The sequence below is a fragment of the Nocardioides psychrotolerans genome (genome assembly GCF_900113685.1).
GTDB classification, from domain to species: domain Bacteria; phylum Actinomycetota; class Actinomycetes; order Propionibacteriales; family Nocardioidaceae; genus Nocardioides; species Nocardioides psychrotolerans.
Genome location: NZ_FOQG01000006.1, coordinates 172882 through 258340, shown reverse-complemented (window position 1 = coordinate 258340; position 85459 = coordinate 172882). Strand labels below are relative to the sequence as shown.

The 85459-nt window shown below is 71.6% G+C and carries 93 protein-coding genes, 3 tRNA genes and 2 pseudogenes (1 of these 98 cut by a window edge); 44 read left to right on the top strand and 54 right to left on the bottom strand.

Annotated elements, in window-relative coordinates; translation table 11 throughout:
- A pseudogene (locus BM204_RS23235) lies at positions 1 to 223 on the bottom strand (IS1380 family transposase); the annotation flags it as partial.
- A 162-nt stretch (positions 224 to 385) separates the two neighbouring features.
- On the opposite strand from BM204_RS23235, the gene BM204_RS09925 reads away from it, so the two are divergent.
- Positions 386 to 1633 (top strand): ATP-binding protein, encoded by a 1248-nt coding sequence (locus tag BM204_RS09925; protein WP_091112626.1) that lies wholly within the window; start codon positions 386 to 388, stop codon positions 1631 to 1633.
- 15 nt (positions 1634 to 1648) lie between these two features.
- Here the strand turns inward: BM204_RS09925 and BM204_RS23525 are convergent, their stop codons facing one another.
- Together BM204_RS23525 and BM204_RS09915 are read right to left on the bottom strand one after the other, a co-directional pair.
- Positions 1649 to 2035 (bottom strand): tyrosine-type recombinase/integrase, encoded by a 387-nt coding sequence (locus BM204_RS23525; protein WP_170259310.1) that lies wholly within the window; start codon positions 2033 to 2035, stop codon positions 1649 to 1651.
- Between the two features lie 202 nt (positions 2036 to 2237).
- Positions 2238 to 2310 (bottom strand) — tRNA-Arg (locus BM204_RS09915).
- 282 nt (positions 2311 to 2592) lie between these two features.
- On the opposite strand from BM204_RS09915, the gene BM204_RS09910 reads away from it, so the two are divergent.
- Both BM204_RS09910 and BM204_RS09905 read left to right on the top strand, forming a co-directional pair.
- Positions 2593 to 4434 (top strand): phosphoenolpyruvate carboxykinase (GTP), encoded by a 1842-nt coding sequence (locus tag BM204_RS09910; RefSeq protein WP_091112621.1) that lies wholly within the window; start codon positions 2593 to 2595, stop codon positions 4432 to 4434.
- Positions 4435 to 4565: 131 nt separating this feature from the next.
- Positions 4566 to 5564, top strand: coding sequence for a phospholipase D-like domain-containing protein (locus tag BM204_RS09905; RefSeq protein ID WP_091112619.1), 999 nt, complete (start codon positions 4566 to 4568; stop codon positions 5562 to 5564).
- 197 nt (positions 5565 to 5761) lie between these two features.
- Here BM204_RS09905 and BM204_RS22620 read toward each other — a convergent pair whose 3' ends face one another.
- From BM204_RS22620 to BM204_RS09895, 3 genes are all read right to left on the bottom strand, one after another.
- The gene (locus BM204_RS22620) at positions 5762 to 5899 is read right to left on the bottom strand and encodes a hypothetical protein (RefSeq protein ID WP_170259311.1); all 138 of its coding nucleotides are present in this window, start codon (positions 5897 to 5899) and stop codon (positions 5762 to 5764) included.
- Positions 5900 to 6157: 258 nt separating this feature from the next.
- Positions 6158 to 6249 (bottom strand) — tRNA-Ser (locus tag BM204_RS09900).
- Positions 6250 to 6354: 105 nt separating this feature from the next.
- Positions 6355 to 6819, bottom strand: a complete 465-nt coding sequence (locus BM204_RS09895) for a hypothetical protein (RefSeq protein WP_091112617.1) — start codon at positions 6817 to 6819, stop codon at positions 6355 to 6357.
- A 125-nt stretch (positions 6820 to 6944) separates the two neighbouring features.
- Between BM204_RS09895 and BM204_RS09890 the strand changes: the two genes are divergently transcribed.
- Positions 6945 to 7328 (top strand): hypothetical protein, encoded by a 384-nt coding sequence (locus BM204_RS09890; RefSeq protein ID WP_091112615.1) that lies wholly within the window; start codon positions 6945 to 6947, stop codon positions 7326 to 7328.
- 42 nt (positions 7329 to 7370) lie between these two features.
- Positions 7371 to 7458 (top strand) — tRNA-Ser (locus tag BM204_RS09885).
- Positions 7459 to 7470: 12 nt separating this feature from the next.
- Here the strand turns inward: BM204_RS09885 and BM204_RS09880 are convergent.
- Genes BM204_RS09880 through BM204_RS09870 form a run of 3 tightly spaced genes read right to left on the bottom strand, consistent with a single transcriptional unit; the run spans position 7471 to position 9572 of the window.
- Positions 7471 to 7707, bottom strand: coding sequence for a biotin/lipoyl-binding carrier protein (locus BM204_RS09880; RefSeq protein ID WP_091112613.1), 237 nt, complete (start codon positions 7705 to 7707; stop codon positions 7471 to 7473).
- 45 nt (positions 7708 to 7752) lie between these two features.
- Positions 7753 to 8793: a hypothetical protein gene (locus BM204_RS09875; RefSeq protein ID WP_091112611.1), complete on the bottom strand. Its 1041-nt coding sequence runs from the start codon at positions 8791 to 8793 to the stop codon at positions 7753 to 7755.
- An 11-nt stretch (positions 8794 to 8804) separates the two neighbouring features.
- Positions 8805 to 9572: a carbon-nitrogen hydrolase family protein gene (locus BM204_RS09870; protein WP_091112609.1), complete on the bottom strand. Its 768-nt coding sequence runs from the start codon at positions 9570 to 9572 to the stop codon at positions 8805 to 8807.
- Between the two features lie 61 nt (positions 9573 to 9633).
- Between BM204_RS09870 and mobA the strand changes: the two genes are divergently transcribed.
- The 4 genes from mobA (at position 9634) to BM204_RS09850 (ending at position 12225) form a co-directional block, all read left to right on the top strand.
- Positions 9634 to 10209 (top strand): molybdenum cofactor guanylyltransferase, encoded by a 576-nt coding sequence (mobA, locus tag BM204_RS09865; RefSeq protein ID WP_246166588.1) that lies wholly within the window; start codon positions 9634 to 9636, stop codon positions 10207 to 10209.
- 62 nt (positions 10210 to 10271) lie between these two features.
- The gene (locus BM204_RS09860; protein WP_091112606.1) at positions 10272 to 10595 is read left to right on the top strand and encodes a DUF6457 domain-containing protein; all 324 of its coding nucleotides are present in this window, start codon (positions 10272 to 10274) and stop codon (positions 10593 to 10595) included.
- 32 nt (positions 10596 to 10627) lie between these two features.
- On the top strand, positions 10628 to 11605 hold the full coding sequence (locus BM204_RS09855) for an NAD(P)H-quinone oxidoreductase (RefSeq protein ID WP_091112604.1): 978 nt from the start codon (positions 10628 to 10630) through the stop codon (positions 11603 to 11605).
- Positions 11606 to 11622: 17 nt separating this feature from the next.
- Entirely contained in the window at positions 11623 to 12225 is a 603-nt protein-coding gene (locus BM204_RS09850) for a bacterial proteasome activator family protein (RefSeq protein WP_091112602.1), read from the top strand.
- Positions 12226 to 12306: 81 nt separating this feature from the next.
- On the opposite strand, the gene BM204_RS09845 is transcribed toward BM204_RS09850, so the two are convergent.
- The 5 genes from BM204_RS09845 to serS form a co-directional block, all read right to left on the bottom strand.
- Positions 12307 to 12948, bottom strand: coding sequence for a hypothetical protein (locus BM204_RS09845; protein WP_091112601.1), 642 nt, complete (start codon positions 12946 to 12948; stop codon positions 12307 to 12309).
- A gap of 63 nt (positions 12949 to 13011) precedes the next feature.
- The gene (locus tag BM204_RS09840) at positions 13012 to 13818 is read right to left on the bottom strand and encodes an HAD family hydrolase (RefSeq protein WP_091112598.1); all 807 of its coding nucleotides are present in this window, start codon (positions 13816 to 13818) and stop codon (positions 13012 to 13014) included.
- Positions 13815 to 14318 carry a GNAT family N-acetyltransferase gene (locus BM204_RS09835; protein WP_246166589.1) on the bottom strand — a complete coding sequence of 168 codons (504 nt, stop codon included), beginning with the start codon at positions 14316 to 14318 and terminating at the stop codon, positions 13815 to 13817. Before BM204_RS09835 ends, BM204_RS09840 begins: the two co-directional genes overlap by 4 nt.
- Complete coding sequence (locus tag BM204_RS09830) at positions 14315 to 15142, bottom strand: HAD family hydrolase (protein ID WP_091112597.1); 828 nt, start codon at positions 15140 to 15142, stop codon at positions 14315 to 14317. Before BM204_RS09830 ends, BM204_RS09835 begins: the two co-directional genes overlap by 4 nt.
- The gene (serS, locus tag BM204_RS09825; RefSeq protein ID WP_091112594.1) at positions 15135 to 16418 is read right to left on the bottom strand and encodes a serine--tRNA ligase; all 1284 of its coding nucleotides are present in this window, start codon (positions 16416 to 16418) and stop codon (positions 15135 to 15137) included. Before serS ends, BM204_RS09830 begins: the two co-directional genes overlap by 8 nt.
- Positions 16419 to 16508: 90 nt before the next feature.
- Here serS and BM204_RS09820 point away from each other — a divergent pair, with 90 nt between their 5' ends.
- The 4 genes from BM204_RS09820 (at position 16509) to BM204_RS09805 (ending at position 19730) form a co-directional block, all read left to right on the top strand.
- On the top strand, positions 16509 to 18083 hold the full coding sequence (locus BM204_RS09820; RefSeq protein WP_091112672.1) for a bifunctional phosphatase PAP2/diacylglycerol kinase family protein: 1575 nt from the start codon (positions 16509 to 16511) through the stop codon (positions 18081 to 18083).
- A gap of 42 nt (positions 18084 to 18125) precedes the next feature.
- Entirely contained in the window at positions 18126 to 18533 is a 408-nt protein-coding gene (locus BM204_RS09815) for a nuclear transport factor 2 family protein (RefSeq protein WP_091112593.1), read from the top strand.
- A 36-nt stretch (positions 18534 to 18569) separates the two neighbouring features.
- A complete protein-coding gene (locus BM204_RS09810) occupies positions 18570 to 18857 on the top strand; it encodes a winged helix-turn-helix domain-containing protein (RefSeq protein ID WP_091112590.1) in 288 nt (95 codons plus the stop codon).
- A 132-nt stretch (positions 18858 to 18989) separates the two neighbouring features.
- Complete coding sequence (locus BM204_RS09805) at positions 18990 to 19730, top strand: hypothetical protein (protein WP_091112587.1); 741 nt, start codon at positions 18990 to 18992, stop codon at positions 19728 to 19730.
- A 92-nt stretch (positions 19731 to 19822) separates the two neighbouring features.
- Here BM204_RS09805 and BM204_RS09800 read toward each other — a convergent pair whose 3' ends face one another.
- Positions 19823 to 20221: a DUF4446 family protein gene (locus BM204_RS09800; RefSeq protein WP_246166590.1), complete on the bottom strand. Its 399-nt coding sequence runs from the start codon at positions 20219 to 20221 to the stop codon at positions 19823 to 19825.
- Positions 20222 to 20245: 24 nt separating this feature from the next.
- On the opposite strand from BM204_RS09800, the gene BM204_RS09795 reads away from it, so the two are divergent.
- The 4 genes from BM204_RS09795 to BM204_RS09780 all read left to right on the top strand — a co-directional run bounded on the left by BM204_RS09795 (position 20246) and on the right by BM204_RS09780 (position 23885).
- A complete protein-coding gene (locus tag BM204_RS09795; protein WP_091112583.1) occupies positions 20246 to 21100 on the top strand; it encodes a prephenate dehydratase in 855 nt (284 codons plus the stop codon).
- Positions 21097 to 21933: an ion transporter gene (locus tag BM204_RS09790; RefSeq protein ID WP_091112581.1), complete on the top strand. Its 837-nt coding sequence runs from the start codon at positions 21097 to 21099 to the stop codon at positions 21931 to 21933. Before BM204_RS09795 ends, BM204_RS09790 begins: the two co-directional genes overlap by 4 nt.
- Before the next feature lie 114 nt (positions 21934 to 22047).
- Positions 22048 to 22641: a TMEM165/GDT1 family protein gene (locus BM204_RS09785; protein ID WP_091112578.1), complete on the top strand. Its 594-nt coding sequence runs from the start codon at positions 22048 to 22050 to the stop codon at positions 22639 to 22641.
- Positions 22642 to 22667: 26 nt separating this feature from the next.
- On the top strand, positions 22668 to 23885 hold the full coding sequence (locus BM204_RS09780; RefSeq protein ID WP_091112576.1) for an arginine deiminase: 1218 nt from the start codon (positions 22668 to 22670) through the stop codon (positions 23883 to 23885).
- A 94-nt stretch (positions 23886 to 23979) separates the two neighbouring features.
- On the opposite strand, the gene BM204_RS09775 is transcribed toward BM204_RS09780, so the two are convergent.
- Positions 23980 to 26121, bottom strand: a complete 2142-nt coding sequence (locus BM204_RS09775; RefSeq protein ID WP_091112574.1) for a DEAD/DEAH box helicase — start codon at positions 26119 to 26121, stop codon at positions 23980 to 23982.
- Positions 26122 to 26531: 410 nt separating this feature from the next.
- Here BM204_RS09775 and BM204_RS09770 point away from each other — a divergent pair, with 410 nt between their 5' ends.
- Both BM204_RS09770 and BM204_RS09765 read left to right on the top strand, forming a co-directional pair.
- The gene (locus BM204_RS09770; RefSeq protein WP_091112572.1) at positions 26532 to 26897 is read left to right on the top strand and encodes a Crp/Fnr family transcriptional regulator; all 366 of its coding nucleotides are present in this window, start codon (positions 26532 to 26534) and stop codon (positions 26895 to 26897) included.
- 178 nt (positions 26898 to 27075) lie between these two features.
- On the top strand, positions 27076 to 28023 hold the full coding sequence (locus BM204_RS09765) for an adenylate/guanylate cyclase domain-containing protein (protein ID WP_246166591.1): 948 nt from the start codon (positions 27076 to 27078) through the stop codon (positions 28021 to 28023).
- Positions 28024 to 28146: 123 nt separating this feature from the next.
- On the opposite strand, the gene BM204_RS09760 is transcribed toward BM204_RS09765, so the two are convergent.
- From BM204_RS09760 to BM204_RS09745, 4 genes are all read right to left on the bottom strand, one after another.
- Complete coding sequence (locus BM204_RS09760) at positions 28147 to 29076, bottom strand: DUF5926 family protein (RefSeq protein WP_091112567.1); 930 nt, start codon at positions 29074 to 29076, stop codon at positions 28147 to 28149.
- Positions 29077 to 29157: 81 nt separating this feature from the next.
- Positions 29158 to 29952 (bottom strand): glycerophosphodiester phosphodiesterase, encoded by a 795-nt coding sequence (locus BM204_RS09755; protein WP_091112564.1) that lies wholly within the window; start codon positions 29950 to 29952, stop codon positions 29158 to 29160.
- A 104-nt stretch (positions 29953 to 30056) separates the two neighbouring features.
- The gene (locus tag BM204_RS09750) at positions 30057 to 31277 is read right to left on the bottom strand and encodes an ATP-binding protein (protein ID WP_091112561.1); all 1221 of its coding nucleotides are present in this window, start codon (positions 31275 to 31277) and stop codon (positions 30057 to 30059) included.
- Positions 31278 to 31350: 73 nt separating this feature from the next.
- Positions 31351 to 31632 carry a hypothetical protein gene (locus tag BM204_RS09745; RefSeq protein WP_174813030.1) on the bottom strand — a complete coding sequence of 94 codons (282 nt, stop codon included), beginning with the start codon at positions 31630 to 31632 and terminating at the stop codon, positions 31351 to 31353.
- Positions 31633 to 31706: 74 nt separating this feature from the next.
- Here BM204_RS09745 and BM204_RS09740 point away from each other — a divergent pair, with 74 nt between their 5' ends.
- Positions 31707 to 32573 carry an Fpg/Nei family DNA glycosylase gene (locus BM204_RS09740; RefSeq protein ID WP_091112559.1) on the top strand — a complete coding sequence of 289 codons (867 nt, stop codon included), beginning with the start codon at positions 31707 to 31709 and terminating at the stop codon, positions 32571 to 32573.
- A gap of 11 nt (positions 32574 to 32584) precedes the next feature.
- Positions 32585 to 32920: a rhodanese-like domain-containing protein gene (locus BM204_RS09735; RefSeq protein WP_091112557.1), complete on the top strand. Its 336-nt coding sequence runs from the start codon at positions 32585 to 32587 to the stop codon at positions 32918 to 32920.
- Between the two features lie 99 nt (positions 32921 to 33019).
- Here the strand turns inward: BM204_RS09735 and BM204_RS09730 are convergent, their stop codons facing one another.
- From BM204_RS09730 to aat, 3 genes are all read right to left on the bottom strand, one after another.
- Complete coding sequence (locus tag BM204_RS09730) at positions 33020 to 33511, bottom strand: hypothetical protein (protein ID WP_091112555.1); 492 nt, start codon at positions 33509 to 33511, stop codon at positions 33020 to 33022.
- A 14-nt stretch (positions 33512 to 33525) separates the two neighbouring features.
- Entirely contained in the window at positions 33526 to 33975 is a 450-nt protein-coding gene (locus tag BM204_RS09725; RefSeq protein WP_091112553.1) for a hypothetical protein, read from the bottom strand.
- Between the two features lie 64 nt (positions 33976 to 34039).
- Positions 34040 to 34732, bottom strand: a complete 693-nt coding sequence (gene aat / locus BM204_RS09720) for a leucyl/phenylalanyl-tRNA--protein transferase (protein WP_091112551.1) — start codon at positions 34730 to 34732, stop codon at positions 34040 to 34042.
- A 56-nt stretch (positions 34733 to 34788) separates the two neighbouring features.
- Between aat and BM204_RS09715 the strand changes: the two genes are divergently transcribed.
- Positions 34789 to 35469: an EcsC family protein gene (locus BM204_RS09715; RefSeq protein WP_091112549.1), complete on the top strand. Its 681-nt coding sequence runs from the start codon at positions 34789 to 34791 to the stop codon at positions 35467 to 35469.
- Here BM204_RS09715 and BM204_RS09710 read toward each other — a convergent pair.
- From BM204_RS09710 to BM204_RS09685, 6 genes are read right to left on the bottom strand one after another with little or no spacing between them, the layout of a single operon-like run.
- Entirely contained in the window at positions 35430 to 36644 is a 1215-nt protein-coding gene (locus BM204_RS09710) for a hypothetical protein (RefSeq protein ID WP_091112547.1), read from the bottom strand. The two genes, BM204_RS09715 and BM204_RS09710, sit on opposite strands and share 40 nt — an antisense overlap.
- Positions 36641 to 37798, bottom strand: a complete 1158-nt coding sequence (locus BM204_RS09705) for a hypothetical protein (RefSeq protein WP_091112545.1) — start codon at positions 37796 to 37798, stop codon at positions 36641 to 36643. Before BM204_RS09705 ends, BM204_RS09710 begins: the two co-directional genes overlap by 4 nt.
- 10 nt (positions 37799 to 37808) lie before the next feature.
- The gene (locus BM204_RS09700) at positions 37809 to 38912 is read right to left on the bottom strand and encodes a hypothetical protein (protein ID WP_091112543.1); all 1104 of its coding nucleotides are present in this window, start codon (positions 38910 to 38912) and stop codon (positions 37809 to 37811) included.
- Positions 38909 to 39832 carry a hydroxymethylglutaryl-CoA lyase gene (locus tag BM204_RS09695; protein WP_091112541.1) on the bottom strand — a complete coding sequence of 308 codons (924 nt, stop codon included), beginning with the start codon at positions 39830 to 39832 and terminating at the stop codon, positions 38909 to 38911. The genes BM204_RS09700 and BM204_RS09695 overlap by 4 nt, the downstream gene beginning before the upstream one ends.
- Positions 39829 to 41730: an acetyl/propionyl/methylcrotonyl-CoA carboxylase subunit alpha gene (locus BM204_RS09690; RefSeq protein ID WP_246166410.1), complete on the bottom strand. Its 1902-nt coding sequence runs from the start codon at positions 41728 to 41730 to the stop codon at positions 39829 to 39831. Before BM204_RS09690 ends, BM204_RS09695 begins: the two co-directional genes overlap by 4 nt.
- A 4-nt stretch (positions 41731 to 41734) precedes the next feature.
- A complete protein-coding gene (locus tag BM204_RS09685; protein ID WP_281290205.1) occupies positions 41735 to 43315 on the bottom strand; it encodes a carboxyl transferase domain-containing protein in 1581 nt (526 codons plus the stop codon).
- 112 nt (positions 43316 to 43427) lie between these two features.
- Between BM204_RS09685 and BM204_RS09680 the strand changes: the two genes are divergently transcribed.
- Positions 43428 to 44021: a TetR/AcrR family transcriptional regulator gene (locus BM204_RS09680; protein WP_091112536.1), complete on the top strand. Its 594-nt coding sequence runs from the start codon at positions 43428 to 43430 to the stop codon at positions 44019 to 44021.
- Between the two features lie 9 nt (positions 44022 to 44030).
- Positions 44031 to 44768, top strand: a complete 738-nt coding sequence (locus BM204_RS09675) for a peptidoglycan-binding domain-containing protein (protein ID WP_091112534.1) — start codon at positions 44031 to 44033, stop codon at positions 44766 to 44768.
- A gap of 2 nt (positions 44769 to 44770) precedes the next feature.
- Here BM204_RS09675 and BM204_RS09670 read toward each other — a convergent pair whose 3' ends face one another.
- Entirely contained in the window at positions 44771 to 45493 is a 723-nt protein-coding gene (locus BM204_RS09670; RefSeq protein WP_091112668.1) for an SWIM zinc finger family protein, read from the bottom strand.
- Positions 45494 to 45495: 2 nt separating this feature from the next.
- The gene (locus tag BM204_RS09665) at positions 45496 to 48276 is read right to left on the bottom strand and encodes a DEAD/DEAH box helicase (RefSeq protein WP_091112530.1); all 2781 of its coding nucleotides are present in this window, start codon (positions 48274 to 48276) and stop codon (positions 45496 to 45498) included.
- 271 nt (positions 48277 to 48547) lie between these two features.
- Here BM204_RS09665 and BM204_RS09660 point away from each other — a divergent pair, with 271 nt between their 5' ends.
- Positions 48548 to 49033: a glutathione peroxidase gene (locus BM204_RS09660; protein WP_091112528.1), complete on the top strand. Its 486-nt coding sequence runs from the start codon at positions 48548 to 48550 to the stop codon at positions 49031 to 49033.
- A gap of 166 nt (positions 49034 to 49199) precedes the next feature.
- Here the strand turns inward: BM204_RS09660 and BM204_RS09655 are convergent, their stop codons facing one another.
- The 4 genes from BM204_RS09655 to BM204_RS09640 form a co-directional block, all read right to left on the bottom strand.
- Positions 49200 to 50246 carry an NAD(P)H-dependent amine dehydrogenase family protein gene (locus BM204_RS09655; protein WP_091112525.1) on the bottom strand — a complete coding sequence of 349 codons (1047 nt, stop codon included), beginning with the start codon at positions 50244 to 50246 and terminating at the stop codon, positions 49200 to 49202.
- A gap of 56 nt (positions 50247 to 50302) precedes the next feature.
- Entirely contained in the window at positions 50303 to 52402 is a 2100-nt protein-coding gene (locus BM204_RS09650; RefSeq protein WP_091112666.1) for a RecQ family ATP-dependent DNA helicase, read from the bottom strand.
- A 20-nt stretch (positions 52403 to 52422) separates the two neighbouring features.
- The gene (locus BM204_RS23640; protein WP_091112524.1) at positions 52423 to 54186 is read right to left on the bottom strand and encodes a helix-turn-helix domain-containing protein; all 1764 of its coding nucleotides are present in this window, start codon (positions 54184 to 54186) and stop codon (positions 52423 to 52425) included.
- A 121-nt stretch (positions 54187 to 54307) separates the two neighbouring features.
- Positions 54308 to 54712: a hypothetical protein gene (locus BM204_RS09640; RefSeq protein WP_091112521.1), complete on the bottom strand. Its 405-nt coding sequence runs from the start codon at positions 54710 to 54712 to the stop codon at positions 54308 to 54310.
- Between the two features lie 29 nt (positions 54713 to 54741).
- Here BM204_RS09640 and BM204_RS09635 point away from each other — a divergent pair, with 29 nt between their 5' ends.
- Positions 54742 to 55011, top strand: coding sequence for a hypothetical protein (locus BM204_RS09635; RefSeq protein ID WP_143099707.1), 270 nt, complete (start codon positions 54742 to 54744; stop codon positions 55009 to 55011).
- Positions 55012 to 55039: 28 nt separating this feature from the next.
- Here the strand turns inward: BM204_RS09635 and BM204_RS09630 are convergent, their stop codons facing one another.
- Entirely contained in the window at positions 55040 to 56947 is a 1908-nt protein-coding gene (locus BM204_RS09630) for a M13 family metallopeptidase (protein WP_174813032.1), read from the bottom strand.
- A 100-nt stretch (positions 56948 to 57047) separates the two neighbouring features.
- Between BM204_RS09630 and BM204_RS09625 the strand changes: the two genes are divergently transcribed.
- Positions 57048 to 57338 carry a putative quinol monooxygenase gene (locus tag BM204_RS09625; protein ID WP_091112515.1) on the top strand — a complete coding sequence of 97 codons (291 nt, stop codon included), beginning with the start codon at positions 57048 to 57050 and terminating at the stop codon, positions 57336 to 57338.
- Positions 57339 to 57427: 89 nt separating this feature from the next.
- On the opposite strand, the gene BM204_RS23220 is transcribed toward BM204_RS09625, so the two are convergent.
- The 4 genes from BM204_RS23220 to BM204_RS09610 form a co-directional block, all read right to left on the bottom strand.
- The gene (locus BM204_RS23220) at positions 57428 to 57583 is read right to left on the bottom strand and encodes a hypothetical protein (RefSeq protein ID WP_246166407.1); all 156 of its coding nucleotides are present in this window, start codon (positions 57581 to 57583) and stop codon (positions 57428 to 57430) included.
- On the bottom strand, positions 57576 to 58241 hold the full coding sequence (locus tag BM204_RS09620) for a 2-phosphosulfolactate phosphatase (RefSeq protein WP_246166405.1): 666 nt from the start codon (positions 58239 to 58241) through the stop codon (positions 57576 to 57578). The genes BM204_RS23220 and BM204_RS09620 overlap by 8 nt, the downstream gene beginning before the upstream one ends.
- Positions 58234 to 58935: a glycosyltransferase gene (locus BM204_RS09615; RefSeq protein WP_091112513.1), complete on the bottom strand. Its 702-nt coding sequence runs from the start codon at positions 58933 to 58935 to the stop codon at positions 58234 to 58236. The genes BM204_RS09620 and BM204_RS09615 overlap by 8 nt, the downstream gene beginning before the upstream one ends.
- A 412-nt stretch (positions 58936 to 59347) precedes the next feature.
- A complete protein-coding gene (locus BM204_RS09610; RefSeq protein WP_091112509.1) occupies positions 59348 to 60310 on the bottom strand; it encodes an NADPH:quinone oxidoreductase family protein in 963 nt (320 codons plus the stop codon).
- 73 nt (positions 60311 to 60383) lie between these two features.
- On the opposite strand from BM204_RS09610, the gene BM204_RS09605 reads away from it, so the two are divergent.
- A complete protein-coding gene (locus tag BM204_RS09605) occupies positions 60384 to 61286 on the top strand; it encodes an alpha/beta hydrolase fold domain-containing protein (protein WP_218031299.1) in 903 nt (300 codons plus the stop codon).
- 10 nt (positions 61287 to 61296) lie between these two features.
- Positions 61297 to 61674 carry a thiol-disulfide oxidoreductase DCC family protein gene (locus BM204_RS09600; protein ID WP_091112507.1) on the top strand — a complete coding sequence of 126 codons (378 nt, stop codon included), beginning with the start codon at positions 61297 to 61299 and terminating at the stop codon, positions 61672 to 61674.
- Between the two features lie 10 nt (positions 61675 to 61684).
- Here the strand turns inward: BM204_RS09600 and BM204_RS09595 are convergent, their stop codons facing one another.
- Entirely contained in the window at positions 61685 to 62950 is a 1266-nt protein-coding gene (locus tag BM204_RS09595; protein WP_091112503.1) for a M15 family metallopeptidase, read from the bottom strand.
- 49 nt (positions 62951 to 62999) lie between these two features.
- Between BM204_RS09595 and BM204_RS09590 the strand changes: the two genes are divergently transcribed.
- From BM204_RS09590 to BM204_RS09565, 6 genes are read left to right on the top strand one after another with little or no spacing between them, the layout of a single operon-like run.
- Positions 63000 to 64058: an AAA family ATPase gene (locus tag BM204_RS09590; protein WP_091112501.1), complete on the top strand. Its 1059-nt coding sequence runs from the start codon at positions 63000 to 63002 to the stop codon at positions 64056 to 64058.
- Positions 64059 to 64065: 7 nt separating this feature from the next.
- The gene (locus tag BM204_RS09585; protein ID WP_091112496.1) at positions 64066 to 64953 is read left to right on the top strand and encodes a DUF58 domain-containing protein; all 888 of its coding nucleotides are present in this window, start codon (positions 64066 to 64068) and stop codon (positions 64951 to 64953) included.
- Positions 64937 to 65434 (top strand): hypothetical protein, encoded by a 498-nt coding sequence (locus tag BM204_RS09580; RefSeq protein ID WP_091112493.1) that lies wholly within the window; start codon positions 64937 to 64939, stop codon positions 65432 to 65434. Before BM204_RS09585 ends, BM204_RS09580 begins: the two co-directional genes overlap by 17 nt.
- Positions 65431 to 66405, top strand: coding sequence for a vWA domain-containing protein (locus BM204_RS09575; RefSeq protein WP_091112491.1), 975 nt, complete (start codon positions 65431 to 65433; stop codon positions 66403 to 66405). The genes BM204_RS09580 and BM204_RS09575 overlap by 4 nt, the downstream gene beginning before the upstream one ends.
- Entirely contained in the window at positions 66402 to 67382 is a 981-nt protein-coding gene (locus tag BM204_RS09570) for a vWA domain-containing protein (RefSeq protein ID WP_091112489.1), read from the top strand. Before BM204_RS09575 ends, BM204_RS09570 begins: the two co-directional genes overlap by 4 nt.
- Entirely contained in the window at positions 67379 to 68137 is a 759-nt protein-coding gene (locus tag BM204_RS09565) for a hypothetical protein (protein ID WP_091112486.1), read from the top strand. The genes BM204_RS09570 and BM204_RS09565 overlap by 4 nt, the downstream gene beginning before the upstream one ends.
- Positions 68138 to 68316: 179 nt before the next feature.
- On the opposite strand, the gene BM204_RS22975 is transcribed toward BM204_RS09565, so the two are convergent.
- The 6 genes from BM204_RS22975 to BM204_RS09540 all read right to left on the bottom strand — a co-directional run bounded on the left by BM204_RS22975 (position 68317) and on the right by BM204_RS09540 (position 72574).
- Positions 68317 to 68466: a hypothetical protein gene (locus tag BM204_RS22975; protein ID WP_218031298.1), complete on the bottom strand. Its 150-nt coding sequence runs from the start codon at positions 68464 to 68466 to the stop codon at positions 68317 to 68319.
- A gap of 30 nt (positions 68467 to 68496) precedes the next feature.
- Positions 68497 to 69720: an MFS transporter gene (locus tag BM204_RS09560; RefSeq protein WP_218031297.1), complete on the bottom strand. Its 1224-nt coding sequence runs from the start codon at positions 69718 to 69720 to the stop codon at positions 68497 to 68499.
- An 87-nt stretch (positions 69721 to 69807) separates the two neighbouring features.
- A complete protein-coding gene (locus BM204_RS09555) occupies positions 69808 to 70380 on the bottom strand; it encodes a TetR/AcrR family transcriptional regulator (RefSeq protein ID WP_246166403.1) in 573 nt (190 codons plus the stop codon).
- A 17-nt stretch (positions 70381 to 70397) separates the two neighbouring features.
- Positions 70398 to 70601: a ferredoxin gene (locus tag BM204_RS09550; protein WP_091112482.1), complete on the bottom strand. Its 204-nt coding sequence runs from the start codon at positions 70599 to 70601 to the stop codon at positions 70398 to 70400.
- Positions 70598 to 72091: a fatty acid desaturase gene (locus BM204_RS23425; protein WP_091112480.1), complete on the bottom strand. Its 1494-nt coding sequence runs from the start codon at positions 72089 to 72091 to the stop codon at positions 70598 to 70600. Before BM204_RS23425 ends, BM204_RS09550 begins: the two co-directional genes overlap by 4 nt.
- Before the next feature lie 105 nt (positions 72092 to 72196).
- Positions 72197 to 72574: a hypothetical protein gene (locus BM204_RS09540; protein WP_091112478.1), complete on the bottom strand. Its 378-nt coding sequence runs from the start codon at positions 72572 to 72574 to the stop codon at positions 72197 to 72199.
- Between the two features lie 310 nt (positions 72575 to 72884).
- Here BM204_RS09540 and BM204_RS09535 point away from each other — a divergent pair, with 310 nt between their 5' ends.
- The gene (locus tag BM204_RS09535; RefSeq protein ID WP_091112476.1) at positions 72885 to 73544 is read left to right on the top strand and encodes a hypothetical protein; all 660 of its coding nucleotides are present in this window, start codon (positions 72885 to 72887) and stop codon (positions 73542 to 73544) included.
- Here BM204_RS09535 and BM204_RS09530 read toward each other — a convergent pair.
- Positions 73535 to 74881, bottom strand: a complete 1347-nt coding sequence (locus tag BM204_RS09530; protein WP_091112473.1) for an NAD-dependent malic enzyme — start codon at positions 74879 to 74881, stop codon at positions 73535 to 73537. The two genes, BM204_RS09535 and BM204_RS09530, sit on opposite strands and share 10 nt — an antisense overlap.
- A gap of 188 nt (positions 74882 to 75069) precedes the next feature.
- Here BM204_RS09530 and BM204_RS09525 point away from each other — a divergent pair, with 188 nt between their 5' ends.
- The 3 genes from BM204_RS09525 (at position 75070) to BM204_RS09510 (ending at position 78927) form a co-directional block, all read left to right on the top strand.
- Positions 75070 to 75657 carry a TetR/AcrR family transcriptional regulator gene (locus tag BM204_RS09525; RefSeq protein WP_170259234.1) on the top strand — a complete coding sequence of 196 codons (588 nt, stop codon included), beginning with the start codon at positions 75070 to 75072 and terminating at the stop codon, positions 75655 to 75657.
- Positions 75658 to 75704: 47 nt separating this feature from the next.
- Entirely contained in the window at positions 75705 to 78032 is a 2328-nt protein-coding gene (locus tag BM204_RS09520; protein WP_091112468.1) for an MMPL family transporter, read from the top strand.
- A 508-nt stretch (positions 78033 to 78540) separates the two neighbouring features.
- Positions 78541 to 78927, top strand: a complete 387-nt coding sequence (locus BM204_RS09510) for a helix-turn-helix domain-containing protein (protein WP_246166400.1) — start codon at positions 78541 to 78543, stop codon at positions 78925 to 78927.
- Between the two features lie 27 nt (positions 78928 to 78954).
- Here the strand turns inward: BM204_RS09510 and BM204_RS09505 are convergent, their stop codons facing one another.
- From BM204_RS09505 to BM204_RS09480, 6 genes are read right to left on the bottom strand one after another with little or no spacing between them, the layout of a single operon-like run.
- The gene (locus BM204_RS09505) at positions 78955 to 79380 is read right to left on the bottom strand and encodes a bleomycin resistance protein (protein WP_091112466.1); all 426 of its coding nucleotides are present in this window, start codon (positions 79378 to 79380) and stop codon (positions 78955 to 78957) included.
- 33 nt (positions 79381 to 79413) lie between these two features.
- Positions 79414 to 79890 carry an SRPBCC family protein gene (locus tag BM204_RS09500; RefSeq protein WP_091112463.1) on the bottom strand — a complete coding sequence of 159 codons (477 nt, stop codon included), beginning with the start codon at positions 79888 to 79890 and terminating at the stop codon, positions 79414 to 79416.
- 5 nt (positions 79891 to 79895) lie between these two features.
- Positions 79896 to 80378 carry a glutathione peroxidase gene (locus BM204_RS09495; RefSeq protein ID WP_091112460.1) on the bottom strand — a complete coding sequence of 161 codons (483 nt, stop codon included), beginning with the start codon at positions 80376 to 80378 and terminating at the stop codon, positions 79896 to 79898.
- A gap of 41 nt (positions 80379 to 80419) precedes the next feature.
- Positions 80420 to 81073 carry a DUF3592 domain-containing protein gene (locus tag BM204_RS09490; RefSeq protein ID WP_143099705.1) on the bottom strand — a complete coding sequence of 218 codons (654 nt, stop codon included), beginning with the start codon at positions 81071 to 81073 and terminating at the stop codon, positions 80420 to 80422.
- Positions 81074 to 81080: 7 nt separating this feature from the next.
- Entirely contained in the window at positions 81081 to 81704 is a 624-nt protein-coding gene (locus BM204_RS09485) for a nitroreductase family protein (RefSeq protein WP_246166398.1), read from the bottom strand.
- 34 nt (positions 81705 to 81738) lie between these two features.
- Positions 81739 to 82713 carry an SDR family NAD(P)-dependent oxidoreductase gene (locus BM204_RS09480; protein ID WP_091112455.1) on the bottom strand — a complete coding sequence of 325 codons (975 nt, stop codon included), beginning with the start codon at positions 82711 to 82713 and terminating at the stop codon, positions 81739 to 81741.
- A gap of 150 nt (positions 82714 to 82863) precedes the next feature.
- Here BM204_RS09480 and BM204_RS09475 point away from each other — a divergent pair, with 150 nt between their 5' ends.
- The 5 genes and pseudogenes from BM204_RS09475 to BM204_RS09460 form a co-directional block, all read left to right on the top strand.
- A complete protein-coding gene (locus BM204_RS09475) occupies positions 82864 to 83355 on the top strand; it encodes a DUF2231 domain-containing protein (protein WP_218031296.1) in 492 nt (163 codons plus the stop codon).
- 4 nt (positions 83356 to 83359) lie between these two features.
- Positions 83360 to 83548: pseudogene (locus BM204_RS23205) on the top strand (response regulator); the annotation flags it as partial.
- Positions 83549 to 83690: 142 nt separating this feature from the next.
- Positions 83691 to 84020 (top strand): winged helix-turn-helix domain-containing protein, encoded by a 330-nt coding sequence (locus BM204_RS23200; protein ID WP_246166396.1) that lies wholly within the window; start codon positions 83691 to 83693, stop codon positions 84018 to 84020.
- Positions 84017 to 84595: a hypothetical protein gene (locus BM204_RS09465; RefSeq protein WP_091112452.1), complete on the top strand. Its 579-nt coding sequence runs from the start codon at positions 84017 to 84019 to the stop codon at positions 84593 to 84595. The genes BM204_RS23200 and BM204_RS09465 overlap by 4 nt, the downstream gene beginning before the upstream one ends.
- A gap of 238 nt (positions 84596 to 84833) precedes the next feature.
- Positions 84834 to 85459 carry the beginning of a DUF3556 domain-containing protein gene (locus BM204_RS09460; protein ID WP_091112450.1) on the top strand. It continues 1120 nt past the right edge of the window, so the window shows 626 of its 1746 coding nt (coding positions 1-626); the start codon lies at positions 84834 to 84836; its stop codon lies beyond the right edge, outside the window.

The window sequence follows — 85459 nt, the reverse complement described above, 5'->3', positions numbered from 1 at the left end:
GGCGCAGCAGGTCGAGGTCATCGATGCAGTCGGCCCCGGCGAGCATCCCAGCGATCACGGCGGTGGTCTTCGCGGTCGCGTTTGCCGAGTCGATGCTCAACCGGTCCTCGAGGAGGTCGTGCAGACCGGCCGACTCGGCCAGTCGCATGGCCGGGACCAGACCTGCGACCGACACCAGGTTCGGGTCATCGAAAACAGGTCGGATGCTGTGAGAGGCTTTCACTTACGAGGTGTCCCTTGCTCGGCGTTCGAATCGTTGTCTGGTAACTCCGATTCTCCCGCCCAGCAAGGGCATTCTCGTTCTACGCCACGCTCACAACACCACATCCGTCGGTGGATCAGGGCTGAACGAGACTGATCCTGGGAATTTCGCAAAGCCAGTCTTATGGAATCTGCATCGTTAAGGCTATGGTTTCTGCAACGGCTGAGCGCCATCGGCGCTGTCCTCATCGAAGGCCCGAAGGCGTGTGGCAAGACGGCGTCGGCGAGTCAGAAGGCAGCTACTACCTATCGGCTTGACGTCGACCAGGCCGCCCGCGACGTGGCCAGTGTTGCTCCTGCCCTGCTGCTCGACAGTGCCACCCCAGTGCTATTCGATGAGTGGCAGGTCGTTCCCTCCTTGTGGGACCAGGTCCGCCGTTCCGTCGACGACCGAGCCCCTGAAAAGGGGCTGTACATCCTGACCGGGTCGGCGACGCCCAGAGAGGACGTCAACCGGCACTCCGGGGCTGGTCGTATCGCGGTAGTCCAGATGCGGCCCATGTCGCTGATGGAGTCAGGGCACTCCACCGGGCAGGCGTCACTGAAAGCCGTCCTGGACGGTGACCAGGTCACCGCGCAGGACTCGGGCCTGACGGTTCCTGATGTCATCGACAGGATCTGCATCGGGGGCTGGCCGGCCCTGCTCGACGCCACTGCCCAGGATGCCGGGCGGTGGTTGCGCGACTACCTCAACCAGATCGTGCTGGTAGACGTCCAACAGTTCGGCACGCGGCGGCGCGATCCCGAGAACCTGCGTCGGCTTCTGAACTCACTGGCCCGCACTGTCGGTGCCGCGGCGAGGGTCACCGCTCTGGCCAAGGACGTCGGCGGGGCAGAGGGCCCGATCGCGCGGGCAACCGTCGACGGATACCTCGATTCGCTGTCACGGCTGCGGCTGACCGAGAATTCGCCCGCCTGGGCGCCACACATGCGGTCCGCCACCCCGCTGCAATCGTCACCCACCCGATACTTCGTCGACCCGTCCCTCGCCGTTGCAGCGCTCGGCCAAGGACCGACCCAGCTCCTGGGGGACCTCAACGCCACAGGCTTCCTCTTCGAGAACCTCGTGGTGCGCGACATCCGCACCTACGCCCAGAGGCTCGGGGGCAGCGTCCATCACTGGCGAGATCAAAACCAGAACGAAGTCGACGTCGTGGTCACCCTGCCCGACGGTCGATGGGGAGCATTCGAGGTGAAGATGAACCCAGCCGACTCGGACAAGGCGGCGGCAGCACTGTTGTCCTTCGCCGAGAAGGTCGACCACAGCAAGGTCGGGCGGCCCACGGCGCTGGGAGTCATCACCTCCACCGGGTTCGCCTACCGTCGACCCGACGGTGTCACCGTCCTTCCCATCGGCACCCTCGGCCCATGAGACCGGTCACCTCGATCAGCCGCCGGTCCCCTGATCCCACAGCAACGCTCCCAGCTGCCGTGGCGCTCGCCCGCGCAGCCCGTCGACGTGCGTGTAGCGCTGGGCGGCAGCCACCTCGGTCCAGCCCATGATCGACATGACCGTGCGGAGGTCGACGCCCTGGACAAGCAGGAGAGTCGCAGCGGTGTGGCGGGCGTCGTGCAGGCGTACGTCGCGGAGCCCGGCCCGGGTGAGCAGGGACTTCCATGCGCTGTGATCGCGCGCGGGGTCGATCAGTCCGCCGTTCGCGGCGGGGAACACCAGGTCGTGCGTACCGTCCCATGCCTCGCCAGCCGCGAGCCTTCGGCGGTTGACACCGGCGCGGTGGGCGCGCAGCTCATCCACGAGGGGTCGGGGCAGCACGATGGTCCGCTTGGACGCCTTGGTCTTGGGCTCGACCAGTAGCAGTCCCGCGGTGGGGGGACGCGTCCGGAGACGACCCGAGATGACGGCGAGCCGCAGGGGGGTATTTGGGCCGGTAATTGAGACGGAGAAGGGCCGCTCCCTGGATGGGGAGCGGCCCTCGTGACCCTGTTTGCGCAGGTCATGCGGTGAATCCGATCTGTGCGCCTGTAGGGATTCGAACCCCAAACCTTCTGATCCGTAGTCAGATGCTCTATCCGTTGAGCTACAGGCGCGGGTCGAGCGGCGTGCCGCGCGACTGGACGACAATAGCCGAACCGGTCTGCGACGACGAAATCGGTCGCACCACTTCCCCAGGTGTGAGGTGGGACACGTGCCGTTGAACGATCCAATAGGACGCCATTAGCGCCACGAGTAGCCTCGCGGCAACTTGTCGCCGCCAACGAAGCCGTGCGATGCCACCACAACTCCACGACACCTCCGTCGACACGCTCGACGGCGCGGACCTCAGCCCCCGGGGCTGCAGGCCGTGAATGCGCGAGAGGGAAAACGCAACGATGCCCAATGTCGAGGCCGCACTGGACGCAGCCGGGGTCACCAACCCCAAGGTCCGCGAATACGTCCACTACTACGCCGAGCTCACGGGCGCCGAGCGCGTCGAGGTGGTCAGCGCCGCAGATGACGCGCGCCTGATCCGGGAGGCACTCGAGGCGGGCGAGCTCGAGCCCGCCGGGGACGGTCGCTACTACTCGCGCAGCTATCACAAGGACACCGCGCGCTCCGAGGAGCGCACCATCGTCGCCACGAGCAACCCCCAGGACAAGGGCGTCTACAACAACTGGCGCCCCGCCGCGGAGATGAAGCCGATGCTGGAGGACCGCATGCGCGGCGCCTCCGCCGGCAAGACGATGTACGTCATCCCCTACCTGATGGCGCCTCCGGGCAACACGCTCTCGCCCTGGGCCACCGGCGTCCAGGTCACCGACACCCGCACCGTGGTCCTGCACATGATCCGCATGGCCCGCGTCGGCATCGACTTCGTCAACGACCTCGAGGACCCCGACAGCTTCGTGCGCGCCGTCCACGTGACCGGCGACCTGGAGAACCTCGGCCAGGGCACCCCCGACGACCAGCGCTACTTCGTGACCGTGGCCGACGAGCGCACGATCCTGCACTTCGGCTCGTCCTACGGCGGCAACGCGCTCCTCGGCAAGATCGCCCACGGCCTGCGCCAGGCGGCGTACGACGGCTGGGCGTCGAAGAAGTTCCTCGCCGAGCAGTACATGCTCATCGGGATCCACGACAAGGAGACCGGCAAGACCTACCACGTCTGCGGCGGTTTCCCGAGTGCCTCCGGCAAGACCAACCTCGCGATGATGCTGGCCCCCGACGCCCTCGGCGAGCGCTACCACGTCTCCTTCTACGGCGACGACATCGCCTGGCTGTGGGTGGACGAGGAGGACGGCAAGCTCTACGGGATGAACCCGGAGTACGGCGTCTTCGGAGTCGCCAAGGACACCAACGAGGTCACCAACCCGACCGCGCTCCACTCGGTCGACGCGGGCACCGGCACGATCTTCACCAACATCGCCTACAACGCGGTGACCCACGAGGTCTGGTGGGAGGGCCGCACCGCCGAGCCGCCCGCCGACACCGCCGGGTGGTTGGACTGGAAGGGCGCGCCGATCGCGGAGCGCGAGGAGGGCGACACCCTGCCCTGGGCGCACCCCAACAGCCGGTTCACCACGACGCTCGACAACGTCCCCAACATCGCGCCCGACTACAACGCCGCCAAGGGCGTGCCGATCGACGCGATCATCTTCGGTGGCCGCACGCGCGATCGCGAGCCGCTGATCCGCGCGATCACCGACCTCGCCGAGGGCGTCTACGACGGCCTGACGCTCGGCGCCGAGGCCACGGCCGCCGCCGAGGGCGTCGAGGGCCAGCTGCGCTACGACCCCATGTCGAACCGGCCGTTCATGGCCTACGGCGAGGGCGACTACGCCGCTCACTACCTCAAGATCGTCGGCGCCGCGAAGGAGCAGCCGATCTTCGCCCACGTCAACTGGTTCCAGCGCGACCCCGAGGACGGCCACTTCCTGTGGCACGGCTACCGGGACAACCTGCGCCCACTGCTGTGGTTGCTCCAGCTCAAGAACGGTGAGGTCAAGGGTCGCCAGACCCCCGTCGGCATCATCCCGACCGAGGACGAGCTCGTGCTCGACGGCATGTCGACCAGGCCCGAGGACCTCGAGAAGCTGCTGACCATCGACGTCGAGCGCTGGAAGCAGGAGATGGGTTTCCGCGAGGAGCACCTCAAGCAGTTCGACCGGCTGCCCGAGGAGATCTGGGAGGCGCACCGCCGCGTCGCCGCCGCTCTGGAGGCCGAGGAGGACTGAGTCCTCACCGCTGACGCACCGCTGACACCGCACGACCGCACCGGTCCCGTCCAGGTCTGACCTGGGCGGGACCGGTGCGTTCTGTGGGAGCATTGGGACCGGGGTCAGGGCAGGCTGGACAGGAGGTGGGGGTGGCGAGCTACGGCCCGGATGAGCGCGCCCTCTTCGAGAGTGCCTCCGCCCGCCTGTTCGAGACCATCGTCGACCTCGGTGGCATCCCGACCGCCGACCCCCGCATCGCACCCGGCTCCGAGCAGCGACCCGCCTTCGACCTGCTCGTCGGGCTCGGCCTGGTGCTGCTCGACAAGGAGACCGACACCTGGGTCCCCGAGGACCCCAGCAGCATCCAGTCGCGCGTCGTCTCCCCGCTGAGCCAGGAGGGCGCCCGGCTGCTCGACGAGTCCTCCCACTGGGCCCGGGTGTTCGGCGGCCTCACCCAGACCTGGCGCCGTTCGCCGATGTCGGCCGTGCGCGGGCCGTTCACCCACATCCACGACGAGGCCATCGGGCCCTTCATCACCGGCCTGGTCTCGGAGTGCGAGGAGGAGCTGCTCACCGCGCAGCCCCAGACCGGCCGCGACGCGCAGTCGCTGGCCGCCGCCGCGCTGCGCGACACGCAGATGCTCGAGCGCGGCACCAAGATGCGCACCCTCTACCAGCACAGCGCGCGACGCAGCTCCGTCACGCACAAGTACGTCGCCGCCGTCACCGCCCGCGGTGCCGAGGTCCGCACCCTGGACGAGTTCTTCAACCGGATGCTGGTCTTCGACCGACGCATCGCGGTCATCCCCGGCGGCGACGACCTGCGGGTGGCGATCGCGATCCGCGAGCCGTCGGTGGTCGCTTACCTGGTCGACATCTTCGAGCGCACATGGGAGCGGGCTCGTCCCTTCACCGACCGCGAGACCTCGATGATGAAGGGCATCGCCGCCGAGCAGCGCGCGATGACGATCCGGATGCTGATCGAGGGTCACTCCGACCAGGTGAGCGCGAAGCGGCTCGGCGTCAGCCCACGCACCTACGCCGGCTACGTGGCCGAGCTCAAGACGGAGTACGAGGCGGACACCCGTTTCCAGATCGGCTACACGATGGGCCAGCAGGGCGTCTCGGGCACCGAGGAGACCGACTGACGCGACAAGACCGGCCGACCTCAGGTCTACAGGCGGGGCGCGTCGACGTGTTCACATGCGGCGAGGGCGATGACTCGAGTTGTGATCGAGTCACCGCCCTCGCTCATGGTTGAGACCGGCCGGGGGGTGGCACGAGGACCCAACAAGTGGGGGGACAGTTGGGTCCGGGTCTCAAGTCGATGGGCGAACCGGGGGAGCTACTTGGTGGAGACCTTGCAGTAGCCGCCGCAGCCCCAGCTGCTGTCCTTGGCGTGCGCCGGGGCGGAGACGCCGAGGAGACCAAGCGAGATGGCGGTCGCAGCGACCGTGATGCCAACCTTGCGTGCAATGTTCATGGAAGACACACCTTTTCTTGAAGGGCCCACGGAATGGCCCGTGCCACGAGTCTGTCCGGTGGGTGCCGGGGGGTGACAGCGATCGCTTGCCTCATAAGTGTGCATTGCAGAATCCTGCAGTGCGAGGACGTGCACTGCAGCGGCCAGACCCCCACGTGGGGTAGGCAGGCGGGAGAACGTCTGAAGTTGGAGGGAGGGGTGGTCAACGATGCACAGAGCCCGGCACCCTTCGTCGTGCGACGAAAGGTACCGGACGCTTGGCGGAGGCGGCGGGATTTGAACCCGCGAGAGGTTTTATCCTCAACCCGCTTAGCAGGCGGGCGCCATCGACCGGACTAGGCGACGCCTCCTCCACTTCCAGGCACGCGGCCTGGAGCAGCCCGCACAGGCTACAAGGACCTGACGGTGGAGGACCAATCACCCCTGCTCCGGACCGTCGCCCGCCCTGGGCAGGCTCAGATCGGGCGTAGCCCGAGGCCCCGGTCGAGGTGGTCCTGGAGCTCGCGCACGAACTGCTCGCGGTCGACGGCGAGGGCCTCGACCGGGACGGTCGTCGTGCGCCCACCGCTCAGGCGCAGCACGACGCACGGGATGTCACGCGGGCTAGCGGTCCCGACGTCCTCGACCTCGCTCCAGGCGGCTCGCTTGACGCCGGCGCCCCGGATCATCCGGACCTCGTAGCCGTCCGCGTCCAGGCGGACGACGTAGGCCTTCGAACGCAGCCAGCTGCCGAGCCAGAACAACCCCAACAGCCCCACCACGAGCAGGACGACGAGCACGTCGGGTGGCAGGGCGTCCGTGGCCGCGACGAAGCCGGTGCTGATGAAGACCACGACTGCGAAGACGAGCAGGTAGGCCCCGACGAAGCGGGCGACGAACGGTCGGGAGAGCCGATAGTCGGACGTCTCGGGTGGGGTCATGGGGATGATTGAACACAACCCTCGATTTCCCTCGCCACCCGGTCTTGTCGTTGCCCCCCTCCAACCGCCATGCTCGAGGTCCCACCCGACTCTCGACCTGATGCCGGGCCACCCGGGAGGTTGCCGTGACCGTCGTGACGCCAGCGCTCAGCACCGCGCTCCGCAGCCTCGATGCCGCCCTCGAGGTGCCACGCTCCGAAGGGGTCGCCCTCGGCAACTGGCGCTGGGTCGTGCGCCAGCGCATCACGCTCGTCCGCGACGCCCTGATCGGCGAGAGCAGCGACCCCGACGACGGCTGGCTCGCCGCGCGCGGGGGCACCGCCTTCCGCGAGCGCAACCAGCTCCTGGGCCGGCTCAGCGCGCTGGGGCCGACCGTCCTGGAGGCCGCCGACGTCGAGCGCGTGCGCGACGACGTCAAGCGCCTGCTCGTCGACATCAGCCACCACGTGCAGCGTCTCAACGACATCGCCTACGACGACGTCGAGATGGAGCTCGGCGGCTCGGAGTGAGGTCCCACTAGACTCCTGCGTCGTACGTCTGCGGGCGTGCACGGAGGGGTGCCGGAGCGGCCGATCGGAACCGCCTTGAAAGCGGTCGTAGGGAGACCTACCGCGGGTTCGAATCCCGCCCCCTCTGCCAAGCTCGGCCGGGCTAGCTCCGGGGCGTGATCTCCACGAGGACGGTGCCCTCCTGGACGACGTCGCCGGGCGCGACCTTGACCGCGCGGATGGTGCCGTCGATCTCGACGAGGACCGGGATCTCCATCTTCATCGACTCCAGCAGGACGACGCTGTCGCCCGGGGCCACGGCATCGCCGGCGGCGACCGACACGGACAGCACGCTGGCCACCATCTCGGCGAGGATCTCGGTCACCTGTTCACGGGCCATGCCCAGGACGCTAGTCGTTACCGGGCGGTACGGAGACCCGGCCGGTCACAGCAGGGCGCTGGTCCGCGCCGGCTCCGGTCGTACGGCGGCGGCCTCCTCGGCGCGCCGGCTGCGACTGCCCCGCGAACCGGTGAGGGCGAGGTCGATGCGGATCACGACGAGCGCGATCAGCAGGCCGAGGACGAGCCCGTAGAGGACCGACAGCCCGCTCTCGCGCAGCGCGATCGCGGGGTTGGCCAGCGAGTTGGCGACCGCCGAGGTCGCCGCGACGCCGAACGCGCAGACCCACCAGCCCTGGCGTCGGCGGGCCCGCATGTGGCAACCCCAGGCCAGGGCCGGGATGCCGAGGACGGTCTCGATGGGGCGCGGGAAGGCGCCCAGGTTGGTGCGGCTCCAGCGCACCAGGTCGAGCAGGGACTCGACCATCCCGGCGGCGCCGTAGCGGCGCAGCAGCTCCGCGTAGAGCAGCGTGACCGCCACCACCACCAGGCCGATCACGACGATCGCGAGGCCTCGGCGACCGAGGCCGTGGAAACCCGCTCCGAGCCTGAAGACCACGAGCAGGGCGCCCACGAGGGACAGCCCGAAGGTGGCGTACTCGAAGCGCACGACGGTGATCGCCGGCTCGAAGCCGACGGTGGCCATGGCCCCCACGCCGGCGATCAGCATGGCGATGACGCACTCGCGCACCACCTGGACGAAGCGCACCGCGGGGACCGTGGCCATCACCGCGAGCACCGCGGCGACCACGCAGGTCATGACGGCCGCCCCCGTGCGCAACGAGTCGTCGTCGGCCACGAGCGTCACGACCCCCAGGACGATCGCGAGGGTGCCGAAGACGACCGGGCGACCACCGGTGCGTGCGGCCAGGGCCCAGGCGTAGGTGCTCGCGACGACCACCGAGCCGATCCCGGGCAGCCAGTCAGGGCCGATCGGGACGATCCCGCAGACCAGGGCGATCAGGCCTGCGCCGACCAGGACCACGAACGTCGCCACCGGCGTCCGTCCCCGACCCAGCGCAGTCACGGCTCGCTGCCAGGCCGCGGGTGGCTTGTCCTCGCGACGGCGAGCAGCAGTCCTGGACACGAGGCACCAGGCTACAGACGGCGGTTGGCCACCGAGGGGTTGGTACGCCGTGCCGCGTCGAGCGCGGACCGCTCCAGGGTGGCGCTCAGCACCACCGCATCGTCCCCGGCCTCGGCGAGCACGTCGCCCATCGGGTCGACGACCAGCGAGTGGCCGGAGTAGCGCGGCCCGGGCTGCCCCGCGGCGGCCACGAACACCGTGTTCTCGATGGCCCGTGCCCGCGCCAGCGTGCGCCAGTGGTCGACCTTGCGCGGCCCCGCGACCCACGCCGCCGGGATCACGAGCACCTCGGCGCCCCGGTCGACCAGCGCGCGCGCCAACTCGGGGAAGCGCAGGTCGTAGCAGGTCATGAGGCCGACCTGGAACCCTCCGACCTCGACCACGGTGGGCACGACCTCGCCGGCCAGCAACCGGTCGGACTCGCGGTAGCCGAACGAGTCGTAGAGGTGGATCTTGCGGTAGGACGCCTCCACCGCACCGCGCACCAGCAGCGTGTTCCACGGCCGCGTGGGGTCCTCGCTCGCCTCGAACATCCCCGCCACGACGGTCGTCGCGCGCTCCTGCGCGACCCGCGCCAGCTCGGAGCCGAACGGCCCGTCCAGCCCCTCGGCGTACGGCGCGACGTCGGAGCCTGCCTCTCCGAAGTCGCGGGCGAAGGCCTCGGGCAGGACCACCAGGTCAGTGCCGCTGGGCACCAGCGCGGCGAGGCGGGCGCGGTTGGTGGCCGGGTCGAGGCCGGAGGCCTCCTGCACGAGGCTGACCTGGAGCGTGGGGGACATCACCAGGCCCAGCCTGCCACTGTGGTGCGCGGCGGCGGGCGTGCGGTGCGAGACTCGCGGGGTGGAGATCGACGTCGGGCTCGGCCCCTTCAGCGCGGTGGTGCTCGCCGGTGGGCGCGCCGCCCGCCTCGGGGGCGTGGACAAGTCCTCGGTCGAGCTCGGTGGTCGCACCCTCCTGGCGCGGGCGATCGACGCGGTCATGGACGCCACCGAGGTGGTCGTGGTCGGCGAGTCCGTGCCGACCGAGCGACCGGTGACGTTCACCGTCGAGAGCCCGCAGTACGGCGGTCCTGTCGCCGCCCTGCTCACCGGACGCGACGCACTGCTCCGCTCCCCGCCCTGGCTGGCCGTCCTCGCCGTCGACATGCCCCGGGTCGGCCCACTGACCTTCGCCCGCCTGCTCCGGGCGACACCGGGCCACGACGGGGCCGTCCTCGTCGACCCGTCCGGGCGCCGGCAGCTCGCGCTGGTCCTCGACGTCGCGCGCCTCGACGCCGTCCGGCCGGACCACGAGGCACAGCACGACATGGCCCTGCACCGGCTCCTGGCGCAGCTGTCGCTCGCCGAGGTGGTGGCCGACGGCGACGAGCACCGTGACATCGACACCTGGTCGGACCTGCGCGACCTCGCCGAGTGACCCGGGCATGACCTGAGCGTTGGGGGTTGCGCCGCGCCCTCGTTGTGACCACATTGGTTGACGTGAACCTGCACGACTGGATCGACGAGCTCTGCGACGTCCTCGACCTCGAGGCCGAGGTCGACGAGGGGCTCCTCAACGACCTGAGCCGGATCGCGACGGACAACGTAGAGCGCAGCGCCGGCCCGGTCACGGCCTACCTGCTCGGCTTCGCGGCCGGGTCGCGGGAGGCCAACCCCGAGAGCGTCGAGAAGCTCGCGTCCATGGCGCAGGGCCTGGCCGAGGGCTGGGACCGCCCGGCGGGCTTCCGCGACCCGCTCGACGTCGACCAGCCGGTACCCGACGACAGCGGTGTCGACCACACCGGCGACGCGCTCGACGACTGACCCGGCGCCGACCCTGGGGCACACTGAGCCCCATGCGTGCCGTGATCGCCACCGCAGCCGGTGGCCCCGAGGTCCTGTCCGTCCACGAGGTCCCCGATGTCGAGCCCGGGCCCGGCGAGGTCGCCATCGCGGTCGTCGCGACCGCAGTCAACCGCGCCGACCTGTTGCAGCGTCAGGGCTTCTATCCACCGCCGCCCGGAGCCTCGGAGGTGATCGGCCTGGAGTGCAGCGGCACGATCGCCGCCGTCGGCGAGGGCGTGGAGCAGTGGTCGGTCGGTGACGAGGTGTGCGCACTGCTCGCGGGAGGCGGCTACGCGTCACGGGTCGTCGTACCGGCCGGGCAGGTGATGCCGGTGCCCGACGGCGTCGACCTCGTGACCGCCGCTGCGCTGCCCGAGGTGGCGGCGACGGTGTGGTCCAACGTCTTCATGGTCGCCGGGCTCAAGCCGCACGAGGGGTTCCTCGTGCACGGCGGCGCCGGCGGCATCGGCACGTTCGCGATCCAGCTCGCCTCGGCCCTGGGGGCCCGAGTGTTCACCACGGGCGGCACGGCCGAGAAGCTCGCGTTCTGCGCCTCGCTCGGCGCGGACGTGACGATCAACTACCGCGACGAGGACTTCGTGGAGGCCGTGAAGGCGGCGACCGGCGGCGGTGGGGTCGACGTGATCCTGGACAACATGGGCGCGAAGTACCTCCAGCGCAACGTCGAGGCCCTGGCCACCGAAGGCCGGCTCGTCATCATCGGCATGCAGGGCGGCATCAAGGCCGAGCTCGACATCAGCGTCCTGCTCCGCAAGCGCGGAGCGGTCATCGCGACCTCGCTGCGCTCCCGCGCGGCCGACCAGAAGGCCGCCATCTGTGCGTCGCTCGTGGAGCTGGTGTGGCCGTTGGTGGCCGAGGGCCTGGTCCGACCGATCGTGCACGGCACTATGCCGCTCGACGACGTGGTGGCCGCCCACGAGCTGATGGAGTCGGGCGAGCACACCGGGAAGATCGTGCTGACCGTCTGACGCATAGGCTGCAGGACATGAGTGAGCAGTCCGACGAGCAGGAGCAGCAGGTCGTCATCATCGGTCCCGACGGCAAGCCCATCGGGACCCTGCCGGCCTCCGCGTTGCAGCAGGCGCCCGAGGGTGAGGGTGGTGACCACGACGACGACGAGGGCGAGCGCGCGCTCACCGACCTGGTCGAGCAGCCCGCGAAGGTGATGCGGATCGGCAGCATGATCCGCCAGCTCCTCGAGGAGGTGAAGGCAGCGCCCCTCGACGAGGCCAGCCGCGTCCGTCTCAAGGAGATCCACGAGGCCTCCATCAAGGAGCTCGAGCAGGGCCTCGCACCCGAGCTGATCGAGGAGCTCGACCGGCTGACGCTGCCCTTCAGCGGGGACGAGGTGCCCTCCGAAGGCGAGCTGCGGATCGCGCAGGCCCAGCTGGTCGGCTGGCTCGAGGGCCTCTTCCACGGGATCCAGACCGCGATCTACGCCCAGCAGATGGCCGCTCGTGCGCAGTTCGAGCAGATGCGGCGCGGGCTGCCGCCGGGCATGGGTGGCGCCCCCCAGACCGACGGCGGGTTGCCGGTGCCTCCCGAGGACGAGTCGCGGCCCGGGTCGTCGAGCGGGATGTACCTGTAGGTCGGCGGCCGGGTGGTCGGCGCGAGGCGGACCAGCGACATGCCGGTGGGACGCCTCGGGGTGCGAGACCGTTCCTCCAGGTCAGCGTCGGGCGTTGAGCCGTCCGACGAGGATCAGGCCGAGGAAGCCGACGAGCACGAGCGCGAGTCCCGGCGCCGCGGCACGGCTCAGCGAGGTCGGCTGGCCGGTGTCGGCGTCGGTGAGGACGGCCGGCTCGGGGGCCGGCTCGGGCGTCGCTGGCCGACCCTCGCCGAGCACGCCCTGGACCTCGGCGATCAGGGCAGAGGTCGCAGCCCGGGTGCCGGAACAGCCGTCGTCGGCCCAGGCCCCCTCGACGGTGGCATCGGCGGCGACGACGAAGACATAGCGGGAGTCGACCTGGAGCTGGCCCAGGCCGCAGGTCGCCTGGGTGCGCTGGGTGGTGAGCACGGTCTGGTCGACGTCGGCGATCCGGCCCTTGTAGACCCGGTCGAGCACGACCTCGTTGGTGATGCTGACGACCGCCGCGGCCCCGACGCCCTCGGAGCGGGTCGACGAGGCGACCGTGCCGGTGAAGACGGCATCGGCGTCCTTGATGCGCTCCATCAACGAGTCGGCGCCGGTCCCGGAAGCCTGGGCGCAGGTGCAGGCCTGGGCGGGCGCGGCACCGAGCGCGACGAGGCCGCCGACCATGAGGAAGGCCATCAGGAAGGCGGTGAGAAGGCGACGGGCGGCTGCGAGCACGCGCTCATCACAACAGATCGGTGGTGACGGACACCAGTCGAGACGTCCCCGCCACGCCACGAGTCACACCTCATCGAGCCCGAAGAGGCCGGTGAGCACCTGCGCGACCCCGTCCTCGTCATGGTGAGGAGCGACGTGGTGGGCGAGGGCGAGCACGTCGGGATGGGCGTTGGCCATCGCATAGGCCGTGCCCGCCCAGCCCAGCATCGGCAGGTCGTTGGGCATGTCCCCGAAGGCCACGACGTCGGCCGCGGCGACGCCGAGCTCGTCGCACAGCAGCGCCAGGGTCGACGCCTTCGTCACGCCCGGCGCGCTGATCTCCAGCAGGGACGTGCTCGACGACCAGGTGATGACCAGCCGGCCCTCGGTGGCCACCTCGGCCCGGGACCAGAAGTCCTGCGGGTCGAGCTCCTCGTGCCGCGCGAGCAGCTTGAGGGCGGGGCGGTCGAAGAGCTCCTCCACCGGCGCCCGGCGGCTGCCCTCCGGCACCAGGTAGCGCTCGAGGAACTCCGGCTCCAGGGCGATCCCGTCGAGGTCCTCCACGGCGTACGTCGTGCCCGGCACCGCCGCGCGCAGGGCGCGACACACCTCGAGGCCCAGGGCCGGGTCGATCGGCCGCTCGAGCCGCGCGCGCTCCTCGGCCACGTCCCACACGACCGCGCCGTTGCTCACGACCGCGAGGCCGTGGGAGCCGACGTGCTCGAAGACGTCGGCCGCCCAGCGCAGCGGCCGACCGGTGACGAACACGACCGGGACGCCGCGGGCCTCGACGGCCCGCAGGACGGCCGCCGTACGGTCGCTGATCGCGCCGTCGGCGCCTACGAGGGTGCCGTCGAGGTCGGTGGCGACGAGGCGCGGCAGCCCGCTCACGGTGCCGTCCGGACGGGCAGCGGCCGGGCCATGACCAGGTCGCCGTCCTCGTTGCTGCCACGCAGCTCGGTGAAGCCGCACTTGGCCAGGACCCGCACGCTGGCGCGCAGTCGTACGCCGACGAGGTCGGTCTGCGCGACCAGGGCACGCAGCGCCTCCGTGGCCACGCCACCGCCGCGGGCCGCCTCCACGAGGCCGTAGCCGACCTCGGTCTCACCGTCCGTCGGCGGGCCGAAGCAGCCGATGGAGCCGACCGCCAGCATCCCGAGGACCACGTGGCGCGGACCCCAGGTGTCCCCGGCGCGGACCATGGCCGCTGCGTCGACGTCGTCACGGCGGGGGTAGTCGGGGTGCCAGCGGTCCTGGTGGCGACCGGCCAGCATGTCGGCGGCGTCGGCGGCGCTGATGGGGATCAGGCGCAGCCGCTCGGAGCTGATCAGCGCGGGCAGGGACGCGACCGGCGAGACAGCAGGCTCGCCGACGACTGCGTCCTCGGTCACCGGAACCAGCGGTCGATCTCGATGGCGGCGCCGTCCTCGTAGACCGACTCGGTGACGGCGTCGGCCACGTCGATGACCTCCTGGACCGACTGGCCCATGGCGACCCCGCGGCCGGCCCACTGGAGCATCTCGATGTCGTTGCGACCATCACCGATCGCCAGGACGTCGGCGGCGGTAAGCCCGAGGGCCGACGCGACGTGGCCGAGCCCGGAGGCCTTGGAGACCCCGACCGGCGACAGGTCCAGCCAGGCGGTCCAGCCGACGACGTAGTTGGTGCCGTGCAGTCCGAGCGCCTTCGCGAGCTCGACGAACTGCTCGGCGCTGGCGTCGGGGTCGCGGATGATGACACGACTGACCGGACCGGCCACGAGCTCCTCGACGGGCGTGACGATCATGTCGCCCGAGAGCTCGCCGTCGGGGAAGGGCGTGCTGACGCGGTAGCCGATGCCGCGCTCCTCGACCGCGACCCGCGCTGTCGGCTGGCGCTCCAGGATGAGCTTGACCGCGGGCCCGGCGTCGAAGGTCTCCTCGTGGACGACCTCGAGCGGCGGGTAGCGGAACACCACGGCGCCGTTGCTGGCCACGATCCACAGCCGCTCGGCGTCCTGGCCGCGCAGGTCGAGCAGGTCGGCGATCGGGGTCATGCCGTGCGGCGAGCGGCCGGACGCGAGCACCACGTGGGCGCCGGCGTCGAGGGCGCGGTGGATGGCGTCGTGGACAGCGGGCTCGACCTGCTCGTAGGTCGAGCCGGCGCCCTCGATCCACTTCAGCAGGGTGCCGTCGATGTCGAGCGCGACGATGCCGGGCTTCCAGTCCTCAGCCACCGGTCACCGGCTCCAGGACCTCGCGTCCCAGCCACTTCTGCAGTGCCTGCGGCACCTTGACCGAGCCGTCGGCTTGCTGGTGGGTCTCGAGGATGGCCACGATCGCGCGCGGGACGGCGCACAGGGTGCCGTTGAGCGTCGCGATCGCCTTGAGCTCGGTGCCGCCGTCGGCGGTGGTGAAGCGGCCGCGGGTGTCGAGGCGTCGGGTCTGGAACTCGGTGCAGTTGGAGGTCGAGGTGAGCTCGCGGTACTTGCCCTGGGTGGGGATCCACGCCTCGCAGTCGAACTTGCGCTGAGCGGACAGGCCGAGGTCGCCGGCCGCGGTGTCGATCACCTGGTAGGCCAGCTCGAGCTTGTCGAGGAACGCCTTCTCGATCGACAGCAGCCGCTGGTGCTCGGCGTAGGAGTCCTCCACCGTCGTGTAGACGAACATCTCCACCTTGTCGAACCAGTGGACCCGGATGATCCCCTTGGTGTCCTTGCCGTGCGAGCCGGCCTCCTTGCGGAAGCACGGGCTGAACGCGGCGTAGCGCAGGGGCAGCGACGAGCCGTCCAGGATCTCGTCGGAGTGGTAGGCGGCCATCGGGACCTCGGAGGTGCCGACGAGGTACATGTCCTGGCCCTCGATGCGGTAGACGTCGTCTGCGGCCTGGCCGAGGAAGCCGGTGCCGTCCATGGCGCGCGGCTTGACCATCGACGGTGCGATCACCTGGGTGAAGCCGAACTCGCGGGCGGTCTCGTTGGCGAGGTTGATCAGCGCGAACTCCAGCTCGGCACCGACGCCGGTGAGGAAGTAGAAGCGCGAGCCGGAGACCTTGGCGCCACGCTCGAGGTCGATGGCCCCGAGCATCCGACCGAGCTCGACGTGGTCGCGGGGCTCGAAGTCGAACGTCGCGGGCGTGCCGACGGTCTCGAGCACGACGAAGTCGTCCTCACCGCCGGCCGGCACCTCGTCGGCGGCCAGGTTGGGGATCGAGAGCAGCGACTGCCGCCACTCCTCCTCGGCCACCGCCTGGGCGGCCTCGGCCTCCTTGACCTGGGCCGCGAGCGCCTTGGTCCGGGTGAGCAGCGCCGTCTTCTCCTCACCCTGCGCCTGGGGGATCAGCTTGCCGAGCCGCTTCTGCTCACCACGCCTCGACTCGAAGGTCGTGATCGCCTCACGACGGGCGGTGTCGGCGGCCAGTGCGCGATCGACCACGTCGTCGGACAGGCCGCGCTTGGCCTGGGCGGCTCGGACGCGGTCTGGGTCTTCACGGAGGATGCGCGGATCGATCATGGGCCCAGGCTATCGGGGCTCGGGCGGCGCGCTCATCCCCATTGCTTCCCAGTTCGTGCGCGGGTGATCGCGTCGCTCATACTGGGCGCCGTGCTTGACCGTTCTCGCGTCCACCTCCTGACCTGGTCCGCCCTGTGCTTCGGCCTCGTCGGGTTGCTGGCGCTCGCCGTGAACCAGGGCTGGTCCCCCCTGGTGTCCTTCGACGACCGCGGCGACACCGTGCGTGGCTGGGCCGTCGACGACCAGGGGCTGCGCTCGTTCCTCCGCGTGGTCGAGGTGGCCTTCGGGACGGTCGCCATGACGGCGTACACCGTCGTGCTGGCGGTCGCGATGTTCGTCAAGGGCTACCGCCGGGCGGCGTTCTACGCGGCCGGCGTGATGGGGCTGACCTCGGCCGCGACGACGCTGATCAAGCTCGGCGTCGGACGCGACCGGCCGGCGTGGCAGGAGCCCGAGTGGCTGCTGGGCAACAACGCGTTCCCCTCGGGCCACGCGTCGTCGGTCGCTGCACTGGGCGGCATCGTGCTGGTGCTGGTCTCGATGCTCGTACGCCGTGCCGGCGTGCGCCGCTTCGCCGACGTCACCGTCGCCCTGGTCGTGATCCTCGTCTGCCTGGACCGGGTGCTGCTCGGGCGGCACTTCCCGACCGACGTGATCGGCGGGGTGCTCCTCGGTGCCGGCTTCGTACTGCTCGGCCTTGCGGTCTACAGCCCGCTGCCGCGCAGCCACGCCGAGAAGATCGAGCCGCTGGCCGAGGTCCTGCCGCCCGGGCGCAAGCTCGCCGTCGTGCTCAACCCGATCAAGGTCGAGGACGTCGGGCAGTTCCAGTCGATCGTCACCTCGATGGCCCTCGAGGCTGGCTGGCAGGAGCCGTCGTGGCACCTGACGACCGTCGAGGACCCCGGCACCGGCCAGGCCGAGCAGGCCTCGGTCGAGGGTGCCGGCCTGGTCATCGTCTGCGGCGGCGACGGCACCGTCCGCGAGGTCTGCGCCGAGCTCGCCGGCACCGGCATCCCGGTCGGCATCGTGCCCGCCGGCACCGGAAACCTGCTCGCCCGCAACCTCGGCATCCCGCTCTACGTGCGCGCCGCCATCGACGTCGCGCTCACCGGCCAGGACCGCGCGATCGACATGGTCTCGGTGACCGGCGACGGCATCGAGGACAGCCACTTCACGGTGATGGCGGGGATGGGCTTCGACGCCGCGCTGATGGAGGGCGTCAACGAGGACCTGAAGAAGAAGGTCGGCTGGATCGCCTACGTGATCTCCGGCCTCAGGTCCCTGATGTTCCCCGCCGTCCGGGTCGACATCTCGGTCGACGGTGGGGACTACACCCGCCACCGCGCGCGCACGGTCGTCGTCGGCAACGTCGGCTTCCTCCAGGCCGGCATGCCGCTGCTGCCCGACGCCGCCATCGACGACGGCCAGATCGACGTCGTGATCCTGCACCCGCGCACGTTCTTCTCCTGGATCCCCCTGGCCTTCCGGGTGCTCGCCAAGCAATCGCGCACCGACGACACCATCAACCGGATGACCGGCCAGCGCGTCAGCATCAGGGCCGCCACCGACACCCCGCGCCAGCTCGACGGCGACTCGATCGGCCCGGGCCGCGAGCTGCACATGGAGTGTGTCCACGGACGGTTGCTGGTGCGGGTCCCGCGCTAGTCCGCGGGTCGGTGATCACGGGACGGTGGTTGACTGGCGCTCATGACCGCCCCCACCAGCAGCCGCCCCGCTCCGGTCGCCGCCTGGCACGCCGTGGCCGAGTCCCGCGACCCGGCCGGCCTCGATGCCCTGCTGGCCGACGACGTCGTCTTCCGCTCCCCAGCCGTCCACACCCCGCAGGCGGGCAAGGCGCTCACCACCGCATACCTCGGCGCCGCGATGGTCGTGCTCGGCCCGGAGCTCCGCTACGTCGCCGAGTGGTGCTCGGAGGACAGCGCGGTGCTGGAGTTCACCTCCGTCGTCGACAACATGAGCGTCCACGGCGTGGACATGCTCCGCTGGGGCACCGACGGCCGACTGACGTCCTTCACCGTGATGGTCCGGCCGATGAAGGGCCTCCAGGCGCTCGTCACAGCGATGGGCGCGGAGCTGACGAAGGGCGTCGGCTGAGCTCGGTCCTGATGGCCCGCGGTCTCGACCGTCGAGGTGGGTGACCTGGTCATCGACCTGGCGCGCAAGCGCGTCGCGCGCGAGGGGACCGACGTACGCCTGACACCCACGGAGTGGGCCTTCCTCGAGCTGCTCGCGCGCAACGCCGGGCGCCTGGTCACCCGCGAGCAGGTGCTGCGCGAGGTGTGGGGTCCGGGCTATGAGCACGAGAGCCACTACCTGCGCGTCTACGCCGCCCAGCTGCGTCGCAAGCTGGAGGCCGACCCGGCCCGGCCCCGCCACCTGCTGACGACCAGCGGGCTGGGCTACACCCTCGAGCCCTGAGGCCGCCACCTCGTGGAGTCATCCTTTCGGACAGATCCTGGCTCCCAACAGGCCAGGTGAGCGCGCCTCTTCGTCTCTGGTGGGCGTCACCCCCCGCCTGTCACACTTTGCGTCACGACGAAAGGTCCTCCCGTGATCGGCGCACGCCGCGACCCCCCGCCCTCGCGTTCCGCGAACGCGTTCGGGCGTCGGCGACCCCTGGCGGCCGCCGAGTGGGAGCAGGCCAACCGCTTGGGGATGCTGCTCCTCCATGCCCTCATCGGCCTGATGGCCGGACTCCTGATCCTTTTCAACGGAACGGCTGCGACCTTCGATCAGTACGGTGACTGGATGCGGCTGACGACCGGAGGCCTGGCCTTCGTCGGGGGTGCGGTGCTCGTCGCGGGCCTGGCCTGGCGCTCGACCTCGATCTTGCTCGAGATGGTCGGGCTCACGATCCTGGCGCTCTGGACCCTGACCATGGCAGGCGGTTTCGTGCTGGCGTCGCTGAGCGCCGGGGTGCTGATCATCGAATGGCCCTGGCACGCCTTCTCCGACATGCCGGCCGAGCGGCTCTACCCGATCGTGCTCTACCTCGGGCTCTTCCTGATGACCTCGCTGCACCTGTGGACCGCCTCGCGGCTGCGCCTGCTGGCGCTGGCCGCCCGCCACCGGGCGGCGGGCAGCCAGCGGCTCCTGGAGCCGACCGCGGGCATGGCCCGGCCGGGTCAGCAGCGGGTGAGCGCGGCTCCCGGGTCGGCGTCGTCCATGGCGAAGCAGCCCTCGATCGAGGGGCTGGCGGGTCGGCGGCCCCTCGATCGAGACGCTGCCGCCGAGGGCCCAGCGGTAGACCTGCTTTCCAGGTCTCGTAGTAGCGGGCCTCGGCGCCCATGAAGCCGTTGCCGAAGGGGGTCCCCTCGGTGGTGCGGGCCGCCAACAGCGTGCCGTTCCAGGGCCGGGAAGTTGTCTCCCCCGCGTATCGGCCTCTAGGACCGGGCGTTGGCGATCGCCTCGTCCTCCTCCGGTGAGAGCTGCTGCTCGGAGCGCCACCGGGCGATGTTCTTGGCGTAGCTGCGGGCGTCGGAGCGGCCATGGATCGAGCTCAGCACCACCCCGTCACCGCTGTCGTCGAGGAGCGCGAGCGACCAGGACAGGTGACCGCCCATGTCGCCGAAGGCGTCGTAGCGGACCACGGCCAGGTGCCGGAGCGAGCCACGAGCCTCCGCGCGGAGCGCCGCGACCTCCTGGCGCAGGCCGTGGACGTCCTCGGGGAGGGCCTCCGCGCCCATCGCGCGTCGCGCGCTGCTCGTCGTGCGGAGGGTGAGGACCGAGAGGGTGATCGCGACGAGCGCGACCGCGAGGCTGAGAACGGCGAGGAGGACCACGTCCCCGACCCTAAACTCACTCGGGTGACTTCCCCTCGACGCATCGCCTACCAAGGTGAGCCCGGCGCCAACTCCCACCTGGTGTGCCGCCAGCACTACCCCGACTGGGAGGCGCTGGCCTGCGCGTCGTTCGAGGACGTCTTCGCCGCCGTCGAGGGCAGCCCCGGAGTGAGCCCCAGTGCGGACCTGGCGATGATCCCGATCGACAACTCGATCGCCGGCCGCGTCGCCGACATCCACCACTTCCTGCCCGACTCCGACCTGCACATCATCGCCGAGCACTTCCTGCGGATCCGCTTCCACCTGCTCGGGGTGCCCGGCGCGTCCCTCGAGCAGGTGACCACCGTGCACAGCCACGTCCACGCGCTCGGCCAGTGCCGCAAGATCATCCGCGAGCACGGCCTGGTGCCGATCATCTCCGGCGACACCGCGGGCGCCGCGCGCGAGGTCGCCGAGGCGGCCGACCCCACCCAGGCCGCGATCTCGCCACCGCTGGCTGCGGAGATCTACGGCCTCGACGTGCTCGCCGAGGACATCGAGGACGAGGACCACAACACCACCCGCTTCGTCGTGCTCTCGCGCGACTACGTCGAGGCTCCCCTCGACGACGGGCCGGTCGTCACGTCGTTCATCTTCAACGTGCGCAACCTCCCCGCCGCGCTCTACAAGGCGCTGGGCGGCTTCGCGACCAACGGGGTCAACATGACCAAGCTGGAGAGCTACATGGTCGGCGGCCACTTCTCCGCCACCCAGTTCCTCGCCGAGGTCGACGGCCACCCGGCCGAGATCGGGCTGGCGCACGCGCTCGAGGAGCTCACCTTCTTCACGACCGACGTCAAGATCCTCGGCGTTTATCCCGCGGACTCGTTCCGCGCATGACCGGCACGGGCACGACCGGCTCACGCGCCGTCGTACGACGCCTGGTCGAGACCGGCGCCTTCCAGTGGACGATCATCGCGGTCATCCTGGTCAACTCGGCCGTCATCGGGCTCGAGGTCTCGCCGCGCTGGATGGCGTCCTACGGCGACGCGACGACGACCGTCGGCTGGGCGACGGTGGGCATCTTCGTCGTCGAGATCTCGCTGCGGCTCTACGCCTACGGCCTCGGCTTCTTCCGGGGTCCGTGGAACGTCTTCGACTTCCTGGTCGTGCTGATCTCGCTGGTGCCCGGCGGCGGCTCCTACGCCGTCTTCCGGGTGCTGCGCGTGCTCCGGGTGCTGAGGCTGCTGTCGACCGTGCGCTCGATGCGGGTGGTCGTCGGAGCGCTGGTCAGCACCGTGCCCGGCATGGCGTCGATCGGCGCCCTGCTGGCGATGCTGCTCTACATCGGGGCGGTGATGGCGACGCAGCTCTTCGGCGACGTCGACCCCCAGCACTTCGGCTCGCTGGGAACCTCGTTGCTCTCCATGTTCCAGATCACCACCGGTGACGACTGGGCCAACGTCGTGCGCCCGGCGACCGACGTCTACCCCTGGGCCTGGGCGTTCTTCATCCTCTTCATCGTGATGGCGACCTACATCGTGCTCAACCTCTTCATCGCCGTCGCCGTCGAGGCGCTCGACCGGGAGACCGCGGAGTCGCGCGAGGAGCTGGCTGAGGAGATCGGTGAGGAGATCGACGAGTCGTCGGCCGCGATCCTCGCTGCGCTCGAGGAGCTCAAGGTGCAGGTCGCGTCGCTGGAGGCGCGGTTGCCTCCCCGCCCGATCAGCTGAGGGGCAGGGCCCTCAGCATCCGGCGTACGTCGGGCGAGAGGACCCACCACGGCGTGGGTGGTCCCGTCGTACCCCTGCGTCAGGGTGGTCGGGCGCACGTCCGAGAATGGGAGCATGGACCTCGCTGCCGTCGCGCTCACCTTCGGCGCGATCTTCCTCGTCGAGCTGCCGGACAAGACCTTCCTGGCGACGCTGGTGCTGGCGACGAAGTACCGCCCGATCCTGGTCTGGATCGGCGTCGGACTCGCGTTCACCGTGCAGACCGGCGTCGCCGTGGCACTGGGTCACGCCGCGTCGCTGCTCCCGCCAGACGTCGTGAAGATCGCGGCGATCGTGCTGTTCCTGGTCGGCGCGGTGATCCTCTTCCGTGAGGGTCGCAGCCACCAGGAAGCGGCCAGCGGCGACGAGTTCGCCGAGAAGGCCAAGCCCGTGACCGGGTGGCGGGCGGTGCTGGCGTCGTTCCTGGTGCTGTTCGCGGCCGAGTGGGGCGACCTGTCGCAGCTGGTGACGCTGTCGCTGGTCGCGAAGTACGAGGCACCGCTGAGCGTCTTCGTCGGCGCGCTGGCCGCGCTTCTCACCGTCAGCGCGCTCGCGGTGATCGTGGGGCGCAGCCTGCTCCGGTTCATCTCGATCCACGTGCTGCACTTCCTCGGCGCGGGCGTGTGCGTGCTGCTGGCGACGCTCACCGTCTATGAGCTGGTGTCCTGACGTCGGGTGCCCCTTAGGCTGAGCCCATGACTGCCATCCACGGCGCGGACAGCGAGGTCGGCCGACTGCGGACGGTGATGCTGCACCGCCCCGGCAACGAGCTGAAGCGACTGACCCCCCGCAACAACGACAAGCTGCTTTTCGACGGCATCCCGTGGGTGGCGCGGGCACAGGAGGAGCACGACGCGTTCGCCGAGGCGCTGCGCTCCCGTGACGTCGAGGTCCTCTACCTGACCGACCTGCTGACCGACACCTTCGAGACGGCCGAGGCCCGTGACAGCGCGATCGCGACCGCGCTGGCCGACCTCGACCTCGGCGACACGATGCGCCACTACCTGGGCGGCTTCCTGCACGACGCGTCGCCGTCGGAGCTGACGGGCTACCTGACGGCCGGCATCCGCAACGACGAGGTGCGCGGCGGCTTCGGCCTGGTCACCTCGCTGATGGCACGCGACGACTTCCTCATCGACCCGCTTCCCAACCTGCTCTTCACGCGCGACTCCTCGGTGTGGGTGCACGACCGGGTGGCGATCACGTCACTGGCCATGCCGGCGCGCAAGCGCGAGACCCAGCTGACCGAGATCATCTACAGCCTGCACCCGCGCTTCGCAGGCACCCCGCGCATCCATGGCCACCACTTCGAGCACGTCGAGGGCGGCGACGTCCTCCTGCTGGCCCCTCGAGTCATCGCCGTGGGCGTCGGGGAGCGCACGACGCCCGCGGGAGCGGAGCGCCTGGCCCGCCAGGTCTTCGAGGCCAAGCTGGCCGACACCGTGCTCGCCGTACCCATCGCGCAGGAGCGCGCCACCATGCACCTCGACACCGTGTGCACGATGGTCGACGTCGACAAGATCGTGATGTATCCCAACGTCGCCGACTCGTTGATGGCCTACGCCGTGACGGCCGACGGAGCCACCGACGACGGGACGCTGATCCTCGCGGTGACGCCGGCCGAGCCGTTCCTCGTGGCCGCCGCGAAGGCGATGGGCATCGACACGCTGCACCAGATCGACACCGGGCTCGACCCGGTCACCGCCGAGCGCGAGCAGTGGGACGACGGCAACAACACCCTGGCCCTGGCGCCACGGGTGGCGGTCGCCTACGAGCGCAACGACGAGACCAACGAGCGGCTCGAGGACGCCGGCATCGAGGTCGTGCGGATCGCCGGCTCCGAGCTCGGCTCCGGTCGCGGCGGCCCGCGCTGCATGAGCTGCCCGGTCGCCCGGGACCCGCTGGCCGTCTGAGGCGGCTGCCCGGGCCCGGAAAGTACGGGACGTTTTCGACCTCTGAAGCGTTTCAGAACGTAGAAAACGTCCCGTACTACCCCCGCCTAGGCGCCTACAACCCCAGCTTCTCCTCGAGCGCCTCGGTGAGCAGGGCGACGAGCGCCTCGAGCTGGATGTCGGCGGAGTCGGAGACCTCCTCGTCGGAGCCGTCGAGGGCGCGGGCAGCGAGGCCCGCCTTGGAGTCGATCAGCTCGGCGATCTTGGTGTCGATGGTCTGCGAGGCGATGATGCGCCACGCGGTGACCGGGTCCCCCTGACCGATGCGGTGCACGCGGTCGATGGCCTGAGTCTGCTCGGCGTCGGTCCAGGACAGCTCGGCGAGCACGACGTTGGACGCGACCTGCAGGTTGAGCCCCACACCGGCGGCCGAGAGCGAGCAGACGACGACCTGGACCTCGGGGTCGCTGACGAACGAGTCGATCGCCTTGGTGCGGGCCGCTGTCGACTGGTTGCCGCGGATCGAGGTGTAGCCGATCCCCCGACGCGCGAAGGTCGCCTCGGCGACGTCCATGACGTCGATGTGCTTGGCGAAGAACACGACCTTGCCGACGTTGCGCGCGAGCTGGGCGGCGTAGTCGGCCGCGAGACCGGCCTTGGCCTGCCCGATGCGGCGCATCATCGCGAAGACATTCTCCTCCGCCTTGGCGGTGGTCGTGTCGTCGCGCTCCCAGCCGGCGACGCGGCGTACGAGCTCGTGGTCGATGCCCTCGACGGTGACGCCCGAGGTTCGCGTCTCGAGCGCCCGCTCGTAGCGGTGGACCAGACGGCGGGCGAGCTCGCGCTCGGCGTCGCGGATCGAGCGGCCGGCGGCGTCGTCGAGCTCGACCGGCAGATCGGCGATGCGGCGCGCCGGGATGTCGGAGGCGACGTCGACCTTGCGGCGCCGCACGATGCCCATGTCGATCACGGCGGCACGGGCGGCAGGGTAGAAGCCCGGGTCGACCGGTGTCATGCCGGTCTCCTCGAGTCCCTCCATGAGCTCCGCCATCGGCTTCTTGTCGTCGATCCAGCCGAGGAACTGCCAGATCGCGCGGAAGTCCTCGATGTCGTTGATCAGCGGAGTGCCGGTCAGCGCCATCAGCAGCGGACGGGGCGTGCGGGCCCGGATGCGCTCGGAGAGCTGGAGCACGTGCTGGGAGCGCTGGGAGGACTTGTTCTTGATGAAGTGGGCCTCGTCGACGACCATGCCCTTGAACCCGAGGTTGCCCAGCCAGCCGACGTGGCGGTCGAGCACCTCGTAGTTGACGACCACGATGTCGGCGAAGCCGTCGATGGTCTCGCCATCACCGTGGATCACGGTCGCGGGACGGTGCGGGGTCCAGAGGTGGGCCTCGCGAGCCCAGTTGGTCTTGACGACGTTGGGCACGACGACCAGCAGCGGGTAGGCGTCGGCGGCCTGAGCCGCGAGCAGCGCCTGCGCGGTCTTGCCCAGCCCGGGCTCGTCGGCGAGCAGGAACGTGCGGTGACCGGCCTCGGCCGCGGCGACGACCTGCGCCTGGTGGTGCATCAGCTCGAGCTTGCCCGGCGCCTGGACCGCGCCCGCCTCGGGCAGCTCCATGCACGCCTTGGCGCCACCGGAGGCGCGCTCGAAGGAGGTCAGCAGCGGGTTGATCAGCTCCCAGCTGGCCAGGCGGCGGGGACCGGCCGGGCGCGGCGGGGCCGCGGAGAAGTCGGGCACGAGGAAGGGGTTGGCCAGCTGTCGGGCGACGACCGAGGCCGGGACGACCCGGCGCTCGGCGGCGGCGCTCGCGAGGACCGGCTCCGGATCGGGCTCGGGCTCCGGCTCCGGCTCCATGCCGGCCTTGGCGATCAGCTCGCGGCGCAGGTCACGCGCGGCGTCGGAGACCTCGGCGTCCTCGGCGAGCAGGACCAGCAGCGAGGTGTCGCGGGCGGTGGTCTTGGCCAGGATGGTGGCGATGCCGTCGAGCCGCTTGAGCTGCTCGGCCCGCTGGGCCTCGGTGACGGTCGTGTCGGCCTTGAGCCGGAACCGCTCCTCACGTACGAGGAGCGCGACGACCTGGAACTTGGTGCGTCCCTCGCGGGGCACGGGACCACGCTGTGCCCGGGTCTCGACCTCGCGCACGGCGCGGGCGAGGACGGGGATGACGCCCTCGTTGTCGAGATCACGGGCCCGGCGCTGGTTGCGCGGGTTCGTGCGGGTCGCGCCGGACTGGCGCTGGCCTCGTCGGGCCAAAGCTCCTCCTGATGAGCATCCACCGCGCGCGCCGCGGCGGAACCTGGGTGTCGTACGGCGTCCCGCTCCCGGGACCTCGGACGACGCCGGGTGCGTGGACGGGCCACTCCCGACGACTCGGCCCCACCGATACACGCGCTATCGATCGCGGTGGACCTCGATGGCCCGCCCCCGGTGTGGGACCTGCGCCCCCCTGCTGGGGAACGCATCATCGACCCCCGCCATCTGAGTCGTCGCTCGACGACTCCGCGCTGCGGTCGGTCGGTGCTGACAACCATGCTAGCGCCCCCCGGCGGGGTTCACCGGATCGGCACCTCGCCACCGGGACGCAGGTCACCTGCGCGTTTGCTGGACAGTGCCGGGTGGAGAAGGGAGGATCCGTGCGGGAGCACCACTTCGAAAGGCTCGGCATGGCTTCGTTCTTCGACTCGTTCACACCGCAGGAAGTCGCGCGCATCAGCGCCAAGGGGAGGCACGTCACGCTGCCCGAGGGCTGGTCGCCGATCTGGGAGCGCACCCCCGCCGACAAGGCCTACATCCTCATCGACGGCACCGTGTCGGTGCGCAAGGGCGGCGCGGAGATCGCCCAGCTCGGTCCGGGCGAGTTCATGGGCGAGCAGGCGATCCTCGGCCACTCGCTGCGCACCGCGTCCATCGTGGCGCTGACGCCGCTGGAGGTCATCCACTTCACCTCCGAGACGGTGCGCGAGCTCTGCGACCAGATGCCCAAGTTCAAGGCGGCGCTCGAGGCCGTCGCCGGGTCCCGCCTGGGATGAGCACCTGACACCGCCCGAGGACCCTGAGGACCGGGAGCCGCCGGACCCCGTCGTCCTGGCCGGCGCCCTCGAGGTCGTCGAGACCTATCTGCTGGGCGAGGCACCGAGCCTGACGCGGCTCCAGGTCGCCGAGCAGTCCGGCGTCGAGCCGGAGGTCGCCACGGAGCTGTGGCGACTCATGGGCTTCCCGACGCAGACCGACGATGCCATCGCGTTCACCCCGCTCGACGTCCAGGCCCTGCGCCACACCCGGGACCTCATCGACCTCGGCATCCTCGGTCCCGACCGGCAGGCGGCGCTGGTGCGCACCTGGGGTCGCAGCTATGCGCGGCTGGCCGAGTGGCAGGCCACGCTGCTCACCAGCCGGGCGCTGGAGAGCGACGCCGATCCCGCAGACACCCTGGCGCAGCTGACCCAGGAAGTGCTGCCACGCGTCGAGGCCCTCCAGTCCTACGTGTGGCGACGCCACCTCGTCAGCGCCGGCGCCCGGATGCTGGCCGTCGAAACGCCGGGCTCGCCCGTCGTACGCCAGGCGGTGGTGTTCGTCGACATCGTCGGCTACACCTCGCGCAGCAAGGCGCTGTCGGAGGCGGAGCTCGTCGACTGGCTAGAGCACTTCGAGAGCGAGACCCTCGGGCTGGTCGTCGACCGTGGCGGTCGGATCATCAAGAACATCGGCGACGAGGTGCTCGTGGTCGCCGACGACGTGACCGACGCGGCCGAGATCGCGCTGACCATGACCTCGCGCGGCAGCGACGAGGACGACCGCTTCCCCGAGGTGCGCGCCGGCATCGCCTTCGGGCCGGTCGTCACCCGCCTCGGCGACGTCTTCGGCCCGACCGTCAACATCGCCTCGCGGCTCACCGCCCTGGCCCGCCCGGGCACGGTCCTGATCGACCAGGGCGCCTACGAGCGGCTCTCGGGACGGGTCCACGCCGAGGACGCGGACGGGCAGGCGCCGCACGGTCAGGCGCCGGACGGGCAGGCCGAGGGTGAGGCCGGCGGGTCGCCGTACACGTTCCGGCGGATGCGCCGGGTCTCGGTCAAGGGCTACTCGCGGTTGGGCGCCTGGGCGCTGCGCCGGCCACGCCAGGGCCGAGGCCTCGAGCCGGGGGCCGGCAGATAGCAGGTCCGACCGCTGCAGACGGGGGATTCAGCAGCGGTCGGACCAATCGTTCACGCTACGTCGGGTGCGAGGGTGTCGCCGCATCGGGGCGGGTGTGATCCGGAACACCTCTGGCGGCATCGCTCAGCGGATGGTCACCTGACGGTTCGCGAGGCCCGAGCGAGCCGCCCGCTGCTCGGCGGTCAGGTCGGAGGTGTCGGCCAGCGCCTCGTCCAGCGCGGACTTGAACGTCGCGGCCGGCCCCTCGAGGGCGGCCGCGCCGGTGCCGACGGGCAGATCCCAGACCGGGGCCAGCAGGCCGTGCGCGCGAAACATGCCGACCAGGCGCGCCCCCTCGGCGATGACGTCGGCGCCGGAGACGTGGAGGCGCGCCAGGGCGTCGAGGAGCTGGTCCTCGGGCTCGGGCATCACCCAGCGCAGGTGCTCCTTGGCGCCGACGTTGGTCCAGTAGGCCGCCTCGACCGAGCTCAGGCGGGCGGTGGGGGTGGCGGCCTGGTTGGCCTGCTCGAGGGCGCCCTCCATGCCGCTGGTGTCCTCGACGTCACCGATCCAGTAGTCGAAGCCGTCGTGGACGGTGACCTCGAGCGTCGCGTCGCCGACCAGGTCCTGCAGGCGGGGGCCTTCGCCGGGCGCGGAGGTGAGGCCGACGATGCCGGGCTCGGCGTCGATGGCCTCCAACAGCACCGCCGCGAGATCGCGTGACGGGTCGCCGTAGTTGTGCTGGACCTGGAGGCCGAGCCAGACCTGGCCGCTCTCGCGCGACATGGCCGGCGCGGCCATCGGCAACAGCGTGCAGAGCTGGACCTGGCGGTGGCCGGCCTTCTCGACGGTCAGGGTCGCGGTGGCGGCGGGCACGAGCTCGCGCATCGCGACGATGTCGCACTCCGACGGCAGTCCCTCGAAGGGGCGGCCCACGAACACGTCGGCGGCGCCACCCTTGGCGCCGTGGCACGCCTTGTAGCGCTTGCCCGAGCCGCAGGGGCAGGGCTGACGGGGGGCGACCTCGCCGGCGGGGACGGAGTCGCGGGTCTTGGTGCGGGAGCTCTTGGCCATGGGCCAGAACCTACTGGGCCCGGCGAGCCCGGGCCGTTCCCGGCCCCCTCACTGGTCTTACCGCTGGTCCTCACGCTGGTCCTACCGCTGGTCCTGCCGCTGGTCGAGGAGCTCCAGCATGTAGGCCGGCCGGTCGCTGATGACGGCCTTGACGCCCAGCCGGATGCACAGGTCGAGGTCGGCCTCGGTGTTGACCGTCCACACGTGCACGTCGTGGCCGCTGCGCAGCACCCGCTGGGCGAAACGCGGGTGCTCACGCAGCAGCTCGATGCCCGGGCCGACCAACCAGTCCTTGCCGATGACGCGGCGCAGCATGGGCCACGTCGGCAGGTGCTCGACCAGCTGGACCAGCTGGACGTGGGGCGCGAGCCGCTCCACGCGCTGGAGCGCCGTGAACGAGAAGCTCATCACCCGCACCGGCGAGCCCGGCGTGTCCCAGCCGAAGTCGCGCAGCATCTCCACGAGCCGCTTCTCGACCAGCCCACCGTAGCGGGTCGGGTGCTTGGTCTCGATCGCCACCTCGACGCGACGGTCGTAGTCGGCGACGGTCTCGAGCAGCTTGCGCAGCGTGAGGACCCGGTCCAGCTCCTCGTCCCGTTCCGGCGCCTCGTCGTCCAGGTCGGTCCACGGGTTCTTCCAGGCGGCGAAGTCGAGCTCGGACAGCTCCGCGAGGTCGAGGGTGGAGACGACGCCGCGGCGGCTCGTCGTACGACGCAGGTCGCGGTCGTGCACGCAGACCAGGTGGCCGTCGGCGGTCAGCCGAACGTCGCACTCGAGGCCCTCGGCACCCGCGTCGAGCGCCGCGAGGTAGGCCCCGAGGGTGTGCTCGGCGTTCTCGTGGCTCGCGCCCCGGTGAGCGACGACCTGCGGCCTCATGGCGCCATTGTGTCGCGGATCGGGATCCGCCACGCCAGGACCCACCCGCCGAGTCGGCGCAATGTTGCACGGCCTGCAACATCGCGCCGACTCGGCGGGGTGGGTCAGGCGTTCTCGCGCAGGTAGCGACCGAAGTGGGGCACGGTGAAGGCGATCCGGCCACGCTCGCCGGAGTAGATGAGGCCCTTCTTGAGCAGCGAGTCGCGCGCGGGCGAGAGCGACTGCGGCTTCTTGCCGAGCTGCACCGCGACGTCGGAGGTGGCGACCGAGCCGACGACGTCGACACCCTCGCCCGCCGGGTCGGCCTCCGCGACGGCGACCGCCGCGTCGGCCATCGCGCGCAGGTAGTCGCGCTCCCCCGGCGTCGCCCGCTCGTAGCGGCTGCCGAAGAACCCCACCGCCAGCTCGCGCTCGGCCTCGGGTGCGGCGACCGCGACGTCCTCGGGGGTGATCGGCGAGCGGGGCGCGAGGTCCCAGACGGCCTTGCCGTAGGCCTGGATGAAGTAGGGGTAGCCGCCGGTCGCGGCGTACATCGCCGTCAGCGCGGCCTCCGCGAACGCTGCGTCCTCGTCGTCGGCGGGAGCCGTCAGGGCGCGGTCGGCCTCGGCGCGCGAGAGCCGGTCGATGCGCTGGTAGGAGAAGAGCCGCTCGGAGTAGGACTTGCTCGCCGACAGCACCGCCGGCAGGTGCGGCAGACCGGCCCCGACCACGATCACCGGCAGCCCCGACTGGCTGATCTCGTGGCAGGCCGCGCAGAGCGCGGAGACGTCATCGGGCCCGAGGTCCTGCATCTCGTCGATGAACACCGCGACGCCCTTGCCCACGTCGGCCGCGAGGCCGCCGACGTCGGTGAGCAGCTCGACGAGGTCGATCTCGATGTCGCCGGAGTCGGCGCGCCCGCGCGCAGCAGGTACGTCGATCCCGGGGCTCCACTGCTCGCGCAGCTTGGCGGTGGGCCCGGCCTCACGCTGGGCGAAGGCGCGCAGCACGCCGAGGACGTGGTCGGCCTGGTCCTGCTCGGGGTGGGCGAGCTCGCGGACCGCCTGGTGCAGCGCGCTGCTCAGCGGCCGGCGCAGCCGCTGGTCGGGCCGCGCCTCGAGCTTGCCGGTGCCCCAGCCCTTGCGGACCGCCTGCGAGCGCAGGGCGTTGAGCAGCACGGTCTTGCCCACCCCTCGCAGGCCGGTGAGCACCAAGGACCGCTCGGGACGCCCACGGGCGACCCGCTCCAGCACGACGTCGAAGGCCCCGACCTGCTCGTCGCGACCGGCGAGCTCGGGCGGGCGCTGGCCGGCGCCGGGCGCGTAGGGGTTGCGGATCGGGTCCATGTGAGGACGCTATCCGGCTCTCTAGCGCAATCCTTAGATTGCCCGATCGAGGGCTGCTCGGCGCGTCGCGGCCTCAGCTGACCCGGGGCCGAACGGCGGTGTCGTCGAGGGTGTCGTGCGGGTCGGGGCGGTAGATCGAGGCGAAGGACTTGTCGAGCCCCGCACGCAGCAGGTCGATCAGGTCGGGGACCTCGTCGACGGCGAGCCGGAAGGAGCCCGTGCAGAGGTTGTCGCGCCACAGCGAGAGCACCACGACCGCGGCCTCCTGGTGCCACGAGATGCGCAGGGCACGGTCCTGACCGCGGGCGTCGAGGTAGATCGACCCCGTCTCAGGCAGCGGGCGTGCGGCGGACATGCCCCATCATGCGCCGTGACGGCTCCTCGTGTCACCGGTTCGACACGAGCCGTTCTCGACCTAGAATCGCCGACGTGCCCGAGCTGCCCGAGGTGGAAGCCCTGACCCTGGACCTCCGGGGCCGGCTGGAGGGACGTGCGATCACCACGATCCACCTCGCCGCCTTCAGCGCCCTGAAGACCTACGACCCCCCGCTCTCCGCGCTCGACGGCACCCTCGTCGACGGCGTCACCCGGCACGGCAAGTTCCTCGACATCGAGGCCTCCGGGCTGCACCTCTGCCTGCACCTGGCCCGTGCCGGCTGGATCCGCTGGCGCGACGAGGTGCCCGCACTCCCGCCCAAGCCGAGCAACAAGTCCCCCATGGCCGCGCGCATCGTCCTCGACGACGGCACCGGCCTCGACGTCACCGAGGCGGGCACCAAGAAGTCATTGGCGATGTACGTCGTCCGCGACCCCGCCGACGTACCGGGCATCGCCCGCCTGGGCCCGGACCCGCTCGCCGACGAGTTCACCATCGAGGTGCTGCGCGGCATCCTCGAGGCCGAGGGACGCAAGCAGCTCAAGGGGGTCCTGCGCTACCAGAGCACGATCGCCGGCATCGGGAACGCCTACAGCGACGAGCTGCTCCACGCCGCGAGGATGTCGCCGTTCAAGCCCGCCAACAGCCTCGACGACGCCGAGGTGGAGACCCTCTACGCGGCGATCCGCGGGGTGCTCGGCGACGCCGTCGAGCGCTCGCGTGGCCTGGCGGCCAGCCAGCTCAAGGGGGAGAAGAAGTCCAACCTCGCCGTCCACGGCCGCACCGGCCAGGCCTGCGGTGTCTGCGGCGACGTCGTGCGTGAGGTCTCCTTCGCCGACTCCTCGTTGCAGTACTGCCCTACCTGCCAGACCGGCGGCAAGCCTCTCGCCGACCGGCGCATGAGCAAGCTCCTCAAGTGAAAGGTCATCCCATGACCGGCATCCCCACCGTCTCCATCGACGCCGTCCCCCACCCCCTGCCCGAGGGGCTGGCCGTGCTCGACGTGCGCGAGCCGGTCGAGTGGGAGCACGGCCACATCGAGGGTGCGGTGCACGTGCCCCTGGGCGAGCTCACCGAGCGCCTCTCCGACCTGCCGCCAGGGCAGACGCTGGTCGTGTGCAAGGTGGGTGGCCGATCGGGCCAGGCGGTCGGCTACCTCGCGCAGCAGGGCTACGACGTGGTCAACCTCGACGGCGGGATGCTCGACTGGGCCGCTGCCGGCCGGCCGATGGTCAGCGACAACGGCCAGGTCCCGCAGGTGGTGTGACGCGGGCCGACTTCTCGCACGGCAGCCGTGTGGTTCCGTGCAAATGGGACGGAACCGCCCCGCCGGACCCGGAGGTCCAGCGGGGCGGCTCGTGTCAGGTCACTCCGAGGGCAGGCTGGGGGACTCGAGCCCCTCGGGCAGACCACCGAAGTCGCAGTTGTCGGTGACGTAGGTCTGCAGGGCCGCGGCGGCCTTCTTGTCGTCCCCGGACAGCTTGTCCTCGAGCTCGGCCATGGCCTCCTCGTCCTGGAGGTCGTCGGCGTTGAGGTCCTGGATGCTCTGGATGGTGAGCTCGAAACCGTCGCGGGCCTCGTCGGACATCTCCTCGGGGGTGCCGAGGTCCGCCATCTCGTCGGCCCACGACTTGAGCGACTCGAGGATCGCCTCGGCCTGCTCCTGCTCGGAGGCCTCCGGGTCGATCTCCTCGAAGGCGCCGACGAAGCCGCTCGTGTACTTCTCGCAGAACTCGTCCTGCGAGGCGTCGGTGGGGGCGCCCGAGGCGCCACCGCCGCCGCAGCCTGCGAGGACCAGGGCGAGCGCAGCGGCCGCTCCCGCCGTCTTCATGGTCGTCGTGGTCTTGGTGCCCGTCATGATCCTCATCCTTGTCACTCGTCCTCTCCCGACGCGTCATCACACGTCTGGTCCACATAGTCGTCGAAGGCGTCTGCCTTCTCCTCGTCAGCCCCGCTGAAGTCCTCACCGGCCTGCTCGAGCTCGTCGAGCGTGACGTCGTCGGCCAGGTCGAGGACCTCGCTCGTGACGAGCACGAAGCCCTCCTCCGCGTCGTCGGACATGTCGTCGGGGGTGCCGACCTCGACCAGCTCGGTCACCGTCCCCTTGATCGCCTGCACGGCCTCCTCGGTGAGGTCGTCCGGCGCCACCTCGCCGTAGGCGGCCGCGACGTTGCCCAGGGCCGCGCAGAAGTCCGCGGTCAGGGCAGCGGTCACCGGCTCGTCGGCCGCGGACGTCGGGTCGTCGTCGCCACAAGCGACCAACGAGCCGGACAGCAGGGCGGCGAGGGCGGTGGAGGTCAGGACACGTGTCGTGAGGGTCATGCAGGCGAGCTCCTCGGGTCGGGGCGGCGGAGCGCAGTTCATGCCCCGTCGGCACGACATTCAGTCACAGTCGCCGCGTCGGAGTCGAGAGGTCCGGCGAAGCGGAGGTGAACAGTCGGGGCAGTCGCGCCAGGTAGTCGTCGCGCGCGATCTCCTTCACCCCCAGCGTCGCCAGGTGGGGCGTCACCCACTGGGTGTCGATCAACCGCTCCCCGGGTGGCGCCGCCGAGAGCAGGTCGACCAGCCCCACGAGGGCCACCTTGGAGGCATCACGAGCGCGGTGGAACATCGACTCCCCGGCGAAGAGCCCACCGATGGTCAGTCCGTACAGCCCGCCCTCCAGACGGCCGTCGCGCCACACCTCCACCGAGTGGGCCCAGCCCAGCTCGCCCAGCCGGAGGTACGCCGAGCGGATGTCGTCGTCGATCCAGCCCTGGGGCCGTCGGGGGTCACCGCAGGCGTCGATGACCTCCGGCAGCGCGGTGTCGACCCGGACCTCGAAGTCGCGGGCCGAGCGCCGCAGGGACCGCGAGACCTGCAGCTCGTCCAGCTCCAGCACCCCTCGTCGTACGGGACTGAACCAACACATCGGATCGCCCGGCTCCCCCACCGGCATGGGGAACAGCCCGCGGCGGTAGGCCGCCAGGAGGGTGCCCGGCTCGAGGTCGGCGCCGACGCCCACCAGGTCGTCGTCGGGGTCGAACCCGGCGGGATCACCGAAGACCCAACGGCTCGGGGTCGGCTCGGTCGGTGACACGAGACCGACCGTAGTGGGTGAGCCGGGGCTGGGATCGCCTCACTAGGATCGGGGGCATGGGAGTCACGAAGTCAGTCGGCAAGCAGCTGGCACCGAGGGTGGCCGGCCTCGCGCCGGGCCTCACGGCGTCCTTCGTCCGCGAGGCGCTGCACCGCGCCATCGTCGGGGTCGGCCCGCTGCCACCCGCGGCCAAGGCCGCCGACAAGCAGCTCGATGAGCAGAAGGGCGACGTCGACAAGGCGGTCAAGGAGGTCATCGAGAACCACGTCCGCTACGCGGGCGCCCAGGGCTTCATGACCAACATCGGCGGCCTCGTCACGGCCGCGGTGACGATCCCGGCCAACATCACCGGCCTCGCCCTGATCCAGTGCCGGATGATCGCCGGCATCGCCCACCTCCGCGGCTACGACCTCGACGACCCGCGCGTCCGCAACGCGATCCTCGTCGCGATGCTCGGCGAGGACGCGGTGACGTCGATGGTCAAGAAGAAGAAGATCCCCGCACCGCCGATGGCGCTGGCTACCGCGCCCGTGCACGACGCCAGCATCGACGTGGTCATCTCCACCGAGGTCGCCTCCGACCTGATCACCAAGGTCGCCGGCAAGCGACTCGCGATCACCATCGGCCGCCGCGTGCCCGTGGTGGGCGGGGTCGTCGGCATGGGCGCCGACGGCTACCTCACGTGGAAGATCGGCCGCTACGCCGACCGGGAGCTCCTGCCCCGCCCCACCCGGTAGGCCCTGAGCGCGACGCGGCCGAGGCGTGCGTCCTGCAGGCGACGAACGGCCTTCTCCCGGAGCCGATACGTCGGGCGCAGGTAGGACCGCTCCAGGTCGTGGTGGGCGGCGTCGAGGTCGCCGCGCAACCGGGCGGCCTCCTGCTGGAGACGGCCGTTCTCCAGCAGGAGCGCCTTGATGGCGTCGACCGCGGCACCCGCGACCTGCTTCTCCGAGGGCTGGTCGGGGTCGGCCCAGGCGGTCGGAGGCGGCCCGCCCTCGAGGTCGGCGAGGTCACCGACGACGTCGTAGCCGCGTTCGCGGATCTCGGCCACCCACGAGTCCTCGAGCTCGCGCACCCACGGATGCACCTCGGGCGGGAGCGCAAGGCGGGGGGAGCCGGTGCGCTGCGAGAGGGTCTGGTGGGCCAGCAGCTCGCGGACCAGTGGGCGGTAGTCGGCCGGCGGGAGCTGGCGGTTGGCGGCGGCGTTGATGCGGCGGATCAGCGCGGTCTCGGGCACGCCGAGCGAGGGGTTGACCCGCTCGGCCTCGAGGTCGAGGTCGAGGCCGCCGAGGCCGAACGCCTCGCTGAAGCGTTCCCACAGCACCTCGGGCGGACCGCCGGGCGGCGGCACCGTGACGAGGTGGACGTGCTCGGGCGGCAGGTCGTGGCCCCAGCGGTTGAGGATGTCGGGGATCTCCTGGACGCTCCAGAACCAGCTCGCGATGCGGCCCTCACGTGCCGGGTCCTGGACCTGGCGCAGGAAGCGGGCATAGCTGATCGAGCTGCGGTGCTTGACGTTCTCCTGCCACTCCGCGGGGACCTGGCGCACCAGGTCGCGCACGGAGAGCACCACGTGGACCTCGGTGCCGTCGTCGTGGCCGAGGTCGCGCAGCGCCCGGCCGACCTGGGAGCGGGAAGCGGCGGCGAAGATCTCGTGGCTGATGATCGAGGTGCCGTGGTGGTCGCGGACCTGCTCGGCCAGCCGGTCCCACGCGCCGATCGCCTCGGTCTCGAGCCCGCCCCACGGCAGTCGCATCAGGTCCAGCGCAGCCAGGAAGTGGGCGTCGAACCGGTCGGCGGGATAGCTGATGCCGGCCGCCGCCAGGGTGCGCCGGTTGCGGTGCAGGACGTCCTGGAGGTAGGACGTGCCGGTCTTGGGGGTGCCCACGTGCAGGAGGAGGCGGCGGGTCACGGGCTGCCTCCTTGCGTCTCGTCGAGCATCAGTCGGACGGCCAGGGCGAGCACCCCGGCGTCGGTGGGACCCGACGCGCCGGCCGGCGCGACCGCTTCGGGCCGCGGCACGAGCCGGTCGGGGTCGCCGTGGACAGCGTAGCCAGCGCGGAGCATCCGATCGCGCATCCGCACGGCTCGCTGCGTGGCCCACTCCGCGTGCTCGGCCGGCAGCAGCAACGGCGGTCCGGGCGCGTCGAGGAGCCGGGGGAGGAAGGTGTGGCGGAGCAGGTCGGCGCGCTGCGACGGCAGCACCAGCAGGCCCAGCACGGCTGCCACCTGGCGGGCGAGGTCGACCGCGTCGGCAGCGAGGGCGGGCGGCTGCGGCAGGGCTCGTCGCTGTGCCCGTCGTCGTCGCTGTGCCCGTCGTTGGCCGAGCAGTCGGGGCAGGGCGCCCGGGTCCAGGACCACGCGCACCCGGGCCGGACCGACGCGGCGGGCCCAGGTGGCCGCCGCCCGCTCGAGGTCGACGCGCGGAGGCACGCGGTGGCCGGCCGCGAAGGGGTCCAGCCACTCGCGCCACGGCACCGAGCCCTCGTCGAAGCAGCGCGACGTCCAGGCGTCGGCGACCATCGTGGCGACGTCGCGGCCCAGCACGACGACCACGGACCCGCGCCCGCCGGGGGGTCGTCCCCGGGCGACCAGGGCCTCGCGCACGGGGTCGGCCAGCCAGGGGTCGCCGACGAGGCGGTAGCGGGTGCGCCAGGGCCGGATCAGGGGCGACGCCTCGTGCGGACGACGCGCGCCCGCCGCGACCAGGTCCTCGGCGATCAGGCTGGTGGCGACGCGGGTCAGCTCGGCGTCGGGCAGGTCGACCGGGTCGACCGGCCTAGGCCCGAACGGCGAGGCGTCGGTCGCACCGACCAGCTCCAGGTCGGGCGTGCCCCGGCCCGGGGCACTCGCCTCGACGATCCGCTCGACCAGGCGTGGGGAGGGGCGGCCTCCGTCGCGGTGCGCGGCGAGGTGGAGGCGGCGGAGGAGCTCGAGCTGCTGGGCGCCGGGGAGGTAGACGCCCTCACGGGTGCCCTCCCCGCGCCAGTCGGCCCAGGGCGTCGTGCCGCCGTCGCGCAGGTGCGCGACCCAGCCCCAGGCGCGCCGCTCGCCGCTGACGGTCATCACGGGACCCTCACTGGCGCATCCTCTTGGCCTGCGTGCGGACCTTGCTGATCAGCTGCTGGTCCGGGTCGGGGCGCCGGGCGGCCTCGCGGGTCATCGCGGAGAGCGCGTCCATCGCGATGCGGAGCTGCTGCTTGGTGGAGACCTTGTCGGGGTTGACGAAAATGACGTCCTCGGCGAGCGGCAGCGGCCGCAGGTCCTCGACGTCGCCGACGACGTCGACCCCGCTGGCCCGGATCCACTCGACCCAGCGCTGGGCCTCCGCCTCGGCCCACGGCTGGAGCCGGGGCGGCATCCGCACGGGCTGGGAGACACGGCCGACCAGCTCGTTCTGGGCGAGCATCTCGCGGATCAGCCCGTCGTAGGAGGCTTCGCGTCGCGTCGCACGGTCCATGCGCCGGTTGAGCTTGCGGATCACCTGGGTCTCGGCGACCCCGAGCGACTGGTTGAGCCGGTCGCTGTCGCGCGGCGCCCAGGCCGGGTCGATGCCCAGGACCTCGCAGTAGCGCGCCCACAGCAGGTCCCGGGGTGCGCCCTTCGGTGGCACCGTGACGACGTGGACGTGGGCCGGGTCGATGCCGGCGCCCCAGGCCTCGAGGACGGTCGGCAGGTCGAGCGCGCGGTAGAACCACGGCTTGCCGTGCTCCACCCGGCCGAGGAAGCGCCGGTAGGTCCACTTGCGGCCCTGCTTGACGCTCTCCTGCCACGCCGCCGGCAGCTGGCGGGCGAGGTCGCGGGCGCTGTAGACGACATGGATCTCGCTGCCGGCCAGGTCGCGCTTGGCCTTGAGGATCGCGTCCCGGGTCGCCGGGGCGAGGATCTCGTGGCTGATGACGACGGTGCCGGATCGCCGCTTCACACGCCTCACGAGCGCGTCCCAGCTGCCCTCCGCGTGGCCCGCCGGACCGCCCCAGTCCTGGCCGAGCAGGTCGAGCGCGGCGCGGAAGTGGAAGAGCCCGGCGCTGAGCATCGGCGACCGGGTCGGGAAGTGGACGCCGTGGGCGGCCAGGCTCTTGGCGTTGAGGCTGAGCCGGTCCTGCACGTAGGTGGTGCCGGTCTTGGGAGCACCGATGTGCAGGTAGACCTTGCGCTTCGGACCCGCGGCGGCACTCACCCGGGAGATTGTGCCGGACCCGGCGTCCCGCCCACGGCCCGCACCACCGCGGAGGGGCTCGGCCGACCCAGTTGAGCCGCCATCCACACGCTCGTCGCGACCAGCTGCTCGAGGTCGACGCCGTGCTCGATGCCGAGCCCGGTGAGCAACCAGACCAGGTCCTCCGTGGCCAGGTTGCCGGTCGCGCTCTTCGCATAGGGACAGCCGCCGAGGCCGCCGGCGCTGGCGTCGTACGTCGTGATACCGGCCTGGAGACCGGCGTAGGCGTTGGCGAGGGCCTGGCCGTAGGTGTCGTGGAAGTGCAGCGCGAGCTGGTCGGTCGTCATGCCCGCGTCGGTGAACGCCGTGACGAGCGCCGTGACCTGGTTGGCCGTGCCGACGCCGATCGTGTCGCCCAGGCTGAGCTGGCTGGCGCCGAGGTCGAAGAGCCGCTTGCCGACGGACACGACCTGCTCGACCGGCACCGCGCCCTCCCACGGGTCGCCGAAGCACATCGAGACGTAGGCACGGACGTCGAGCCCGGCCTCGCGGGCCCGGCGCACGGTGGGCTCGAACATCGCGAACTGCTCGTCGAGGCCGCGGTTGAGGTTCTTCTGCGCGAAGGTCTCGGTCGCCGAGCCGAAGATCGCGACGTGGCGCAGGCCGAGCTCGAGCGCGCGGTCCAGGCCGCGCTCGTTGGGCACCAGGACCGGGTGGTCGCGACCGTCCTCGCCGAGGATCGTCATCAGCTCGGCGGCATCCGCGAGCTGGGGGACCCATCTGGGGTGGACGAAGCTGGTCGCCTCCACGACGGGCAGGCCGGCGGTGACCAGCCGTCGTACGAACTCGGCCTTGACGTCCGTGGGGACCAGGGTCTTCTCGTTCTGGAGGCCGTCGCGCGGGCCGACCTCGTAGATGGTGACCTTCTCGGGCAGCTTCACGAGTCCTCCTCCGCGTCGGGCGACACGATGAACAGCGTGGCCCCGAGCACGACCTGCTCGCCGACCCTCGCGCCGACCTCGGTGACGGTGCCGGCGAAGGGTGCCTTCATCGCCAGCTCCATCTTCATCGCCTCGAGCACCCCGAGCACGTCGCCCTCGCCGACCTGCTGGCCCTCGGTGACGCGGACATCCAGGACGGTGCCGGGCATCGGCGCGGTGAGCGCGCCATCGCCCACGTCGACGTGGTCGGCGAGCCGGTCGGGCGGGGTGAAGACGTGGCGTTGGCCCCGGTAGGAGACCTCAACGATGTCGGGCTGCACGTTGACGACCGCCCGCACCCGCCGGCCGTCGACGAACGCGTCGAGCACGTGGTCGGCGGCGTTGACCTGCCGGAAGGGCGTGCCGTCGACGGTGCCCGCGCTGCGGTCGACGCTCACGGCGCGGTCCAGCTCGACCACGGTGGGGGCCGGGGCGGAGCCGAGGCGGAAACCGTCGGCCTGGAAGGGGTGGCCACTGTCGGAGGCCGAGATCATCGCGGAGGTCCAGGCGGCGAGCGAGCGCGGCACGTCGCTGCTCGGCGCAGGGACCTCCGCGCTGTCGAGCCACGCGGTGTCGATCGTCGCGTCCCGGAAGTCGTCGCTCGCGACCAGCGCGCGCAGGAATCCGGTGTTGGTCGTGAGGCCGAGGACGGCGGTGTCGTCGAGCGCCTGCACCAGGGCACGGCGGGCGCTCTCGCGGTCGGGGCCGTGGGCGATCACCTTGCCGAGCATCGGGTCGTAGGAGGTGCTCACGACCTGGCCGGGCTCGAGGGCATGGTCGACCCGCACGCCCTGACCCTGCGGCCAGCGCACGATGCTCGCCGTGCCGGCCTGGGGCAGGAAGCCACGATGAGAGTCCTCGGCGTAGACCCGGGCCTCGATCGCGTGGCCCACCAGGCTCAGGTCGTCCTGGCCGAAGGACAACGGCTCGCCCGCGGCGACGCGCAGCTGGTGCTCGACCAGGTCGAGCGGCCGGCCGTCGAGCCGGCAGACGAGCTCGGTCACGGGGTGCTCGACCTGGAGGCGGGTGTTCATCTCCAGGAAGTAGACCTCGCCGGTGTCGCTGTCGAGGAGGAACTCGACGGTGCCGGCATTGACGTAGCCGACGTGAGCGGCCAGCGCGACGGACGCACTGGTCACCCGCTCGCGCTGCTCGGCGGTGAGGGTCGGCGCGGGCGCCTCCTCCAGCACCTTCTGGTGGCGGCGCTGGGTCGAGCAGTCGCGCTCGAAGAGGTGCAGCACGGTGCCGTGGGAGTCGGCGAGGACCTGCACCTCGATGTGGCGCCCGTGCTCGACGTACTTCTCGACGAGCATGGTGTCGTCGCCGAACGACGACAGTGCCTCGCGCCGGGCGGAGACGAACGCCTCGTCGTAGTCCTCCGCGGACCGGACGATGCGCATGCCCTTGCCACCGCCGCCGGCTGCGGCCTTCACGAGCACGGGGTAGGTCATCTCGTCGGCCGAGACCCCGGACGGCACGACCGGGACCCCGGCCGCGACCGCGATCTCGCGGGCAGCGTCCTTGCGGCCCATCTGCTCCATGACGGCTGAGCTCGGGCCGACGAGCGTGACGCCGGCGGCCTCGAGCGCCGCCGCGAACGCCGGGCGCTCGGAGAGGAATCCGTAGCCGGGGTGCACGGCCCAGCAGCCGTGGCGGCGGGCCTGGCCGACGACCTCCTCGATGTCGAGGTAGGAGGACACCCGGGCGGCCTCGTCGCACTCGCGCACGTGCGGCGCGTCGGCGTCGAGGTCGGTGTAGAGGGCGACGGTCGGAAGACCGAGGCGGCGACACGTCCGGGCGACCCGGATCGCGATCTCGCCACGGTTGGCGATCAGGACACGCATGGTGCTGTCGAGCACGTCATCACATCCGAAAAATGCCGTAGGAGGGCTGCGGGATCGGCGCGTGGGCGGCCGCGGCCAGCCCCATGCCGAGCACCCGGCGGGTGTCGAGGGGGTCGATGACACCGTCGTCCCACAGCCGTGCGGTCGAGTAGTAGGGGGAGCCCTGGGCGTCGTACTGGTCGCGAATGGGGGCCTTGAAGGCTTCCTCGTCCTCCACCGACCACTCCTCGCCCTTGCCCTCCATCCCGTCGCGGCGGACGGTGGCGAGGACGGAGGCGGCCTGCTCGCCACCCATGACCGAGATCCGAGCGTTGGGCCACATCCACAGGAAGCGCGGGTCGTAGGCGCGCCCGCACATGCCGTAGTTGCCGGCGCCGAAGGAGCCGCCGATGACGACGGTGAACTTCGGGACGACCGAGCAGGCGACGGCGGTGACGAGCTTGGCGCCGTCGCGGGCGATGCCGCGGTTCTCGTACTCCCGGCCGACCATGAAGCCGGTGATGTTCTGCAGGAAGACCAACGGGATGCCGCGCTGGTTGCACAGCTCGATGAAGTGCGCCCCCTTGAGGGCCGACTCGCTGAAGAGGATGCCGTTGTTGGCGATGATGCCGACCGGGTGGCCCCAGATCCGCGCGAAGCCGGTCACCAGCGTCTCGCCGTAGAGCCTCTTGAACTCGTGGAAGCGGCTGCCGTCGACCACGCGGCGGATGACCTCGCGCACGTCGTAGGGCGTGCGGGTGTCGGCCGGCACGACGTCGTAGAGCCCGAGCGGGTCCTCGGCAGGCTCCTCGACCGGGTGCACGTCGTAGGACGGAGCAGCGGGTCGCGCGAAGGTCTCGACGATGCTCCGCAAGATCGCCAGCGCGTGGCGGTCGTCGTCGGCGAGGTGGTCCACGACGCCGGATGTCCGGGCGTGGACGTCGCCCCCGCCGAGGTCCTCGGCCGTCACGATCTCGCCGGTCGCGGCCTTCACCAGCGGCGGGCCACCGAGGAAGATCGTGCCCTGCTCCTTGACGATCACGGTCTCGTCCGACATCGCCGGGACATAGGCGCCACCGGCCGTGCACGAGCCCATGACGCTCGCGACCTGCGGGATGCCACGCGCGGAGAGGTTGGCCTGGTTGAAGAAGATCCGGCCGAAGTGCTCACGGTCGGGGAAGACCTCGTCCTGCATCGGCAGGAACGCACCGCCGGAGTCGACGAGGTAGACGCACGGCAGGTGGTTGTCGGAGGCGACGGTCTGGGCGCGCAGGTGCTTCTTGACCGTGATCGGGTAGTAGGTGCCGCCCTTGACCGTCGCGTCGTTGGCGACCACGACGCACTCGCGCCCGCTGATCCGCCCGATGCCGGTCACCACGCCGGCGCTCGGCACGGTGTCTGCTGCATCGGGGCGCCCCGGGTCGCCGTACATCCCGGTCGCGGCGAGCGGGCTCAGCTCCAGGAACGGGCTGCCCGGGTCGAGCAGGGCGTCGACGCGGTCGCGCACCAGCAGCTTGCCGCGGTCGGTGTGCTTGGTGCGGGCGGCCTCGCTGCCGCCGAGGCGGGCCGTCGCCAACCGCTCGCGGAGCTCGGCCACGAGGTCTGTCATCTCTGGGGGCACTCCGTCAGGTTAGCGATCGTTAACCTGCACGTCCATGCCGAGGAGTGCCGAGTCGGCGCGATGTTGCACAGCGCAGGCCGAGTCGGCCGTTAACGGGCGCTAACCTTCGCGAATGAGCCAGGCGCGCAGCGACGAGACGCCGAGTCGCCGTGAGCAGATCCTCGCGACCGCGGCCGACCTCTTCGCCGCCCGCGGCTTCCACGGCGTCTCGGTGGCCGACCTCGGCTCGGCGTGCGGGATCACCGGCCCGGCGCTCTACAAGCACTTCGCGTCCAAGGACGCCGTGCTCGCCGAGATGCTGGTGTCGATCAGCGAGCAGCTGCTGGCGGTCGGCACGGCCCGCGTCAGCGCCGCCAGTGGTGCCGAGCAGGCGCTGCGGGCCCTGGTCGACTGGCACGTCGACTTCGCGCTGCGCCACCGCGCGCTGATCATCGTCCAGGACCGCGACTGGGAGTCGCTGCCCGCGCAGGCCCGCGAACGGGTGCGCACGCTGCAACGGTCGTACGTCGACCTGTGGGCCGCCCAGCTCCGCGAGCTGCACGCCGGGCTGGACCTGACCACCGCGCGGGCCATGGCGCACGCGGCGTTCGGGCTGATCAACTCCACGCCGCGCACCGGCGCCCTGCCCGACCCGTCGCTGCACGACGTACTGATCGCCATGGCGCTGCGGGCGCTCCTGCCCTGCCCGGGCGACCCTCCCGCCTAGGGTGACGAGATGGGCAGGAGACGGGCAGTGTGGCTGCCGCTGGTGGCGGCGCTGCTCGGCGCGGCTGCAGGGGTCGCGACCGCCCTCGTCGTGCCCGACGAGCCACCGGTGAGCAGCGAGTCGTCGTTCAACGACCCGCTGCGGGTGGGGGTCCCGCTGGTCGACCTGGAGTGCACGGGAGACGCAGTGATCGTGCTCGGCTACGGCGAGACCGGGGCGCCGTTGCGCTCGGCGGTGGTCAACAACCCCGACGACTCCGTGCGCTACCTGCGCACCGACGACTCCTGCGCCACCCTCTGGGCGCCTCCGGGCGTGGACCTGCCGGAGTACGTCGCCTACAGCGGCCCCTACGACACCCTCGTCGAGCCGTGCCGCGAGCGGCTGACCGGCGCGCACAAGAACGACGACGTCACCCGGCTCAACGGCGGCAACCAGACCTACGTGAAGTGCGTCTGCGAGGTCGCCAGCGCCGACCTGCGGGTCCTCTCCCGCAGTGACGGCACCGACCCCGAGACGGGTATCTGGGTCCGGTCGCTGCAGAACACCCTGGTGGACATCGATGCCGACGCCGGCCGCGAGGACGGCTTTGCTCCCAGCGACGTCACCGGGGTCTTCGATGCGCGCACCGAGGAGCGCGTCAAGGAGTTCCAGGAGGGCCGCGGCGACATCGTGCCGGCCACCGGTGTCGTGGACGAGCTGACGTGGAAGGCCTTGACCGACCGGGTCTGCATCACCTACGACTACTGAGGTCAGAAGAGATGGTCGATGCCGGTGGCCGGATCGTCGACCAGCTCGAGGATCCGGGCGGCCCGGAGGGCGGCGTCGACGGCCGCGTCGACGTCGTCGGCGTCCTCGTCCGCTGCCGCGGCTGCGTCCGCTGCGGCTGCGGCCGTCGGAGACGCCTGCTCCGTGGTGGAGCGCTCATGCAGGTCGGCCAGCAGTGCATCGCGCGGGACGCCGCGCAGGTGGAGCAGCACGAACGGGTCGGCCTCGACCAGCCAGGTCAGCTGGTAGAGCACCGCCAGCGCGTGCGGGCAGGGGTCGGCCCAGAAGCCGCAGGTGCACGAGGAGCCGAGCTCGCCACCGTAGGGCAGCAGCTCGGCGCCGAGCTGGTCGGCGTGCTCCACCAGGGTGTGGGGCAGGTCGCCGGCCAGCAACGCAGCGACGCGTCCGGCCTCCGCCGCGACGGTCTCGACGAGGGCGTCGCGGCCGGCGGCGTCGAACACCGGCACGGTCCCTGAGGCGGTGACCAGGCCGCCCTCGTCCTCGACGCTCGCGACGAAGCCGCCCGGCGTGACGGTGATGCCCCCCACGTGGCCCCCGCGGGCGAGGGTGCGCGCCCTGCGCAGGTCGCCGTCGGCGTACGCCGCCTCCTCGACCGCGCGCACCCACGCCTTGCCCCACCAGGTGCTGGCCCGCGCCGGGCGGGTGCGCGCCGCGAGACGGGAGTGCACCACGGTGGAGGGCTGCACGGTCACGGCCTCCGCAACGTCACCAGGTCGCGCAGCTCGTCGTTGCTCAGCTCGGTGAGCGCCGCCTCGCCGCCGCCCAGCACGGAGTCGGCCAAGGCGCGCTTGCGCGTGAGCAGCTCGGCGACCTTCTCCTCGATCGTGCCCTGGGTGATGAGCCGGTGGACCTGGACCGGTCGGGTCTGGCCGATCCGGTAGGCGCGATCCGTGGCCTGGTCCTCGACGGCCGGGTTCCACCAGCGATCGACGTGGATGACGTGGTCGGCCCGGGTGAGGTTGAGCCCGGTGCCGCCGGCCTTGAGCGAGAGCAGGAAGACCGGCACCTCACCGGCCTGGAACCGCCTGACCATCGCATCGCGCTCACGCACCGGCGTGCCGCCATGGAGGAACTGGTGCGGGATCGAGGCCTTCGCGAAGTGGGTCTCGAGCAGCCGCGCCATGGCGACGTACTGGGTGAAGAGCAGCACCGCCCCGTCCTCCGCCAGCACCGTGCCGATCAGCTCGTCGAGCAGGTCGAGCTTCTCCGAGCGACCCGCGAGACGGCCGTTGGACTGCTTGAGGAAGTGGGCCGGGTGGTTGCAGATCTGCTTGAGACCGGTGAGCAGCGCGAGGACCAGGCCGCGACGGGTCTCCTCGTCGGCCTCCTCGATGCGGCGCATCGAGTCGCGCACGAACGACTCGTAGAGGACGACCTGCTCCTGGGTGAGCCCCAGCGGGTGGTCGGTCTCGGTCTTGGCCGGCAGCTCGGGGGCGATGCCGGGGTCGGACTTGCGGCGGCGCAGCAGGAACGGCCCGATCAGGTCGGCGAACTGCCGCGCCTTGGTCGGCTCGAGACCGGACTCGATCGGGCCCGCCCACACCTTGCGGAAGGCGTTGCGACTGCCGAGCAGCCCTGGGGTCGCCCAGTCGAGGATCGCCCAGAGCTCGGTCAGGTTGTTCTCCACCGGGGTCCCGGTCAGTGCCACCCTCGCCTGGCTCTCGATCGCCCGCAGCGCCCGCGCCGTGGACGACTGGGGGTTCTTGACGTGCTGGGCCTCGTCGGCAACCACCAGGTCCCACGGCACCTGCTCCAAGGTGGCGTGGTCGACCCGCATGGTGCCGTACGTCGTGAGCACGAACCCGCCGTCGTGCTCGAGGTCCTCGAGCGAGCGCTGCGTGCCGTGGAACCGCCGCACGGGGACACCCGGAGCGAAGCGCTGGATCTCGGCCTCCCAGTTGCCCAGCAGGCTCGCCGGGCACACCACGAGCGTCGGGCCGGTCGCGCCGGCGTCGCGGCGGTGCAGGTGCAGCGCGATGAGGGTGACCGTCTTGCCCAGGCCCATGTCGTCGGCGAGACACGCGCCGAGACCGAGCGAGGTCAGGTCGGCCAACCAGGTGAGGCCGTGGCGTTGGTAGTCGCGCAGGTCGGCCCGCAGGTGCGGCGAGGGCTCGACCGGGTCGCGCGTGGCCGCGGTGAGCAGCTGTTCACGGACCTTGAGCAGCGTGGCCCCGACGACCACCTGGGTCTGGCTCACCTCGCCGCGGTCGTCGGCCGGCTCGAGCTGCACCACACCGGTCAGCGCCGCGGCGACCGCCTGCACCGGCTTGACCGTGCGGACCAGGCGCTTGCGGGCCCGCCTGGCCATCGCCGGGTCCACCACGGTCCAGTGACCGCGCAGCTTGAGGATCGGTGCCGTCGCCTGGGCGAGCTCGTCCATCTCCTCGGGCGTCAGCGGGTCCCCGTGGAGCGCGAGCTGCCACTTGAACGCGAACATCGCGGCCGTACCGAAGAGGCCCTCGTGGAGCGGCTCCTCGCGCTGGCCCTTGGCCTTGCCCTTGCCGGCGCCGCCTGGTGGCGAGGTGCGATCGAGGACGGCGCTGGCCGTCAGGTCGCGGCCGAGACTGCGCGGCCAGAGGACGTCGATGCCGCGGTCCTTGAGGGCACCGACGCCGTCCTCGAGGAGGCTGACCAGCTCGTCGGTGTCGAGGGTGATCTCGTCGGGCACGCGGAGCTCGAGCAGCCGGTCGAGCACCGGCCAGACGTCTGCTGCGGCCCGCAGGGCGATGCTGGCGTGGGTGCGGGCGCGCTCACCGAAGCCGTGGCTGGCGGTCGGCCCGCTCTCGGTGAACAGCACCGCCGCGTCGCAGAGGTGGAGCGGGTTCTGCTCGTCGTGGACCTGGAGCACCAGGCGCACAGCCCCAGCGACCAGCTCCTCCTCGTCGGCCTCGACCCGCAGCGAGATCGTCACCAGCTGGGGGAGGTCGGCGTCGGCGTCCGTGCGGTGGCGGGCCAGTCGCTGACGCAGCCGTGACTCGAAGCCGTGGCCGCCGCGCTGACTGCCGCGCTGACTGCCCGCCCCGGACGAGGGCGAGCTCGGTGTGCTGGCCCGGTGGGCGGTCGACCGGGGAGCCGAGCGCGGCATCGCGTCGCTGACGGCGTCGAGCACCTCACGCACCAGCGCCTGGGCGGTCTGCTCGTCGACGTCGTCATAGGACCGCGAGCGCGCGAGCATCTCCACGCGGTCGGTGTCGGCAGCATCCAACGGGCTGGCCCGCCAGCTGCGACCGGCCTCGTCGGGCTCGAACTTGCCGGCCGCCACCAGCCGCATCCCCAGCAGCACCGCACCGCTGAGCAGTCCCACGCTCGGGTGCACGTCGTCGCGCGCATGAGCCTTGGTGAGCACCGGCAGCGCAGCCCGGATCGGCAGCGAGATCGTGCGCCGCTCGTCGCTGAACTCCACCACGCCCTCGCGCGGCGGGACCGCCGGGCGGAAGGTCGCCGGTCCGGTGACGGGCACGAAGCTCACGGGCGACCTCGGATCAGGGTGGGACGGTGCGGCTGGACCAACGGGACTCCCGACGCTAACGCGTGGAACGGCTCCGTCGTTCCATGGGGAGTTCTCGCTCGCGATCGAACATCCCGGTGGCGCCGACCAGGCGTTCCGGTGCCGGTCGTTGGTCGAGCCAGCCGAGCCCACGGCGAGCCCGTCTCGAGACCGGCCGCACGACGTCCGTCTCCAGGTTGCACGGCGACGCGCGCGTCGGTGATAGGGGGAGGTCCTGAATAGGCTGGGCGACATGACCCTCCTCGACCTACCCCTCGCCCGCCTCGACGGAACGCCCGGCACGCTCGGCGACCTGACCAGGGGCAAGCCCGCGCTGCTGGTCAACGTCGCGAGCAAGTGCGGCCTGACGCCGCAGTACACCGGCCTTGAGGAGCTGGCCTCCGAGCTCGGCGACCGCTTCACCGTGGTGGGGCTGCCGTGCAACCAGTTCGGCGGGCAGGAGCCCGGCACGTCCGAGGAGATCGCGGAGTTCTGCTCGGCCACCTACGGCGTGAGCTTCCCGATGAGCGAGAAGATCGACGTCAACGGCGACGGTCGGCACGCGCTCTACGCCGAGCTCATCACGACGCCCGACGAGAGCGGCTCGGCCGGTGACGTGTCGTGGAACTTCGAGAAGTTCCTCATCGCCGCTGACGGCTCCGTGGTCGCCCGCTTCGGTCCGCGCGTCGAGCCGCTCGACGAGCGCGTCGTCAGCGCGATCCACGCCCAGCTCGGTTGACCGCCCGGCGCGGCTGACGGAGCTGGCCGGCACAGGTCCGCGTGACGCACGCGTCCAGCAGCTGCTCGCCCGGGCCACCGGCAACGACAAGCGGGGAACATGTAACACGGTGAAACCCCATCCACCCGCCCGCTGCAACGGGGCTCGTAGATGGGGTAACTGCGTGTTACAAGTGCGCCACCCGCCCCGTGACCACCGGCAGGTCCGCCAGGGTCGCGATGCCGGGGGCGGCGGCGACCACGGCCGGGACGGCGTTGGTGACCGGCATCGCGGTGTAGATCATCCCGAGGCCCATGAAGCCCTCCTCGGTCCAGTCGACCGGGGGCAGGCAGTGGATGACCGTGCGCATGTTGGGCAGGCCGAAGACCTGGATGACGTGGCCGTGCGCGAGCGGCTTGGGTGGCACGACGTGCGAGCCCATCGTCCAGTTGAAACCGACGCTCACGACGTTGCGATCACCCACCCAGCCGCGGTGGTAGCCCATCACCCCGGCCACCGTCCCGGCCGGGATCTGCATGAAGCCGAGGTCGGAATCCGCGGTCGCCACCGTGAACTCCACGTCGAAGCTCATCCGGTCCAGCGTCACGCCCATCGCGTCGGCCATCATCGCGGCCGACTCGGCGAACACCTCGCTCTCGACCCGCACCGACTCGGCCAGGCCCGGCGTGTCGGGTGGCTGTGAGAAACCCATCGCCGTCTGGGTCCCGGCCGACTCGTAGGTCGAGCAGTCCACCGACTCGGTGATCCGGATCTCGTCGACCCGCTCGCAGGCTCCACTGAGCACCATGCCCACCATGTTGGTCAGCCCGGGGTGGGCGCCGCTGCCGAAGATCGTGGAGCCGCCCGCTGCGCAGGCAGCCCGGACCCGGTCGAGGTCGGCAGGAGCCTGCTTGCCACCCGTGATCCACGCGGCGCTCGAGCAGACGTTGACGCCCGCCTCGAGGAGCCGCACCAGGTCGTCGATGCTGGGCCAGAGCGGGTTGTAGCAGCAGGCGTCCGGGCGCAGCGCCAGCAGCGCGTCGACGTCGTCAGTCGCGCGTACGCCGGTCGGTGACGGCCAGTCGCACAGCGCGGCCGCGTCGAGGCCCACCTTGTCCGCGCCGTGGGCGAAGACGCCCACCAGCTCGAGGTCGGGGCGGGCGAGGATCGCGCGCAGCGAGCGCCGGCCGATGTTGCCGGTCGTCCACTGGATCACGCGCAGGGGCTGGCTCATGCCCGTCACACTAGAACGCGTTCTAGTTCGTCGTCCAGGCGATCCCGCCGGCGGACTCAGGACTGAAGGGCGAGGACGAGCGGGAGCACCTCGGTAGCGCCGGCCTGTCGCAGCGCGTGGGCAGCCCGGGTGATCGTCCAGCCGGTGACGACGAGGTCGTCGACCAGCAGGACCGGCCCGGACGGCACCTCGCCCTGCAGGGCGAAACGGCGCCCGACTGCGGCGACGCGCTGCGCGGAGTTCATCGCGCCCTGGCCGGGCGCGACGTCGGGGTCGACGATCGCGTAGTGCGCCACGACCGGCACCGCCAAGAAGCGGGAGAGCCCCTCGGCGAGGTCGGCGGTCAGCGCCGGTCGGGTGGCTGACTCGACCACGGCGATGCCCTCGACGCGCGGACGCCAGTCGCCGAGCACCTCGACCATCGCCTTGGCCAGCCCCACCGGCACAGGCCCGTCGCCGGCGCCGGGGCGGAACAGCTCGCGCAACGCCTGGCCGTAGCCGAGGTCGGTGAGCCGGGCGACCGCCCGGCCCTCGGAGGCGCCGGCGGAGATCTTGCCCTTGAGGTCGATGCCCATCGTGGCCAGCCCGGTCGGCCACATCTTGCGAGGCTCGACCACGACGCCGGGGCGCGACAGCCGCGCCTCGGCCTCCTCGACCGCAGCCGACGAGACCTCTGAGGAGAGCGCGAAGCCGCCGCAGTTGTCGCAGCGACCGCACGGCACCGCGTCGGGGTCGTCGAGCTGGTCGCGCAGGAACCACATGCGGCACTCGGTCGTGCGCAGGTAGTCGAGCATCGCCTGCTGCTCGCGCTCGCGGGCCTCGGCCACGCGGCGGTAGCGCTCCTCGTCGTAGGTCCAGGGCTGCCCGGTGGACTCCCACCCGCCCCGGACGCGCCGCACCGCGCCGTCGACGTCGAGCACCTTGAGCATCGTCTCGAGCCGGTTGCGGTTGAGCTCGACGCGGGTCTCGAGGGCGGCGGTGCTCAGCGCGCGCCCCTCCTCGGCCAGGACGTGCAGGGTCTGGCGGACCAGCTCCTCGCGCGGGAAGGCGAGCGAGGCGAAGTAGGCCCAGATGTCGCGGTCCTCGATCGCGGGCAGGAGCACCACCGTGGCACGGTCGTCATCCTTGGCCAGTCCACGACCCGCACGACCGACCTGCTGGTAGTAGGCGACCGGGGACGAGGGCGCACCCAGGTTGACCACGAAGCCGAGGGTGGCGTCGAAGCCCATGCCGAGCGCGCTGGTGGCGACGAGAGCCTTGACCCGACCGGCGATCAGGTCGGCCTCGAGGGCAAGGCGCTCGGTCTGCTCGGTCTGGCCGGAGTAGGCCGCGACGTCGTGGCCGCGGGAGCGGAGGTAGTCGGCGACCTCCTGGGTCGCGGCGACGGTCAGGCAGTAGACGATGCCGGAGCCGGGCTGCTCCGCGAGGTGGTCGGCCAGCCAGGCCAGCCGTTGCTGGGCGGTCTTGAGGTGGACCACACCCAGGCGCAGGGACTCCCGGTCGAGCGAGCCGCGCAGGACGACGACGTCGCGGCCGAGCTGCTCGCTGACGTCGGAGGTGACCCGGGCGTTGGCGGTCGCCGTCGTCGCGAGCACGGGGATGCCGGTCGGCAGGTCGTCCAGCAACGTGCGGATGCGGCGGTAGTCGGGGCGGAAGTCGTGGCCCCAGTCGGAGATGCAGTGGGCCTCGTCGACGACCAGCAGCCCGCAGGTCGCTGCCAGGCGCGGGAGGACCTCGTCGCGGAAGCCGGGGTTGTTGAGCCGCTCGGGGCTGACGAGGAGGACGTCGACCTCACCGGCACGGATCGCGTCGTGGGTGGACTCCCAGTCGGAGAGGTTGGTGGAGTTGATCGTCACCGCCCTGATGCCGGCGCGTTCGGCCGCGGCGATCTGGTTGCGCATCAGCGCGAGGAGCGGGGAGACGATCACCGTCGGGCCGGCGCCCTGCTCGCGCAGCAGCAGGGTCGCCACGAAGTAGACCGCCGACTTGCCCCAGCCGGTGCGTTGCACGACCAGGGAGCGACGCTTGTCGACGGCGAGCGCCTCGATCGCGGTCCACTGGTCCTCCCGCAGCGTGACGTCGTCGCGCCCGACCAACGCCCGCAGGTGGGCCTCCGCGCGGTCGCGGACGCGCCCCCGGTCGAGGGGTCCGTCCATGGTCTGCGAGTCGGTCGAGGTCACCCGCCTTGTCTACCAGCGACCAGGGACAGCGACGCGACCGCGTCGGGCGAGCTCGCCGGGCAGGTCGACGACAGGCTCGCGGCTATTCGCTGCGGTAGGTCGCCGCGGTCGTCACCGGGCGCGCGATCGACGTGCGGGTGTGCAGGTCCCAGCGCGCCAGGATGTCGCCGACGTGCTTCTCGACCGTGCGGGGGCTGACCCCGAGCTCGGTGGCGATCGCGACGTTGCTCAGCCCCCGGGGCGACGAGGGCCGCGACGACCTGTTGCCGCTCGGTGAGGGGCGGCAGGGTGGCCAGTCGGCGCGCGTCGTCCGGGGCCAGGGGGACGAAGCGGTCGAGCACGCCCGGCAGCGCGACCCGGGTCGGCACGCCGAACGCCGCGAGCACGCGCGAGACGTGCGCGCGCACGGTGTGCTCGGAGACGTGCAGCAGCGCGGCGATGTCCTTGTTGGCGCCACCGTCGGCGACCAGCCTCGCGACCTCGGACTCCCGTGCGGTCAGGCCCTGCCAGCCGCTGCCCGACAAGGGCCGCAGCCGGAGGCCGATCGGCCGCAGCTCGCGAGCCGCCGAGCGTCTTGCCGAGCGGTGTCCGCGCTGCTCGGCCTCGGCCACCATCGCCTGCAGGACCTGGGCCGCGCCGGCCCGACCGCCCGGGCCGCGCTGGAGGATCCGGGCGCGGGAGAGGACGATCTCGCCCTCGGCGTACTCGATCGTCCGCTCCACCTCACGCGCCCGCGCCACCGCCCGCTCGCCCCAGGCGACGGCCTGGTCGACGTCGCCGCGGGCGAGGGCCACCCGGCTGTGCAGCCGCGCGACGGTCGAGTCGGCGATCGGTGAGGCGAGCAACGGTACCGAGCGGTCCTGCCAGGCCTCGGCGGCGTCGAGGTCGCCGGCCGCGACCGCCAGCGTGGCGAGCAGCTCCAGGCCGAGGGCGCGATCGATCACGTTGAGCGCCTCCAGCCCCGGGCCGTGCCCGGCCAGCAGGACGCGGCGTGCCGACTCGGCCACCTCCCCGACCGCGATCAACCCGAAGGCGACCAGCATCTGCGCTCCGGCGGCGAGCAGGTGGGTGGGCTCAGGGACGTGGACGTCGACCTCGGCGGCCAGGCGTCGTACGTCGGCCGGATCGGCATCGTTGCCGCGCACCAGGCAAGCGGTCGCGGCGCTGAGCGCGACGATCGGGCCACCGGTCTGCGGCGTCGGGGCCGCACGTCGTACGGCGTCGGCGTCGGCGATGTGGCCGCGGAAGGCGAGGAGCCGGATCCGGCTCGCGACCATCATGTGGTGGAACGGGTGGACCTCTCCGCCGAGGCGCAGCTCGTCCCAGAGGCTGGGGCCGAGGCGCTCCTCGACGTCGTGGGCGAGGTCCAGGCGGGCGTGCGCGAGGGCCGCCTCGACGAGGAGGTAGCCCGCGAACCTCCCGGTCGAGCGCGTGACGTCGGGCAGGACGGCACGGGGATCGGCGAGATCGGCCAGGACCTCGTCGGAGTCGGGCCTCGGGTCGCCCGACATGGCCCACGCCGTCGCACCGACCAGCAGCCACCGGGCGTCGGGGTCGTCCTCAGCCGGCGCCGGGACCGCGAGGGCGCACTGCAGGGCATCGGCCCACCGCAGCGTGACCACCAGCCCGACGACGCGGAGCGCCCCGCCCCAGGTGGGGTCGGCGTCCTCGGTCGTGGCCAGGTGGCTCTCGAGGTGACCACCGACGATCGCGTCCAACAGGGCCGACAGCGACCCCTCTCGATCCCCCTGCGCGGCCACCCCTCCAGGGTAGGCGCGGAGGGCTGTGGGTGTGGGCGATCTCGTGGCGGGGGATCAGGCTGGGGTCTGCGGGGTCAGCGTTGTCAGTGCTGTCCCTGTTGTCCGTGCTTTCCGTGGGGCCTCAGGCCGACGGCGTACGGCGCGAGCGGTGGATCAGCGCGCCGACGCCCGCGCCGGGGAGGGCCGGGAGGAACACCAGCAGCGCGAAGAACAGCCAGCCGTCGCGCAGCTCGTCGACGAACGCGCCGGCCGTGTCGGTGCTGATCACATAGGCGAGCGTGACGGTCGCGCCCACTCCCGCGCCCGTGAGCAGCCACACGACCACTGCCGGCAGGAATCCACGGCGGGCGCCGTCCCACGTCGCCCAGGCGAGCGCCACGACCACCACGATGAGGAAGAACAGCAGGCCGGCGCCGAGGGCGTCGGTGCTGTCGCTGCGCGAGATCGCCTCGACGAAGACCAGGTAGAAGAGCGTGAGCAGGACGGTGCGGACGACGGCGGCGGCGAGGACGCGGAGGAGCGGCATCTGGTGAGCATCCCGCACCTGGCCCCGGAGTGCGAATAGGCCGGATCCCACTGAGCGGCTACGAGGTCGTCAAGGACCCGGTCGTGGTGCCGGGCTCCGTGGAAGGCTCGATCCAGGTGAGCTGTCCCGACGGCAAGGTCGTCACGGGTGCCGGATCCTTCTGGGGCCAGACCTCCGTCGCACCGCAGACCTACCCCAACAGCAGCACCCCGACCGAGGCCTTCATCGCCGAAGGGATCAACCCCAGCCCCAACGACAACCTGCTGGTGCTGACGGTCTACTGCGTGGAGTCGGACTGAGCAGGCGTCGTACGCCGCCGGCCCGGCGTCACCAGATCCGCACGCGCTCCTCGGGCGCCAGCCACAGGGCGTCACCCTCGGTGGTGCCGAAGACCTCGTGGAACTCGTCGAGGTTGCGCACGATGTTGGCGCGGAACTCCGGCGGGCTGTGCGGGTCGATGGTGAGGTACTGGCGCTCCTGCTCGGCTCGCCGCTTGGTCCGCCACACGTAGGCCCAGTTGAGGAACAGCTTCTCGCGGTCCTCGCGGGTGGCCGAGCCGTCGGTCGAGATGACGAACGCCTTGTGACCGATGGTCAGGCCGCCGAGGTCGCCGATGTTCTCGCCGACGGTCAGCGACCCGTTGACCTGCTCGCCGGGCAGCGCGCGGGGCGAGAACCCGTCGTACTGCGCGACGAGGGTCGTGGACTTCACCTCGAAGGCGGCCTTGTCCTCGGCGGTCCACCAGTCGTTGAGGTTGCCGTCGCCGTCATATTGCGCGCCCTGGTCGTCGAAGCCGTGACCGATCTCGTGGCCGATGACCGCGCCGATGCCGCCGTAGTTCTCGGCCGGGTCGGCGTCGGGCGAGAAGAACGGCTTCTGCAGGATGCCGGCCGGGAAGCAGATCTCGTTGGTGCCGGGGTTGTAGTAGGCGTTGACGGTCTGGGGCAGCATGAACCACTCGTCGCGGTCGACCGGGGCACCGATCTTGGCGAGCTGGCGGTCGGTCTCGAAGCCGGACGCGGCGGCGACGTTGCCGAGCAGGTCGTCGGGCGTGACCTCGAGCGCGGAGTAGTCGCGGAACGTCTCGGGGTAGCCGATCTTGGGACGGAAGGTCGCCAGCTTGTCGTAGGCGCGGTCCTTGGTCTCCTCGGTCATCCAGTCCAGCGTGGAGATCGACTCGCGGTAGGCAGCCAGCAGGTTGGCGACCAGGTCGTCCATCAGCTCCTTGGAGCGGGGCGGGAAGTGACGAGCGACGTACTCCTTGCCGACGGCCTCGCCGAGCGCCCCCTCGACCAGCGACACCCCGCGCTTCCAACGCGCCCGCAGCTCGGGCGTGCCGTTGAGGGTGCGGCCGTAGAAGTCGAAGTTGTTCTCGACCAGCTCGTCGGTCAGGTAGGGCGCCGCGGAGCGGAGGACGTGGCTGAGCAGCCAGTCCTTCCACTGCTCGAGGGGGACCTCGTCGAGGACGCTCGAGAGGTGGGAGAGGTAGGACGGCTGGCGGACGACGACCTCGGCGATGATGTCGGTCTTGCCGCCGAGGTTGGTGACGTAGGCGTTCCAGTCGAACGACGGGCACAGCGCCACCAGGTCGTCGGCGGTCAGCAGGTTGTAGGTCTTCTGCACGTCGCGGGTCTCGGCGCGCTCCCAGTGACCGGCGGCGAGGCGGGTGTCGATGGCCAGGATGGTCGCGGCCGCGTCGGCGGCGGACTCGTGACCGCCGAGCTCGAGCAGGCGGGTGAGGTAGCCGACGTAGGCGTCGCGGGTCTCGGCGAACTTCTCGTCGCGGTAGTAGGACTCGTCGGGAAGCCCGAGCCCGCCCTGCGCGATGTGGAAGAGGTAGCGGTCGGACTGGCGGCTGTCGGTGTCGACGTAGGACCCGAACATCCCGTGCCCGCCGACCCGCTCGAACTCGCCGAGGAACGCCGCCAGGTCACGCACGTCGCGCAGCGCAGCGACCGCCTCGACCAGGGGCCGCAGGGGGCGGGTGCCCAGGTGGTCGATCCTCTCGGTGTCCATGAACGAGGCGTAGAGGTCACCGATCTTGCGGGCGTCCTCGTCGCGCGGCTCACCGGCGGCCAGCTCCTCGATGATGGTGTGCACGTGCTGCTCCGCCACGTCAGCGAGCTGGACGAAGGGTCCCCAGCTGGAGCGGTCCGACGGGATCTCGACCTCGTCGAGCCAGCGGCCGTTGACGTGGCCGAAGAGGTCGTCCTGCGGGCGGATGTCAAGGTTCATGCCCTCGCGGGCGTCATCGAGGATGCTCACGCTCCGACCCTAACCAACCGCGGGTCACGCAGGCAGCCCGCGTCTGGACAGGGCTGCTAGAACTGAGCCCATGAGCCAGCTGCGCGTCGTCGCCACCATCCCGATCAAGCCCGAGGGCGTCGCCGCCGCCGGGCCCGCCCTGGCGGCGCTCGCTGCCGCCTCACAGCAGGAGGAGGGCTGCCTGGGCTACGAGGTGTTCGCCTCGACGTCGGTGCCCGGCACGTTCGTGACGATCGAGTCCTGGCGCGGTGCCGACGACATGACCGCCCACATGAGCACGCCCCACGTCGCCACGGCCTTCGAGGTGCTCGGCCCGGTCCTCGACGGCGACCTGGCGATCCACCAGCTCGACGCGGTCTGAGGGGGTCGGCCCCGACCTCGGCTGCAGTCGTGTGTCCCAGACCGCGCCTCGGCGCTTCCTCCGGCACACGACCCGACTGACCGGGGCACTCAACCCGCGTCGCGGAACCCGTCGGCGCCCAGCAGCGGCACGACGTCGCTGACGTCCAGCTCGGCCGCGACCGCGACGTCGGCGGCGAAGTCGACGGCCGCGAGCTCCTGACCGCCCGCACACGCGAGCAGCCGCTCCGGCAGGCGGTCACGCACCGCCAGGAACGCCTCGCGCGCCAGCTCCGCCTCCGGGCTGAGCAGGCCCGGGCTGAGCAGGCCCGATGGCGGCACCCGCGAGCACCAGCGCGTCCACGACCGCCCCGGCCCCCCACAGGTCCTCCGCGGCAGGACGGAGCGTCCCGTCGGGCCACCGCTCCCCCGCCGGTACGACGGCGAGGACCGCACCAGCCGCGACCCGGGGCGCGAGCCAGCGGGCGACGGCGGTGCGATTGCGCAGGCACGCCCCGACGACCTCGACGCCGGCGTCACGCAGCCCGGAGCTGATCGCCGAGCCGTTGGGGGACGGGAGCACGATCCGCTCGATGCCGCTCACCTGCGCCATCGCCGCCGGCGACAGGCTGACCGTGGCTCCCGGAGCGATCGAGCGCTGCTCGAAGCGGCCGATCGCCAGCACCGCACCGAGCGCCTCTGCGTGCGCCGCGGCACGCTCGTCGCGCCACCCCCAGGGGTGCACGACCATCCCGCGCTCGACCGCCACGGTCAGCGTCGTGGTGAACGACAAGACGTCGACGACCACCGCGACGTCGGCGCCCGCGGCGATGGCGGCCGCACCGGTCGGCCCCCACTCGAGCCGGACCCGGTGCCCGGCCTGGGCGTGCGCCGCCGTCCGGGAGTCGGGGCGCGGGTCACTCATGCGCCATCGCTGCCGTGACCCGCTCCCGCACGAAGGCGGCGGTGCGGTCGAGGGTGCGGGTGGCCAGGTGGTGCTCGCGGCCCCGGTCACCGAGCGCCTGTGCCTGCTCCGGGTGGTCGTGCACCCAGCGCAGGTGGGCGGCGGCGGCGTCGAGGTCGGGCTCGCCCCAGTGGGCCTGGGGCGGGTAGGGCCGATGGCCGGGCCCGACCGGAACCCGGCTGACCGGCACCAGCAGGGCGGTGCTCTCGTCCATGAAGTCGAGGTTGCCCGAGTAGCCGGTCGCCAGCACCGGCCGCCCCCGCACCATCGCCTCGGCGAGGGTCAGCCCGTAGCCCTCCGCACGGTGCAGCGACGCGTAGGCCTGGCAGCGGTCCATCAGCGCGCCGAGCTCGGCCGCGCCGACGTACGCCTCGAGCAGGTGGACGTCGCGGCGGCGGGCGGCCGCCCGCCGCAGCAGGGCGCGGTCCTCCGGCTTGAGGTGTCCGTTGATCGCCTTGACCACGAGTGCCGGGCCCTCGCCGTCACCGAAGGCCCGCGAGAACGCCTCGACCAGGCCGAGCGGGTTCTTGCGGTCGAAGACGCTGAGGTGGTCGAACGCGGTGAGGACGTAGGGGCCCTCGGGCAGCCCGAGCGCCGCGAGGTCCAGCGCCGACGCCGGGCCGGGCACCCGGGTCGGCAGCGGCACGGTGAGCACCGGCTTGTCCGTACGGCGGGCGACGGCCCGGCGTTGTGCTGCGACAGCGTCCAGACCTCGTCGACCAGCGCGAACGCGTCGGCGTACGCCGGGAAGCGCTCGACCTCCCAGGCCCAGACGCCGATGACGTAGCGGTCTCGGTGCAGGTCGGGGGCGTCCTCGACCCACTGGGGGAACTGGTCGGCGTTGACGACCGCGACGGTGACCGGGTGTGCGTCGCCGGCGGTCTCCTCGAACGCCGCGTCCTGGCGGCTGCGGGTGCGCCGGTGCACGCGGGTGGTGAACGGGAGCCCGGACCTCTCGGTGGCCTCCACGAGCAGCCGGCCGAGCTCGCCCACCCCGAGCTCGCCGGCGAAGTAGCCGGCCAGGTTGACCCCGGCCGACTTTCCGCGCCTGCGTGGCAGGCGCGGTCTCACCGCAGCCTCACGACGGACTTCCCGAGAGTGCGGCGCTCGTCCATGTCGACCAGGGCCTGGCCGAAGTCCTCGAGCGGGTAGACCTTGCCGATCGGCGGCTTGATGACACCGCTCGCCATCATCGGCTCGAGCGCACGCCACTGCTCCTGCATGTAGCCCGGGCGCAGCATCGCGAAGGCGCCCCAGCCGACCCCGCGGACGTCGACGTTGTTGAGCAGCAGCCGGTTGACCTTGACCTGCGGGATCCCCTGCCCGGAGGCGAAGCCCACGACGAGCAGGCGGCCCTGCGGAGCCAGGACCCGCAGCGAGTCGGTGAACGCGTCGCCGCCGACGACGTCGAGCACGATGTCGACGCCCTTGCCCTCGGTCAGCGCCATCGTGGCGTCCTTGAAGCCGTCGAGCAGCACCGCTTCGTCGGCACCGGCCGCGCGGGCGACCTCGGCCTTCTCCTCGGTGGAGACGACCGCGATCGTGCGGGCGCCGTAGCCCTTGGCCACCTGGAGGGTGGCGGTGCCGACGCCGCCGGCGGCACCGTGCACGAGCACGGTCTCGCCCGCGCGGATCCCACCACGCTCGGCGAGCGCGAACTGAGCCGTGAGGTAGTTCATCGGCAGCGCCGCGCCCTCGTCGAAGGAGAGCGAGTCGGGCAGCGGGAAGGTGAACATCGCGGGGATCGCGGCAAGCTCGGAGGCGCCGCCATAGCCACCCACGGCCGCGACCCGCTGGCCGGGCTCGAAGCCGGGGCCGCTCACGACCGTGCCGGCGACGTCGACACCGAGGGTGAAGGGCAGCTCGGGCTTGAGCTGGTAGTCACCCCGGCTCAGCAGCAGGTCCGGGAACGACGTCCCGACGCTGTGGACCTCGATCAGCACGTCGTCGGGGCCTGGGGTGGGCTCGGGGACGTCGCGGATCTCGATGTCGGTGGGACCGGTGGTGGTGACGACCTGGACTGCACGCATGGGGGCACGCTACCGACCCGCCCTCCCGCGGGCGTCGGGCCATCCACCGGGGGCGCCGCACCGAACGACAAGGGTGAGGCTCAGCGACCGGATCAGCGCCACGATGATGCATGCCAGCGCCCGCTGGACGGTGAGGTACGGCGAGGAGCTGCGGTTCGCAGGCACCGCCCTGCCCGCGCCGCGCAAGGCCAAGGTCCCGACGCGACACGGAGCCGTGCCGGTCCACGTCTACACCGACCCCGCGTGGGACCGCGCGGAGCCACGGGGCGTCTACGTGCACTTCCACGGCGGGGCGTGGCTGATGCGCTACCCGGAGATGGACGACTTCTGGTGCCGCTACCTGGTGGCCACCGCCGGCGTGGTCGTCGTCAACGTCGACTTCAGGACCGGGCCCTACGCGACCTATCCCGTCGCGCAGGAGCAGTGCCACGACGTCGCGGCGTGGGTGCACGACCACGCCGCCGACCGGATGCTCGCGCTGGCCGGTGCCCCGGTCGACGGCGACCTGCTCGTGGTCGGCGGCTTCAGCTCCGGGGGCGGCCTGGCCGCGTCGGTCTGCCTCCAGGCCCGCGACTCAGGTCGGTTCCGCCCACGCCTGCAGGTGCTCGGCGTACCCGCCCTCGACCTCGCCACCGACGTCTCCTCGAGCCCCGGCATGATCTCGCCGAGCCTGCGCGGGCTGGTGCGTCGCGTCTACTTCCCCGACCCGGCGACGCGCGGCGACGCCTATGCCTCGCCAGTCCTGGCCCCGGACCTGTGCGGGCTGCCGGCCGCCGTGGTCCTCACCGCCGAGAACGACAGCCTGCGCCCCGACGGCGACCGCTATGCCGCGCGGCTGCGCGAGGTCGGCGTCCCCGTGCTGCACGACGTGACCCCCGGCGCCGACCACTACTTCCTCTCCGCCGACCTCGTCCGGGCGCGCGCGACGATGGCGATGACGGCCGAGGCGGTCCAGCGAGCCGTGGCCGGTCCGTAGGCTCGGTGTCGTGACCACTCCGACCCTCGTCTACGACGCCGACTGCGGCTTCTGCACGCGCTGCGCCGACTTCGCCCGCGCCCGCGGCACCTACGCCGTCGCCCCGTGGCAGTCGCTCGACCTCGCCGCGGTCGGGCTGACCGAGCAGCAGGTCAGCGAGGCCGCCTTCTGGCTCGACGGCCGTGAGACGAGCCGCGGCGCCCGCGCGATCGCCGCGGCCCTGCGTTCCTTCCGGCCCGGGCCGCGGCTGCTGGGCTACCGCCTGCTCGGGCGGCTCATCGACCTGCCGCCGGTGCGGCCCGTGGCGGCGCTGGGCTATGCGCTGGTCGCGCGCTACCGCTACCGGCTGCCCGGCGGCACCGCCGCGTGCCGGGTGCCACCGGCCTGAGCCGACGACTTCAGCGCGGGTCGATCAGCGCGTCCATCTCGAAGTGCATCGGGTCGGTGTAGCGCCAGTCGCCACCCCAGGCGAAGCCCCACCTCTTGAAGATGCTGACGACCTGCCGGTCGAGCTCCCCGACGGTGCCGCGCTGGTTGCCCGGCGTGTTGATGTCGAAGGCGGTGCCGAAGGAGTGATTGGAGAGGCTCGTCGAGCCGGCGATGAAGCGCGGGTAGTAGCAGCCGGCGTACTCGCCGGGGTTGATCTTGTCGGAGAGCCCGCGGGCCACGATCTCCTCGAAGGCCGCGCGCAGCTGCGGGAAGACGAAGCGGTTGCACGTCACGGTGCCGAGGATCGGGATCTCCTCGGTGGAGATGTGCGAGGCCACCCACGAGGGCTCCGGTGCGATCCGGCCACCACCGATCACGGTGTAGTTGAAGGTGCCGACGACGTCGCTGACCGACCCGACCGGCGTCGCGGTCTGCTGGACGCTCGGGTCGATGCCCTGGCTGGTCGCAACATCGGTGAGCTGCACGGACACGCCGTCACCGGCGACGCCCTGGACGGCCTTGCGCACCGACTGCGGCGCGACGATGCCCGTCGAGACCAACAGCGCGTTGCCGGGCGTCATGCCGAGCTCCTCGCCCCACGCGGAGTTCACGACGGCATCGACCAGCGGGCTCTGCGGTGCGAACGCGCCGACGTGGACCTGCGGGGCGTCGGCGCCGACGCCGAGCTTCACGAAGCCGGCCTCGTCGATCGGCAGCTGCTTGCGCAGCTCGGGCAGCACCGCGACCTCGCCCGCCGCGACCCGGTCCCAGACCTCCTGGAGGTCGGCGGACCCGACCGGCGTGTAGTTACGGTAGGTCGACGGGTCGACCGCTGCGATGTCGAGCACGTTGCCCTCGACCGTCACCTGCGCGTGGGAGAAGCTCACGACGCGTTGGATCCCCTTGATGGCCTCGATCGCCGCGACGGTCTCGTCGCTGAAGGCCGACTTGCCGATCAGGATCATGTCGGAGGGCTCGATGGCGCCCTCCCGCGGACCCGGCGGGTCCACGGCGTACGCCGGGTCCAGCGCGGGGGCGCTCGGCGCGCCGGACCCGGCCTGGCCGGGCTGGCCGGCCGGAGCGGGATCCGCGGAGCCCGACGTGCCTCCCTCGGTGCTGGACCCCGTGCTGGCCCCCGCGGCGGGCTCCTCGCCCTCGGAGGGCGACGCGCACGAGGGCAGCACCGCGAGGGCGACGACCAGCCCGGTCGTCGTCAGCGTGCGCCTGATGCTCATGTGACCTCCACCACCCAGGGTAGGCGGGGCGCGCAACACCCGCTGGCGGATGCTCGATTGCCGAGTCGGCCTTGCTTTACTGGCCCCTCACGCTCACGGCCTCCAGGGGGACACCTTGACCACGATCGAGGCCAGCGAGCTCGCGGGCGCCCGCACGCTGCTGTCGGCGCTGGAGCAGACCTTCTCGTCGCGGGTCTCCGGCCAGGAACAGGTCCGCACCGCGCTGCTGACGACGATGCTGGCCGAGGGCCACCTGCTCCTCGAGAGCGTCCCCGGCCTCGCGAAGACCTTGGCCGCCTCCACATTGGCGACGTCGATGGGTGCCGACTTCGCGCGGATCCAGTGCACGCCCGACCTGCTCCCCAGCGACATCATCGGCACCCAGGTCTATGACCCGCGCACCCACACGTTCGACACCCAGCTCGGACCGGTGCACGCCAACGTCGTGCTGCTCGACGAGATCAACCGGGCCAGCGCCAAGACCCAGTCGGCGATGCTCGAGGCGATGCAGGAGCGCCAGACCTCGATCGCGGGAGTCGTCCACCGGCTGCCGGAGCCCTTCATGGTGCTGGCCACGCAGAACCCCATCGAGGAGGAGGGCACGTTCGTCCTGCCCGAGGCCCAGATGGACCGGTTCCTGCTGAAGGAAGTGGTCGACTACCCCTCGTTGGCCGACGAGGTCGCGGTCCTCGACCGCATCGACGCCGGGACGCTCGGACCCCACGCCGCGCCGGTCACCGCGGTGCTCACCACCACCGACGTGGCCGGGCTCCAGCGGCTCACCGAGCGGGTCTACGTCGACGCCGCCATCAAGGACTACATCGTCCGGCTCGTGCACGCGACCCGCCACGTGGGTGAGGTGGTCGGCTCCGACCAAGGTCGCTACGTGGAGATCGGGGCGAGCCCGCGCGGCAGCATCGCGTTCCTCCAGGTCGCCCGGGCACTGGCGATCCTCGACGGCCGCAACCACGTGATCCCCGAGGACGTGCGTCGGCTCCGCCACGGCGTGCTCCGTCATCGCCTGCACCTCACCTTCGAGGCGCTCGCCGACCGGGTGCGGCCCGAGGAGATCATCGACGCCGTCTTCGACGCCGTTCCGTCCCCCTGACGCCCGCATGACCACCCACCTGCCCCGCATCAAGGCCCGGCTGGCCCTGCACTCCCACCGCCGGGTCCGAGGTGTGCTCCAGGGCGAGTACGCCTCCACCCACGTCGGTCGCTCCCTCGACCTCCACGACCTGCGCACCTACGTGCGCGGCGACGACGTGCGCGACGTCGACTGGAAGGCCTCGGCACGCAGCGGGCAGATGCTGGTCAAGCGCTACGTCGCGACCCGCAAGCACACCGTGCTCCTGGTCGTCTCCACCGGCCGCAGCATGGCGGCCGTCAACGACCGGCTGGTGCCCAAGCAGGACCTCGCGGTCTTCGTCGCCGGGGTCGTCGGCTGGCTCGCCGTCCGGCACGGCGACCTCGTCGGCGTGGCCTACGGCGACGCGCAGGGTGGTCGCTCCCGCCCGGCCTCCGGCGGCGAGCTGCGCCTGGAGCACTCCCTCGGGGCCGTGCACGACGCCATCAGCAGCGGTGGCGCGGCCTCCGACCTCGGCTCCGTCCTCGAGCACGTGGCGCAGGTCGTCCGCCGGCGCCGCACGATCATGGTCGTGGTCTGCGACGACCAGGTCCTCGACGACCGGTTGAGGACCCTCCTGCACCGGGCCCAGGCGCAGCACGAGGTGCTCGTCGTGACGCTCGGCGACCTCGACCCGACCCGCGACGACCTTCCCCGCCTCGTCGATGTCGACCACGGCGGACCGCTGCCTGACTGGCTGAACGGCGACCGACGGCTCCAGGAGGAGTACGCCGGCCGGCTGGCCGCCGACGCGCAGGACCTCACCGCGGGCCTCGCGCGGCTCGGCATCTCGCACGAGCACGTCGCCGACCACGAGGCGGCCGTCCCGGCGGTGTTCCGGCTCCTGGAGAGGCACCGCCGTGCTCGCCGCCGCTGAGCCGTCGGCCACGGGGCTGGCGGCCACGGGGCTGACCGGGCCGACGTCGTACTCGCCCTGGCTGACCTGGCTGGCCGTCCTGCTGGTCGTGCTGGTCGTCCTCTACTACGCCGGCGTCACCTGGTGGGCGCGCCGACCAGGTGGCCGACGCGGCACCCCTGCGCTCGCCGAGACCCGGCGCCGCCACCTCGCACGGCTGGACGAGGTCGAGGCGTCGGTGGGACGCGCGGAGCTGTCGCTGCGCGGCGCGCACCAGGCGATCAGCGAGATCGTCCGCTCCTTCGCCACGGCCGCCGGCCCGCTCGACGCCCGGCCCCTGACCCTCGAGCAGCTCCGGCTCGTAGGTCCCTCGGGGCTCGTCGACGTGGTGGCACTGGTCTACCCACCGGAGTTCTCTCCCGCCGCGCAGGGCGAGCCCGCCGAGCGACTGGCCCCGGCCCTCGCCGACGCCCGCGCGCTGGTCTCGGACTGGCTGCCATGAGCGACCTCCGCTGGCCGGTCCTGGCCCTGTCGCTATCGGTGCTGGTCCTCGCGCTGCTGCTGCTCTGGGCCAGACGTCCGCGCACGCGTGCCGGGGGCGGCGGCGTGCTGGTCGCCCACACCGCACTGCTCAGGAGCCTGCCTCGCTTCCGGTCCCTGGCCCGCCGTGAGCAGGCGGTCGCAGCGCTCGCGACGCTCGGAGCCGCGGCCATGGTGGTCGGGACGGTGCTCCTCGCTGCCCGCCCCACCCGGCCGGTGACGATCGAGCCGGACCGCAACGGTCGCGACATCATGCTCTGCCTCGACGTCTCGGCATCGATGGACCGGTGGAACCTCCAGGTCGTCGCCAGCTTCCGCCAGCTGTTGTCCGAGCTCGACGGCGAGCGCCTTGGGCTCACCATCTTCAGCGGCTCCTCGGTGGCAATCTTCCCGCTGACCGACGACTACGAATACGTCGACGACCGGCTCGACGAGGCCGAGGCGGCCTTCGCCGACGGGGACTTCGACTACTTCACCGGCGCCGAGGCCAGGGTCCCGCGCGCCAGCCAGACCGGCGACGGCCTGATGTCGTGCCTCCAGCGCTTCGAGGAGTCCGGGGAGCAGCGCGGCCGGGCCGTCGTGCTCGCCTCCGACAACGACCCCCTCGGCACGGGGATCTTCCTGCTGCCCGAGGCCGCGCAGGAGGCCGTCCGCGACGAGGTCGTGCTCTACGGGGTCGGCACGCCGAACATGTCGGACGAGCGGGCCCGTGAGTTCGCCGACGCCGCCCTGACCACCGGCGGGGAGATGACCGTGGTCGAGGACGACGGCGCCGTCGACGACCTGGTGCGCGCGATCCAGCGGCTCGAGCGGGAGCGGCTGGAGTCCCGGGCGACGGACATCGCCGTCGACGACCCCGCCACGCCGTTCTGGGTCACGCTCGGGGGCCTCGGCCTCCTCATCGGCGCAGCCCTGGTCGGGAGGCGCCGGTGAACCCCCTGGTCGACCTCCCACTGGTCGTGATCGGCGCGCTCTCGCTGCTCGCCGTCACGGTCGTCGGCGCCGTCTGGTCGCGGCGCAGCGAGCGCGGCGCCTGGCTCCTGCGCGCCTTCATGGTGCTGCTGCTGGCCGCGATCGCCCTGCGTCCCGGCCTCGGCACCGAGCCGGTCCCGACCAGCGCGGCGCAGGTCGAGGTGGTCGTGGTCATCGACCGGACCACCTCGATGTCAGCGCTCGACTGGGACGGCCGGCGGTCGCGGCTGGACGGCGTACGCCGCGACCTCACGGACCTCGTGGGTGCCCTGCCCACCGGTCGCTTCACCGTCGTGACGTTCGGGCGGCGGGTCGCCACCGAGCTCCCCTCGACCCAGGATGGGTCGCTGATCGCGGACACGCTCGCCCTGATCGGTCGCGAGCGGCCCTTCGCCGGCAGCGGCTCGCGGCTCGACCGACCGCTCAAGACGCTGACCGACCTCCTCGACCAGGCGCGGCAGCGCGCGCCCGACCGCCCGCGACTCGTCGTCCTGATGAGCGACGGGGAGAACACCAACCGCCAGGCCCAGGCGTCGTACGCCGACCTGGCGGCGGCCGTGGACGACGGCCTGGTGCTGGGCTACGGGACGGTCGCCGGGGGCCGGATGCCCGCCGACGAGGACCAGCCCGACAGCGGCTGGATCCAGGACGTCCGGACCGGCCAGGACGCCCGGTCGCGCCTCGCCGAGATCAACCTGCGCGCGGTCGCCGGGGAGCTCGGGATCCCCTACCTGCACCGCACCACTCCCGGCGGTCTCGACGACGTCGCTGCTGCGTGGGCCGAGCGTTTCCGCCACAGCGACCCCGCCCCCGGAGGCGAGGTTCCCGTCGCCCTCGAGCTGACCTGGGTGCTCGCCCTGGCGCTGCTGCTGCTGGTCCTCGTCGACCTGCGGCGACACTGGCGGCGGCTGCTCGATGCCCGACGGTCGCTCTCGTGACCAGCTCGACGCGACGTCGCGCGCGCAACCGTCTCTACCTCGTCGGGGTGCTGCCGGCGCTGCTCCTGCTGCTGGTCTCGGGGCGGATCGCGCTGGTGCTCCAGGCGGAGTCGTCGGGCCAGGACAACTATGCCCGCAGCGCCTTCGGGCCGGCGCGGGACAGCTTCGCGACCAACGCGCTCCTCAACCCCTTCGAGCGCTGGATCGCGCCCTTCGACGAGGGCGTCGCCCGCCACCGGGGTGGCGACCTCGGTGGCGCGGTCGACTCCTACGAGGTGGCCCTGGAGCACGTGCCGGAGTCGTGGGAGTGCGCGGTGCGCAGCAACCTCGCGCTCGCCCACGAGGCCATCGGGGACGCTGTGTCGGCCGAGCGTCGGGTGGCCGCCGAGGCGTCCTGGACGGCGGGGCGTGAGGCGCTCGCCGACTGCCTCACCCTCCAGCCACCGACCGGCGAGGACAGCGGTGACGGCGAGGACGACAGCGACCGGGCGGACGCCGCGCGCCAGGTGGAGGACCGAGCCACGGCCGAGGTCATCGACGCGCGACTGGCCGCCAAGCTCATCGACGCGCGCACCGACCCGGCCCCCGAGCCCGCTCCTGCGGTGCCACCGGATGAGACCTTCGCGGAGCGGGAGCAACGGCTCGACGAGCGCGACCGACGCTCGCTGGAGGAGCGGCGCGAGCAGGAGCAGGTCGAGCAGGAGCTCGAGGACCGCCCCGACCCCGACGACCCACCCCCGGTGCCCACCTGGTGAGTGCCACGTCGGCGCCATGGTGGCCCTGATGACTCATCCGTGGGCTTCCTGGAAGGCGACGCCCCACGGGTCGACGTCTCCTCCCAACGCGGACACCAGCACCTGATCGTGGTCGTCGATCACGACACCGGCCGCCCAAGACCCACGGACCAGTCACCCGAGCCGCCTTCGGATTCCGATCACCCGAAGCGCAGGAAGGCGGGGTTGCGGATCGTCACCCACGACAACGCGCCGCCGGCGACCAGCAGCCCCGCGCACACGAGCATCGCGGAGGAGTAGGCGGCGTCGAGGGCGACCGGGTCGGCGTACTGCTCCCCTCCCAGGCCCACCGCCACCGGCAGTGCGGCGACCGCGAGCAGCTAGCCCGCGCGGGAGACGGCGTTGCTGACGCCGCTCGCGATGCCGGCGTGCTCGTCGGAGGCCGCCGCGAGGACCGTGGCCGTCAGCGGCGCGACGAGCAGCGCCAGGCCGAGCCCGAAGACGGTGATGCCGGGCAGCACGTCGCGCCAGTAGACGACGTCGCCGCCGATCCGCAGCAGGAGCAGCGTCCCGACGGCCATCACGACCGGCCCGAGGCTCAGCGGTAGTCGCGGACCCAGACGAGCGCCGAGCTCTCCGCCTCGCGCCGCCAGCAGCAGCAGGCACGCCGTCATCGGCAAGGTGGCCGTCCCGGCGGCGAGCGCGCCGTAGCCGCCGACGGTCTGCAGCTGCAGGGTGAGGAAGAAGAGGATGGCGCCGAGCGCGGCATAGACGAGCAGGGTCATGGCGTTGGCCGCGCTGAAGGTGCGGTCGGCGAAGACGCTGAGCTCGAGCATCGGCTCCCGCTCGCGCCGCTCGACCAGGATGAACGCGGCACCCGCGAGCAGGGCCAGCCCGCCGGCATACGGCGCGAGGGGGCCGCCCCACTGGATCAGGGCGTACGTCGTGCCGCCGAGCGCCGCGGTCGCCAGCAACGCTCCGGTGACGTCGAGGTGGGCCGACGCGTGGGGGTCGCGGGTCTCGGGCACCGCCCGCTGCGCGACGACGACCGTCACCAGGGCCAGCGGTGCGTTGACCAGGAAGATCCAGCGCCATGACGCCGAGTCGATGAGCACCCCGCCGACGAAGGGGCCGAGTGCCGTGGCGATGCCGCCCAGGCCCGACCACGCCCCGATCGCCCGCGCCCTGTCCTCGTGTGCGAAGGCGCCCTGGATCATCGCCAGGCTCCCCGGCGTCAGCATCGCTCCGCCGACCCCCTGCAGCACGCGGGCCAGGATCAGCACCTCCGGCGTCGGGGCCAGCCCGCACAGCAGCGAGGCCCCGGCGAACCACACCGTGCCGACGACGAAGACCCGGCGCCGGCCGAACCGGTCGCCCAACGAGCCGCCGAGCAGGATCAGGCTGGCCAGCGACAGCAGGTAGCCGTTGGTGATCCACTGCAGCTCGGCCAGGCTGGCGTCGAGGTCCTCCCCGATGCTGCGCAGCGCGACGTTGACGACCGTCGCGTCGAGCATCGTCATGCCCGAGCCGAGGGCCGCGGCCGCGATGACCGCGCGACCCGTCGGTGTGCCGAGCCGTACGCCGCTGGCACCTGCGTCGCTCACGCAGGTGACTCTAGAGCGCCCCACCGACCCACCGACCTGCCCAGTCGGCGCGATGTCGCACGGGCTGCGACATCGCGCCGACTCGGCTCAGCGCAGGACGCGCTCGGAGATCCAGGCGATGTCGCGGGCGGTGTCCTCGGGCGACCCGCTGGGCTGCATGACGTGGCTCAGCACCACCCGCACGACCATGTCGATGGCGGCGTCGAGGCGGGCCGGGCCGAGGTCCAGGTCGTAGGGCGCGATCCGCTCGGCGATGACCCCCTTCGCCACGACCAGCAGGGAGTCGGCGTGGGTGGTAAGGAGCGGGAGGAGCTCGGTGTCGGCGCCGTGCGTCGCCGAGACGACCGCGTGCAGCAGCGGGTTGCCGTGGGCGAGCTCCAGGACGGTCTGCGACGCGCCGTGGATCGCGCCGACGAGGTCGTCGGGGTGGGCGTCGAAGGACACGCTCACGACGCCCATGAAACGATCGAGCTCGCGCAAGATCATGGCCTCGGCGAGACCGGCCTTGGTGCCGATCTCGTTGTAGACCGTCTGCCGGCTGACCCCCACGGCGTCGGCCAGCTTGGCCATCGTGACGTGCGACCAGCCCAGCTCGGACGTGAGCCCGACCGCTGCGTCGACCACACGCTCACGCATGGTCTCGACGGGCGGCAGGCTCACGTCCAGCAGCGTAACCATCAGCCCGTGAGCGTCAGCGCCAGGACGGGGCAGGCCTGGACGGCGGCGAACACCTGGGCCCGGTCGGACTCCGGCGGGGAGTCGTCGAGCACCGACATGACCTCGTCGCCGTCCGCGGTCTCCGTGACCTCGAAGTAGTGGTGGGCCATGGCCTCGCACATACCGAGCCCCTCGCACCTGTCACGGTCCACCTCGATCTTCACGGGGCCTCCACCGAGGTGAGGGGCACGAAGTCGACCTTCTCGCGGACCCCGCAGTCGGGGCAGCACCAGTCCTCGGGGATGTCCGACCAGGCGGTGCCGGCGGCGAAGCCCTGGAGCTCGTTGCCGGCCTCGACCTGGTAGGTGTGGCCGCAGCCGGGGCAGCGCGCGGCCATGACCTCGTCGGGCGTCAGGGCGGCAGCCGCGTCGGCTGACGCCTGCTCGGCCGCGATCTCCTCCGCGCTCTGCGTCACCGGGGGCGGGTACTTCGCGAGGAGCTTGTCCCGCTTGCCCGGCTGGAGGTTGGCCCGGGTCAGGTCACCGTCGAAGTGCGCGAGGACCCGGGGGTCCATCACCCGGCGGTAGAGGGGCGGGAAGAGCGCGAGGGTGATCATGCCGGCGTAGCCGGTGGGCAGGACCGGCGACTCCTCGAAGTCACGCAGCGTCTGGTAGCGACGGGTCGGATTGGCGTGGTGGTCGCTGTGGCGCTGCAGGTGGTAGAGCAGCACGTTGGTGGCGATGTTGTTGGAGTTCCACGAGTGCGACGGGTCGACACGCTCGAAGCGCTCCTTGCCGGGCTTGCCGACCTTCTGCCGCAGCATCCCGTAATGCTCCATGTAGTTGACGACCTCGAGCAGCGAGAAGCCGATGACAGCCTGGAGCAGCAGGTAGGGGACGACCTCGAGACCGAGCCAGGCGATCACGCCACCGAACAGCACGGCCGACATCACCCAGGCGTTGAGCACGTCGTTGCCGATGCGGAAGGGGTGCTGGTCGCGGCGGGCGTAGCGCTTCTTCTCGACGTTCCAGGCGCTCTTGAGTGAGCCGCCCACGGTGCGGGGCCAGAAGGCGTAGAAGCTCTCACCCATGCGGGAGGAGGCGGGGTCCTCGGGGGTGGCGACCCGCACGTGGTGGCCACGGTTGTGCTCGATGTAGAAGTGGCCGTAGAAGCTCTGGGCCAGGGCGATCTTGGACAGCCAACGCTCGTTGGCCTCCCGCTTGTGGCCGAGCTCGTGGGCGGTGTTGATGCCGATGCCGCCGATGCAGCCGATGGTTAGCGCCAGACCGACCTTGTCCCATGCGGTCAGGTCGCCGCCGATGCCGAGCGGGTCTCCGCGGGCGATGAGGTACATCGCGCCGACGAACCCGACGTACTGGATCGGCAGGAAGAGGTAGGTCACCCAGCGGTAGTAGGCGTCGGCCTCGAGCGCCTCGATGGCCTCGTCGGGGGGGTTGGAACGGTCGAGGCCGGAGAACAGGTCGATCGCGGGCACGATCACCAGGATCACCACCGGGCCGATCCAGAACCACGCGCCGAGCCCGGTCGCGAGCCACAGGCCGTAGGCCAGGAACGCGAGCGAGGGCACCACGAGCCCGATCAGCCACAGGTAGCGCTTCTTGTCGGTCCACTGGTCGCTCGACCCGGACGGGACGGTGCTGTTGGCGATGCTCTCGGTGGGGATCGCGGTAGGGGTCTGGGTGGGGATGTCCATCGTCAGCCTCCTTGCTGGTTTACAGGAAGGTAGCGTTTGTAAACGAGGTTGACAAGGGGTTGACGTTTGTAAAGTTCTCCGGAGTGCGACGTCAGGCGGTGACCATCACCTGGTCCGATGTCTCTTGCGCAGCTGGTCCAGAGCACTGGCGATCTGCTGGGCGAGGGCAGGCGCCGCCAACGAGCGGACGTGGAACAGGTGCCGGGCGGTGCGCAGCCCGATGGTCTTGCTCACCCGACCACTGCTCAGCTCGACGGTCGTGACGTCGCGCAGGTTGAGGTCCAGCATCGCCACGCCCTGGCCGGAGCGGGACGGCACGTAGTTGAGGTGCAGGCTCGTCAGCGTGAGACGTCCCGGCACCCACGCCGCGCCGAAGACGGCCTGGAACCGGTCCAGCACCGTGTCGGTGTCGGTGTCGCCGGAGCCGCCCGTCGTCTCGACCATCACGTGGCCGGTCTTCGACATCAGGACTCCGTAGGACATGACGACATTGTGCGCTGGACGCATGCATACTTCCAGGGCGCACTGGGTACTGGTCTAGATTCTGCCCGCGCCAGGACTGCCGAGCGGAGTCCGCTGGGGCCGTGGTGGCACTGGCCCCGGTCGTGACGGACCGCCACACTGACCCCACGAACGAGGCGTCGAGGGGTGCACGATGACACAACCGCGGGACCTGGGGCCTGCCTGCGCACGCTGTGGCACCCCGGCGGCGAGCGGGCGGTTCTGCACCGATTGTGGTGCTCCCGTCGGTGCTCCCGTCGGCGATCCGAGAGGCGATCTGGGAGGCGCTGCGGTGCCCGCGGCACCCGTCGTACGCGAGGGTCCGTCCGGGTTCACCCGCGCGATGCGCGCGGTCGCGCACTTCCGCACCCCCCTGGTCCTGCTGCCGCTCATCGGCGCCCTGGTGGTCTCGGGCGGGATCGGCGCGCGGATGCTCTGGGAGCAGGTGCCCGGGTCCGCGCCGCAGGTCGCGACCGTCCGCTGCTGGGACGGCGAGCGGCTCGTCGACCCGCAGGACTGCGGACTGCCCGAGGGCGTCGCCGGCCTGCGCTGGGTCTTCCCGTCCTTCCAGCCCGACGCGGACGAGTGCCGTGACGTGCTGCTCGACAACCCCGCCTTCGAGCGCCCCACGATGTGGGAGTGCACCGTCGAGATCGGTGGCTCCCCGATCGTCCTCACCTACAGCGAGCTGACCGGGGTCAAGCCGGCCCGCGCGTTCATCCAGCAGGAGTACGGCGACGCGGAGCGGCTCACCGTCGAGGCCGACAACGGCACGCCGGTCCGCTACGAGTGGCGCCGCGAGCTCGAGGAGGACGCAGGCTTCACCGTGACGTCGATGTACGTCGACTTCCCCTACGCCGTGGAGGTCCGCGCCGAGGAGCGCGTCCTGCGCGAGGACGCGCTCGCGACGATCGTGACGTTCCGCGGGGCGGCCTCGATCAGCTACCGCTGATCGCCCCGGATCGCCGCCGCGACCGCCTTGGGCACGTCGGGGTTGAAGACGCTGGGGATGATGAAGCTGGAGTTGAGCTCCTCGTCCTTGACGGACAGGGCGATCGCCTCGGCCGCCCGCAGCAGCATCTCCAAGGTGATCTCGGAGGCGCGGGCATCGAGGAGCCCGCGGAACACCCCGGGGAAGGCCAGGACGTTGTTGATCTGGTTGGGGTAGTCGGAGCGACCGCTGGCCACGACCGCGGCGTACTTGCCGGCCGCCGCCGGGTCGACCTCCGGGTCGGGGTTGGCCAGCGCGAAGACGACCGCGTCGGCGGCCATGTCCTTGATCCACTCGGCCCGGAGGACCTTGGGCGCGCTCACGCCGATGAACACGTCGGCGCCGGCGAGGCCCGCACGCAGGTCGCCGGAGACCAGACGCGGGTTGGTCGCCTCGGCGAGCTGCTTCTTGGCCGGGGAGAGTCCTGGCAGGTCAGGCACCAGGCAGCCCTCACGGTCGAAGACGACCACGTCGGTCACCCCCGCGGCCAGCAGCAGCGTGACGATCGCCGAGCCTGCCGCACCAGCGCCCGACACGACCACGCGAGCCGCTGCCAGGTCCTTCTTCACCACGCGCAGGGCATTGGTGAGCGCCGCCAGCACGACGATCGCCGTCCCGTGCTGGTCGTCGTGGAAGACCGGGATGTCGAGGCTGGCGCGCAGCCGGCGCTCGATCTCGAAGCACCGGGGAGCCGCGATGTCCTCGAGGTTGATGCCGCCGAAGCCGGGTGCGATCAGCTCGACCGCGCGGACGATCTCGTCGGTGTCCTGGGTGTCGAGGCAGATCGGCCAGGCATCGATGTCGGCGAAGCGCTTGAAGAGCGCCGCCTTTCCCTCCATGACCGGCAGCGCGGCGCCCGGCCCGAGGTTGCCGAGGCCGAGCACCGCGGAGCCGTCGGTCACCACGGCGACCGTGTTGCCCTTGGACGTCAGGCGCCAGACGTCCTCCGGGTGCTCGGCGATCGCCATGCTGACCCGGCCCACCCCCGGGGTGTAGGCCATCGAGAGGTCGTCGCGGTTGCGCAGCGGGACCTTGCTGTTGACCGAGATCTTGCCACCGAGGTGGAGCAGGAACGTGCGGTCGCTGACCTTGTAGACCTCGACGCCGGGCACCTCGTCGACGGCTGCCTCGAGCTCCTGGGCATGGTCGGCGTCGCCGGCCGAGCAGGTGACGTCGAGGACCAGACGGGTGCCGGTGGACTCGGCCACGTCGATGGCCGTGACGATCCCGCCGGCGGCGGCGATGGCCGTGGCGACCTGGCCCACGACCCCGTGGTCGGGCGCCGTGTGCAGGCGCATGGTGATCGAGTACGACGAGGGGGTGGCGGAGGGTCTTGACACGCTCGCCACCCTGGCCCCATCGCAGGGTTACGGGCAAGTCACAAGTACGCGGGCAGGGACCACAACGACCAGAACCGCGGAGGCGTCGCGGCGTGACCGCCGTCACAATTCTGCACTTTCAGCACTAGAGTGCAACAATGCACTCCATGGAGAAAAGTGCAACGACGCGAGAACGGCGCAGGCAGCAGACCGAGCACCGGATCGCCCTGTGCGCCCTGCGCCTGACCGACGAGCACGGGCTCGACGGCTTCACGATGGAGGACCTCGCCGAGGCCGCCGACGTCTCGCGCCGCACGCTCTTCAACTACTTCCCCAGCAAGCTCGACGCCGTGCTCGGCAACCCACCGGAGATCCCGCCGGCGGTGATGGCCACCTTCCACGCCGGCGGTCCCCACGGCCACCTGGTCGCCGACCTGGGCGAGCTGGTCCGGGTCATCCTCGACGGCAAGGACATCACCCGCGACCAGATGGAGCTCGGGCGTCGGGTCATCACCGGCGAGCCGCGGCTGATCATGGCCGCCCACGCCCGCTTCGAGGACATCACGGCCGAGTTCGTCGACGTGATCCTCGCCCGGGAGGGCCAGGCCTTCGGCGCCGACCGGGCCCGGCTGCTGATCCGGCTGCTGGTCGCGATCTTCGACGGCTGCCTGCCCCACTCCGAGCACGAGCCCGAGCGCTCGCTGGCCGACCTCTACGACGAGAGCCTGCGCGCGGCGCGCGAGCTCCTCGCCTGATCCTCCTCTTCTTCCACCGCTCCCCCGTCCTCACCCAGGAGACCTCGATGGCCACCCTGCTCCACCGACTCGGCAAGACGGCCTACCGCCGCTGGCCCCTCTTCCTCGCGGCGTGGATCCTCGCCATGGTGAGCGTCGGCGCGTTCGCGGCAACCATGTCGAAGCCGATGAGCGACTCGTTCTCGATCCCCGGCATCCCCTCCGAGAAGGCCGCCGACCTCCAGGCCGAGCTCTTCCCGGAAACCGTCGGCGCCTTCGACCAGGCCACGGTCAAGGTGGTGGTCGCTGCCCCCGAGGGCACCACGCTGGCGGAGCCGACGTACGCCGCCCAGGTCGACGACCTGATCGCCGCGCTGGCCGCCCTCCCGCAGATGCCCACGGAGCCACCGCTGGTCAACCCGGTGCAGGCTGCCGACACGCAGCGGGAGCAGATCGTGCAGGGCGCCACGGAGTCCGGGGGCTCGGTCACCGAGGCGCGGGCCAACGCCGACGCCATCTCGCCGCTGAGCGAGGACGGTCGGGTCGGCACCATCTCGTGGGCCTTCGACGTCGACACCGTCGCCGACGTGGAGCCCACCACGATCGAGCAGCTCAAGGAGGTCATGGCAGACGCCAGCACCGACGGCCTCACGGTCGAGGCCAACGGCTCCGGCACCACGGGCATGGCCGAGATCGGCGGCACCTCGGAGCTGATCGGCATCGGTGTCGCGCTGATCGTGCTGATCCTCACCTTCGGCTCGCTCATCGCCGCCGGCCTGCCGATCATCACCGCCATGGTCGGTGTCGGTCTCGGCATCACCGGCATCACCGCGATGACGGCCTTCACCGACATCGGCTCCACCACCCCGATGCTGGCCACGATGATCGGGCTCGCGGTCGGCATCGACTACGCGCTGTTCATCCTCGCCCGCTACCGCAGCGAGCTGCAGCACACCGACGACCGCGAGGAAGCCGTCGGCATCGCCGTCGGCACGGCCGGCTCGGCCGTCGTGTTCGCCGGTCTCACCGTCATCATCGCCCTGACCGCGCTGCTGCTCGTGGGCATCCCGTTCCTCGCGAGCATGGGCGTGGCGGCCGCCGCAACCGTCCTGGTCGCCGTCCTGGTCGCCCTCACGCTGCTCCCCGCCATCCTCGGCATGACCAAGTCGAAGGCGTTCGGCGGCCGGGTGCGGCACTACCGTCCCGCCCGCGAGAGCAGCGGCCTGATCCTCAACAACGGGGTCCGCTGGGCGCGCTTCATCGCCCGGGCCCCGGTTGCCTTCGTGATCGTCTCGGTGCTCGGCCTGGGCGCTCTCGCCCTGCCGCTGCAGAGCCTGCACCTCGCGTTCCCCAGCGACAGCACCGCCGCGACCGACACCACCCAGCGCCAGGCCTCCGACCTGGTCGCCGACGCGTTCGGCCCCGGCCGCGACGCCCCGATGCTGCTGGTCGTCGACGCCCGTGACGTCGCCGAGGCCGACCGCGGCACCGCGTTCGGTGACGTCGCCGCCTGGGCCTCGGGCCAGGAGGGCGTCGCCAACGCCCAGGTCGCCGGCACCAACGAGGACGGCACCGGCGCGCAGATCCTCGTGACGCCGGCCACCGGCCCCGAGAACACCGCCACCGAGGACCTGCTGACCGACCTGCGCGACGGCCAGCCCGACATCGAGGACCGGACCGGCACGACGATCGGCGTGACCGGCCTGACCGCCATCACCACCGACGTCTCCGAGCGGCTGAGCAGCGCGTTGCCGCTCTACCTCGCCGTCGTCGTGGGCCTGGCGTTCATCCTGCTGATGATCGTCTTCCGCTCGATCCTGGTGCCGCTCACCGCCACCCTCGGCTTCCTGCTCTCGGTCCTGGCCACGCTCGGCGCGACCGTCGCGGTGTTCCAGGAGGGCCTGTTCGGGATCGTCGAGGGCCAGCCGATCGTCAGCTTCATGCCGATCTTCCTGATCGGCCTGGTCTTCGGCCTGGCCATGGACTACCAGGTGTTCCTCGTGACCCGGATGCGCGAGGCCCACGTCCACGGCATGTCCACCCACGACGCGGTCGTGGACGGCTTCCGCAACTCCGCCCGGGTCGTCGCCGCAGCTGCGGTCATCATGATCTCGGTCTTCGCCGCGTTCGTGCTGATCGACGAGCCGATCATCAAGTCGATGGGCTTCGCCCTCGCCGTCGCCGTCTTCTTCGACGCCTTCATCGTGCGGATGACGCTGATCCCGGCCTTGATGTTCCTCATGGGCGAGAAGGCCTGGTGGCTCCCCGCCTGGCTCGACAAGATCCTGCCCAACGTCGACGTCGAGGGCGAGAAGCTCCCCCGCCCGCACCTCACCGGTCGGTCCCTCGAGGACGAGCTCGAGGACCTCGACGAGGACAGCAGCGTCAAGGTCTGACCCAGGTCAGCACCCCGAAAGGCCCCGGGCGCCCTTAGGGGGCCTTCGTCGTCTTCCTGTGGAATGGTGCAACCATGTATTGAAAGACATATGCTTCTGATGCCATACTAGTGCGGTGGAGATCGACTGGCCGAGATCGTTCGGCGCTTGGCTGGACACCCTCGAAGACGAGCCGATCGCGGGGACGGGCGAGCTCGAGAGCCACTCGACCTGGTCCTCGCCGAGCTCAAGGCACTTCAAGACCTCACCGAGGTCCCGGCCGAGGAGACCGCCACCCTTAAGGTCGTGCGCCAGTCCCGGACCAACATCGTCTGGCGGGTCTCACACCCTTACCGCGAGAACACCGCCGTTCGGCTGATCTGCTGGTCCCGCCGGGTTCCAACACCGTGGTCGTGGCCCTCTTCGCGGGAGACAAGGCAGCGATGGAAGACGCGTTCTACAACAGCGTCGGCAGTCGCGCCGATGCGTCGGTCGACCCCTGGAAGCACGAATCAGAATGGACGGACCCATGACATCGACATCTCGCTCCGACGAGCCGGTCACTGCCGAGCCCACATTCGTCCGGGGCAACAAGCGCCTCGACGAGATGCTTGCCAAGCCTGGCGTCGCGGAGAGGGTCGCCCTCATCCAGGCCGAGTCCCGCGAGCTGGACCGTGTCTATGCCGAAAACCTCGCGGTGATCCGCAAGGCAGGCGACCAGACCCAAGCCGAGGTGGCAGTGCGGATGGGAGTCGACCAGGGAGCCGTCTCCCGACTCGAGCGACGCGACGACATGCTCCTTTCCACCCTGGCGGACTACCTCCACGCCACGGGGGCCGAGCACCCGCGTCTCGTGGCCACCATCAACGGAGTCGAGGTCGAGCTGGACCTCGACCGACTGCGTCGCCGCGCTTGATCGAGTGGCGGGAAGAACAGGCTGGCGTCAGGGTCCGAGGACCCGCGCGAAGAACGTGAGCAGGTTGTTGTCGAGGTCGAGGGCGGCGAACTCGCGGGTGCCCCAGTCGGTGTCGTCGGGCGAGCCGGAGTCGGTGGGGTGCAGGACCCCGGCAGCCGCCAGCTCGTCGTGCAGGGTGTCGACCTCGTCGGCCGCGATCCGGCAGCTGGCCGTGCCGGCGATGAAGTCCTCCGCACCGGTGCGGACGGGGCAGTCGCCGAGGTCCGCCGGGTCACGCAGGCGCCATCCGGTGTCGCCGGCCTCCCAGAGGTGCAGCTCCGCGGCGTCACGCACGACGATCGCGAAGCCCTCGTCCTGGTGGCGCGCAACGAAGCCCAGGCGGTCGGCGTAGAACGCGACCGCCCGGACCACGTCGGTGACCGGCAGGGCCGGGACGGTGCTGGTCAGACGCATCGGGGCCTCCTCATGGCGAGGCCGCCCATGGTGCTACTTCTTCGGCTGCTTCGACAGGTGGTCGAGGAGGTTCTTGGAGAACCGGTCACCCATGGTGGCCATGACGCCCTTCATCGCGCTCGTCACCGCCGGCGAGGAGAGCCGCGGCAGCGGCAGGCTCGCGCAGATGTCGAGACTGGTCTCCAGCCGGGTGCCACCGTCGGCCTCGCTCAGGGCATACCAGCCGTTGACGCCGGCCCGCTCCTTCTGGCCCTGCGCCGGGTCGTGCTTGAACTCGATGCGCTCGAGGTCGGTGAGGATCATCCGCTCGCTGAAGACCGGTGCGAAGCCGATGCCGAGCACCTCGAGGCCGCTCATCGACCAGCGCCAGTGGTCGCCGTCCTCCACGATCTTCTTGACGAAGGGCGTGAACCGGGCCACCAGGTCAGGGTCCACGAGGACGTCCCAGATCTTCTGGCGGTCGTAGGGGACGAGCGCCTCTGCCGTGGTCGCTGCTGAGAAGGTCGCCATCTCGATCAGGCCTTGAGTGCCTTCGCGATGTCGCCCTCGATCTTCTCCGGCTTGGTGGTCGGGGAGTAGCGGCTGATGACCTGGCCGTCCTTGCCGACGAGGTACTTGGTGAAGTTCCACTTGATCTTGCTGCCGAGCAGGCCGCCCTTCTCGGAGCGCATCCACCGGTAGAGCGGGTGGGCACCGTCGCCGTTGACCTCGACCTTGCTGAACAACGGGAAGGTCACCCCGAAGTTGCGCTCGCAGAAGCCCGCGATCTCCGCGTCCTCACCCGGCTCCTGGTGGCCGAACTGGTCGCACGGGAAGCCCAGGACGGCGAAGCCCTGGCTGCTGTAGGCGTCGTGGAGCTCCTGGAGCCCCTTGTACTGGGGCGTGAACCCGCACTGCGAGGCGGTGTTGACCACGAGGACGACCTGGCCGGCGTAGGCGGCGAGGTCGACGTCCTGGCCGTCGATGCCCGCCGCGGTGAAGGTGTGGAGAGAGCTCATGGCCATATTGTTCCTGGCCGCGCCAAGTCCTGGTCGGGGTCTCACCCGATCATGCGGCCGGTCGCGCGCACGGGCTGCTGGTGCCCGGCCGGGTTGGCGTGCCCGTCGAGGTGCACGCGGACCAGCCGGTCGCCCAGGTCGAGGACCACGAGGTCGTCGCTGATCTCCAGCACCTCGCCCTCCACGACGTAGGTGAGCCCGTCGAGCCGCTCGAGGGTGGCCCCGGGCTTGCAGCGCACCAGGTCCTCGGTCGCGACCAGCGCGAGCGCGGGCGCCGTACGACCGCGGAAGCGGGCCAGCAGGAGTGCCATCACCAGCAGGAAGAGGTCGGCTGCCACGGTGATCCAGAGCCCGATGCGGCCGGAGACCTGGCCCTGCACGACGTACGCCGACGGCTGGTCGGGGAGCACGCGCACCGCGAGCTGCTCGGTCTCGACGGCCTCGTCGTGGGTGGGTGCGTCGATGCGGGCGGTCCAGAGCGTCTGCGCGGGGTCGACGTCGGTGGGGAACCGGAACTCCACGAGGTAGCCGGTCTCGTCGTCGGACGTCACCTCACGGGTGTCGGTGACAACTGCGGTCACGTCCACCCCGGAGCGCTCCACCCGGCTCTTGGTCCAGGTGGAGTGGGCGAGCGGCAGGTTGACCAGGACGAAGAGCAGGGCGAGCAGCAACAGCGCCTGGCGCCGACTCCTCACCGGATCCTCACAGGGCCTCGCCGGGGGGTGGCCACGGCTCGCCCCAGGCGGCTCCGTGGACGATCTCGGCGAGGGGGCGGCGCGCGCGGGGGCGCTGCTCGCGCTCCCGGTCGCGCTCCGGGACGTCGTCGGGGTTGCCGCGGGCGCCGATCGCGATGCCGCTCAGGACGCGGTAGTGGGCCGGCACTCCGAGCCCCGCGGCCACTGCCGCCTGGTCGAAGCCGCCGAACTGGTGCGCGTGCAAGCCCATCGCCCGCGCCTGCAGGGTGACGTGGGCGGCCGCCTGGCCGAGGTCGTAGTGCGCCAGCGCCTCGCTGCGCCCGCCGTTGCCGTCCTCGTCGGGCGCGACCTGGGTGGCGGTGACCAGCACGACCGAGGCGCGCGGCACCCACCCGGCGTTGCCGCGGCTGAGGTGCTGCGTCAGCACGTCGTGGCTCGCGCTGCCCCGCTCGGCCACCACGAACGCCCACGGCTGGCTGTTGCCCGAGCTCGGCGCCCACTGCGCGGCGTGGAGCAGCGTGCCGATCTGCTCGTGGGTCAGTCGGTGCTGGTCGTCGAAGATGCTCGGGCTCCACCGCGATCGCAGCGGCTCGGCCAGGTGCTCGGCTCCCGGCATCGGTGCGTGGTCCATGCGCGTCATTATCCCGGGTCGGCGCCCCGGCACCTCACCAGGCGGCGGTGGTGCCCGTCGCGCCGACGACGTAGGCGAGGAACGCGGCGAGCGCGTCAGGGTCCTGGTCACGCTGCCAGCCGAAGGTGGTGGGGCGCAGGGCCCGGTCGTGCCAGAAGTGCTGGCTGCCTGCCGACTCCGGGCGGGTGGCGACCAACCAGACCGCGGTGTCGGCGCCCGCCTCGGCGGTGCGCAGCAGCGGGCCCATCACCTTGTTGAACGTGGGGAGGCTCTCGCTCACCCCCGGGGTGGCCACCCAGCCCGGGTGCATGCTCTCGACGCGGATCGTGCCCCCGCGCAAGCGGTCCGACCACGCGTCGGCCAGGACCACCTGCATCCGCTTGGTGCGCGCATAGCCCTGCACGGCGTCGTACGCCGCCTCGCGGAACTCGATCTCGTCGGGCTCCGAGCGCAGGCCGGCGCCATACATCCCGCCCGAGGACATGAAGACCACCGAGGAACCCTCGGCCGCACCGAGGAGCGGCAGCAGGAGCTCGGTCATCAGGTGCGGGCCGAGGACGTGGGCGGCCAGGGTGAACTCGTGGCCCTGGGGGCTCTCCTCGCGCTGCTGGGTCATGGTGCCGGCGTTGTGGACGATGCCGTGGAGGGCCTCGACGCGGCCGCTGAGCTCGTCGCACCAGGCGCGGACGGCGTCGAGGTCACCGATGTCGCACACCTCCTCGACGAGGTCGGCGGTCGGCACGTCGCGGCGCAGCTCGGCGGCGTAGCGCGAGACCTTCTCGGGGTTGCGGCCGAGCAGGTGGACCGTCGCGCCGAGGTCGAGGAAGGAGCGGGCCATCGCCTCGCCGATGCCGGAGGTCGCACCGGTCACCACGACCCGCTTGCCGTGCATCGAGCCCGGTGCCGGGTCGGCGGGCCACCAACGCCTGCGCAGGCCGGAGCCGATCTTGGTGTAGCCGAGGACCAGGGAGCGGTCCAGGGCGGCGTCGAGGAAAGTGGTCGGGCTCATGGGCCCCACGGTAGGGCCGGCCCCGAAACCCGACCTCAGGGACCATGGGCCCTGGCGGGGCCAGAGCTGACCTGGTCGGCCGCGGTCAGGTGGCCTGCAGGTTCCCGGCAGCAGACTCCCCCCATACCCCGACTCCCCGTGAGGAACCCCATGTTCGATCTCATCAACGGCATCCCCTTGCACCCGCTCGTCGTGCACGCTGTCGTCGTCCTCCTTCCACTGGCCATGCTCGGCACCATCGCCATCGCCGTCCGCCCGCGGTGGCGGGCGACCTACGGGCCGCTCGTCGTCGGCGCGGCGCTGGTCGCCACGATCCTGTGCCCGGTCGCCACCTCGAGCGGCGAGGCCCTGGAGAAGCGCGTGGGTGACCCCGGCGAGCACGCCGACCTCGGCGAGAGCCTGGTGTGGTTCGGCCTCGCCCTGGTCATCCTCTCCGCCGCGCTGGTCTACCTCCAGCGCCGGCACGACAAGGCCGTCACCGCCGACGCGAGCGCCGCCACGGCCAAGAACACGATGCTCACCGTCGTCGCCGTGCTGGCAGTCGTGGCCGGCCTGGCGACCACCGTGCAGGTCTATCGGGTCGGCGACTCCGGCGCGCGGGCTGCCTGGGGAGACGCGGTCACCTCGTCGACGGGAGACTAGGCCCGTGCTCATCGGTGTCTGCGAGGACGACGCGTCGATCCGACGACTCCTTCAGCAGGCACTGGCGTTCGCCGGCCACGAGGTCCTGGTCGCCCACAACGGGGGTGAGGCACTGCGGCTCTTCGGGGCCGACAACCCGGTCGACGTGGTCGTCATGGACATCGGACTCCCCGACTCCGACGGCCTCGACGTGACCCAGGCACTGCGCTCCGCCGGCCAGGCTGCCCCGGTCGTGTTCCTCACGGCCCCTGGGCGACCTGCACGACCGGCTCTCGGGCTTCCACGCCGGCGGCGACGACTACGTCGCCAAGCCGTTCGACGTCCAGGAGCTGCTGGTGCGCATCGAGGCGCTCGGGCGGCGCGGCCGACCCGCGCCGACCCCGCTCCCCGGGCTGGTGCTCGACCCCGCCGCCCACTCCGCCCGCGCCGCGGGGGGCGAGGCCCTGCTCACACCCACCGAGTTCCGGATGCTCGCGGCGATCACGTCCCGCCCCGGCGAGGTCGTGAGACGACGCAGCGTGGTCGCCGCAGCGTGGCCGGACGGCGCGATCGTCAGCCAGAACACCGTCGACTCCTTCATCCGGCACATCCGCGCCAAACTCACCAGCATCGGCTCGTCGGTGACGATCGAGACGGTCCGCGGCGTGGGTTTCCGGGTCCGATGAGGGCCTCGCCGGCCCTGCTCGGCCCGTTCCGCCGCCAGATCGTGATGCTCACGGCGTGCGTCACGGCGCTCGCGATGCTGCTGCTCACGCTGGTGCTCCAGCTGATCCTCTCCGGGCTCAGCCGCGGCCATCGCCGCATGGGTGGTCGGTCGGGCCCTCCGACCGGTGGCCCTGCTTGCCGGGACCGCCGCGGACTGGAGCGAGCACGACCTGGGCCAGCGCTTCGACCTCGGCCCCCCGGGCAACGAGATCACCGCGCTCGCCGCGACCTGGACACCCTCCTCGACAAGGTGGCCGCCGCCATCCGCTCCGAGCAGCGCCTCACCTCCGAGCTCGCCCACGAGCTCCGCACCCCCCTCACGACCCTGCTGGAGATGGCCCGGACCGCACCGGCGGTGCCCGAGATCGCGGGGATGACCTCGTGCTCGCTGGCCGAAGCCGTGCGGGACGCCCTGGCTGCCTCCGGACCGCAGGGGGCCGAGGTCAGCACCGACGTGGCCGACCACCGGCTGGCCATGCCCGTCGAGGTGGCCCTGCGCGCGCTGGCACCGGTCGTCCGGCTTCCACAGGTCTGAGGCGTTGCCGCATTCACGAGTCGGTGTCCGACCCCGGTCGCGGAGCTCGGGCCGGACCGACTGACGCTGGCCAGCTGCGGGCATCCCGCGCCGAGATCGGTGACGATCTCGCCCTGGTGCTCATCGAGCACGAGGGCCGCGCCACCTCCTGAACGTCGCTGATCCGACACCCCGGGCCGCTCCAGCCGCTACGTTGCCCGGACGGACGCCGACGTCCGCCGTCACAGGAGCGTGCGCCATGGGGTTCATCTCGCCCAACCTGCCGGACCTCGACCGCGAGGAGTGGGCCCGCGGCTCGCGCATGGAGCGGATGCGACCGATGGTCCAGGACTGGGCCCAGGCCGGGTTCTCGGCGCCCGAGGCCGTCTACGTGCTCTACACGGCCAAGATCGCGCTCTACTGCCTCGGCGCGGCCCTGTTCACCGCCGCGACGCCCGGGATCGGGGGTCTCGGGGACATCGCCGATTGGTGGAGCGAGCCGATCTTCTTCCAGAAGGTCGTCGTCTTCACCCTGCTCTTCGAGGTGCTCGGTCTCGGCTGCGGCTTCGGCCCGCTGACGCTGCGCTTCCTGCCGCCGATCGGCGCCTTCCTGCACTGGCTGCGGCCCGGCACCGTGCGGCTCCCACCCTGGCCGTCCGTCATACCGCTCACGCGCGGGACGCACCGCACCCTCGTGGACGTGATCCTGTACGCCGGGCTGCTGCTTGCCGTCGTCCAGCTGCTGCTCGCGCCCGGGGTCGGCCCCGGCGTCGGGGTCATCGACCCGCTGCTGTTCCTGCCGCTCTTCGGGCTGCTGGTCCTGGTCGGGCTGCGCGACAAGACGATCTTCCTGGCGGCGCGCACCGAGGTCTACGGGACGCTCGC

Bases quoted from the DNA above. Each gene is read 5' to 3' on its own strand.
- BM204_RS09725 (WP_091112553.1), bottom strand. From the start codon at position 33,975: ATGACCCTCACGACACGTGTCCTGACCTCCACCGCCCTCGCCGCCCTG.
- BM204_RS09815 (WP_091112593.1), top strand. From the start codon at position 18,126: ATGACCGCCCCCACCAGCAGCCGCCCCGCTCCGGTCGCCGCCTGGCAC.
- BM204_RS09780 (WP_091112576.1), top strand. From the start codon at position 22,668: ATGACTGCCATCCACGGCGCGGACAGCGAGGTCGGCCGACTGCGGACG.
- BM204_RS09855 (WP_091112604.1), top strand. From the start codon at position 10,628: ATGCGTGCCGTGATCGCCACCGCAGCCGGTGGCCCCGAGGTCCTGTCC.
- BM204_RS23425 (WP_091112480.1), bottom strand. From the start codon at position 72,091: ATGGACATCCCCACCCAGACCCCTACCGCGATCCCCACCGAGAGCATC.
- BM204_RS09730 (WP_091112555.1), bottom strand. From the start codon at position 33,511: ATGACGGGCACCAAGACCACGACGACCATGAAGACGGCGGGAGCGGCC.
- BM204_RS09505 (WP_091112466.1), bottom strand. From the start codon at position 79,380: ATGCGTCTGACCAGCACCGTCCCGGCCCTGCCGGTCACCGACGTGGTC.
- BM204_RS09525 (WP_170259234.1), top strand. From the start codon at position 75,070: ATGGAGAAAAGTGCAACGACGCGAGAACGGCGCAGGCAGCAGACCGAG.
- BM204_RS09660 (WP_091112528.1), top strand. From the start codon at position 48,548: ATGACCCTCCTCGACCTACCCCTCGCCCGCCTCGACGGAACGCCCGGC.
- BM204_RS09675 (WP_091112534.1), top strand. From the start codon at position 44,031: ATGGGCAGGAGACGGGCAGTGTGGCTGCCGCTGGTGGCGGCGCTGCTC.
- BM204_RS09530 (WP_091112473.1), bottom strand. From the start codon at position 74,881: ATGCGCCTGCACACGGCGCCCGACCACGGGGTCGTGGGCCAGGTCGCC.
- BM204_RS09510 (WP_246166400.1), top strand. From the start codon at position 78,541: ATGACATCGACATCTCGCTCCGACGAGCCGGTCACTGCCGAGCCCACA.
- BM204_RS09540 (WP_091112478.1), bottom strand. From the start codon at position 72,574: ATGTCCTACGGAGTCCTGATGTCGAAGACCGGCCACGTGATGGTCGAG.
- BM204_RS09650 (WP_091112666.1), bottom strand. From the start codon at position 52,402: ATGGACGGACCCCTCGACCGGGGGCGCGTCCGCGACCGCGCGGAGGCC.
- BM204_RS09715 (WP_091112549.1), top strand. From the start codon at position 34,789: ATGGGAGTCACGAAGTCAGTCGGCAAGCAGCTGGCACCGAGGGTGGCC.
- BM204_RS09870 (WP_091112609.1), bottom strand. From the start codon at position 9,572: ATGTCCCCCACGCTCCAGGTCAGCCTCGTGCAGGAGGCCTCCGGCCTC.
- BM204_RS09735 (WP_091112557.1), top strand. From the start codon at position 32,585: ATGACCGGCATCCCCACCGTCTCCATCGACGCCGTCCCCCACCCCCTG.
- BM204_RS09480 (WP_091112455.1), bottom strand. From the start codon at position 82,713: ATGAGCCCGACCACTTTCCTCGACGCCGCCCTGGACCGCTCCCTGGTC.
- BM204_RS09765 (WP_246166591.1), top strand. From the start codon at position 27,076: ATGGGCTTCCCGACGCAGACCGACGATGCCATCGCGTTCACCCCGCTC.
- BM204_RS09465 (WP_091112452.1), top strand. From the start codon at position 84,017: ATGAGGGCCTCGCCGGCCCTGCTCGGCCCGTTCCGCCGCCAGATCGTG.
- BM204_RS09585 (WP_091112496.1), top strand. From the start codon at position 64,066: ATGACCACCCACCTGCCCCGCATCAAGGCCCGGCTGGCCCTGCACTCC.
- BM204_RS09475 (WP_218031296.1), top strand. From the start codon at position 82,864: ATGTTCGATCTCATCAACGGCATCCCCTTGCACCCGCTCGTCGTGCAC.
- BM204_RS09850 (WP_091112602.1), top strand. From the start codon at position 11,623: ATGAGTGAGCAGTCCGACGAGCAGGAGCAGCAGGTCGTCATCATCGGT.
- BM204_RS09630 (WP_174813032.1), bottom strand. From the start codon at position 56,947: ATGAACCTTGACATCCGCCCGCAGGACGACCTCTTCGGCCACGTCAAC.
- BM204_RS09610 (WP_091112509.1), bottom strand. From the start codon at position 60,310: ATGCGTGCAGTCCAGGTCGTCACCACCACCGGTCCCACCGACATCGAG.
- BM204_RS09755 (WP_091112564.1), bottom strand. From the start codon at position 29,952: ATGAGGCCGCAGGTCGTCGCTCACCGGGGCGCGAGCCACGAGAACGCC.
- BM204_RS09785 (WP_091112578.1), top strand. From the start codon at position 22,048: ATGGACCTCGCTGCCGTCGCGCTCACCTTCGGCGCGATCTTCCTCGTC.
- BM204_RS09640 (WP_091112521.1), bottom strand. From the start codon at position 54,712: ATGCCGCTCCTCCGCGTCCTCGCCGCCGCCGTCGTCCGCACCGTCCTG.
- BM204_RS09655 (WP_091112525.1), bottom strand. From the start codon at position 50,246: ATGAGCCAGCCCCTGCGCGTGATCCAGTGGACGACCGGCAACATCGGC.
- BM204_RS09680 (WP_091112536.1), top strand. From the start codon at position 43,428: ATGAGCCAGGCGCGCAGCGACGAGACGCCGAGTCGCCGTGAGCAGATC.
- BM204_RS09595 (WP_091112503.1), bottom strand. From the start codon at position 62,950: ATGAGCATCAGGCGCACGCTGACGACGACCGGGCTGGTCGTCGCCCTC.
- BM204_RS09790 (WP_091112581.1), top strand. From the start codon at position 21,097: ATGACCGGCACGGGCACGACCGGCTCACGCGCCGTCGTACGACGCCTG.
- BM204_RS09520 (WP_091112468.1), top strand. From the start codon at position 75,705: ATGGCCACCCTGCTCCACCGACTCGGCAAGACGGCCTACCGCCGCTGG.
- BM204_RS09745 (WP_174813030.1), bottom strand. From the start codon at position 31,632: ATGTCCGCCGCACGCCCGCTGCCTGAGACGGGGTCGATCTACCTCGAC.
- BM204_RS09760 (WP_091112567.1), bottom strand. From the start codon at position 29,076: ATGGCCAAGAGCTCCCGCACCAAGACCCGCGACTCCGTCCCCGCCGGC.
- BM204_RS09910 (WP_091112621.1), top strand. From the start codon at position 2,593: ATGCCCAATGTCGAGGCCGCACTGGACGCAGCCGGGGTCACCAACCCC.
- BM204_RS09495 (WP_091112460.1), bottom strand. From the start codon at position 80,378: ATGAGCTCTCTCCACACCTTCACCGCGGCGGGCATCGACGGCCAGGAC.
- BM204_RS09620 (WP_246166405.1), bottom strand. From the start codon at position 58,241: ATGAGTGACCCGCGCCCCGACTCCCGGACGGCGGCGCACGCCCAGGCC.
- BM204_RS09575 (WP_091112491.1), top strand. From the start codon at position 65,431: ATGAGCGACCTCCGCTGGCCGGTCCTGGCCCTGTCGCTATCGGTGCTG.
- BM204_RS09590 (WP_091112501.1), top strand. From the start codon at position 63,000: ATGCTCGATTGCCGAGTCGGCCTTGCTTTACTGGCCCCTCACGCTCAC.
- BM204_RS09925 (WP_091112626.1), top strand. From the start codon at position 386: ATGGAATCTGCATCGTTAAGGCTATGGTTTCTGCAACGGCTGAGCGCC.
- BM204_RS22620 (WP_170259311.1), bottom strand. From the start codon at position 5,899: ATGAACATTGCACGCAAGGTTGGCATCACGGTCGCTGCGACCGCCATC.
- BM204_RS09750 (WP_091112561.1), bottom strand. From the start codon at position 31,277: ATGGACCCGATCCGCAACCCCTACGCGCCCGGCGCCGGCCAGCGCCCG.
- BM204_RS09500 (WP_091112463.1), bottom strand. From the start codon at position 79,890: ATGGCGACCTTCTCAGCAGCGACCACGGCAGAGGCGCTCGTCCCCTAC.
- BM204_RS09895 (WP_091112617.1), bottom strand. From the start codon at position 6,819: ATGACCCCACCCGAGACGTCCGACTATCGGCTCTCCCGACCGTTCGTC.
- BM204_RS09770 (WP_091112572.1), top strand. From the start codon at position 26,532: ATGGCTTCGTTCTTCGACTCGTTCACACCGCAGGAAGTCGCGCGCATC.
- serS (WP_091112594.1), bottom strand. From the start codon at position 16,418: ATGATCGATCCGCGCATCCTCCGTGAAGACCCAGACCGCGTCCGAGCC.
- BM204_RS09880 (WP_091112613.1), bottom strand. From the start codon at position 7,707: ATGGCCCGTGAACAGGTGACCGAGATCCTCGCCGAGATGGTGGCCAGC.
- BM204_RS09485 (WP_246166398.1), bottom strand. From the start codon at position 81,704: ATGGACCACGCACCGATGCCGGGAGCCGAGCACCTGGCCGAGCCGCTG.
- BM204_RS09625 (WP_091112515.1), top strand. From the start codon at position 57,048: ATGAGCCAGCTGCGCGTCGTCGCCACCATCCCGATCAAGCCCGAGGGC.
- BM204_RS09705 (WP_091112545.1), bottom strand. From the start codon at position 37,798: ATGACCGTCAGCGGCGAGCGGCGCGCCTGGGGCTGGGTCGCGCACCTG.